Consider the following 115,343-nt stretch of genomic DNA (forward strand, 5'->3'; position numbering starts at 1 on the left):
AGTCGCCACCGATCGACGTCAGTTCAGTTCTAGTATGAACAGTGACGTTGGCAAGGGATCGAATGCGCGAAACAAGGTAATGCGACATGCTCGCGGACAAGTCCTCGCCGCGCAGCAGCACGTGGACATGCCGGACGTACTCGGCGAGGTAGACGATAGCCTGACCTGCCGAATTTCCCCCACCGACTACGGCGACCTCCTGTCCGGCGCACAGACTGGCCTCAATGGGCGAGACCCAATAGTGAACACCCGAGCCCTCGAATCGTTCAAGCTCAGGAATATCCGGTCGTCGATAGCGGGCGCCAGTGGCGATACAGATGGTTCGGCAGCGTATGTACTGCCCACCGTCAGTTTCCAGCCGGAGCAGGGGTTCGGAGCAATGCAGTCTGACGGCATGTACTGGGATTGCAATCGTTGCGCCAAACTTCTGTGCCTGGAGAAATGCGCGGGTCGTCAACTCTTGACCGGAAATTCCGGTTGGGAAGCCAAAAAAATTTTCTATCCTAGCGCTCTGACCTGCCTGTCCACCCGGTGCTTCCATGTCCACGACAACGACGTTGAGTCCCTCGGATGCAGCATAGACTGCCGCGGCCAAGCCGGCCGGACCTGCGCCAACGATGCCCAAATCGTAAATATCGGATTCCACAAGCGACGGGGTCAAGCCCAGATGCTGGCTAAGTTCAGCATCCGACGGTGAGCGCAGCACTTCGCCGTTCGGGCACAACACGAGAGCGGCATCGGTGTCGACAGTGCCAGCCCCAGGCACAATCGTCAGACTGCGGGCGTCAGTGTCCGCATTAAGCACGGTATGAGGATGCCCAAGCCTGCTGAGGAAACGGCTCAACCTCCCAAGGTCCGGATTTGTCGCAGAACCCACCAGTATGGGGCCGCCAATACCGCAACCTATTGCGCACGCCCGGCGCAGAATCATGGTGCGCATGATCAGTTCACCGAGTTTGGCTTCGGCGACGAGCAGTCCGCGCAACTCCGAAGGGCTCAACACCTGTGCCTCGACAGCCTCCGTCGCGCGGCACGAGCAGAGCGACGGTTGGCCAATCAGTTGCCCGGCCTCAGCTATGAATTCGCCGGGCCCGTGCTCTACAAGGAACTCCTCTTTCCCGTCGCGCCCCCGTGAGGTGAAACTGACCCTACCGGAAAGCAGCACGCACATTCCCGGCCTCGCCTCGCCCGCGCGGAACAGGAACTGATCGGATTCCCATCGCTGCACGCCGCCAAGGCGCCGGATAGACGCAATCTGGTCGGCCGTAAGAACCGGAAATAGCTGCGCCCATCGATTCATGAAGCCGTCCAGTAACTTCCCATGTGGACGCAAGGATGAGGCGGCCTCGATATTGGTTGACACACCAACTCCTCCGTCATGCCCGCATGCATGACGATCATTCAATCAGGCTACTCCACATGGCAACAATGCAAAATTTCGGTTGGATACGCCCCTTTTGGGACGCATCATGTGGCGGTCGCGGTCCGTCGAAGTGCCTCGGCGTTCGCGCCGGAGTAGTCCTTTCAGACGCGAAAAGAAGGTGCGGAATTGAGGCGGCAAGATCTGATAACACTGCCCGCCGCCGATCTGACCGATCTACCGTAATCGGCAAGGTCAGGATCCGCAAGACATTGAACAGTGAGCCAATCGTGTCTCGGTTCGTGGCATAGCAGATGCCCACGACGATGCGGAGCAAGTCGGCAAAGCGATGTTGCAACTGGGAGCGTTTCGGGGACACTCATTACCATCGAATACGTCGCGTTAACTCGTCGACTGCAAGGCCGGTTTCGTTGACCCGGTTCGACATTTCTCGTGAGGATGGCGGATGGCACGCATGCCTTCGACTCTGAGACGAAATGATCGGGCCGAAGGGAATGCCGGAAGGCGTGACCAGTAATACTACGGCGCGCACAAATTTTCAGCGTTCCGGAGGGACGTCAGTCATGCACCTCAAAACCTGAAGCGTGATCCATCCAATCGTATGTGGGCATAGTCACTGCCCACGGCCAATTGGATCGGTGACGCGGCGCTTCGACCGAACTACACATCCTCATCGATTGACAAGCATCCTCCTTCCCTGCCGAACCGACAGCTGCCTTGCCGTCGTGCTCCGCGCCCTTACATCTGCTGCGGTCATTCATTGCGATAGATTCCATATTGCCGTTGATGGAAGTAAGCGTCCCTCACGCGATAGATGACCGATATCCGGTCAATACGAAAGCGCTATACGGAGAAAGACCCCTTGCCGAAGGATGTGACGCTTACAGGATGAGACAAAGAACCGCCTGATTGATGCACGTCACCCGATCCTGGACGAACAGTCCCGAACGCGCATCTATGCGGGGGCTAGCAACGCACGCGCAAACAAAACTGGTTCGTTGTAGATCTCGCTAAGCCCTATCAGTCAAACTTGGCTCGATAGCAAGTTTTTTTCTGCAATCGTTACTTAGGCAATCGCGCAGAGGGAAAGTCCGCCTGGCGCTTGCCGCGAAGCGCTGCCAGCCCTTCTTTGACGTCCGGACCCAGGAAGCACAGCATCTCCATCGCGAGCGAATTATCGAAAACAGGACCGGCCATACGCATCCAGTTGTTGAGTGACTGCTTGGTCGCGCGGATCGCAGCCTGGCTGCCACGCGCCAGATTTGCGGCGATCGCCACCGATCTTGAAAGCACTTCTTCGCGTGGCGAACAGAAAGTAACCAGGCCGATTCGTTCCGCCTCCTTGCCATCGATGAATTCGGCGGTCATCAGGTAGTACTTGGCCTTGGCCATCCCGCACAGAATGGGCCAAACAATCGCCGCGTGATCGCCCGCCGAGACGCCGAGGCGAGCATGTCCATCGGTTAGCTTGGCGTCCTCCGCCATTACACTTACGTCTGCCAATAACGCGACCACCAGGCCTGCGCCGACGGCCGTTCCGTTGATAGCCGATATGATCGGCTTGTCGCAGGCCAGCATGTTGTAGACAAGGTCGGAGGCCTCCTTCATAACCCGTAGGGTTGCCTCCTGGCTATTTGACATCTCCTCGACAACGGAAAGATCTCCCCCTGCCGAGAAGGCGCGATCACCTGCGCCAGTGACCACCACCACCTTGACGAGGGGATCTTCGCTAACTACTCCCCAGACCTTGGTGAGTTCCCAATGCATTCTGTTGTTCGTTGCGTTCATGACCTCCGGACGGTTCAGCGTGACAACTAAAACTCCGTCGGGATGGCGATCGAACAGAACGAACTGAAAGTCTTCGTATTGCATGCGTGCCCCAAATTAATTCAAACAGCGACTGTTTGTATTGGGCCCGTCAATATCGACTGACGCAACGTACGAGTTGGTTACGTTCCGTACTTTGGCTGCTGCATGAGTCAGCTACTTAGTGAACGCACTCGACTCGAAGCTCGTTTCGTTGCGCTAAAGCGGAGAAAATGCCCCGATGGAAAGAACCATTCGCAGCCTGTGAGGACATTTAAAACACGCCAAGCGACAGGCCAGCCGCCATTCCTGCTCCAAGCTCAGCACAGATCGCGAGATCAGCGCTACCGATGATCTTACGCGCCAGAATGCGCTCTGGCGTTTGTGCATGCGTGCAGACGATGATGGCTGGGGCTACTGCCTTGAGACGCCATCCCGTGGCAATGCGATCGATCTGACGCAATGCACCTTGCCCGTCGCTGCCCGCGCAGATCATCGCCGCATAGGGACGGCCATTCAAGCCGTCAAGTGCCGGGTAATAGCACCGATCGAAGAAGTCTTTCATTAAGCCCGACATCGTTCCCAGATTTTCCGGCGTTGCAAACACGTAGCCATCGGCTGAGAGGACATCGTCTGGGCCTGTTTCGACGGCCTGCTTCAGTATGACTGCAATATCAGGGTGGTCACGTGCAGCGCTCGCCGCGGCTTCAGCCATTTGCCGGGTGCCACCCGTCATCGTGTGATAGACGATCAACAAGCTTTTCATAGCTCTTGCGTGCCACCACGCATGCGGTCTTTACTTAAAGATTTCGGGCGCTTGCGACGATCGCCTCGGCCGCGCGGATCACGGGCAAGTCCACCATCCGTCCGTCCAGACTGAACGCTCCGCCGCCGTGCCTGGCGGCCTCTTCAAGCACGCGGAGTGCCCAGACATGCTCGCTCTGAGTGTAACCCAACGCCTCGTTTACCCCGGCCGCCTGACCCGGATGTATGCAGAGCTTTCCGCCGAAGCCGAAGGCTCGCGCACGCCGGGCATCTGCTGCCAGACGCTCGGCATTGCCAATGTCGGTAGTTACGCCGTCGATGGGAGCGGGAAGCCTGGCGCGGCGTGATGCAGCCACCAGAATGTTTCGGGCGAATGCCAGCTCGGGCTCATCGAGCGAAGCACGCATGCTGAGGTCAAGTTGGAAGTCGAGATGTCCAAAGGCCAGGCGCACGACCTGAGGCACCTGTGCAAGCGAATCGGCTGCGTCGAGTCCTGTTAGCGATTCGATCAAGGCCACGATTTGCACATCCCCGCCGAGCTGATGCGCGACCCGGTGCAACGCGTCGGCATCTTCAGACTTGGGCAGCATCACAGTGACACCGCGTCCCGTCCAGGTGCGCAATAGCGCAATGTCGGATTTGTGCCAAGGCGTATCCACGGCGTTCACGCGTACCAAGGTGCGCTCCAGTTGCGCGGGGTTCAGGTGAGGCAGGTGCTGAGCGAGGTGTTCGCGCGCGCTATCCTTGCTGTCCCCGGCAACGGCGTCTTCCAGGTCGATAATAATGCAATCTGCACCCGAATCAAGCGCTCTGTTGAAGCGTTCGGGCTTGGTAGCAGGCACAAACAGCAGACTGCGCGCGTGCCGGACAGGAGATGCAATGTTTGTTGACACGATTCAGGGTCACTCCGTCTATTACTGTTTTCTGGATCGCGCTCCGAGCGACCTAATTCGCGTTGCTGAGTCGCTCAGTGCTCGCTGAGAGCGAGCACTGCGAGCATGCCGATCTCAGGACATCAGCGATGCCGCCGTCCGGAGCGGCCATAGGTCGAAAGGCGCAAACGCCCGCGTGCATGCGCTCTTGCGTGCTGTCGGAGCGTGATTGGGCTTCGTCGTCACGTCACTATTCGAGTTCCGCGCTGGCATGCATCGCCAGCTGTCCCTGCGGACCTCGCGCCCACAGCGATGCGGTGTTGCTGTCCAGCCTGCCATTAACCGAAAACGATGCGATATCGAACAGTGGGCTGACAGCCTTGAATTCGAAGCTGCGAATGATTTTCTCCGGATGCGCGCGGCGCAGTTCTTCCACGAGCAGTGTGGCGATCAGCGGCCCATGCACCACGAGGCCCGGATAGCCCTCTTCCTGCATGGCATAAGGACGGTCATAGTGGATACGGTGGCTGTTAAAGGTTAGTGCCGAATAGCGCATTAGCAGCACAGGATCTGGATTCATGACGCGGCCGAATTGCTCGTCGACAGGAGCGATCACAGGCTGGGGCGCAGGCGCTCCTGGCGCCGCCGCGGCGCGATAGACGATGTCCTGCTCCTCTCGAATCGCGACACCGCCAGCGTCGACCACCTCGTGTAGTACCGTCACGAATACGAGTTCGCCGCTGCGCCCGGACTTGCGTTGGATGCTCTTGATCGTCGAAAGACGCCGAACCGGTTCGCCCACGGCTAGAGGATGCAGAAACTGTAACCTCCCCCCGGCCCACATCCGCCGCGGTAGCGCGATGGGCGGCAGAAAGCCGCCACGCTTGGGATGCCCGTCCTGGCCGATGTTTGACTGGCGCTCGCTCGGCAAAAAGTAAAGCCAATGCCACAGGGGTGGAAGTTGAGACGGTAACGCCCCTGTATCGGACCCGTCCAGCGTTGCCTGCATCAGGCGGACAGGGGCCTCCGTGATCTGGTCTGCACTCTGGTCGGTGCGCCCCACCCAGGTATCGAGATACTCAGCGCTTTCGAGACTCATACGCTTCGCGCTCCATCATGAGGATTCAGTGTGCAAGCTGCCTCCAGTGCTGCGGCAACAGCGCTGGAAGTACTCGTCAAAACAGCGTCAGGGGTTATAAGGCCTGAACAATGTCTGGCACGATCGAGAAGAGATCGCCAACGAGGCCGTAATCGGCGACGCTGAAGATCGGTGCCTCCGCGTCCTTGTTGATTGCCACGATCACCTTCGACTCCTTCATCCCCGCAAGATGCTGGATCGCGCCCGAGATGCCCACCGCGATGTACAGCTGCGGCGCGACGATCTTGCCGGTCTGGCCGACCTGATAGTCATTGGGCACGTAGCCGGCATCCACGGCCGCTCGTGATGCGCCCAGCGCAGCGTTGAGCTTGTCGGCGAGCGGCTCCAGCACCTTCGTGTAGTTCTCGCCGCTGCCAAGGCCACGCCCACCCGAGACGATGATCTTTGCGCTGGTGAGTTCCGGACGATCGAGTTTCGTGACTTCGCGGCTCACGAACTGCGACAGGCCGCTATCCGCTGCTGCTGCGATGTTCTCGACCTGTGCGCTGCCGCCCTCGGCGCTGACTGCGTCAAACGCGGTTGTGCGAACGGTGATGACCTTGATGGGATCGCCCGACTGCACCGTCGCGATCGCGTTGCCCGCATAGATCGGACGCTCGAACGTGTCGGGGCTGATCACGGCCGTGATATCGCTGATCTGCGCGACATCCAGCTTCGCGGCGACACGCGGCGCCACGTTCTTACCTGCCGCTGTAGAGGGCGCCAGGATGTGTGAGTAGTCCCTCGCAATGTTCAGTAGCGTCGCTCCGACATTCTCCGCCAGGCCCTGCTCCAGCTGTGGCGCATCAGCCAGCAGCACCTTCGACACACCCATCATTTTCGCCGCGGCGCTGGCGGCGCCCTGTGCGTTGTGGCCGGCAACCAGCACGTGCACATCGCCGCCGATCTTCTGCGCGGCGGCCACGGTATTCAATGTCGCGGCCTTCACAGTCGCGTTGTCATGTTCGGCAATTACCAGAATCGTCATTTCTCTGCTCTCCCTGATCAGATGACCTTGGCTTCGGTCTTCAGCTTCTCGACCAACGTCTGCACGTCCGGAACCTTCACGCCAGCCGAACGCCTGGCAGGCTCGGCGACCTTCAGCGTCTTCAGGCGCGGTGTAACGTCCACACCGAGGTCCGCGGGTTTGATCGTATCGAGCGGCTTCTTCTTGGCCTTCATGATGTTCGGCAGCGTGACGTAGCGCGGCTCGTTCAGGCGAAGATCCGTTGTGACCACGGCGGGGAGTCTGATCGACAGCGTCTCCGAGCCGCCGTCTACCTCACGCGACACGGTCGCCGCGCCGTCCGCGACGACAATTTTTGAAGCAAACGTAGCCTGCGGGAGATCTGCGAGCGCTGCGAGCATCTGGCCGGTCTGGTTTGAATCGTCGTCGATGGCCTGCTTGCCCAGGATCACCAGCGAGGGCTGCTCCCTGTCCACCAGTGCCTTGAGGATCTTCGCGACACCGAGTGGCTCAGGAACCTCGCCGGACTCCACGAGGACCGCACGGTCCGCGCCGATCGCGAGTGCCGTACGCAGTGTCTCCTGCGCCTGGCTCACGCCGACCGACACCGCGATCACCTCGGTTGCCACACCCGCTTCCTTCAGGCGTACCGCTTCCTCGACAGCAATTTCGTCGAAGGGGTTCATGCTCATCTTCACGTTGCCAATATCCACGCCCGAGCCATCGGACTTGACGCCCACCTTCACGTTCGGATCGACCACGCGTTTGACAGAAACTAATACTTTCACGATTAAAGGTCCCTTTCGAAAATCAGTAAGAACGCGGGAGTTGCAGCACATGCTCGGCCACATGTCCCAGAATCATGTTCGTTGAGATGGGTGCAACCTGATAGAGACGCGTTTCACGAAACTTGCGCTCCACGTCGTATTCGCAGGCGAAGCCGAAGCCTCCATGGGTTTGCAGGCACGCGTTGGCGGCCTCCCAACTGGCCTTGGCGGCCAGGTATTTGGCCATATTGGCCTCTACCCCGGCGTTCTGGCGCGCGTCGATCTTCGCGCAGGCCCGCCAGCGCATCAGGTTTGCAGCCTCCAGTTCGATGAAGGACTCAGCAAGCGGAAACTGGATTCCCTGATTCTGTCCAATGGGCCGGCCGAATACCTTGCGTTCGCTTGCATAGTCGCGGGCCTTTTCCAGAAACCAGTAGCCGTCACCAATGCACTCAGCAGCGATCAGCGTGCGCTCGGCATTCAGACCGTCAAAGATCACCTTGAGACCCTTGCCCTCCGTACCCAGCAATGCGTCCTCGGGCAGTTCCAGATTGTCGAAGAACAGCTCGTTGGTCTCATGATTGACCATGTTGAGAATCGGTCGCACCGTGAGACCGTTACCAATGGCCTTGTCTAGTTCGACGATAAAGCACGAGAGACCGTCACTCTTCTTCTGCACCTGGTCAAGTGGAGTGGTTCGCGCGAGAAGGATCAGCGAATCGCTGTGTTGCACACGCGAAATCCAGACCTTCTGTCCGTTGATGACCCAGCGACCGTCTTTTTTTACGGCCGTGGTCTTGAGCTTGGTAGTGTCACTTCCAGTGGTGGGCTCGGTGACTCCCATCGACTGCACGCGCAGTTCGCCCGAAGCGATGCGTGGCAGGTAGTGCTGCTTTTGTGCCTCCGTACCGCTGAACACGATCGTGTTCATCACATACATCTGGCCGTGGCAAGCGCCCGAATTTCCTCCCGAGCGATTGATCTCTTCCATGATGACCGACGCCTCGGCCATCGACAGCCCGGGGCCGCCGTAGTCCTGCGGAATCAACGCGGCCAGCCATCCCGCCTTGGTGAGCGCGTTGACGAATTCCTCCGGATAGCCGCGAGTTTCGTCGATCTTGCGGTGATATTCAGCCGGAAACTGTTTGCACAGGTTGCCCACGGCGTCGCGGATTTCCTGGTATTGATCGGGAGTGGAAAAAATGGAGGTACTCATGAATCAAGTCCTGTAATTTGCTCGACGTTAAACAATTTTTCGCAACCTCAGATCGGCTATGGCCTGCGCATCGAGACCAATGCTTGTCAGGATTTCGTCGGTGTGCTCGCCTGTTAGCGGTGGCCGCGTCCGGATCTCGGGCGGGGTACGCGACAGCGACACGGGGGTTGCAAAAATAGGCACCTTTTTTGGCGCACCGGGGTAATCCATCCATTGAATTACGCCGGCAGCCTTGACGGTCTCGTCCTCTAGCGCCTGGCGTGGCGAATTGACGGGACTGGCCGGAATGCGAGCCGTTTCGAGTGCGGAAAGCGCCTCTGCTAGCGTCTTGTCAGCGCACCATGTTGTCATCAGGTCACTCAGGAACTCACCGTTATCGCCCCGCAACGCATCGTCGGCGAAGCGCGGATCATCGACCAGTTCGGGGTGGCCGACCAGTTGTGCCCAGCGCTTGAACATGACGTGGCCGATAACCTGAATGATGAACCAACCGTCTTTAGCCTTGAAGATATCCGAGGGCGCGTAACTGGACGCGCGATTGAGCGTGGCTTTCCGGTCCAGGCCCAGCAGGGCCTCCTCGATCAGCGTGCCGCTGGCGAGGTTCAAGCCCGTGCACAACAGCGACGCACTGACCTCCTGCCCCATTCCGCTGCGCTGACGCTCATAGAGCGCGAGCACGGTGCCCAACGCGCAAGAGAATGCTGTGGCGAAGTCGACAACAGGCACCATCGCCTTTTGTGGACGGTTAGGCGTTCCTGCAACGTGCACTGCACCGCTCAACGCCTGACCCACGCCGTCGAAGCCGACGCGGTCGCGCACGGCCTCGCTGTTACCGAAAGCACTCGAGGCCACGAGAATGATGTCCGGCTTGATGCTGGACAAGCTTTCGTAGTCCAAACCGAGGTTCTTAAGCGTACGCGGCGGCATGTTGGCAATCACAACATCGGTGTCCGCGAGCAGCTTCCGCACGATTTCGCGCCCCTCGGTGCTGTCCAGGTCCAGTGTCATGGATCGCTTGTTGCGATTGACCTGGAGAAAAAGCGCACCCTCGCCCTGCTCGGTCACGGGTACGATAAATCGGTCTTCGCCACCCCCAACGCGGTCGATACGAATGACTTCGGCACCATAGTCGGCAAGCAGCGCGGAACAGAAGGGTCCGGCGATGAAACGACCGAAATCAAGAACCTTTATGCCTTCCAGGACTTTCATTTTTGACTCGCCTGAAGATCGGAAATTTGCAGTGTCAAACCGATCAGGTTGAATTCCAGTTCCAGCGCTCAAACATGCGAAAAAGCGCGAACGGTGAATACAGATAAAGCGGCGGTATCGTTGCGGCGGATTGGCTAGTCCGGCCTCCAAACACAGCAGGACCTAGCCTGTCTCACGCTGACACCCGCGCGCTTTAATCAGGTCACGCAGCCGTCGCCGCAGCGCGTACTTCGTCTAGCGCGGAGGGATTGTCAAGCGACGACAGATCCCCGGGAGGTTGGCTGCAGTACACACTACGGATCACGCGGCGCATGATCTTTGAGCTGCGCGTCTTGGGAAGTTGCGCGACCACATGGACGCGCCCCGGCCGGAAAGGCCTGCCTAGTCGCTTGTCGACATGACCCGATACGATCGCCTCAAGATCGGCGCGCGGCACGCCAGTACCGGGCTTGGGAACAACGAAGACCACCAGCTTCTGGCTCTTCTCAGCATCGGATACGCCGATGGCGGCAGCTTCGGCCACATCAGCGAGCTCCAGCACCACTTCCTCGACCTCGGCCGGACCGAGGCGCTTGCCGGCGACCTTAAGGGTGTCGTCGGAGCGCCCCATCATGAAGTAATTGCCCTCGGGCGTGCGCAACGCCAGGTCACCATGCACCCAGAGCTCGGGGATTGTCTGCCAATAGGTTTCGAGGTAGCGCTCGTCGTCGCGCCAGAACGAGTGGGTCATTCCGACGAAAGGTGCACGGATAGCCAGCTCTCCGACCTCGCCAGTGACACTTCGGCCCGAAGGGTCGACCACGTCCGCTGCAACACCGGGAGAGATGGTGTTGAATCCGCTAGGTGGAATCGGACGGATTGGTACGCTTGCCAACAATGCGCCCGACGCCTCGGTACCGCCCGTATAGTTGATGACGGGTGCCGTGCCATCGCCGAAGCGCTGGAGGAACCAGTTAAAGTGCTCCGGCGCAATGCCTTCGCCGGCCGTAATCAGTAGACGCACGGTGGAGCGGTTACCACTGAGCGCCAGATCCTCGTGACTGGCCATGCCGCGGATAAGAGTCGGCGCCGAACCAAAGTGCGTCACCTGATGGCGCTCCACAAGGCGGGACATACGCGACCAATCGGGATAGTCGGGCGCGCCGTCGTAGCAGACCAGTGTCGCACCGCGCAGCAGTGCGCAGCCCAGCACAAGGGTGCCGGCAATCCAGCCCATGTCGGCAGGCCAGCAATACACGTCACCGGGATGCACGTCAAAGTGGATGAGAGAATCGTGCGCGATCTTGATGGGGAAGCTGCCGTGTGTGTGAACCACCCCCTTTGGCTTGCCCGTCGTGCCAGATGTGTAGATGACCATGAATGGCGTATCAGGCGTGACGGAGACAGGTGATGCACCCTGCCCCTGACCGATGGTGGCGGTCTCCTGCCAGTCCAGGTCGCGTTCGTCCTGGGCTGCTTCGCCCTCGGCGCGCTTCCAGATGACATGCTCAAGTAACGGCAACTGACGCCAGGCGTCTCGCAACGCAGCCTGCACGTCGACTCGTTTGGTTCGCCGTGAGAAACCCGTGGAAGCAATCACCATGCGTGCATCCGCTGCCGACAGGCGAGCAACGATCGCATCAACGCCGAACCCGCTGAACAACGGCACGACAAGCGCACCCAGATGTACGATGGCCAGGATCGAAATGGTGGCCTCGACGCCGTTTTCCATTAGCAACCCGATGCGGTCGCCTTGCTTGATGCCGCGCCGTGCCAAGCCCGCCGCGAAATCGCGCACGCGCTGTTCCAGCTCCGAGTAGGTCAACTCGCTCACACTACCGTCTTCTTTCTCGGCCACCACGGCTTTTAGCTGGGAGGTCGCGGGGTTTCTAGCCCATGCATAGATGGTGTTGACCCAGTTCAGCTTGCCCCCGGGGAACCAGCTCGGGAACTGCGGGCCACGCGAGAGGTCCGCATACCCTTTGGGCGGCTCGTCCCACGCAATAGCGCATTCGCGCATGACCGTAGTCCAGTAGCGCTCGGGCTCGGTAATCGACAAGCCCAACAGGTCTTCGTACGACGGCACGTCCAACGCGCGCATCAATTTCACGACGCCGGCGTTCTGCAACTCCCGCTGGCCGGGTTGCCACACATTGCTGGATTCTGGCTTGCTCATGATCGACTCCTGCGTTAAGCGCGTTCCAGAATCATCGCGATGCCCTGGCCGCCGCCAATACACATCGTTTCGAGGCCGTAGCGGGCGTTGCGACGCTGCATTTCGTAAAGCAGCGTACTCATGATGCGTACTCCCGTCGCGCCGACTGGGTGGCCAAGCGAGATTCCCGAGCCATTGACGTTGAGCCTGTCCTCGAGCGCTTCCATCGAACTACCCCAGCCTTTGACACAGGCCAGCGCCTGGCAGGCGAAGGCCTCGTTGAGTTCGATCAAGTCCATCTGATCGAACGTCAAGCCTGTGCGCGCCAGCAGCTTCTGCACGGCTGGCACAGGGCCGATACCCATGCGTGCAGGATCGCAGCCTGCGGCGGCCCAACCGACCAGCCAACCCATGGGGGTGAGACCAAGTTCGTCAAGCTTGTCTTCCGCTACGATCAGGCAGGCCGCAGCGGCATCGTTTTGCTGGCAAGCATTACCTGCCGTCACCACGCCCTCCTTCACGATCGACTTGAGCCTGGCAAGGCTATCGGCGGTGGTGTCGCCGCGCACACCTTCATCCTGCGTCACGATCAGAGCATCGCCTTTGCGTTGCGGTACGGCGATAGGGACAATCTCGGAATCGAAATGCCCCGCTTTCTGCGCAGCAGCGGCGCGCCGGTGGCTACGCGCGGCAAAGCGGTCGGATTCCTCCCGGGAGATGCTGTATTCGCGCGCAAGCGTCTCCGCGGTTTCAATCATGCCGCTGATGCGGCCGAAGCGCTCTTCGGGCTGCGAGCGTTCGCGGCCACGGTCCAGACGGTCGTGCATTTTCACGCTACCGGCTCGCTTACCCCAACGCATGTCGGTGGTGTAGTACTCGACGTTGCTCATGCTCTCCACACCGCCGGCCATCACCACATCGGCTGCACCCGTCTGCACCATCATGGCTGCCGTTGCGATCGCCTGCACACCCCCGCCGCAGCGCCGATCGAGCTGCATGCCAGCAACCTCGATTGGGAATCCCGCCTGCAGGGCCACCCATCGCCCCGTACAAGGTGTCTCCCCGCTCGCGTAGCTCTGCGCAAAGATCACGTCATCAATGCGGGCAGGGTCAAGCCCCGTGCGTTGCACGACGGCACGCGCCACTGTAGCGCCCAATTCCTCGACCGGAATTCCCTTCAATGCTCCGCCAAATGCGCCCACGGGCGTTCGCAGCGGGGAGACGATGGCTGCTCGTTTCATTTCGAATGCCTTTTTGAATTCATGAAAAATGACCGCCGTCGCTCACCTGTTACGCGCTGGCAGTTCTTAACGTTGAAGCAGGCTCAGATCAGCCGTAACGTCCGCCCGTCACATGTAGCACCTCGCCGCTAATGAACCCTGCGCGCTCGCTCGCCAGAAAGGCGACGGCGTCGGCGATGTCATCAGGACGCCCTGCCCGTTTGATAGGCTGCGCCGCGACGGCTCGCTCCTTGATCGTTTCGTAGGTCTCCAGCGCCTGCACCATCTCCGTGTCCATGAACCCCGGGGCTACGCAGTTCGCGGTGATGCCGTAGCGACCTTCTTCCATCGAAAGTGCCTTGGCCATGCCGATAAGACCCGCCTTGGCGGCGGAGTAGTTCGCCTGCGTCGGATTACCCAGATGAGCACGCGAGCTGACGTTGATCAGACGTCCCCAGCCCTGATTGATGAAATGTGGCATGACGGCCTTGGCCGCGAGGAAGGCACCCTTTAGCATGACATTCATCACGAAGTCCCAGTCTTCCTCACTCATCTTTACGAGGTACTTGTCGCGCGGCGCACCTGCGTTGTTCACAAGAACGTGCACCCCACCAAAATGAGCCAACGTTTCGTCGATGAGGTTTTGCACATCTTCGGCCCTGGTAATGTCACCCACCACACAATGCGCCGCTAGCCCCTCGTCCCGCAGCGTTCTGGTCGTGGCCTGCGCCAGCTCCGCATTGATGTCAGTGATGACAACCTTAGCGCCTTCTTGCGCAAGCCGGCGCGCTGTCGCGGCACCCAAGCCGCGCGCCGAGCCGGTAACGATAGCTACCTTGCCCGTCAGCCCCAAATCCATATGTGTCTCCTAGAAAAAAATGCTGTTCAGCGCAAATTGACCCAAGCATTGTTTAAAACCACTACGCCGCGCTCTACCGCGGTGACCCGCAGCGAGACCGTGTCGCCTCGGACCCACATATCAATGCGTAACGTGTCGCCAGGCAAAGCCGGTGCCGTGAAGCGCACTCGCATTCCGGCAAACCGCGTGTCGTCATATGCCAAAACTGTGCGCAGCACGGCGTGTGCAGCCACTCCCATCAGGGCCATGCCATGCATGATCGGGCGTTGAAATCCGGCAGCGGCGGCCACGGCGGGATCGGCATGCAGAGGATTCATGTCTCCGCTCAGGCGGTAGATCAGTGCCAATTGCGGGGGCGTGGGCAGCTCCGACACATAATCGGGTAATCCGTCGGCCATGGCATGTGGCGCAGGCGGTGCACCGACGCTGCCACCTTCACCAAAACCACCGTCGCCGCGCAGCAAGCTCAACTGCACTACGGTGGCCAGAAGTTGCCCTGTGTCGGCATCCATAATTTCGCGCGTCTGCTGCAAAAACGCACCCTTTCCTTCCCCTTTGTCCCAGAGACCAGTGATGCGGGTCGCGCCCTTCACGCGACCGCTGGCGGGCAGAGGTTCGTGGAGATGGATTTCCTGTTCGGCATGGAGAAGCTTCTGCCAGGTGATACCCGTATCGGCCTCGCGTGCCCAAAAGCCGGGGTAGGCAAGCACATTGGCCATCGTTGGCACGGCGCGCAATGAACGACCGTCCCGCCCCTCGTAGACAAAGCGCAATTGCCGCGCGTCGAGTGGGTCCGCACCGATACCTAGACCGAGAGCGTAGAGCTGGGTATCGCGCTGCGAGAACGCGTGTTCGATGACAGGAAACGGACGTGCCAGCAACTGTGCGGGATTGATCGGCATGACGGACATAGCAACTGAGATGACATGCCGCCACGATGAAACCAGCACTGCGCCAGGTCAATCGATATGCGTCGACTGTTCCGTACCTTGGCATGAGCGATTCTTGTATTCACCCGCGAGCCCCAATGCCATGCCGACCGGGCGATTTCCAACATCCGGAACGTCCGCCGCAGATCCATTGATTCGCATCTCTAGCTGTCGCTAGGATTGACCGATCCCATCTATTCATCAAGACGCTCACATGATTCGCGACCAGGAAACGCTCAACGGATTGCTCGACACTATCGCTCGCTTTGTGCGCGAACGCCTCGTGCCCAACGAGGAACGAGTGGCCGAAACCGACGAAATTCCCGAGGACATAGTGTCCGACATGAAGACCATGGGCTTATTCGGCCTCACGATCCCAGAGCGGTTCGGGGGACTGGAGCTAACCATGGAAGAAGAAGTACTAGTCGTACTCGAACTGTGTCGCGCCTCGCCGGTGTTCCGCTCCTTGTTGGGTACAACCGTCGGCATCGGTTCGCAGGGCATTCTGTTTGACGGAACGCCTGAGCAACAGGAGAAATACCTGCCGCGCCTCGCGACCGGCGAATTGATCGCTTCTTTCGCCCTGACAGAGCCCGAGTCCGGCTCCGATGCTGCGTCCTTGCGCACGACGGCCATCAAGGACGGGAACGACTATGTCGTGAATGGCACCAAGCGCTTCATCACGAACGCGCCGCATGCGGGAATTTTCACACTGATGGTCCGCACCAACCCAGAAGAAAAAGGCTCGGCGGGCATCTCAGCTTTCATCGTCGATGCCGGAACGCCCGGAATCAGTTTCGGAAAACGCGACAAAAAAATGGGACAAAAAGGTGCCCACACCTGCGACGTGATCTTTGAAAACGCCCGTGTACCAGCTGCAAACCTGATCGGCGGCAAGGAAGGCCAAGGATTCAAGACCGCGATGAAGGTGCTGGACAAAGGCCGCATCCACATCGCTGCCGTGTGTGTGGCCGTGGCTGAGCGAATGTTGTCCATGGCGCTTTCCTATGCCATGGAGCGCAAGCAGTTTAGTCAACCCGTCGCCGATTTCCAGCTTGTACAGGCAATGCTGGCCGACAGCAAAGCCGAGATCTACGCGGCTCGAAGTATGGTGCTGGACGCCGCGCGCCGGCGTGACGACAAGTTACCGGTGAGTACCGAGGCATCGTGCGCGAAACTGTTCGCATCCGAGATGTGCGGGCGTGTGGCCGATCGCGCGGTACAGATCTTTGGCGGTGCCGGTTACATGGCCGAGTATGCAATCGAGCGGTTCTATCGCGACGTTCGACTGTTCCGCATCTACGAAGGGACAACTCAGATCCAGCAACTGGTCATTGCCCGCAACATGATTCGCGAGGCGCAGTAGGCCACTACCTGGACCAGTCCTCTTCATTTGTTCGCGTTCGCGGCGAAAGCAGCCTCGCTACGGCGTGATACGAACCATTTCGCCCTTCGTCATCGACACGTTCGGAGACTACACGCCTTCACGGAAAGTTGCGTCGGATATGATCAGCTTTCCGTTTTTGAGGACGCGAAGAATTTGCTATAGGCAAGTCGTCGGTTCAATTTCCGGTAAAAGTGGGGTTGCGTTTTTCGAGGAATGCGAGCCGACCTTCGCGAAAATCCGCGCTAACGAGGCAACGTCTGCTGAACTCTTCGACCACGTCACATTCCGGCGAACCTGTCGCACTCAGTGCTTGCTGGACTGCCATTTTGCTCGCGAGAACAGAGAGTGGCGCGTTCTCCGCTATGGTGCGTGCCAGCTTCAACGTCTCCTCGACGGCATCGTGTGCAATCAGATCTACCAACCCCATCTCGAAGGCCTCCTGCCCCGAGAACCTGCGTGCTGTGTAGAGCAAAAGACGCGCGTGTGAAGGTCCGACGAGAGACACGAGTCGGCGTATCGAATGTGCGTTATAGGCGATTCCTAAGCGAGCGGCCGGTACGCCCAGCCACGCGTCGGCCGAGGCGACGCGAAGATCTGCCTCCATCGCGATTGCGAGGCCACCCCCAAGGCAATAGCCCTGCAAGCAGGCGATGCTTGGCTTGGCAAAGCTGGCGAGTTTAGTACGGGCCTCGGTTACGATGCGCGTGTATGGTTCACTGGGCGCACTGTCGACTCGATGCTGTTCGAACTCACTGATGTCCGCCCCGGATGCGAACGCTTTTCCGCCTTCGCCAGCATACACGGCCACCCGCACGGTGCGATCGCGCTCGAAATCGGTCAAGACCGACGCTATGGCTCTCCACATATCGAGGGTGACGGCATTGTGCTTCGCAGGATGATTGAAAAGCATGAGACCAATACTGCCCAGCTTGCCGGCCAACAACTTCCCATCGGCAAAGCGCCCAACGGTATCCATCTCGTCCAGAAATTGCATGTACTTGTCCGATAGGGCTAGATCCATACTTGGCGGGAAGCTTCGACGGAATACTCTGCGGTGTGCCGCTACTGCTTCCTCACATGTTTGGATAGTTGGGCCCGCCACCGCCCTCTGGCGGTACCCAAACGATATTCTGCGTCGGGTCTTTGATGTCGCACGTCTTGCAGTGGACACAGTTTTGCGCATTAACCTGTAGCCGGTCGAGACCGTCATCGGTCTTGACAAATTCATACACGCCCGCCGGGCAGAAGCGTCCTTCCGGGCCTGCATAGATATGCAGGTTGACATCAACAGGCACAGTTGGATCCTTCAGCGTTAAATGCGCCGGTTGATTCTCTTCATGATTAGTGTTTGAAATGAAGACCGACGACAGTCTGTCGAATGTGAGCTTGCCATCTGGCTTCGGGTATTCGATTGGCGTGAATTCGGACGCAGGCTTCGTCATCTCGTGGTCTCGATGCTTGTGGTGCAACGTCCAGGGCACACTACCACCGAGCAGCTTCTGCTCGACTCCTACCATTAATGTCCCAAGATAGAGCCCTTTCGCCATCCACTGTTTAAAGTTGCGCGCTTTGTGCAATTCCTCGTGCAGCCAGGAGTTTTTGAACGCCACGGGGTATGCGCTCAGTTCGTCGCCTTGACGACCGGCCCGCACCGCGTCGAAGACCGCTTCCGCGGCCAACATCCCGGTTTTGATCGCCGCGTGACTCCCCTTGATTCGAGACGCGTTAAGGAAGCCCGCGTCGTCGCCGATCAGCGCGCCACCTGGGAACACGGTTTTCGGCAAAGAGAGCAAACCGCCCGCCGTGAGCGCTCGCGCACCGTATGACAGGCGTTTGCCGCCCTCCAGGTGCTTGCGTATTTCCGGGTGCGTTTTGTAGCGTTGGAATTCCTCGAAAGGAGACAGGTACGGATTCTGGTACGCGAGCCCCACCACGAACCCAACCACTACCTGGTTATTGTCGAGATGATAGAGAAATGAGCCACCATATGTCTTCGTATCCAGGGGCCATCCGGCTGTGTGAATCACAAGGCCCGGCTGATGCTTCGATGGATCGACCTCCCACAATTCCTTGATCCCAATGCCATAGGTCTGTGGCTCGCTGTCAGCGTCAAGCTTGAACTTCGCAATAAGCTGCCGGCCCAAATTCCCGCGGCAGCCTTCTGCGAAAAGCGTGTACTTCGCTCGCAATTCCATTCCGAGCTGAAAGCTCTCAGTCGGCTTGCCGTCCTTGCCGACTCCCAGGTTGCCCGTTGCTACTCCGCAGACCGAGCCGTCGTCGCTATACAGCACATCAGCGGCGGCAAAGCCTGGGAAGATCTCTACACCCAATGCCTCTGCCTGCTCGCCGAGCCAGCGGGCCACATTCCCCAGACTGACCACGTAATTTCCGTGATTCTTGAAGTTCTTCGGCAATGCCCAATTTGGCGTTCGAGTCGAGCCTTTCTCCGACAGGAACAGGAAGCGATCTTCCTTCACGTCGACATTGAGCGGCGCGCCTCGTTCCTTCCAGTCGCGAAGGAGTTCGGTCAGCGCACGCGGATCCATTACTGCCCCCGACAAAATATGCGCACCGATCTCCGAGCCTTTCTCCAGCACACACACGGTAATTTCGCTGCTATTGGCCAAAGCAAGCTGCTTGAGTTGAATCGCCGCGGACAGACCCGCTGGTCCGCCGCCCACGATCACGACGTCGTATTCCATCGACTCACGCGGGCCAAACTGTTCAAGGAGATTGATAGAAGACATAAGCTAGTCATTGAAAATAGTTGTGTGGCACGCACGCCTTTACCACTTTTAGGCACAAGGCAGTCTTTCTAACGTGCCTTGTTGGTGCCGCTAATGTGCCCGGTCCTGCATCACGCGGCGTCATGTGAATTGCTTGTCGAGGCGACACCTTTGTGGAATGGTGTGCGGCGTGCGTCGCCAGGTCAATCGGCTTCCAGCGCTTGTTCCGTACTAAGAAAACAGTATCGAGTGCGTCACAGTTTGCCGAGTCGACGGCTATAGCCGCGCGAAGTTCAGCGCAGGCCTTCTCGAGAATGTCAGAGTACGGAACTGTGCAAGTAGCCGCGGATCGTGCCAGAAATCGTCGAAACAATTGTGTGAGCCGAATATGCCGTGCAGCAGACCCTTCATGGACACTAGCGTTGGCCAAACATGAAAAAAGGACGGTGCAACCGTCCTTTTTCACTAATCCTCTTACCGCGAGCGACCGTAGCAAAACGTGCTCACTAGCCCACCTGTCGAGCGAGTCGCAAAACAACTTTGGCACCGCCCCGCTCGCGGGAGCAATCCACCAATCACTACGCGTTGGTTAATGGCTTCTCGGACAACTCCGGTTGGGCAGCACCAGGAATTTGTATAACCACCAGTGCAGCTAAAAAGGCAGGAATCGCGTACGCATAGAAGTTCCATTCGTTCCCGAAGCTAGAACTTACCACCCAGCTGCCCAGCATGGGACCAATAACCGAACCGATGCGTCCCAACCCTTGTGCAACACCAATCGCGGAAGCTCTGCAGGCTGCGGGAAAATACTCGGCGATGTATCCGTAACCAAGCGTCGTCGATCCGATCGAACCTGCGCCAGCCCCGAACAGAGCGAGCATCAACCAGAACGGTTCAGGTTTCCGGCTTAGAACAAACAGTGACACGGCACAAAGCAGAAAGAACGGCACAATCACTCGCCTCGATCCAAGACGATCAGCGAGCCACGAGCCGCCAAGACCGCCCAACACGGCACCGCATTGCATTATCAGGAGAGACTGCAGAGCGGAGCCAATCGGAAAACCCTCCTTGCGCATCAACAAAGGCAGCCAGACGTTCAAACCATACACCACCATCTGCCCGAAAAACGCCATAAGCGAAAACATCGCCAAGGCTGCACGCATCCGCCCTGACAGGATCATCCGGAGGCTACTCTTGCTCTTTCTTTCATTATGGAGAGCCTGCTGAGCTTGCTCATCGCGAAGAACCTGTTCGAAATCAATTGAATACTTCAACGCGATCTTGCGCGCTTCGTCGAGACGACCTTTGCTTACCATATAGTTCACCGACTCAGGCAGAGTAAAGATCATCAGGGGGGCAAGCAGGATGCATATGCTGCCGACGAGATATAGAAATCGCCAGCCGTGACTTTGCATGAGAGCCACGGCGACCAGCGCGCTGACGACGCCCCCGACAGCATAACCGGTGAGCGCGATGGCATTGCCCATTTGTCGCCGATGACGCGGCGCAAACTCGACCGACAACGCGACTGATGACGGGACGACGGCCCCTAGACCGATGCCACAAATGAATCGCGCGACACCGAGCTCAAATGCTGACGAGACCTGGGAGCACAGGAAGGTACCGACGGAAAACCACAGCACGCCTATTATTAGCAACTTGCGACGGCCAATGCGGTCGGCTAGTGGGCCAGCACCCAGCAATCCAACCATGAGTCCGACCAAGGTCCAACTTCCGATGAGCCCTACACCTGTCGCGGTCAGGTGCCAGCCAGGCTCGGCCAATAGACGAGGAACGGTCGCACCGTAGACGATAAGATCGTAACCGTCCACGGCTATCGTCAGAAAACATAGCATGACGACAAATAAGGACTTGACATTCCATTTGCTTGAATTGCTCACGTTGTCTCCTTTTTACTCGCACTCATCGGCGTCGAGCGTTCTGAAAATCCACTTGAAGGGCTCGGTCGGCTCCATTCGAGTTGATTAGAACAACCGTAAAACTGAGGGTCAACGTGGCGTGTTGAGTCGTTCCGTACTTCGGCCAACCTAGCGAAATTGGGTGATAGATGTGGTTCAACTGGAGCGTCACATCGCCAGTCTTCGCTTCACTTCGGTTGATTGGGAAAGCGTTAGGCGCGATGCGGGTAGTATTGCGAGACGAGTGGCACCGCGATGGCCCGCACCCCACATCGGCGCACGGCCGAGTGTCGATCTTCCTGATCGACGATGTCGGGAATCCCGACGAAACTCAACCTGGATTCAATGAATTGTCAGCCCACCAGTCGGACTAAGCGTTGCGCCCGTCAGATAGGATGACTCGTCAGATGCGAGAAAGGCCACAACCTGACCAATATCCGGCGGAGCTGCAACGCCGAGTGGACATGCCTCGACGATTTTCTCATATTGTTTGCGGTGGTGCTCGGTGACTTTGCTGTCTTCGCCAAAGACTGCATCCCAAGACGGACTGTCACGTACTACCGTAACGCAAACGCAGTTCACCCGGATCTTGTCGCGAGCCAACTCTTTGGCAATGACCTTGCTCGCGCGAATCAGGCCGCCGGCAAACGTCGACACTGCCGTCTGACCCGGTGTCGGCACCCGCCCTCCTTCAGAGGTTACGAAAACCACGCTGCCGCCTCCGTGCGACTTCATGTAGGGCAATACGGCTTGCACCGGGAATAGTTTCGCCACGGTATTCTCTGCGACCACGCCAGCAACACGAGCCAGATCGATTTTGGCGAAGGGACCACGAACCTCTGGTGCGCGTGCCTCATCGTCGTTCCCGCCCGCGTTGGCCACAATGATGTCGACGCCTCCGAACAAACGGGCAGTTTCCGCCGCCAATGCGTCCATGTCGGACTTGGACCGGACATCGCCCGAAATGAAATGCCCGATTGCGCCGGATTTACGGATATCCTTCAGGACAGCCTCGGCTTTCGTTGCATTGCGCCCACTGATCACAACAGTAGCACCGCGCGCCGCGAGCTGGAGTGCAATACCCTTGCCGATCCCCCCGGTACCACCGGTGACGACGGCCACCTTACCCTTTAGATTGCTCATTGGCATCTACCCTTAGAACGTTATTAATCAGTTACCGTGGTCTCGCGGGATTGCGGAGCGCTTCGGACTGCGCTCCCGCCGCTACAGCGTGCTGCGCATGGAAATCCGAAGACATTGGCAGCGACACCCGCACAACGTATGAGACGGATGCACATACGTTGCCCACGCGCACACAATCCGCCCAAACAACCATCCTTCACGCCAAGTGGCTCAGACATGCAGCGACGGAGCGTTAGGCGAGCGCACCGCTCAGGTTTCGCTCGAAGCCGTCTGTTGTTCGGCCAAAGCACCACCGTGGCCTACCGCTGTTTCGATTTCACTCTCGCTTAGACCGTACTCGCGCATCAGTTCGATCGTGTGCTGCCCCAAACGTGGCGCCGGAAACCTCGATGCAGGCGGGCTATCACCCCATTCGAAAGGCGATCCGATTGTGCGGATCTTCCCTTCACTCGGATGCATCTCCTCCCCAAAAAACCCGACCGCCTGCATGTGTGGATCGCTCAGAACTGACTCAGGTGTGTGCACCGGAATCACCGGGATATCAGCTTCCGTTAGCAGCTTGTCCCATTCGGCGGTAGTACGGGTCGTAAATGTCGTCGATAGAAAGTCATACAGCTCGTCCATGTGCTGGGCGCGGGTATGAACGCTTACATAGCGCGGATCGTTCGACATTTCAGGTTTCCCGACCGCGCAAAATAGACGCTGCCAGTGGCGATCCGCATATACCTCCACGCTGATGTGCCCGTCCAGCGTGGGAAATGGTCGGCGTCCTGGCGCGGTCATGCGCGCATAGCCCCAGTCGCCGAGAGGCGGCACAAATGTGTGACTATATAAATGATCACCCAGTACGAAGTGCGCGAACGTCTCGAACATCGGTACCGACACAGCCTGGCCGCGTCCAGTTTGCGCGCGATGAAACAGCGCGCCTAGCACAGCCAGGCTGGTGGCCATGCCGACTTGCCGGTCTGCAATCGCGGTCGCGACGTAGCTCGGCTCCCCGCCTGTCTTGCGCGCCTGCGATGCCGGAATCCCGACACCCGCCTGAATGAGGTTGTCGTAGGCAGGACGCGCGGCATATGGTCCGCGTTGGCTGAATCCGAATGCGCCGCAATACACAATGCGCGGATTCAATGCACATACCTGCTCATAGCTCAGGCCCAGTCGCTCCATTGCTTGAGGGCGGAGGCTATAGAGCAGCACATCGGCCGAGCGAATCATCTGCTTGAGTGCATTCAATCCCGATTGCGTCTTGAGGTTAAGGACGATGCTGCGCTTGTTTCGATTCAGATGGAGGAAGATCGCCGCCATCCCCGCATTTCGGCCTGGTCCGACATTTCGTGTGGTATCGCCTTCGGGCGCCTCCACCTTGCATACGTCTGCTCCCATCTCCGCGAGCAGCAACGAAGCGTACGGCCCCATGAAATTAGAAGTCAGATCCAGGACTCGTACTCCTGCCAGCGGTCCGCCGTGAGACGAGGTTCCATTGGATTCAGAATGTTGTTTCATTGCGTTGCAACCAGGTTAAGAGAAATCAGGTCGGTATAAACCGCTGTTGATGGATGCGGGCTAACCGGAAAACTGCGGCTGGCGTCGGGCCAGGAAAGCCTCGATGCCCTCCTGCGGATCTGAGCCCCGCATGCTTTCCAGTACGGCTTCGCGTTCAATCCGCAAGCCTTGGCTCAGCGACGCCTGCACCCCACTTCTTACCAGTCGCTTCATGGCGGCGAGGCCAGGCCTGCTTCGCGCGGCGAGAGTCTGACAATATTTCATCGATTCTTCGCGTAACTGATCGGCAGCCACGACGTAGCTGACCAAATCCCACTCCAATGCGGTCGCAGCATCAATCCACCGTCCCGAGTACATCAAATCGAGAGACCGCATGATGCCGACGAGCCTCGGCAGGCGCTGGGTGGCTCCCCATGCAGGTACGAGGCCATACTGCACGTGTTGATCGCCGAATCGCGCGTCGCTTGCGGCAAAGACGATATCTGAGCAGAGGGTGAGTTCTAGTCCGCCCGCCAGGGTAAGCCCTTGGCATGCGGTTACGACAGGCAGTGGACTCCCTTCAATGCGTTCCAGTACTGCACCCACGTGTCGCAGGAAACCGTCAAGGCTCTCTGTGTCCTTCATCATCGTGCGCGCTTCGTCGAGATCGCCGCCAGTGCAGAAATTCTTACCCTGCGCCCGGATCAAGACTGCACGAACTCCCGAATCGCGGTGCTCAAATTCGTCCATTGCGGCAGCAATCGAGTCGAATGCAGCTCGACTCATCGCATTGAACTTCTCGGGACGACTCAATTCGATGATTCCCACCGCGCCACTACGGATCGCGATTACGTGACGGTCAGCGTTCTTCATAGACGCAGGCGTGTTCTTCATCTCGTCTCCCTGAGTTTGTACTCTTGCGTCGGCCGACTCACCATCCGCTGTAGCACAGCGCACCTTCTTCACTCTTTTCGGTTGCTCATGTCGAATACGATAGAAGTTAAAGCCGCCGTTCGACAATTGATTTGATACGAACCGGCGTTTCGCCGGACTCGAATCGAGCGCTTCACGATACGTATAGAACCGAAGCGGTCATCGGATATTGATGCAACGTGCACGCTGAGAGTATGAAAGATCGACCCTCTGGTGGAATGCAATGTCGCAGACTCACCGAGCCAAGCGGCTAGTGCCTCACTCACGCAAGCATGGTCCGCTTCGGAAGCTTCGATTGCTCACTTAGAATAGACAATACCAATCGTATTGAATCCACCTACGATGTCACACGTCGCAAATTCAACAGATGCTCGAGCGCGTCGTTGTCAGTGCCGATGTCACGCGCCGCATGCAGCGGTGGCGGCCGCTTCCCATCGAATGACAATGGCAACCCAACCATGCCAACCTCGTCGTCAGGCGGCGTCTCGATGATACCGAGCGCATGCGACTGCTGATGCGTGACAATTTCAGCCGTGGTCTGGATGGGTGCGACCGGAATTCCCGCAGCCTGCAGTCGCTCCTGCCAGACAGCACGCGGCTCGTCGTTCAAGCGCTCGCCTATTAACCGATCAAGCTCAGAGCGATTTTTCAGGCGTCCCGAGTTGGTTGCAAAGCGATCGTCTGCCGACCATTCGGGGTGATCCAGCGCAGCACACAATCGGGCAAACAGCGGGTCGTTCGCGGCACTCACAATAAGATAGCCGTCGGATGTAGCATAGGCACGGTGCGGTGCTATAAATGCGACGCCCGAGCCATGCCGACCGCCCGGCTCGCCATCCACGTTGTAATTTGCGATCCCGACCGTCATCCAGGCAATTGCCGTTTCCAGCAATGAGCAATTCACTGACGCACCGCAATGCTTGACCCGACGGCGGTACAACGCCGCCAGAATGCCGATTACGGCCCACATACCGGTCCCGAAATCGACAATCGACACGCCAGCGCGAGCCGGCGCCTGCCCTTCCTCGCCAGTGATGCTCATGATCCCCGAGAACGCCTGCATCAGCGGATCGTAGCCCGGCAATGTGTTCAGCGGACCCACGTGCCCAAATGCACCGACCTCGCAATAGACAAGCTCCGGTTTCGTCACCCGCAAACTGTCCCCGTCGAGGCCGTATTGACCACATGACCCGGGCCGCAGATTGTGAATGAATACGTCCGCATGCCTGGCAATCAACTGATGCAGGATCACAAGTTGATCGCGGTCTTTGATGTCGATTGAAATCGTGTTTTTTCCACGGTTCAGTGCGTGATACGCCGCGCCACTTCCTTTCCACTTGCTGGGTCCCCAGCCACGCGCTGAGTCGCCGCTCGGTCGTTCGATCTTCCACACCTCCGCACCCAGCGCAGCGAGGACTCTTCCGGCAAACGGTGCAGCGGCACTGTCACTCAACTCGACAACTACAACGCCCGACAGCGGCAAATCATGCAGCATGGTCTGTCTCCCTTGGGCGGAATCAGGTGGTCGCGTCCGAATGAATCGGTTCAGCGGCAACGGCACCGCCCGATTTGAGAATCTTGCTAACTTCTTCGTCACTGAATCCGTACTCGGTCAGCAGTTGACCAGAATGCTCTCCCAGCCGCGGTGCGGGGTAGCGAAGTTCGGGCGTGCTTTCACTCCACTGCTGCGGAATGCCGATGGTCCTGAGCTTTCCCTCCGACGGATGATCCTGCTCGGCAAAAAATCCCACCGCCTTCATATGCGGATCGTCCAGGAGTGTCTCGGGCGTGTTCATCTCGATGATCGGAATATCCGCCTCGCTGAGCAACTTGACCCAATACGCCGTGGTTTGTGTCTCGAAGACTTTCGCGAGCAACCCGTACAGGTAGCCGATATTCTCTGTGCGCCCGCCGATGTTGTTGAAGCGTGGATCTTCCGTCATCTCGGGATGACCGGACAGAATGAAGAATTTCTTCCAGTGATGATCCGCGTACACATTGACGCCAATGTAACCGTCAAGCGTGCGATACGGGCGACGGTCGGGATTCATCATGCGTGCGTACCCCCAGTCTCCGATCGGCGGGACAAATGTGTGTCCATAGAGATGATCGCCGAGGACGAAATGGGCGAAGGTCTCGAGCATCGGGACAAACACCTGCTGCCCGACTCCAGTCTTCTCACGCCGGTACAGTGCCATCGCCACCGCGTTACTGGTCGCCATACCAACGACGCGATCGGCGATCGCTGTCGCGACGTAGTTCGGTGGCCCACTCTTGCGGCTCTGAAGGACCGGCATGCCAACAGCTGCCTGGATAAGATCATCGTAGGCCGGGCGCGCGGCGTAGGGTCCGTTCTGTCCGAATCCGAACGCTCCGCAATAGATGATCCGTGGGTTGACTTTCTGGACGTCGGCGTATGCAATGCCGAGTTTCTCCATCGTATGCGGTCTCATGCTGTACAACAGCACGTCGGCACTCGTCATCATGCGCTTGAGCGCACCAATGCCGTCCGGGTGCTTCAGGTTCAGCACGAGACTGCGCTTGTTCCGGTTCAGATGAAGGAAGATCGGGCCCATGCCCGCATGGCGGCTAGGTCCGATGTTGCGGGTAGTATCACCGTCGCGCGATTCAATCTTGCAGACGTCGGCTCCCATGTCGGCCAGCAGCAACGATGCATAAGGGCCCATGAAATTCGAGGTCAAATCGAGGATGCGCACTCCGTCAAGCGGTCCGGCCATGATTCCCTCCGGCGAAGCATGTACAGTAGCAAGCGGAATTTGCGCGGCCGACTTCCGGTTGAAGGACGCGGCCATGCGGCGAATTATCAGGTTTCACAATGTCTCCTCCGGCTGTTTCAGTTCACCGGTTCACTATTTATCGATGGGCGCGAACACAGGGAGCTTTTGCTCGCCCCTCTGAACGAATTGGACCGAGACCTGCTGGCCAATGGCTAGCGCAGCGGGTTCGCCTTCGATCTGGGAGAACAAATGGTAGCCCTCTTCCATTTCAATGAATCCGACCGTATAAGGCACGATGGCTGCCCATACAGGGGTTGGGCCACGCATGATCGTGCTGTACGAGTACACCGTCCCGCGACCGCTTGAAAGCTTCCACCCGAGCGATCTCGAACCGCAATGCGTGCAGAAGGAATGAGGCGGCCATACCGACCTGGCGCAGTCGTCGCAGCGCTGATATGTCAGTCGCTCCTCTGATAGCGCGGCCCAGTAAGGAGCCGCATCCAGCAGACGATACGGCTGCGGCCACGAATTTAACGAATGAGTTTCTGTCATGAGATAGTCGCGATTCAATATCAAGTCGCCGAGGACAACACCAGGACCGCTCCGGCGGCTAGCATCCCCCCTGCGCCTTGTACCAACACAGTTTTCGGACGTGCCGCTGGCGCGAGGCCCAGCGGTTCGCCACGCAGCTGGCGCACGGCTTCCACGATGCTGTCCATGTTGCACGAGATCCCAGGCTGTCCGAATGAGAGCCATCCACCATTCGTATCAGTCGGCAGATCGCCGTTCACGCCCGTGCGGCCTTCGCGGTAAAGATCAATCCCGCGTCCCTTCTTCGCAAAGCCAAGATCCTCCATCACGATCGGGCCCATATGAGCAAAATTCACCGAAATCTGTGCCATGTCAATATCGGAGGGACTCAGCCCCGACATCGCATAAGCCTGACGCGCAGCCTCTGCCGTCGCCGTCGTGGTCAGATTCGGGAATGCACCAAGGCTTTCGAACCGGCACTCCCTCATGTTCATGCGATCGGTCAGGTATTCATGGGTCGTTGTCGACCCATATCCGAGCAGGTAGATCGGGTTTCGGGCGTTGCGCGCGTTCTCTGGCGAGGTCACGATGAGCGCACCGCCAGTGCCGCCACCCCACGTCGAACACATCCAGCGGCGCAGCGGCGTTGCAACGTACGGCGAGGACAACACCTTCTCTCGATCGATCTCGCCAAATCTGGCCTTGGCCGCGTGTGGATGATGACGTCCCCAGCGCTGATTCGCGACAGCGACATCGGCAAGGTCCTCCTCCGTGATCCCGAACTCGTGAAAGTATCGCTGTGCAGCCTGCGCGTACAACGCCGGAATGGTCGGCCCGTACGGAATCTCGAACTGCGGGTCAGCGTCGGCTTCCGCACCCATCGCCACAGCGTCGACGAAAAGCTCGGTCGCGTCGCTCTGCAGGCACAGAACGTACTCCGCGCGACCGGCCGCGATCATCTGAGACGCGATGGCGAGCGTAGACGTCAGCCCTGCACCGTGCATCGTTAGCTCGCTCGTCATCACTACCGGCATCTGCATATGCGAGATAAAGATGTTGCTCCATTGCGAGCGCTTGTCGGCCCAGGGCGAGCGGCCCGTAAACACCGCGTCCACCTGATTCTTGCTGATGCCGGCGTCGGCGAGCGCCATGAGCGTCGCCTCGGCGGCCAACTGCAACGGATCTTTCCTGTTCACGAGTGACGCGTATGCGTCGCCCATTCCGATGATCGCCGCAACCGGTTGAGGACTCATGCCGGAACTCCTCAGATCTTGAATTCAGGCTGTGCTTCGGCGATCAGCGCTTCGAGATCCGCGCGCTTACGCAACATCAGCAGACTCCATTCGCTGCGCTGCACGACTTCGCCGCGCTGGTTGTACGCCTGAATCAGCATGGTGCCCACGCCAAACTTGTCATCCTTTTCCTTCTTTGCGATCACTTCCGCACTCGCGTAGACGGTGTCGCCGATCTTCACGGGATTCAGGAAACGCATCTTGTCAACGCCGTAGTTAGCCTGAATGGCAGGGCCAAACTGGAGCAATCCAGAGATCAGCGAAAACGTCAGCATGCCCTGCACGATACGCTCGCCCCAGCGTGTCTTCTCTGCGTATTCCTTGTTCGAATGGATTTCGATCCAGTTGCCCGTGAACATACAAAACATCACAACGTCGCTCTCTGTCACTGTGCGTCCCGGCGAGCGAAATTTCTGACCTACCTCCAGTTCGTCAAGCGGAATATTGACGCTGTTGTTAACTACGCTCATTGCAAAGTCTCCAGATAAATCAGTTGGGCAGGCGCGCCGCCTGCCTTCAATAGTGTGAACGTCTGCTGGCTGGCGCCTTACTGTCGCATCGACTTCGCGATGATCGTGCGCTGGATCTGGGAGGTGCCTCCACCGATCGTCGACTGGATGCTCTCGCGCAGATAACGCTCCATGTCGGCTTCAGGCAGGTTCGCGTAACCGCCGAGAATCTGCATGCCAGCAAGCGCAGATTTCTTCAACGTCTCGGACCCATACAACTTCGCCATCGAGACTTCGCGACTGCACGGCACGTGGGCGGCGGCCATCTTCGCCGCGCGGTAGCAGAGCAAACGTGCAGCGTCGACTTCAGTTTGGCAATCCGCCAACATATGGCGAATCACCTGGAAGTCGTACAGCTGATGGTCGAACTGGATGCGGTCATGTGCGTATCGGGTAGCTGTCGTGACTGCTTGCTGGGCATTACCCGTGTACGCATGAGCGACAGCGCAGCGCTCGAGTTCGAGGTGCTCGGTGATGATGCGCCAGCCTTGACCTTCCTCTCCAAGAAGCGCGTCACCTGGCACGCGTACCTCGTCCAGGAAGATTTCGGTTGTGCCCGTGGCGTGGCGCGAAAGCGTAGGCAGCTTGTTGATCACAACGCCCGGCGTATCGTTCGGAATCAGCAGTACCGACAGGCCCTTGTGCTTGTCGTCCGTGCTCGTGCGAACCAGCATTGCGATCACAGTATCCTTTGCCGCTGCACCGCTGCACCAAAGCTTCTGACCCGAGACAATCCAGTCACCATTACTATCGCGGCGTGCGCGCGTCTTGGTGTTCGCAGCATCCGAACCGGCATCGGGCTCCGATATCGATACCGAGAAGCGAATCTTCCCCTCGATAAACGGCTTGACGTATTTTGCCTTCTGTTCTGGAGTACCAAACTTCGTGATATTCATCGCAGTGAAGGTCGGAACAAGTACCGAACAGGCAAAATCAAACCCAAATTTTCCGAGGCCTTCGGCCATCAAGGAGTAGTCGAAGATGTCGCCGCCTGAGCCATCTTCTTCTTCCGGAATCAGGATGCCCAACCAGCCCTGCTGGGCGATCTTCTCATAGGCTTCGTATGGGTAATCGCGATTCATGTCGCACTTGCGTACATACTCAACCGTGATTTCGTTGTCCATGAACCGGTTCACGGTGTCGAGCCACATCGTTTGCGACTCGTCCAGAAAATTGGCTTGCATTTGTCTTCGCTCCAGTTAATGTGTTTGCCCAATGTCTTGTTGGACGCCACTGTCATTAGATTAGGTGGATGCTTCCACCGATCCAACTGGTCAATTGCGAATCACCGATTCGAAAAAACCGAAGATCATGGATAGGCTGAAAGATTTAGTTGCTGCAATGCACGAATTGCGCAGCAAGCCGAGCGCGCGATCGACAACTGGCGACGCGGAGTCAGGCGCACATTGCGTGCGCCCGATTTGCATTTCGTGTGATCAGCGGATGGCGCGCGACTCCCGCAGCGCGCTTATTTCTGAATCTGAGAATCCCCAGTCAGTCAGGAGCTCGTCCGTGTGCTCGCCGGGTTGCGCCGGCCCCCGCTGTATTGCGCCAGGCGTGCGACTGAAGCGCGGCGCAGGCGCGGGCTGCGTAATCCCCTCAAATTCGACAAACGTCCCTCGCGCGCGGAGATGTGGATGCGAGGGCGCCTCCGACATGGAAAGGACAGGGACAATACACGTCTCACGGCCTTCGGCAAGCACGCACCATTCGTCGCGGGTACGCGTGCGGAAGATTTTGGTGAATTTCTCGCGCATCGCTGGCCAGTGAGCCGTGTCGTGTTGATCGGGCATCTCACTTTCGGGCAAACCCAACAACTGCAGCAGATTGCGCCAGAAGCGTGTCTCGTTCGATGCCACACTGATCCAACCGCCATCCCTGGTTTGGTATACGTTGTACCAGGGTGCGCCGGAATCCAGTCGGTTACTGGCGCGTTGGTCCTTCCAGTAGCCGCTTGCCAACAGGCCGTAACATAGTGTCATCAGCGATGCTGCGCCATCGACCATGGCGGTATCAACTACCTGGCCCATTCCCGAGCGCTTGCTCTCCAGGATCGCCGAAACAATGCCCAACGCGAGATAGAGCGAACCGCCGCCGAAGTCACCGACAAGATTGAGCGGGATAGCGGGCGGACCATCGCCCGTACCGATCGAGTGCAGCACTCCCGTCAGGGCGATGTAGTTAATATCGTGTCCCGGCTCGGCAGCGAGGGGGCCACTTTGGCCCCAACCTGTCATTCGGCCATAAACCAACGCGGGATTCGCGGCGAGGCAAGTCTCAGGGCCCAGCCCAAGCCTTTCAGCCACGCCAGGCCGAAATCCTTCGACAAGCGCGTCGGCTCGCCCGACGAGTTTGAGAACCGCGCCGACTGCGCCGGCTTGCTTCAGATCTAGCGCCGCGCTGCGCCGGCCGCGATTGAGCAGATTGAAGCGCGGGTCGCCATGCGTCCCGCCATCGTAGCCAGGTGGCCGGTCTATCCGAATCACGTCCGCTCCGAGATCGGACAGCAGCATGCAACAGAACGGTACGGGCCCGACCCCTCCCAATTCAACGATCCGGATACCTGATAGCGGTCCGTGGGTTGTGCGCATAACAGTCATCTCCAATTTTATCGTTTGAAGATTACTGCGTTCGCTTGCTCCATCCAACACCGAAAAAGCGAATCGAGACTTCGACGCCATCGAATCGGAACGTTCGATACGGAATATTCGAGAGCAGGATTTTCAACAGGTTGACCAGGCGCACGGGCCCACGTGTCCACGGACTCAGCGTGGTGTCTCAAGCGGGCAAAAATGCGCAAAAGCGGGCCGCCCTAGCGGAACCTGCCTGCGTCCCGTTCGAGACGTTCCCGGTACTCGGGATGGGCAATGGCAATCATGCGTGGAATGCGCTGTGCGAGTGAAAGACCGCGAAGATCTGCGATTCCGTACTCCGTGACGATTACGCACCCGTCGCTGCGCGGCACTGTGACTGGCCCCGACAATCGCGACACGATCCGGCTGTGCGCACCCGCTGTTGAGGGCAACGCGACGATCGGCATGCCACCATGGCTCGCATGCGCGGCCCGCAGAAAATCGGCGACGCCACCCACGGCCCCCACGTACGTATCGGCAACCATTTCGGCATTGATCTGCCCGGTCAAGTCAACTTCGACCGCCGAGTTAATCGCGGCGAAGCCGTCGATTCGGCCCAGCACCGCAGGGCTGTGCGTATATTCGGTCCCGCGCAGCTCCAGCGCGCGATTACGATGTGCCCAGTGCCTCACGCGCTCCGAACCGATGATGACACCACCGACGGTTACCCCGGCGTCGATTTTCTTCCGGGAATTGGTTACGACTCCCGCCTCACAAAGCGCCGCGAATCCGTCACCGATGCTACCGCTATGCACGCCGAGATCGCGCTTGTCGTGAAGATGTGACAGGACAGCATCTGGAATCGCACCTATGCCGGTTTGTAATGTCATGCCGTCGTTCACCAGACTTGCAACGTGCTTTCCGATTGAAGACTCTACCGCCCCCGGCGGCGCAGCGGGTGCATCCTCAAAGGTCTGGTCGGAGTGCACCAGCAGATCGATCGCAGACTCGAGCAGGTACGGTCCGCCATACGTCCACGGCACGTTGGGATTCACTTCCACAATGATGACGCGAGCATGAGCGACCGCCTCCACAAGGTATTCGCGAGCGAGGCCAAGACTGTAACGCCCATGCTCATCGGGAGGTGACACCTGCAACATGACGACGTCGATCCGCAAAGCTTCGGTAGCGATAAGCGCCGGTAGTTGGGAATAATGTATCGGCAGAATATCGAGCACCCCTGCGCGGGCGAGCTTACGATTGGAGCCGCTGCCGCAGTATGCGAGAAACTCAAACTCACTCGCATGCTCAGGTTCTAAAACCTCCGTTCGACCGATACCGAGAAAAATGCGGATCCGCTGAAAGCGGTGGCGCTGTTCCACAAGCGCGCGCATGAGTTTGACCGGCTCGGCGTGCGACTGCCCCCACATGACCGTATCGCCCGGGCGGATTAAAGCAGAAAGGTCAGGCACGCGGCAATCCGGCTCACTGATTCCGGATTGCCTCGCCGAGTCGATGGCAATGTGCTTCATTTGAATGGGAAAATCAAAAAACTAATCTGAAATGTCGCGAAATGCGTTTCGATCCGACAACCGAATCAGACCTCCGCGTACGACGCGTCACAATGCCCCGCTTTCGGAATGAACGTCACCACAACCGCGGCGATAACCGCGGGAATCGCGAACGCGTAGAAATTCCAATGATGTCCAAGGTTCGAGGCAAGCACCCATCCTCCAATCATCGGCCCGAGTATGGAGCCGATGCGTCCGATCCCTTGTGCAGCTCCAATCGCGGAGCCGCGACATGAAGCCGGAAAGAAAGCCGCGATATACCCGTACCCAAGCGTCGTGGATCCGATGGACCCGAGTCCAGCTCCGAAAACGGCGAACATCAGCCAAACGAAATCGGGTTTCTGGCTCAGAACAAGCAAAGAGGCCGTGCAGATCAGGAAGAATGGCGCCAATACCCGTTTCGAGCCGTACCGATCTGCGAGCCACGAGCCACACAGATTCCCCGCAACTGCGCCGAATTGCATCACCAGAAGAAACTGAAGCGATGAGCCTAGCGGGTAGCCTGACTTTCTCATCAATTGAGGCAACCACGCATTAAGGCCATAAACGACGAGTTGCCCGCAGAAGCACATCAGCGCAAAGAGCAATATTGCCGAGCGAAATTCTGACGACATCAACAAACGATAGCCACGAACACCAGCAGCACCGATACGCGATCGACGATGCTCCTGTTCGTCGCTCACAACCTGGTCGAAATCGATTCCGTAGCGCATGGCAAGCGCTCGTGCCTCTTGCACGCGACCACGATCCAGCAGATGGCTAACAGACTCCGGCAAGAAGAAAAACATAACCGGGAGAATCACAATGTAGAGCGCACCGAATCCGTAGAGAATCCGCCAGCCGTGACTCTCAAGCATAGCGATGGCTAACAAGGCACAGATGACACCTCCCACGGGGTAGCCGGTCAGTGCCAACGCGCTGTACAGTTGCCGGCGGCTTCTAGGCGCGTATTCGATCGTCAATGCCACCGAGGACGGCACCACACCGCCCAAACCGATGCCGGTAATAAAGCGGGCGACGCCGAGCGCGTGCGGCGAGTGTGCAATTGCGCAGAGCAATGACCCCACCGAAAACCATAACACACCCGCCATAATGAGCTTGCGCCGTCCGATCCGATCTGCCATCGGACCCGCGCCCAGGAGGCCAACCATCAAGCCGGCCAACGTCCAGCTACCGATCAATCCCGCGCCGGCCGGACCGAGCTGCCACCCAGGCTCCTCCAAAAGACGCGGAATGGTCGCGCCGTAGATGATGAGATCGTAGCCATCTACGGCTATCGTCAGGAAGCACAGCGCCACCACGAATAGACTGCTTCGTGTCTTTTTCGATGAAGAATCCACGTCGTCTCCTGAATGGATTTTTTAGTATCCGAGCGTTGGCTGAGCGATCATTCACCGCGGCTACCCGGTGGGTCCAATATATGTGCGTGAAATTCGTCGACCTAGTGAGATATTTCGAAGCGGCGTTTCGACGCTTTCGAACTTCCTCGCAACAACGATTACCTCAGTTGCGCGATGTCCTCTTCGAGTCGCTGAGGCACCGCATCCCGAATAAAGTCGACAAATGTCTTGACCTTCGCATCGAGGTACTGCCGCGAGGCATACATGGCGTAAAGTTTTAGACCTTGGAGCCGATATTCCGGTAAAACTCGTACAAGTGAACGGTCCCGGAATGCCGGAGCGGCCGTTGACATAGGTAAGGCCCCGATACCGATCCCCTCTCGGAGAGCGACCCCTAGCGCCTCGGCAACGTTAATGGTCAAACTCGGTTCTGCCAGTGAGAGTTTTTCGACGCCGTCTGGTCCTTCTAGCAGCCATCGGTCACGAGGAAATGCGCTCGATAGAGGCTGAAAGCACGAATGTGTCTGCAACTCTGATGGGGACGTTGGAGATCCATTCACCTGCAGATACTCTGGAGCAGCGCAAAGCACGCTGTATACCGTTCCAAGTTTATGTGCAACCAAGCTGGAGTCCGGCAGTTCAAGCACGCTAGCCTGAATCGTAACGTCATAACCGTCCTCAATTAGATCGGGCGTGTGCTGGGAAAGAGTCAGTCCCACAGCAACTGTGGGAAAGGCGCGCTGATACTGCACTATTGCCGGAACAATGTAACTCTGCCCCAAGCTTGCGGACGAATGAACGCGCAGATGGCCCATCGGCCGCAATTGTGCATCTGCCGCCTGTCCCTCCGCGTCATCAACAAGAGCCAATATCTGCGCACAACGTGCCAGATACTGCTTGCCAGTCTCCGTGAGAACCACGCGTCGCGTACTGCGGTTGAAAAGCCTGGCGCGCAGATGTGATTCGAGCGCCGCGATCGCACGCGAGACGCCCGGGGGCGACGTATTCAGAATCTCCGCAGCGGCAGTGAAGCTGCCTTCTTGGGCTACGCGGACGAAAGTCCGCATGTTGGTAAGCGTGTCCACCGTTTCGCACGATGCCGTTTAAGCAGAACAGTCAGTTTTCGCGACGGACGACCCCGCGTCAACCCGAAGCCATTTCCTGTTCCGTGCGATGGAATTGACGCCACGTCGATCTTCGAAACATTGCTTCGTCAAGACGACCAGGAGCAGCAGCACGCAGCGAGAAAGCTGTTCCGATTTCCAAGCGAGAGTTCGCAAGTGCGCCGTGTATCGGCGTACAACAAGACACTTCATCGCATACGTTGCCTCAATATCGGCTGGTTCCCATCGAACGACACGTTACGCTCTGACGTGCAAAACATCAAAGTACGGAACACCATCTCCGCCATCCTTGACCGGCGCACTTCTTTTACCGAGATTAAAGGTTCAGTGATCAACAGGCGTAGCGTCAACCGTGAGAAGCAACGCAACGATTAGGTCAGATTCGATGAGTGTCTCAACTCAAATTCCACGGACTACTCATTGGTGGAAAGGCCACGACGGTGTTCGCCTGGCAGGCGACACGCTGGGCGATCCAAACGGTACACCAATTATCCTGCTGCACGGGGCGGGACAAACGCGGCACTCCTGGCGTCGCATGGCGCACCTGCTCGGCGATGCAGGGTTCTATGTCATCTCTTTTGATGCACGCGGTCATGGGAATTCGGACTGGCCGGCTGATAGCAATTACAGCCCGTCCGCAATGGTACGAGACCTCGAGCACATCGCACTTTCGCTGGGCGTAAAACGGCCCGTACTTGTTGGCGCCGCGACCGGCGGTGCCACCAGCCTGCTCGCAGTTGGTGAACACTACGTGGATGCAAGCGGGTTAATCCTTATCAACTTTGCGCCTCAGACGGAACCAGGTGGCGTCGCTCGCGTACAGTCGAATATGCGTCAACAGTCCGCCGCGCTCGGTAGAGCTGAGAGTTGTGATCCACACTTTGCGTCATGGCCGCGCGATATGACGCGGAGACATCAGCGACTCAGCGCTGCCGCGCGTAGGCTCACGTGTCCCACGTTACTTATACGTGGCGAGCGATCGGACGTCATAAGCCAGGAAGGTGTCGAAGAGTTTCGTGTGCTTTGTCCACAAACAGAGTACATTGGCATACAAGATGTGGGACATCAGCCCAGCGAATATGATCAAGATTTCGGTGAAAAGGCGCTCCATTTCATCAAAAGTCGGATAGGCAACAATCGCCCCCGCACAAGACGTCTCTACGAACAAACATGAAAAGGAGGAGCAGTGATGGTAAAGCTGGAAAGTAGTGGTTGTTTGCTCACTTAGATGGACGCGCGCCCTATTCCGTGGTACCTGTCCGCGTTGCTTTCCCTACCATTTTCGTTCACGCAGGTTGATCTGCGTGCATTCGATTACTTGACCGCGCCGTTCGAGCATATGCTGCGCGAAAGCCCCAAGAGGAATGTGAGTTCGTCGGACCGAACCACGCACGGTTAGCGCAAAAAATACGATCGGCGATTGGCCAACTGCACTGAGATTGGCAGAAAAAAATAATTCAACGGACTCGCCATATTCTTCCCGTACTACGGAATTTTTCAAAAACACTAAAGATACAATCCGGCATCAAGTGTCTCACGGCAGTGAGACGTAAAACTCCACGCCTTTCAATTCTCAAAGTACGGATCGCGGATCGTCGTACATATTTGATCAGGGGTTTCACGCATAGCGCTCGAATTCCTTGCCTATGACACTGCTAAAAACTTACTTAAAAACATCAGCACTACTGTTCGTTTGCGAATGTGGTTTTTAATCCGAGGAGTGGGTATGAATAGTGAAACTAGCATAGGCAATGCTTCGCTCGATGCTGCCCGGTCGTGGATCAATGCGGGACCGAAGCAGCTTCTAATCGACGGGCGTTGGATCAATTCAGCATCGCAAAAGACGTTCGAAGTATTGAATCCGACAACGGAGCAAATACTTTGTCATGTCGCGGAGGCAGACCAAACTGATGTTACTGACGGGTGCATCAAATAGTGCGTAGTTGCCTACGCTGCATACCGAACGTGCTTTTCCTTGAACAGGTTGCGGATCACGTGAGGCTCCTTTTGTCGACGATGCAGATGACGACGCACGCCGTCGATCATTTCCGCCTTGCTGGTAGGTCGAGTCTTGCCGAGCGCATTGGTCTTTACGTCCTGGTTGAGCAGCTCGTCAGGATTGAGCTCAGGACAATATCCCGGCAGTTGAATCAGACGCAGACGTTGAGCATGATCGGCGACGAATCGCCTGACTGCCCGGGACCGATGCACGGGATGGCCGTCGACAATCAGGTAGATCTTGTGCGAGGCCTGTTTGAGCATGCGCTTCAGGAATTCGATGAACGTGGCGTTCCTGAACTTGCCCTCGAAGACCATGAAGTTCAATGCCCCGCGGTTGGTGATCGCCGAGATCATGTTGCAGCCGAAGCGTTGTCCCGTCGCGCGCACCACTGGCGTTTGCCCTTTGAGTGCGAAGCTCGTGCCGCTGATGTGATCACTGCGCAATCCCATTTCGTCGCCCCAGTAAATCGTCGCCTTCTCCCGCTTCGCCTCTTTGGCGATCTGCGGATAGTCTTCGTTCAACCAGCGCGCGATGCTCGCATCGGTTCTCTCATATGCTCGCCGTACCGGCTTCTGGGCACTCATGCCCCATGCCTTCAGGTATCGACCGACCGTCCACGCCGACACCTTGATCCCATACTCCCGCTCGATGAGCTGCGCCACAGATTCGCGGGTCCACAGGTAGAACGGCAACGCCAGCTGATCCGGCATCCGTTCGATGATCAGCTTGCGGATCCTCACGGCCTGCGGGTGATCCAGCCGGCCACTTCCCGGCCGACGGCCACGCTTGCCTTGCCTGAGCGATCGCAGGCCACCTTCTCGCGAGCGCTTCATCCAGTTGCTTATCGCCCGCAGACTCACCCCGAATGTGTGAGCCGCCGCGGTCTGTGTCATTCCACCAACCACCGCCTGCACCACCATTTTCCTCAGGTGCGCCTGCGTGGCTCCGTCCAGCTGTCGGGCATCAGTTTTCGTCTTCATACCCGTTTAACGCACTACGCACTATTTGGTGCACCGGTCAGTAATGCCGCGGTGATTGCCGCTCGCCGTGCTTTCGAAGCGTCATCATGGGCACATCTTTCGCCGCATGCGCGAACACGCACACTGCTGCGCATCGCCGACAAGATCGAGCTGCATGCCGGCGAGCTTGCCGCAATCGAAACCCTGGACAACGGCATGCCGCTGTGGTTCAGCACTGCAATCGCAAACGCGGCGAGCGATATCTTTAGATACTACGCGGGATGGTGCTCGAAGATTAACGGAACCACCGAGCCGTCGGATTCGAGACTTTCATTTACACATTGCGCGAACCAATTGGCGTGTGCGCGCAGGTCATCCCGTGGAATGCGCCGATCTTGATGGCCGCGATCAAGTTCGCCAATGCCCTATGTTGCGGCAACACGTTGATATTGAAACCTGCTGAACTTGCCTGCTTAAGTTCCCTGCGAATGGCCGAACTCTTACAGGAGACAGATCTGCCGCCCGGTGTGGTCAACGTGCTACCCGGCTTTGGCACAACGGCGGGCGCTGCGCTAGCTCTCCACCCCGACGTCGATAAGATCGCTTTTACGGGATCGACAATCACCGGAAAGTCTATCGTGCAAGCGGCCACTTCGAACCTGAAGAAGGTGACGCTTGAACTCGGAGGAAAGTCGCCGAATGTGATCTTTCCTGACGCCGATCTTGATCGGGCAATCGAGGCTGCCGTTAGAACCTTTTGCCTGAATTCCGGCCAGGTCTGCTCCGCTGGTACCCGTCTGTTCGTGCATGAAAGCATACACGATGAAGTGGCCGAGCGCTTAACGCGCATTGCGGCGACCTACAAAGTAGGCGACCCGCTTGAGGCAGACACGAAGCTTGGCCCACTGATCTCCGCAAAGCAACGTGATCGTGTGATGTCATATATCGATTCGGGCCAAGCCGCTGGGGCGACGTTGCGAATGGGCGCGACGCCGTGGACACGAGGGGGCTATTTCGTCGAGCCAACGGTTTTCGATTGCGTCACGAATGACATGCGTATCGCTCGCGAAGAAATCTTTGGACCGGTCTTATCCATCATCCCTTTCAAAGATGAAGACGATGCGGTCTTCAAGGGCAACGATTCCACATACGGGCTGTCGGCAGCCGTCTGGACGCGCGACGTCGCGCGTGCACATAAGGTCGCCCGCGCACTTAAGGCAGGTCGCGTGTGGATCAACACTTACGGCGAAACCGATCCAGTGATGCCGTTCGGCGGATTCAAACAATCGGGCTGGGGTCGTGAACTCGGCCAGGCATCCATCGACGCCTACACTCAGGTGAAGGCAGTCATGCTTCGTATGTAGTCAAGGAGGCAACTATGCGTGGTGTCGTATTCAAAGGTGATCGCAAGGTAGAAATCATGAACTTCGCCGATCCGGTTCCCGGGCCTGGCGAAGCAGTGATAGAAATCAAGGCTTCAGGCATGTGCGGGAGTGACCTGCATTTCTTCAGGCATGGCCCTGCCGAAGTGATCCGCGCACTTGGGTTCAAGGATCTGGCGGCGCGCGGAATCGATGAGCACGCTCCGATCATCGGTGGACACGAACCCAGCGGCGTTGTCGCGGCCTTGGGTCACGACGTGGACGCGGGTGCGTTCAAGATCGGTGATCGCGTGATGGTATTCCACTATGACGGCTGCAAATACTGCGACTCGTGTCGCACTGGCTGGACGCAACTGTGCGATCAGGGTGCCACCGTGTATGGAGTGATCGCGCATGGCGCGCACGCCGACTACATGAAGGTTCCCGTCTCGTCGCTTTTGCATCTGCCGCAGGAGGTATCGTTTGCGGGAGGCGCTGCCGTGTCATGCGGCACTGGTACCGCCTACGGCGCCCTGCTGAGGCTCGATATTAGTGCGCGGGACACGTTGGCCGTCTTCGGGCTAGGCCCCGTCGGACTTTCGGCCGCTCAACTCGCCGCCGCGATGGGTGTGGAGGTCATTGGCGTCGATATCAGCGCCGAGCGCGTCGAGCGCGCCAAGGCGTTCGGTGTAGCGCATGCAATCGATGGCAGCAAACTGGACGCGGTGAGCGAGATTCACAAACTAACCGGGGGCAAAGGCGTTAGTTGCGCGATGGACTGCGCTGGAGGCGAGGTTCCGCGGCTTCAGGCGGTGCGGGCAACGAGGCCGTGGGGAAAGATCGCGCTTGTTGCGATCGGCGGCAACTTCACAGCGGATGCGATGAAAGACCTCATCGGAAAGCAACGAACTATCGTAGGCTCTTATACGTTCTCTTCGACTGGGATGAAAGCCTGCGCGCATTTCATCGCGAATCATGGCGTTGATGTCGACGCAATCTTCACGGATCGTTGGCGCCTGGACGAAGCTAGCGCCGCGTATCGTGCGTTTGATGCACAGGCCGGCGGCAAAGGTGTGTTCGCGTTTTGACGCCGTCCGCATCAGATGATCCCGCCCCCTTCATCAATGGTTTTTCGGGTTGGCGGGGAACGGGATCGGCGATGGTGTTGAGCGCGCCATGCGTGCTTGAAAATACGTAGGCGCTCAACATGCGCAAACTCAAGATCGCGAGCGAATAAATAGCCATCCGCAACGGCGGTTTCCCTCGTCATTTAGCTACACTGCTCCAAGCCCTTCCAAACTACGAAACGATCCCGCCGCCTACGTAGACACTATCCCAACATCGCGCATACCGTAAGTGGAGCCAGTACGCTCTGTCAATCCCGCGAGTCCACCTGACATGACACTTCAACACGATGACATTACGCGCGAAGAGATTCATCATCGTCGCATTGACATGCACGGCTGCCGTCGCAGCGACGGACTGTTTGAAGCAACTGCTTTCCTAACCGACCGCAAGACGCATGATTTCCAGCCACCTGCCGCACGCCATGTCTCCGCTTCTGAGCCGATTCACGACATTCGCCTCACGATCGTTTTTGACTCAGACATGATAGTGCGCGATGTCAGCGCGTCCCTTTATGCGCATCCATACGAGCAGTGTCTCGGTGGCGGCGACGCGCTCTCTGCTTTACTCGGCTTGCGCATAGGTGCGGGGTGGAACAGCGAAGTCCGTAAGCGTCTGCCGTCCTCCGATATCTGCACCCATATTAAGGAGCTGCTCGGGCCCCTCGCGACTACGGCGCTGCAGACGATCTATGGCTTACGCAAGTCTCGACTGGATCAGCGCGACGGAGAAGGCAAACCGATCAAGCTCGATAGCTGCCATGCGTTTAGCTCGGAGCGGGAACTGGTCAGGCGGCTGTGGCCTGAATACCATCGCCCCTTGTCATCCGAGGACCGAACATGATGCAAGACGAGCCGATATAAGCGCAGATCTCTCCCGGGTTCTATCGCGACATGCTCGAAGAAGCGTGGCTCGCCAGCGTGCGTGGGACACAGAGTCGGAAGCCGGGTCCGTCCGGCTCCTCTGGGTACCAACCTTGAAGGCAAGTGGACCTCGGCCCGTTGCGAGTATCCGGTCATGCGCATTTTGGGGAAGCTGATATCCCAGAACCATGATTGGAGCACTCTACTCGGCTGACTCGTCAGCAGGTTGGTCGAGCAGTTGGTGTACCAATGCGCGCGCGATGGGGTTCTGCTCGCGCCCCCGCGGCATCGCTATGTGGATCCGGCGCACGGCCCAAGGCTCCGCCAATTCCACCACGGAAACGCGGCTGAACAGTTCGTGGCTGACCAGGCACTCGGGCTGGATGGTCACGCCGAATCCTGCCTCAACGAGGCTGACAGCAACGCCGGCGCTGCTTACGTTGTGGCGCGGTTCGAATTCAATGCCAAGACGACGCGACGCAACGCGGACTGCGCCCCGCATAGCGTGAACCACAATGAGATTCTCATTGAGCAAGTCGGCGAATGAAACACTGGATTGTTTGCTTAATTGATGCCCCTGTGGCACGACCGCCACCAAGCGGTCAGTGCGATAAGGCGTGACATCCACTCCGCTCAAATCAAGTTCATGCGTCACTGCGAAAACACCGATGTCGGCCTCCCCACGCGCGACCGCTTGCACAATTCCGGCATTCTCGACTTCGCGCACGACGAACTCAACGAGCGGATATTCACGCTTAAACTCTCCGAGTTCACGCGCGATGAATGGCACGATAATCGAGCGCGCCGAGGCAACGGTGAGCTCTCCGCGTATTCCCTCAGTAAAGGAGGCGATCTCGGCGCGCATATCATCAAGATTATCGAAAATCCGTCTGACATAACGCAAAAGCACGGTGCCGGCCTGGCTCGGCGCGACACCTTTCGGACCCCGCTCCAGCAACTTGACGCCCGCAATGTCTTCCAGGTCCTGAATCCGCTTGGTCGCTGTAGACGCCGCGATGTTCTCGCGAATCGCAGCAAGACCGATCTGTTGTTCCTCGACAGCTGAAACGAACAATTTAAGCGTAAGCAGATCAACCTGCCGTATCAGATGAAGGCGATTGAAAGTGCCCATGTCTGCGCTCCCTTTGTCTTTCTGATATTGCCCGTGCCTGACCGATGGGCATACATTTACCCCATGAGGCAACGCAGAGCCACGGGACTGCCACCCTGGCGACTATAGGCCTGCAGCGCGCGACACGCGGGCCCCATCGTAAATCGTACACTATCCGCTCCGGGCACGGCTGAAAGCCAGGCAAGTAACTCGTCAGTCAACAGGTGCTCGCGTTGCTAGGTGCAAGTACCCATCTCGCGTCGGCGTCAAATCACACGAATGATTGCACCGCTCAAATAGCTGGAACGAGAAAGACGTTCCGGTTCATTGCACGGAACACTCGTCCCGACGACATTGACCCGTTGGTGGTATGCAGCAAAATTCGAACATGGCGCGGGGACTTCTGTGCCGGCGAGAAACCGCAGCAGATTCGCGAATCCGTGTGTTCTTTGCGGCCGCAGGATCTATAAAATGCCCCTATGGTCTCGCGACGCATACCGGGTAAATTCAAGGAGACACACATGCGACGCAACATGCTTAAATCCAAGATTCACCGTGCCGTAGTGACGCATTGCGAGTTGCACTACGAAGGCTCCTGCGCGATCGACGAAAACCTCCTTGAAGCAGCAAATATTTTCGAAAATGAACGCATTGAGGTTTGGAACATAAACAACGGCGAGCGGTTTTCAACATACGCTATTCGGGGACAACGCGGCAGCGGCATGATCTCACTGAACGGTTCAGCCGCACGTCGTGCACAATTGGGAGATCTCGTCATTATCGCGACATTTTCAAGTGTCGACGAGGCGGAACTCGTCTCTGGCTGGGAGCCGAAGCTTGTTTTTGTCGATGAAAACAACGAGATAAAGGCGAAGCGGACTCACGTTCCGGTACAGCAATGGGACTAAGATCGACTTATTCGACGGTGTACGTCTCAGATGCTCATCACCTTCACCGCCCTCCTCGAATCTCAATTCAGAGCACTAGCTCTCCGTCTTTATCGGAGACGTGCTGAGCACAAGCATTGACAAGCGCGCCTCCAATGAGGAGTGTGTAGTCGAACGACCAACACACGTGAGGATGACGATGAATGCAGGAACCCGTTTGCCAGGAACGCCCGAGCCAAAGCATATCTGGACAAATGCCGACGGCATTCCGCTCGCAGCGGACAGTTGGGGCCACCCGGGAAATCCTGTCGTTGTCCTACTGCACGGGGGCGGACAGACTCGTCATGCGTGGGGTTCGACCGGCGCGCTACTGGGCAAGGTCGGATATCACGCGGTGGCTTTCGATGCACGCGGACACGGTGATTCAGGCTGGAGCCCTGATGGCGAATACAGTCTTGATGCGCTGGCACGTGACCTTCGATGCATCGTTGATGCCGTCGGTGCGGAACGGCCGGTACTTGTGGGCGCATCGCTCGGAGGCAGCACAAGTCTCGTTGCGATCGGCGATGGCCATGTCGAATCGAGCGCGCTCATCCTCGTCGATATAGTTCCATATACAGAGCCAGCGGGCGTCGCTCGAATTCATGCGTTCATGCGACAGAGGCCTGATGGATTCGACACCCTCGAAGAAGTCGCGGATGCGATCAGCCAGTATCGACCAACGCAATCTCGCCAACACAATCTGAACGGTCTATCGAAAAACGTGCGGGTCGGCGAAGACGGGCGATTCCGATGGCACTGGGATCCGCGCTTTATTTCCAAACCCATGGACATTCAACATCGTCACGAACGTCTCTCTGCGTGCGCCCGTCGGCTGACTATGCCAACTCTGCTCGTGCGCGGCGCAAGCTCGGATGTTGTCAGCGAAACGGGGGTGCGCGAATTCCTTGAGCTTTGCCCGCATGCGCATTACGTGAATGTCGCTAAGGCCGGACATATGGTTGCGGGTGACCGTAACGACACGTTCGGCAAAGTCGCAGCTGACTTTCTTTTTCGCTACCTACCGGTTGCTGGTACCCAACCGTAGCCTCTTCGATGCGGTGTAAGTCGGATCCCGAACGACACCCGCGCGTGTCTCCTTCTCGATTTCTTGTCAGTCCGCGACGACGTAGGATTCCAATCCTCTTCGAATCGTCGTCATTGAACGCCCCACGTCGACCAAACAATACTTTTGACAGATCGAAGTACGGAAATATATTTCGACCAGCGTTGACGCCCGTTCCCTCCCACGCGCATTGTAAAGGCATGTGATATTCGCTCAGCACGCCTCCGATATCTTGAGCACGTATCCAACATAAAAAAGGAGACTTCGTGAGACGATCAGACATTGCCTCGCATCCAGGCCCACTGGAAGACTGCAACAGGACATTAGAAGCGCGGCCAAGCCGTCACGCAAGCAAGGACGCTTCAGTCGAATGCACGTGTAGCGTCTTCACGCGAATGGAAGCTAACAAATCCGGATTCAATCCCATATCTAGCCGCTCCGGCCGAGCGACGAAACTACACACAAGAGCACAAGCGGTTGTGCGCCGCTCCACCAGGCCGATGCCGACTCATTGAATTAAGCGCATCGGATCGGAAAAGTTAGCGGCGCCAGGGTTAGCCCATTGGGCGAGTATATCGGTACAACTCGCTTGATGTCCGTATTATCTACTTAGGAATCCATATTTATAAAAATCACTTTCGTATATTTTTATTATTGCGCTGAATTATAACGACGACCGACGATAAGGATTAACCTCTATCAAATCCGATTCTGTTTCGCATTGTCTCCGCTAACTCGGAGAATCGATTTCCTCGCTGTTATCGCCAGAACATTTGGCGACTACCGCGTCAAGCAGGCCGGCAACCTGAGATGTCGTACATAACAAAAAAGAAGCTGTCGTTTTCGCCAAAGCTTTTATCAACCGTTGGATCAGGAGACATGTCAGTGAAAAAGAGATTTCTGTCGATTGCAGTCCTTGGTGCATGCGCAGGCACCGCATCCGCACAAAGCAGCGTGACGTTGTACGGCCTAATCGATGCCGGCGTGAATTACATCAATAACGACAACGGAAAGTCGAACGTAACGATGACTACAGGTGTGATCCAGGGCAACCGTTTCGGACTCAGGGGCACTGAAGATCTCGGCGGAGGGACCAAGGCCATTTTTGTGCTGGAAAACGGCTTCACTGGCGGCGGCGCATTGGCGCAAGGCGGTCGTCTCTTCGGACGGCAGGGGTACGTTGGAATCCAGAACGAGCGCTTCGGCACGATCACAATGGGGCGTCAGTATGATTCGGTGGTCGACTACGTTCAACCATTGAGCGGCATTGTCTATACTGGCCTCGCACATCCATTCGACAACGATAACCTCGATAACTCGTTCCGCGTCAACAACTCAATCAAGTTCACAAGCTCCAACTACGGCGGCTTAAAATTTGGCGGCATGTATGCATTCAGTAATACCGCCACGACCGACACCGGCTCCGGGTTCGCCACCAACCGTCTGTGGAGCGTAGGCGCCGGTTATTCGCTTGGCCAGCTTTCGTTAGGCGCGGCCTACATGCATCTTAATGCGCCAAACGCGAACACGACGGGCGCCATTTCTGGCGACTATATCAACGTCACGAGCACTTCGCCGCTGCACGCAGCCGGGCTGGCGTCGGCCGTGATCCGTGAAGATGTTGCGGCAGCCGGGGCCACCTATCAGGTCGCGGCGGTAAAACTCGGCTTCGTGTATAGCCACTCCAAGTTCACCTCCGTCAACGATACCCTGAGGTTTGACAACTACGCAGCGTCAGCTAGCTGGCAGATATCCCCTGTGCTCTTCCTGTCGAGCAACTACACGTTTACCGACGGAAAACTGAGTTCAAAGAATCTGAGCCCCAAGTATCACCAGATCGAGCTCATCGGAGACTACTTCCTGTCCAAGCGCACCGACGTCTACCTACTCGGCGCTTATCAGCGCGCAGTCGGTGACGCCACCGTCGCGTCGATCGCACCCGATACCTATGGCGCCGGCGGAACTTCAGCGCCAGACGCATCGACAACAAAAAATCAGGTGCTCGTCCGGCTCGCCATGCGCCATAAATTCTGATCGACAGCCTAAACGGAAAGCGTGCCGATCTGAGGTGTGTGTTGTCCTCAGGTCGGTGACGCCGTCATCTATCGAGATATCGAGAAAAAGAGCTAACTATCGCATGACGGCGCGGCGACAAAGCCCTTATAAGACCCGTTGCCGCGCTGTTGCACCGGCGGGGGCCTGCCCTCGCAATCTACAACAACTAGTCCGTGTGCACGCGAACGATCGACGACCGAAACCGCATCCGAATTGATGCCCGCGCACCGCTTGATTGGAGAAGGTAACGGTGCGTTGGAAGAGTCTTATAGACGAGGTGATGATAATTTACGAGCGCATACTCTCGCCGGGAATTCCGGTCCGATACCGTTTAGGCTACTTTATATGCCGCTGGGTCAGAGCAATTACGCCACCTAGCAGAGATATTGCCAAGACTACATAAAAGCAATCCAACACACTCATGAAAGCTGCCTGATGGACAGCCAAACGTGCGATCTCTCCAAATGCCATGCTTCCCGCCTGTGTTGCCGTATATCCTTGCGCAGTGAACGTTTGGATCATCGTCTGAAGTGTGTTCTCGAAGACTGGGTTGTACGGCGTAGCAAATTCAAATAGCCTCGTTTGATGAACCGCGATTCGATGCTGTTCAAAGATGATAATGGAAGCAGTCGAAAACGAATAAGCTAACTGCTTGACAATATTCTTAAGGCGATAACCGTGCGTGAACTCCTGATCCGAGAATATCTGCCACGCAGCACCTCCGCTCGGCAGAGCAATGAACATCAGGAGAAAGCCTCGCACGATCAGCGGCGCAATCAGCCATGACGTACTGACATCCGGCGGTAGGTTCTCAAACCACGCTGCAATGAACGTTGCCATCAGGAAGCCAGGTACAATCAGCCACTTTTTTTCACGAACGTATTTTGCATAGCGAAAGTAAATGATCGCCATACCGACAGAGGAAAGTGAGGTCAGTCCAACCAGCGTTCCAGCATTTTCCACTGGATATCCGAGACCACTTTCCAGCAACCGCGAGATCAGGTACCCGATTGCGTTCGTTACGTAATAATAGAACGCATACAGAATGATCGCAGCTCTGAACGTCCCTTCTTTCAACGCATTTATTCTGATAAGTGGCTTTGGATGATGCCATTGCTGCCGTGCAACCCATCCAAGGGCGAACAATCCGACGACCGTGCAGGCAAGCAAGACTGGCGAACTACTGAACAGCTCGAAGCGAACTTGCTGAACGACGATTTGCAGCGCACCTAGCGAGATTGCAAACACCAGACATGGCAAAAGATGCGTATCGCTGCGCAACGTCGCCTGTCGCTTGCCGACATGCGGCACGACGAGAAAAGAGAATACCGAGAGCACGACACCAGCGATTGTCGTGCAAGTGAATAGCGCATGCCAACCAAATTGCGCAATCAGCAAGCCACCAATCAACGGAGCAGAGGCGCTCGCCAGGAGGATGGTTATCAGAAAAAGGCGCGTGGCCGATGGGCGACTGCTGGGAGAAAAGCCAACTTGCAGAAGAATACGGCAGGTGCCCAGCATCGGCCCGATAAAATAGGCCTGAAGGCCACGCGCCATCGCAAGCTGGAGAGATGTCGAACAGAGCGAGGCCGCCAGAGAACCTATAGAGAACATCAGCAGACACGCGCTCAGATAGCGACGAAAGCCCATCCGCTCTATCAACCATTGTTGCTGAACGATACCTAGGACCGATGCCACGGCATAGGCGGATGAAGACCAAACCAGTTCGTCCGGCGGAACGTTGATCCCACCGGCGATGTAGCCGTTGAAGAACGGGAACATCGTGTTATCAAAGTAATCAAGCCCGACCGATAGCGCTACGGCCCATGGAAACAGGTCGTTGCGCAAACGGCCAAGCGTGAGCAAGCGTGCGCGTGACAGCTCCATTCTCACGATTCGCCATCCATGTCACGCCGCGACACCGAGTGACGCGGATGCATCGCCATCTCTTCGCCGAGAGTCGCAAAGTGGAATGTTGCGCTCGCGTGCCTCTTCATGCCATGACAACAGTCTTGGATTCCATAAATGCGGTCAGTCCTTCAGTGCCGCCTTCCCGGCCGATACCTGATTGCTTGAATCCGCCAAATCCGATGGAAAAATCGGTGCGCGGACCGTTATGTCCGACTGTCCCTGAGCGAATCTGTCGGGCCACAGCTAGCGCGCGATCGCGATCGTTCGTGAACACCGCAGCATTCAAACCAAAGGGCGTGTCGTTTGCCATTCGGATCGCGCTGGCCTCGTCATCAGCCGGGATGACACTCAAAACCGGCCCGAAGATTTCCTGTTGGGCGATCGTGGACCGGTTGTCGACGTTACCGAATACGGTCGGCTCATAAAAAAAGCCACGCGCCTGGCCTGGAGGGCGCTTGCCGCCGGTTGCAAGCGTCGCACCTTCGGCAACGCCGGTTGCCACAAAACGCTCAACCGTTTCACGTTGTCGCCCACTAGCGAGCGGTCCGGAGGTGGTCTCGGGTGCAAACGGATCCCCTACGACGATCTGCTTCGCGATGTTGGCCAGTGCTTCCACCATGGAATCATGCTTGGCCCGCGGCACGATTACCCGTGTCAAGCTATGGCAAATCTGCCCCGTGTTGTAGCCGAAATAGGAGGACCCGAGGGTCTGAGCCGCTGTCTCAATGTCGTAGTCGTCAAGAATGATAGCCGGGGATTTTCCACCCAGTTCCAGTGTGACGCGGGCAATCCGATCACCGGCTATAGACGCGATTTTTCGCCCGGCGCCGGTCGAGCCCGTAAACGTGATTTTGTCCACATCGGGATTACGGACCAGTTCCTCGGAAACATCTCGGTCTGCCGTAACCACGTTGACGACACCCGGCGGCAGCCCGATTTCTTCGCAGATTTCGGCAAACATATAGGCTGAACAAGGCGCTTCCGGCGACGACTTGATGACCAGCGTGCAACCTGCCAGCAATGCGGGCGCTGTCTTATACGCCATGAGGCCAGCGGGACCGTTCCACGGAATAATTTCTCCAACGACGCCAACGGGCTCATAAATGCGGTAGGCAAGATTTCCTGACACGGAGCGGAGTTCCTCCGTGAATGGAAATGTTGATGCCATTGCTGCGTATTGGCGAAAGGCACCGCTGATGAACAGCCCGATGCGCGGTTGTGCGACCTTATAGACGATACCAGTCTCGATCGCCCAGACGCGCGCAAATTCGTCGTTTAACGCCTCCAAGCGCTCAGCGAATCTTTCGAGATAGACGGCGCGTTCCTGTGGTGTCATCCGGGGCCACGGTCCATGATCGAATGCTTCACGCGCGGCGGCGACCGCGCGTTGCATATCGCTGGATGCAGCCGTCGCCACGGTAGCTACGACTTCCTCCGTCGAACAATTGATAACGTTGAATGTTTCAGATGTCGAAGGCTCAGTCCACTTTCCACCAATGAAGAACTGCCCAGGGTGCTTCAAATCAATAGTTTTCGTCGTCATTACAACCTCGTTTGCCCCTTTCTCAGGGCGAGTTCTGTGTTTCCGAATCGATTCAGCCGCCGGACCTCAAAATACGATGACGCCCTTACCGCCCGCTTGCCGATTGAAGTGTGCGTAGGCCTCTTCGGCCTGCTCCAACCTCCATTCGTCGGTGAAGAGATGGTCGACCTCGACACCGTGGTCCGCGATGAAATGAGCACAGTCTTTCATTCCGACCTCGGAAAAGGTGAACGAGCCAATTAGCGTCCGCTGTTTGCCGATCACGTCTTTCATCGCGTCGAGCGTTAAATTTCCACCGACGGCCACGAGCGCCACACGACCCCATGTCGCAGTGCTCAGCACGGCCTGCTTGCGCGGCAACTCACCACCTGCACACTCGACGGCGCATGTCGCGCCTTTTCCTCGCGTCAGCTTGTGGACTTCGTCCACGGGGTCGACTTTGCTTGCATCAATCGCGTGTGTGACGCCAAATTCTTTCGCGCGAGCAACACGATCGGCGTTGATATCGACGCCGATCACCTCGACGCCCATCGATGCTGCCAATTGCGCAGTGGAAAGACCTACTGGCCCTAGTCCAAAAACGGCGAGTGTGTCTCGAGCGCTGATATCGAGGCGCAGCAGTGCACCAAAAGCAGTACCCGTGCCGCATGACACCGCGGCACCGCCTTTGAACGAGACTTCGTCCGGCAGGTGGACGAGCGATGAGGCAGGGACCTTCATGTAGTTAGCATGCCCGCCGTGGCTTAACACGCCATAGATCCGGGCACCCCTGTCACAAAGTTGAGTCCAACCCGTTCGACAGTGGTCGCAGAACGCACATCCGGCGTAATGAAATACCATCACTCGATCGCCGACTTTGAACGAGCGCTTATCTACGCTGGCGCCCACAGCTGCTACGACGCCACAAGGTTCATGACCTCCGATAACGTTGTCCGATTCCATTCGGTCGCGCATTCCAAGCATCGCTAGTGAATTCGCCATGCCGTGCCGGTAATAGTGCAAGTCGGTGCCGCACATTCCCGATGCTTTCATTTCGACAATGACTTCATCGGGACCGGGAGTCGGATCGTCAAAGTCGAGCAGTTCGACCTTGCAATTTCCTTGAAACACCATCCCTCTCATGAATTCCTCTACATTCAGTGTCCGACGTCCTCTCGGACATTTATCAGGTCAAATGCCCGACGTCCGCCCAACTGTGAACAGACCAAATCGATTCGTTGCTTACTTGATCGCCGCATCCAAGAGCACGTTCTGGATAGGCGTTATGCACCGAATACTTGTGCCTCAAGCCGATTTATCGAGTGGCGCTTGTGATCTTGATTGTGATATGAAGCTTCGCTTGAGAGATCTGCAGCGATCTGAGAGCGTGGTCTGCCACGAGAAAATTCGTGGCGTCGAATCCAAGGCTCGCTTTTGGCATGCTAAGTTTCGACCGTCCGCGATTCAATTGAAAATTGCTGAATCGTGAATTCGGCTGTACCGAATACGGTCGCTTCGACAATCATGGCCTCGGCGAACCTTCACCGGAGTAAATCGCGACGATCCTCTCCTACGGTCTTCGAGTTGCAAGCAACTGCAATCGACGTCATGGCACAAGAACCTCAAAGAAAGACGGGCTTGTCGGCATCCGTACCTGGCTTATTGACACCGACATTGGCTCTCAACATGAGACTTGGATTACTTATCAACTCAACAATCAAAGCCGCCACGCTCTTGCGCGAGACCTCCGTCCCCCTGAACGGTTCGTTCCGATCTGTTGTTTCGTAGCTCACCTCGTCGACGTCGGTAAGCCAGGCCGCCCGCAATATCGTGTAGTCCAGGCCGGATCCCTCAATCAGATCAGCCGATGCTCGATAGGGAGGAAGAAACTGACCAATTTCCTTGCGATTCCACTCACCAAACTTTCCCGGCACCTCGTCGTAAATACCCAATGAGTTGACAGAAATCAGTCGCTTGACACCCGTCTCCTTCATCGCCGACAGGATGTTTTTAGTCTGCTTGTCTACCTCGCCCGCGAGGTTGGCGTAAACCACGTCGTGGCCCGCCACAACTCTCGGCAGCAAGTCTTTGTCCAATACATCCCCGATCACGACCGTTGCGTTTTTTGGTTCATTGCCGGCGAGTTTTTTTGGATTACGCACGAGCAACGTCTGGGTCAGTCCTGGCTTATCGCCATTCATCTGGACAACCCAGCGCGCAATCTGCCCGCTAGCGCCAAGTATCAAAACCTTCGTATTCATTTTGGCATCCTTAATGAATGACTTGATCAAAAAGCTATAAAACGATTGATCGCTGCCATCTCAAGCCGTAGAAACCAGCAACGCAATGCCTCTGGGGGCGACGCAGCAAGACACTTCACCTGAAGTGTCTTTGCGAAAAACTTCTCTTATACAGCGGAGATCAGAGGTTTTCCTTGTAGAAAGGCACCAGCTTCGCCAGCGCTTTTGCAACCGGCTCGGGCTTGTCGTACAAGTCATAGTGCGACCAACCTTCAATGACCACCAATTCCTTATTCTTCGAAGCAGCGCGACCGATAACTTCACAGCCGTCGCGATACGCGCCAAACGCACCCACCTTATCGCCCACCACGACCATCAGCGGCTGTGTGAGCAACGTTTCACACAGATGAAACGCGTCCCAGCCGACGGCGACCGCTTGATGGGAGAACATCGAACGATTGACCCCGTTGGGCGCGCGACCTCTATCTGACCGGTAGTATTCAGTGGCGCCATACAGATCCACTTCCGTCAACCCGGCTTCACGCGCCGCTTCTGGAGAGGGCGGGAGCAAATCGTCCACACGCGCAGCAGCGCCTCGCGCCTCCGCGGTGCGTTGTGCCGCCATTGCCTCCAATGCAGCGATCGGGTTGTAGCCGCTGAAGCCTTCCCGCATCAGGCGTCCGTAGTTTGCGCCCGTTACGGTACCCACCGCCTTGATACGACGCTCGGTCATTGCGGCATTGATGGAATAGCCGCCACCGCCGCATATCCCGAGGACGCCAATCCGACCTTCATCAACGTAAGGCAGCGTCACCAGATAATCACAGACGACGCGAAAATCTTCGACTCGACGTGTCGGATCTTCGATGTAGCGCGGTTCGCCACCACTGTCGGCCTGAAAGCTGGCGTCGAAAGCAATGACGACGAAGCCTTCTTTCGCCAAAGCCTCTCCATAGACGTTCCCCGAAGTTTGCTCCTTGCAACTGCCGATCGGGTGCGCACTGATGATAGCGGGATACTTTTTCTTCTCGTCGAAGCCCGGAGGAAAGTACAGGTTCGCAGCGATGTCCCAATAGGTATGGTCGATCTTAACGTTCTTCATGAGGCTCTCCACTCAGAGTCATAGGTGTACAAACCGCTCGTTATGTCCGCTGGATGCTGGTATAGCCGAGCACGAATGATTGAACTATACGGACGCGATTAGCTTCGCGGAAGCTCATAATATCGAGCACAGTTGTAAGCCCAGGTTGACAATGTCCACGACACGGATCCCGCGCTGCTTCGCTCCCTCGCCGCTTTCGCACACGTCACACACCATCGAAATCTATGGTTTCCAGCAGTCGCGCGGGCGGTCCATCAAATCCACGATCCACGCGACGAACCTTCATGGCCCGTGCGTGTGAACATCTCGCGCGCGGCGCTGTACACCCGTGGAAGTTCGCGTCAACCAGAGCAGACGGTCGCTTCTTCACGATGGAACCGAAAGGCACTATCACGACTAGCGTCGACCGGCATGATTCTCGCTGCCTTGGCGTCAACCCCACGCCGGGAAGCGCATCATGGTTCGCAGTCGACGTCTACGAGTTCCTCAGTCAGCTTGCGCGCTGTCGCCTTGAGTTCTGGCATCACTCGGTTCCGTATGGCTGTCATATCCGGGTCGAGTTCGATCGCACCGCAATTGAGCGACATGATCGTGCGCGAGCGGCCAACCACGACCGGCAGCGCGATTCCGTACGCATTGCGTTGATACTCGCCCACCGACATGCATACGCCCGACTCGCTCAGATCCGCGAACGCGACTTCAAGGTTCCTACGAACAATCGCGGCATGCTCGCCCGCGGCCTCGAGCAGCGCCCCGACGAGCGGCTCGCGCTCTGCTGGCGACAGCGCATACAGATAAGCACGTCCTACCGAAGTCGACTCCATCGGCAGTAAGGAGCCGACCCCAAGGCGAAGTGTCGCTATCCTCGCACTCGCGCGCCACGCGATATAGATCATGTCAAGCCGATGCGGGACGGCCAGTGCGACCGACAATTCGAGCTTGTCGGCCAGTTTCTGGATAAACGGATTAACGATATTGATGACTGGGTTCGCTTCGAGGTACGCATGCCCCATGCTCAACGCTCCCGCGCTGAGTTCGAACTGTCTTCCGCCGCCCACCCTGCGCAGATAGCCAATGGCGATCAGTGTGGTCGTCAGTCGCGATACCGTCGCCTTTGGGAAACCCGTGCGTCTCACGAGCTCCGCGTTGGACAGCGGCGCACGCGCAGCACGAAACGCGCGCAGCACTTCGAGTCCGCGCTCGACAGTGAGCGTCACGTTTGTTTGAGTATCGGTCCCGTTCATGGTCCGCTAGTCCGTGAACAATACCTGCTCTTGCAGGGTTTGCGCGACAGCAACAAGCCGGGGGCCTAGTTCACGCTCGACCCGCGCGCGGCCGAGCCGCGCGCTTCGGCCTACGCAAGCCAGCACGAGCGGCGTATGGTCCTGGATGACGAGCGGCGTGGCGAGAATCGTCAGATCAGGCTCCCATTCCCCCAGCGACATGCAGTAGCCCGCGTTATGCACCTGTGAAATACCTTCACCGATGCGCCGCCGCAGGCGCGGCCAGTCGCGCCCAGTCTTACGCTCCACGCTGCTGAGCAGGTAAAACCGTTCGAGCTCCGGCAGAGCCGCCAGCATTGCCCATCCCATCGGCGACGAGGCGATGCGCAAGCGCGCGCCCGCATGGAGCTTCAGATCCACTGATTGTGTGGGACTCGAGCAGGTATCGAGCACAGTGACGTCAAGACGGTCCCGCGTACCTAGCACAACGTAGGTATCGTTCGCGTTCGCAAATGACTGCATTTCAAGACGTGCGAGCTGCTGCACGCTGGAATGCGCAATCGCGGCGTAGCCAAGCGAGAGAACGGGTGCGGCCAGACGATACTTGCGACGCGCGGGGGAATAGTGCAGATAACCGAGCGCGACGAGCGAGCGCACCATGCGTGAGACAGTCGGAGCGGGAATTCCCGTCTCGAGCATCAAATCCTGATTGCCGAGCCACGGTTCGTTTGGCGAAAAAGCGGCAAGAATCGCGAGGCTCCGCGCCAGTGGGACAACCATCGCGCGGCCGACACGCGTGCGCTTTGTGCCGCCATCGCCCTCCTCCGCGACGATATCCCAGTTCGGGTCCGCCATCCCACTCTGGGATCGGGCTGTCTGATTTGCGTGCAACGACATCGATCGCTCCGTGTGTCACGATTGGGCCCGGAAAGCGGACATTCGGCGTGTCGGTCACAGTTGGAGCTAAACGATTACCTGCTCCCACTTGCCGGCTGTTGGCTGCATTACAGGAGACAGGCGAGAGCGCGTCAACAACACGGCCGAGATGTTCCGTACTTTGGACGAATTGATTTGCGCCCGGGTTCCGGTGATAGTGGAAAACCCTCTGTTTTCGTAGGTCCACGTGTGGCGCCGCACGGGATCCAACACACAATCATTGTACGGAACGCTGGGGTTATCGCTTCAGCGCGTGGTCGTCAGGCTACGCGCATTGTCGGACGGCGTGGCACGGGTGGGAAGACTCGCCAAACGCCATCATCGTGTCGGAAAAAGCAGATCATCACCTCGCCACACGACGCTCGCGCGTCGATCCTCACGCAGCGCACCCTTGCGGCGTGCCGCAACGACCGGACCCGGAATGGCACAGCCCGGTTCGCCATAAACCATCGATCCACGATATCGCGCAACGACGTTCGCACCGTTTCCATCTGAAACCCCTTCCTATTGCTTAACCACCAGACAAGCTAAACACATCGATGACGACTTGGCGCGACCGTTTCGTCCTTCCGAAGATACGGACCCGCCGAGCATCGTAATAGCCCCCCCCCCCGATCCGCTACTCCCCCTGCGTTTCTCGCGCGCCATCAATATCGCGAATCGCGGCGACTTGTCTCTGCTCCAACTCTCTCGTGTACTCATGTTGCGATCCGGTTCTGGTAGCGTCAACGCTACCGACGCGCCTGTTCCGTACATCGAATCAATATCGACTTAAGATTTAAAGGCGAGACGTGAGCGCTCTGCCGTCAGAGTCGGACACGCTGATGCCTCTCGAAGTACGGAAATTTTGCAAACGTACCGCTCGATTCGATCTATTACAGCTGTCTTGCGCTATGGGACTTCAAACGAAACAGGGCCGCTCCACGTCTTACGCCCACTCACCTCGTCGGCGAAGACCGGAAAACGCATCACGAGACGGATCGACATGGTGTCCACCGATGCGGCTGGCTGAGATAACCGCCTCCTTCGCGGGACCGGTCACCCGCTCCAAAACGTCAGCGTTTCTGACGTTTCAACCTAACCGATGGTCGTTTTCCTGTCCTTTTTGTTGTTGCAATAACATCCCGTTTTTCAATGAGGAAATCGGTAAACGCACGAACTTTCGGCGGCATCCTGTCCCGCGACGGCACATAGAGATAGAACCCGGCGAACGGCTTGCACCAATCCCTCAATACACGAACGAGCGACCCATCGTCCAGTTGTTGCCTCACCGCGATATCGACGTGCTGAACAAGGCCCGCGCCTTGGAGCGCAGCGCGAATCATGCTGTCATCGTCGTTGGTGATCAGGGTGCCCTGAGGTTCGACGACGAAAGCGTGCCCGTCGGCTTCTGGCGAAGTGAACTCCCAACGAAACACGGCGCCACTGGAGCTATGCCGGTACGCCACGCAATCATGCTTCGTGAGATCGGCCGGTGTTTCCGGCACGCCGCGCGTTCTGAAATACTCAGGCGAAGCGACAACTGCCATTTCTAGCATCGGTGAGATTGGCACTGCCACCACGTGCGCGGCCAGGCTTTCGCCCATCCGTATGCCTGCATCGCACCCATCCGCGATGATGTTGGAGAAACCGTCATCCATCACGAGTTCCAGTTTCAACTCTGGGTAGCGCGCAAACAACTCGGCCAGATGAGGTTCTATTAGACTCCTTGCCGCAATTCTTGATGTATTGACCCGAAGCAAGCCGGCCGGTGCCGAGTTCGCTTCGCCAACGCCCCGTACCGCCTGCTCGATAGCGCCAAGAGCCGGTTGCAACTGATCGAAAAGGCGCTGCCCCTCTTCGGTTAGCGACATTTCACGCGTGGTGCGATAGATCAGCTTGACGTTGAGTTGGTCTTCGAGCGTTTTCAGGTTTTGCGATAACGCTGCACGAGACACGCCCATCTCGGCCGCTGCCTTGGTGAAGCTGCCGTGACGAGCAATCTGGGCGAACCAGGCGAAGAGGGGAAGTTTGGAAGGATCCATGCACACTCTATTGGTAAGACGCGCTTTCCACTGTGGTCGGGATATTGGTCTTGCGGCATAACAATCTGCCTTCTACCATTTCTGCATGTCGAGCGCAAACGGCTTTGCCCGCGCGGCCCTAACCTTGGAGAGCATGATCATGCACAAAGTCAACTTCAAAAGCAGAAACGGCGAAGACATCATCATCGCCGCAGTGTCGAATTTTCCCGCCAGCTTCGACGAGGGTCGGAAGTATCCAGCCATCGTAGTCGCGCATCCGGGCGGCGGTGTGAAAGAACAAACGGCGGGACTCTATGCACGCAAGCTTTCGGAGCAAGGGTTTGTCACCATCGCGTTCGATGCGTCCTACCAGGGAGAAAGCACGGGTGAACCGCGCCAATTGGAGAATCCATACATCCGAACGGAGGATATCAGCGCAGTCATCGACTATTTGACTACCCTTTCGTACGTCGATCCCGATCACATCGGTGCGATGGGCATCTGTGCTGGTGGTGGCTACGCTGCCAACGCCGCAATCAATGATCGCCGCATCAAGGCAGTGGGAACTGTTAGCGCCGTCAATATCGGCTCCATGTTCCGCAACGGCTGGGACAATAACATCAAGTCCGCAGATGCAATCCCGGTACTGGAAGCCGGTTCGAATGCGCGGAGTGCCGAGGCTGGCGGCGCAACAACAGTGACCATCCCTCTTGCGCCGTTGCGCAAGGAAGATGCCCCGAACAAGGAACTGGAAGAAGCGTGGGAGTATTACCACACGGCTCGCTGCGAAAATCCGAATGCACCGGGATTTGCTACAGCTCGCAGCCTGAATCAGATCGTTACGTATGACGCCTTCAACATGGCAGAAGTGTTTCTGACCCAACCACTTCAGATCGTTGCAGGTGACCAAGCCGGCAGCAAGTGGATGAGCGATGACCTGTTCAAGCGCGCCGCTTGCAAGGACAAAAATTTTCATGTGGTGGAAGGCTCCAATCACATGCAGCTTTACGACGTACCTGAGTTTGTAGACGAAGCAGTGTCGGCATTGGCACCGTTTTTTTTGCGCACGCTCACGTAAGCACCTCTGGCGCGTCGTGAGTTCGGTGCCGATCCGGCGTCGAATTACCCTCGCGCGGCCAGCACCAGTCTTCTGGTGATTATCTGCTGAGCGGGCGAACGGATGAAAGCGGACGAAGGGCTCGCTTATCGCCAAGGCTGCGCTAGAAGAGCGATGTTTGGCTTAGATCGCATGCGGAAGAGCGCGACACATCGGCCGCCCCTTACCGCGTGTAAGTGTGCGGCGCTTCGCGACGCGTCGCAGGGCGATCTCTCCAAGTTGCGCGAGCACCCGAGCTTTGAAAGCTGGAGAACGTATTTCGAATGGCTGATGTTTTCGAACTGGTGGCAAGGTGGATAACTATGCGGCCAGTCATGATCAGTGACGCGGCCTTAAGAACCGAAGCCGTCAGTCCGCGATAACTGCCTCATTATCACGGCAATTCCCGTGTCCGTACGGTGACAGACCGGAGTCGACCTGTTTCTGCCTCTCAGTTCATTGCGCTATGAACAGCTGTTTCCAAAGGCATAACGGCCATTGGTTATCACCAGCGGTCAGGCGGTTCATCGGTCGGAGCAGTCAGTGCCGCTACCTCGTCTGCAACAGTTGGGTAATGATCGCTTCGTACGTAGTCAAAACGCAAACTCTCTCGCGCTCTATCGTGCCCGTGTCGAATCGATCAGTTCGTCCGCCTCGCGACTCAATTCGTTGGCTTCAGCCGAACGTTGCGTGTGACCAAGCAGCACGCCGAGATTCCGCAAGGTGCGGGCTTCATCCTGCCGCCAGGTCAACGGATCGTCGTGTGCGAGTTTGCGGTACAGATCCAGCGCACGGCGCCACGCGTCTTCGGCTTCGCGCGGCCTGCCCGTGCGGCTGTAGAGCACGCCCAGATTGTTCAGTATCCGCGCCTCGTCAGGCTTGTATGCGGCAGGCGTAACGAGCGAGAGGGCGTGAACGATCTGCAGCGCCTGCTGATACGCCTGCAGCGCCCTCGCCGGCTGCCGTTCGAGGCGGTACAGCACGCCCAGATTTGCCAACGTACGCGCGAGGTCCGGCTGGTAAAGCGCGGGGCTTTCGCGGGCGAGCTGTTGACGGATCTTCAGAGCTTCCCGGTACGCGTGCTCTGCTTCTGGCAGCCGCCCGCCTGTGCTGTAAAAGTTGCCGAGGTTGTTCAGCGTGCGTGCAAGCGCCGGACGCCAGGCAGCGGGATTGTCGTGTGCGAGTGCGCGCTGGATGCCGAGCGCTTCGAGATAGGCGAGTTCCGCGTCGCGCGTGCGGTGTGTCGCACTGTAGAGGATGCCGAGATCATTGAGCGTCGACGCGACCGCGGGCAGGTACATGGCCGGGTCCTGTCGGGCCAGCGCGCGGTCGAGGACGAGGGCTTCGCGCCACGCGTCCGTCGCTTCCTGCAGACGGTGCGTGTCGCGATACAACGTCGCGAGGCTGTCCATGGTGCTAGCCGCCGCGGGACTGTAGGCCGAGGGGTTCACACGCGCTAGCGCCCAGTAGATTTCGAGCGCGTGTAGCCATGCAGCTTCGGCTTCGTTCTGCTGTTGCCGCATCACATACAGACTGCCGAGCTTGCCGAGCGTACGCGCGATGGACGGCTGCCACGCGGCGGGCTTCTGTTGCGCGAGCGTCCGGTACTGGATCAGCAGTGCCCGGTACACCGGCTCCGCGCGCTCAGGCTCGTGCTGCGCGAGCAGCGTGTCGGCGAATGCGGTGGCGATGTCCATATCGTCGGGTTGCAGCGCATGGGCCTTCTCCAGGTACGGCAGCGCGTTCCATGGCATCAAGCGAAGCAGTTCGATGCTCGCCGCTTCGTAGTTGCGCTCCGCGGATAGCTGAGCTGTACCGGGTGCTTTAGCTATGAGCCGCATGAGTAGCGCAGATGCGCTATCCAGATCGAGGCGCCTCGCGGCTTCGTCGAGCTGCTGTTCGGTGGGATCCGCGCTGCGTGTGATCGACAATCTGCGCAGCAGATCTTCATAACGTGCGTTCCATTTCGACGCTTCGGCTGTAGGGCCGATATCGGTGCGCGTCCTGATCTGCGATGCGAGGCTTTCGAGGATCGGTTCGAAGTTGGCGAACGTGGCGTCGTTTGTGAGTTCGCCATGGTCTGCCGGCAAGAAGACGGCTTGCAGCATCACGTTGGCCGCTGCCGCCAGCGCAACACGTTGCGCGGCGGAGAGACCGTCGCTCTTCACCGCGCTGTTCAGGCGTTCGGTGGCGCGCGCGAGCGCGGTCACGGAGACAGCGCAGCGGGTCCGCACTTCGAGTCCGTTCTTGACGTCGACCTCGGAGAACGACGGCACACATGCACCGGCCGCCCCGGCAGCGGCGCATGTGGCGGACAGCGCGGCCATCGCGATGCCGGACAGAACCTTGCCCGCACTCATTTCCAGTCAGGTCTGCAGAGTTACCGGTACAGCGTTGCGCGGCGCATCGCTTCGCCTGGAATTCCGCAATGTCACCGCATGTACTTATTCTATCGAATACAGTTGAGCGATTTCGGTGTGAGGCCGGCGCCGCCGGGACCCGAAAAAATTCGCAAGCCCGAACAACTGCGCGAGCGGATGACGCATTGCGGCCGATCTTGGTCCGACGCAGTTCGTCCTGCCACGACAGGCGCAAACCGACCCGACACGGCCGTTCAACAACGAAAGGCCATCGACGGCTTCCAACCCGCTCCGAACGTTCAACCCGGCGGCACCTCTACGGTGCAATTGTCATTCGCGCCTCTGCGGCGGTCGGCACGGTCATGAACCATACCGTGCGCGGACGTCTCGCCTATAATTCCTGCCGCAACTGCATTGCGCAACTGACAGTGGGTGAGAAACCCCATTGGGATCCGACGGGCAGCGGAGGTGCAAATGATCTCTTACCTCGATGAGCCCCGCATTCGCGCGGCGCTCAATTGGGACGAACTGATACTGGCCATGGAAACCGCGCTGGCCAGTTTCTCCTCTGGCCGCGTGATTCAACCCGTGCGCAACGTGCTGACCATCGAGGAAGGCAAGCGCTACCTAGGCATCATGCCTGCAGTTGCCGAAAACGCGATGGGCGCCAAGGTCGTCAGCTTTTTTCCCGGTAATGCCGGCACCGAAATTCCCACCCATCTCGCCATGATCCTGCTCTTGCGGCCAGACACCGGTGAACCACTAGCGGTAATGGATGGCCGCCTCGTCACCGAAATGCGCACAGCGGCCGTCTCTGCGGCGGTGACCCGGCGCCTCATGTCAGCCAACGGTGGAATTCTCGCCATACTGGGAAGCGGTGTCCAGGCAAGGGCCCATCTGACAGCTCTGTCGCATATTCGCCGCTTCGATGAGATTCGCGTATGGAGCCGCACGCCAGAACACGCCCGACGCTTTGCCGAAGAACATCAGGCCATAGCGACGGGCGATGCTGAGTCGGCTGTGCGAGACGCGGATGTGATCGTCACCGCCACCGCAGCTCAGGAACCGATCCTGAAGGGGGCGTGGCTCAAACCCGGTGCACATATTAACGCGATAGGCGCACCACGCCCGAGCTGGCGGGAGCTGGATGACGACGCCATGACCTCGAGCGCGCTGCTTGTCGACTCGCGCGAGGCCGTGCTCAAGGAGTCGGGCGACGTGATCCTCTCGAAGGCGCAGATCTACGCGGAGGTAGGCGAGATTTTCGCGGGCACGAAGTACCCACCCGCGTCGGGAACATCGGTGTTCAAATCTGTCGGACTCGCGGTGGAAGACCTCGCTGCGGCGAAACTCGTATACGATGCGACGTCGGGCGTCACCGGACCAGTCACTTGATACCAATGCGGGATGGATGCGTGTGAGTGCTTTGGCTCGGGCCGGATTCGAGCCATTTCTGCGGCCCGAATTGTAGGTTGCTGCATGATGCTCGCACTTGGCCAAGCCACGCTTCTCCGAAGCGGACATTGCTGCAAGACATGACGACCCGCCATGCGAATGGACGTAATCAAACCACGCGACGGTCGTGGTCGGCGAACGACGGTCCATTGTCCAGTGCGGAGCCGCCGTTTGAATGTCCCGTCCAGTTGCGCTGGCGAACGGCAGGAACTGGCCGCCCCCCGCCGTCCATCCGCAAGGAAGCGATGCGCGACGTTAAATGCAACGCTTACCGTGCTATCCATGCGTCGATCCTTTTACATGATCCCGGGCAGCATCGACTACGGCCGACGGATCTGCTGCCAGGCTCTCACGAGGACGTTTGCCCTGGAGCATGCTGTTCGTCGACTCGAACCATGAGGCAATCCGGAGCGGCATGTAATCGTGGAAAACCTTCAGGATTTCTGCGACTTCGGGGATCGGATTGCCGAGCTCGTCGAAAATGTATGTTGGATATAAGGTCTGTCCGGCCCGCTCGATGGAAAAGACCTTGCCCTCCTGCTCCCAACGGCTCGTCACCGCCTGCAGATTCGTAGCATCCGGATTCTGGCGCCTGCCCACTGTCTGAGCGGTCAACCATGTCGTTCCGCTGAGCACGGCGGCAACCGCCTTCGCCTCCATCCTGGCGCGCGAAAGGGGCAACCGCCTGACCGGCGAAGCGTCGACGAGTCCTTGCAGGGCGCTATGCTCCTGCTCGTTGATGTGTTGCCGCACCTGGCGCGTCAGCTCTGCCCTGGCTTCCTGCGTGATTGCACTCCCGAGATTTTCCAGCCCGTTGAGAATCACCGACGCCGCGGTACGCGTCGCATCCAGTGCGATCACGATCCGGCTGATATCAGCGACGGCCGTCGGGCCGGTATCGGGCGACGGATCACCTGTCCCGGAGGCCGTCGCGCCGGCCGCGACTGCGGCGTTCATCGCCTCGACAGACACGGCATCGTCGGCGCCATGCCGGACGATGCCCCGCAAGGCGCTCAACGCAAGCGAGTTTGAAGACAGGTCATTGTCGTCGATGGTCGTTGATGAGATCCGCAACCACGCACCCAGCGTGTCCCGGACACAGCGCTGGCACAGGTCGACACTGATCGCGCAGCCATCGCCGAAAATGGAATGGAATCCCCCGTGACAGGCGATCGAAACCCGCTCATGCCACTCCCCGTCGGCATCATCCGGGGTCATGCGCCGTCCGCAGCGATCGCACGTGCACGCTGAGACCTCGTACGCCGATTTCTCCCGGAATTCGAGCATGCCCTACTCCTTCAATCGCGACGCATCCCTTGTCCACTCTTGTGGAACCAGCCCCAGCTGCCGCGCCGTGGCCGTCGGCAGACGCAGCACGACCGTGCCGGGGGGATGCCCCCAGAGACTGCCGATCATGATCACATCGGCCTGCACGCCCTCGAGCTCCAGATAGACGGTGTCGTCCTGCTCGAACATTTCGGTATAGAGCGTCCAGCCTGGCAGTTCGCCTGTCTTCTCCTGAAACCGGATCGTGTCTTTGGTGCTCATGGTGGTTTTCCTTTGCGAAATCCGTCGACATGTCCAGAGGGACATTGCCGCGGTGAGAAGATGATCACGTCACCGGGCCGTTACGCCGCGAATGTTCCGCGGAACCGGCGTGCGGCATCGAGGACCGCGGTGGCGCAGTCGAGCGCATCTTTCGGCGCGACCGGACCGGAACACCCTTCCTTCACAATCCAGCCGTTGGGAAAGTGAAACCAGGCGGCAATTGTCCACGGGTCTGCAGCGGGTCCGAGTTCCGCCAGAATCTCCCGGATGATCGGCCGCGGTTCATCGTGGTCATCGAACTGGTATCGGGCAAAGTACAGCCTGCCGCCAGCTTCGACGCCAAAGATCCAGCCGCGTTGCTGCCATCCGGCTACGTCCCCGGGAGCGGCGTCTGCGCCGATCCACTCTCCTTCGGCCAGTATTTTCTGGATCGTTTCCTCCCGCTGCGTCTGATGCCTGTAGAGGTCTGCAGCCATCACCGTTCCTGTTTTACGCGTAGCGAGCGCGAACGCCTTCAGGCACGCCCGCAATTGCTCGCTGCTTTCATAGGGCGGCAATGATTGTCGCCGTCTCTTTCGCCGGTTCGCCCTGGTCACGCGCGCTCCCTATCAGGTGGCTTCCCGATATCTGTAGTTTTTTGGGTCAGCCAGAACGTTGCCGGCGGCTCTTCCTGTGAACGTAGTCTTGTCGCAAACGGGTCCGACTCCCGAAGCCCCGGCAAGGAAGTTCACGGCAGCGTCAGGCTCTGTACCCGTCACGTACGCGATGCACCCGGACCTGACACGACCATCCGTCCCAGGTCAGGCCGCTCCTCGTGACCGGCAACGTGCGGCCTGGTCGGTTCGCACCCGGCTCCTCCTTCGCGATACATGCCGGCGAGCTTTTCGCGGAGCTCGGCAAAAACCTCAGGCGCGCTGATGCCAAGCACTGCGTGCGTGCGGACCAGGTGTTCCCGCCATGAAGGTGCCCAGCCTTCGGCATCGTCGTCGAGCGCAAGCCATGCCGCCGGCCGCCGGCGGCTCACGTCCGCGAGGACCTGAACGCCACGCGGCATTTCCTGGAACACGGCGGCATCCATCCTGCTGTGATACGTCGCACCGATCACGCGCGCGCGCAAGCCGGCGGGCAGCCGCCGGGCGGCCTGCGTGAAGCTGAGCACGCGCACCCAGTTCGTTGCCAGCACAATCTGGAGGTCCGGATAGGGCTCAAGCGCCTGGTCGAGCAGCGGCGCCAGCTCGAACACGCGATGCCCCGGCGGTGTCGCGACATAGGGCCCGATGCCCGGGCGCTGCCAGACGTTTTCCGGATGCAGCACGCCGTCAAAATCCAGATAGAGCACCCGGCCTCCGGTGCGGGCCGGTCCAGGCCAGGCAGCCGGGGCCGGAACCGCAGCGGGATGCGTCATGCGGGTTCCTGCCAGACCGCCGCTGAAGGCCTCCGGCATCGTCATGCACACAGGCCGTAACGGAGGTGATTGAGGACCTGCATGACCCGCTCGCGCTCCCCCTGCGCCAGCAGCTCAAGCGCGCTGGATCCGCCGAAACCGATTGTGCGGCCCACGAGCCAGGCGGCCGCCTCGTCGTGGGATTCGAATGTCGCCAGGAGCGCGTCGACCAGTTCCGGGTCAGTGGCGCGGAGCACGCCGATCGCCCGGCAACCGGTCTGCCTGAGGCCCGCGTACAGCCCGGACGTCTCTTGCGCCAGTGTTTCGATCCCGGTCATGCTCTTCCTCCTCATGGGGTCCGTGACGGGCAGGTCGCACTGGCCCACCCGGTTTGACTACTGCCGGGCACCGGCATCACCGGTGCGCCCATATTCCGTTGTCGCCACCGGGCCGCGCGCGTCGCCGCCCGCTACTCACGGCGCCGCAGCACCGGCGATCAGACCTCAATCACCAGCGCCGGATCAAACGCCGGGTTTTCCCATTTCAGGTCGGCCGGCGCACCCGCCATCAGACGGTTCGTCGCATAGCCGCGCGGATTGGCAATCACGCGCGTCTCGCCGACGCGATAGTCGAACGAATCATGCACGTGGCCGTGAATCCACACGTCGGCCATCTGGAGCAGCGGTCGCAGGTCACTCACGAACGCCGCGCTGAGCAGGTCATCCGCATAGCGCCGATGCACCGACGGCGGCGCGACGCCGTGATGGGTCACCACGACCGTGCGCCCGTCGAAGGGTTTCGCCAGTTCGTGCCGCAGCCAGTCCCGCGCCTTTTCGTGCTCGGCCAGCGCCATGCTCTGGTCGCGCGTGCCATTGAGCGCGTAGTCCGTCCACAGGCAACAGCCAAGAAACCGCACGTCACCGACGACAAGCGCGTCGCGCTCCAGGTAGTGAACCGCGGTGCCGGCCGCGCGCACGCGGATGGTGTTGGCGAGCGTGCCGTACCCCACGCCATACGCTTCATGATTGCCATGCACGTAGATCACCGGCACCGGCCAGCGCGCAAACTGTTCGATGGCGTCCGCACCCCTCGCAATGTCCCCCGCGAGCACCAGCACGTCTGCATCGGACAGCGTGACGGGATTGTGGCCCGGAAAACTCTGGTGCACGATTTCCAGATGCAGGTCGGAGGCGATCTGGATACGCATACGTCAGTCTGTACCTTCTACATCGGCCGGTTTCCGGCGGCCAGCCTTCGACGAACGCGCCGGGGTGCTCGGGTAAATGCGCTTGCCACGGGAGTGCTTGGCGGCGAGACCGATCGGCATCGAGAATTCCTCACCCGCGGCAGTCGTGAAGCGCGCAAACGACACCAGCGGATGCTCGTCATCGAATGCTGCGGTTGCGCCGATGTGAATTTCGCTCAGCGGCTCCAGACGCCATTGTGCGGACTCCTTGTGCGGCTTCGCGCTGAGCACTGCGGCCCCCCGCACTATCTGGCCGTCTGACGCCAGTTGCAGCAACATCTTCGCAGCGCCCGAAGCGAATTCCACCATTGCAACCCGGGGGAGGTCGCGTTTTGTAGCGGCGAACTGGAGGATGAGCACATCTCCACAACCCGCCATCTCGGCAACGGCCCACAACGCCATGCCCGAAGTCACTCCAAGCCCCGCCGGCAGACGGTTCTGGTCACAGGTCAAAAACATACGATCACTCTTGGGGCAGGCACCCAATCCAACGCTATATGTGATGGGTTGGCAGGCGCGAGGTGGCATCGTATCCGGCCCTGGTGCTACGGAAGAGTCGGCATTCCAAACACAGCGATGACGTTATTGGTCAACACGCCATGTTGACATTCAACATATCATGTTGTTACGCAAACTGCCAGGTCCGGCGAGCATTCGTGTTGACCAACAACACGTCATGTTGACCCGGCCCCTTGTCCGCAGAACAGAAACTCGCCGAACAGCTCGGCAAAACGCTCGCCCGCGCCCGCCTCGCAGCCGGTTACGCTCAGGAACTGGTCGCCGAACACATCGGCGTCAACGCGGAAACGATCAGCCGCTTCGAACGGGGCGCCGTCCTGCCTACCCTGCCGCGGCTTGTCGAACTGGCCGAGCTCTATCAGGTACCCGTCAGCACGTTACTGCGCCGGAGTTCCCCTCGCGCTATCGATCTCGCTGAAGAGCTCGCCGACAAGCTCAGCCACCTGAATGACGCCGACCGCCTCTGGGTCAGCCAGTGGCTGACCGAACTGTGTGAGCGTTTGCGCCAAAGCGCTGCGGGGGGACGCACTGCTAAAAAGCCCCACCGCTAGCCTGCCGTAGAGCCCGTCCAGCCATCGGATCGCATGGGTTTGGCTCAACTTTGGCGAGCAACCAGAGTCAGTCCGGCGATCACACCGCGCCACCCAGCCCGAGCGAGACGAAGAGCGAAAGCCATGCTGCGTGCGAGTCCAGTCCTGAAGGAAACAAGTATCGAACAAGTTGCCGCGACAGGCTGAAACGCGGATGAGTGCGAGAAGGTTCGATGTCGCGCGGCTGTCCCGCAGAGGGAACGGCGCCGTAATAAGAAGGGTGCGCGTTTCGCCGGATCCTGCCGGAGACCGCGGCGTGGGGCGTTTTCCGGTGATAAGCGCATTTATCACGGGAACCGCCTCCGTTTGTCCGCGAAGATGGCTTGTCTAACGTTCGGGCCGTGCGTGAACCCGCCGGTGAACTAGACTGGAACGAGCGCCCGTCTCCCTCCCACGGGCGCCGGAGTTCCGCCATGGCCCGTCCCGCCGCCGTCACCCCCGACCAGATCCGCGCGACCGTCCTCGCGATGCTCGCCGAGGCGGGCGATCATGAAACTGCCGGAGCAGCCACCACAACTCCGTCTGCCGCGCCGGTGACGCATGACCGCTTCCGTCGCGCGGTGTCGGTGCGGCGCCTGCGCGCGCGGCTGGGTGCCGGCGACCCCGCCGTGCTGTCGCGGGCGCTGAACGCGATCGAGGCCGAACTGGTGCAGGCGGGGCTCGCTGAGGTCGCGCTGCCCGGCCTGCCGGACGCGATCGCCGAGCAGATGCGCGCGCTGTGGGCGGCGGCCGTCAGCGTGCAGCTCGACGACGTGGTCCGGCTGCGCCAGCACGCTCAGCAGGTGGCGACCGACGCAGACACCGCCCGACACGACGCCGACGTGCGCTGCGAGATGCTGCGCGTCGAACTGGGTGAACTGCGCGAGCGGCTCATGGCCCGCGACGCCGAACTGACGGAGTTGCGCGCCAGCAGCCGCCACGCGGCGGAGCGCGCAGAAATCCTGACGGCCGCCTCTGCGGCGCTCCAGGCGCAGCTCGAGGCCGCCCGCACCGCGCTGGACGGGGCACGGCACGCGCATGCGGCGGAGCTCACCGACGTGCACGCCCGCTATGACGGCCTGTCGAAACGGCTGCTGCAGGAGACGGAGCACCAGCGTCACGCGCTCGCCGCCGAGCGCGAACGGCTCACCGCGGCGCTTAACGATGCGCAGACCCGGATCGCGGCGCTCGAGGGACTACGAGAACGGTTGCTGGAAGAGCTCGCCAGCGGACGCGACGCGCACCGGCAGGCGGCGGCCGAAGCGTCGGCACTGGCAACGGTGGTCGCCGAACAGCGACATGCGCTGCAGGCACTGCAGACCGCCCATACCACGGAGCTAATGCAGCCCGCCGCGCAGCCACGACCTGCTCGCCGCCAGCCGGCTCGCAACGTGAGTCCCGGCCACGCGGCCGCGGTCGCCGCTGCGCCGCGCCCGCGGTCCCGCTCATCCCGTTCGCGCAAGAGCCCGTCACCATGACACCCGCCGACTGGATCGACACGGGCGCCCTGCCCGTGCAACGGCTGCCGTCCCGCAGCGATGCCGCGCTCGCCTACGTCGCCGAGGTGCTGGGCCATCCGGTTTACCGGCGCTGGACCCTCGCCGACCTGAAACGCGTCGCACCGTCGCTCGCCGACGCGAAACGCGCGCATCCCGCCGTCTTTGCGCTGCTGCTCGGGCACGACGCGGCGATCGAGTACTGGGCCCACGGGCGCCTGCATCTCGTCGCCGACGACGCTGCGCCCGCCGCCGAAGGGGTGCTCGTGCGGCTCCTGCGCGCGCATCGGCGCCGGTTCCGCTACCTGCCAGAAGGATCCGAGGCCGCCGCGCACGGTTCGACCGCGATCCATCGCGACGCGAACCGACCACCCGGCGACGCAGCTGGGGGGGCGGTGATCGTGGAAACCGCCGACACGCTCGCCCTGGTCGCCTCCGGTAACACGGACCCCGCCGCGTTGCGCACATGGCTCACCCGCGCCGGCCGGTTCATGAATGCGTCGACCACCAATTCACTGGGCGTCGCCGACGACGCGCAGGCGCTCGCGCTGTTTCTGCGCGACCGCGCGCAGCGTTCGCCGCATACGTTGCGCGCGTACCGGACCGAACTGCGCCGCCTGATCGGCTGGTGCGACGCGCACCGGCGCGGGCCCCTGTCCGACCTGACGCGCGACGACCTGCTGGCGTTCCGGCGCTCACTGGATCAACCCGGCCACGCCACCGGCGCCGCGTGTGCGGTCGCGTCCGGCGGCGCATCGACTGTTCACGCGCCCCGCAGCGACGCGGGCCGCCGGCGCGCGCTCGCGGTCGTCTCGAGCCTGTTCCGCTACTGGCAGAAGACCGGCTACCTGGTGGTCAACCCCGCCGTGGAACTGTCGGGCGACGGTGCCGCGCGCATGACGTGGACACCGGCGCGGATCCTGCCGGCCCGGCTGCTGATGCTGTGTGATGCGGTGACGGCCGGCGAACGGCCACCCGAGGTATCACCGCTCGTCTGGGCACGCCGCTGCGCGATCTGGGCGCTGTACCGCTTCGCCGGCGTGCGCCTGGCCGAACTCGAATGGTCCGCCGAACAGGGGCTGCCGCGCCTGAGCGTCGACGAAGCCGCCAGGAAAGACTTCGACACTACGGCCGGCGTTGCAAGCGTTTTGCCGGATCCTGTCGGACTCGCCTGGACGCTGCACGTGCGGGGCAAGGGCGGGAAACGCCGGGCGATCCCGCTGCCGTCGCGCTGCGCGCCGGTGCTGCGTGCATATCGCGTGTTACGGAGCCTCCCCGCCGAACCCGCGCCGTTCGAGTCGGTGCCGCTGATTCACAGCGAGAAGCGCGACGCGCTCGGCCACAGTGGTCTCTACGATGAAGTGAAGGCGGTGCTGCAGGCCGCGGAAGCAAGGGTGCCGTCCGGTGACGCCGCGACCCGCGCGCTGCTGCACGCGGCATCCACGCACTGGTTGCGGCACGGCTATGCGCGCACGCTGGTAGTCGATCACGCGGTGCCGCTCCCCGTCGCGCAGACGTTACTGGGGCACGCGTCGGTGCAGACCACGGCCGCCTACGCGCGCACCGATCTCACGCAGCTGCGGGACTTTGTCGAGGGGAGTTTTGGTGCCCCGAGCGACCTGTGCCCCTGACATCGCGACGATTTTGCTTCGGCTCCGCGCCTCGCGGATCCTAGCGAACGCCGGAGTCGCGCCGCTCAGCGCACTCGTGACTTGATTTTGTTGCCATCCATTGCTTCGATTTTTACGGTCGAAATCAGGGGGAAGTCGGACCAGCGAAACGCGACGCCACGATTGGTCAACTCAGCTTCAATATCCCTCCTTGTAAGCGAGCAATTCAATGCGATGAGATCATTTACCACCTGCCTCACCTGCTCGACGAGCGCCCGGTTTCGTGCGATTCGACGGACAGTACTCATTCGCGAACGATGAGCGCGTGCCTTCTTCACGATTCGATTCGCAATATCGGGAAACCGGCCCCGCAGAAAAGACGGATCGATTTCAAACCGTGCAGCCGTCTTCTCCCAGCTCAGATGGTATTCGACACAATCAATCGACTGTCGGAGTTCCTTTTCGATCATCGGCCAATCGCGAGCCTTCGATCGCGCATCGCGGATTGAAATACGAACTGGATGTTCGTGCTTAGCCGAGACATTCTCCCACGCGCTAGTGTCTCCGGTCAGCCACCTGTCCAAAGAAATTCCGAATGTTGCACACATATTCAGGATTGACGATATCGACGGAAATACATGACCCGACCTCCATTCGGCAACGCTTGAAGCCGATCGTCTGGATGCCTCCGCAAATCTATCAGCGTTGCCATCGCCGATCCGAGCCACCCCGCCTTCGAGCATTTGGATCACACTTTGTTTCGAAACATGTTTCAACGAGTTTTCGGGGATTGCTAGCAGCGCTGCAAACTGGTCTGCTAAGAAATCTTCGCGCAATAACGCGTCCCGAGCAGCACGCCCTAAATGGTGATAATCATGGCGTGTCATACCCAGCCATTGATGACACCGAGCACAAAACCCCGAAAGCGAGCGCCGGCTAATCTCCGCACGATGACTGTGATCACAATTCGGACATGTACCCGCAAGCGGAACGTGGTGCAATGGGCACCAACTGACTAATCGAATTGACCATATCAGACGCTCATAAATCTGTGCCCCATTTGACAAGTCCTCCTGCAAACACACAGGACACCATTGACGGCCACGCCTGACCAGCCCGCGCGGATCGCATAACACATCGGCAAAGGGCAGGAGCGTGAGAGCATCAAGATCATTACGGCCGGTAAGCTCATTGAGGTGGCGAACCCAGCAACTTGCCGTCTGACCGTGCGCGTTGACGAGCGCGAGATTTTGCCCGGAAGCGAATGGGCGACGTGAGTATTGCAGGCTATCATCACCTGTTGGCCACGGCACCAATGCCTTTACCATAATATCCACGGGGAGAAGGGCATTAGATGCGACTTGCACGACGTAATCTGTTAATTTTTGGCGGTTTGCACCTATTCGCTGCACCGGCTCAACATGGAACTTCGCTCTATCAGGAATCCGATGATCTTTCATAGCCAGCCCGCCTCAAGCTAGTCCAATAACTATATTTCCACTATCTCAGGCCTTGTTCTTGGCGCGTACTACTGCGGCACGTTCCATCGCCTTAGCGCTAAGCGGCTGTCCAACCAGGCTCGGGAGTTCCTCCCAATAGATTGCCTCTCCTTTCGGAAATAAGCCTCTACCAAGGCGCGTCGCGACTCTTGTGCGCGTCGGAGTTATACCATCCCTGACAAGTTCTTCGATGGATGCACGGATTCTCTCCCTAAGCCGGACAAGATTTTCCTCACCCGCCTCCTTACGCTTCGACGCTGCCGCGTCGCGTACCAGCTTATACACGTCAGGGAGCCGGTTCCTTAAGGTCTCAACCGTCATATTCTCCAGCCTCGCGGCATCCGTCACTCCGAGCAGCGGCTGGCTACTCGCCATCCGACCAAGCAGTCGACTACGTGCAGCTTCCCAGTCATACCAATGGGAGCGAGCTCTGAAATCAGCATCTCGGTGAATCTCCCGCGGCAATTCACGACAGCAATGCCTGTCCCATGCGTCGACCTCTCCGAGCAGCCACGCGCGCATCGGTACACCGTAAATCCAGGACAGTGAACTGATGACAGTAAGCGAAATTCGTCTGCCGCCCGCCATCCAGTTCATGACGGTACCTCGCGCAAAGCGCAAATTTTCGGCGAAATCCCGTGGCCTGCCATCACATGCCTTCGTTATCGCCTTGAGGATCATGATCCGCACATTTTCGTGCGATGCTCGCGTGACCTCATCCTTACTCAAATTCAAAAGATTCCCGAAATCCCTAGCTACCCAAAGTTCATACTCTGTCGGTTCGCTCCCGGAAACGCGAGTGTTCGATAAAACACCGTCTCCAAGAAAATGTTGACAAAATCCGCAATGTCCAGGTAAGCAGTCACGAGAAAGCTCAATCGATTGTGAGCGGCCACAGTGTGGGCATTCACTGACCAACGGAATCTCATGTAGCGGGCAAACAACAACCTGTTTGATCGACCATAGCAAGCGTTCGTATGGTAGGTTCCCTGTAGCGACGTCATTTTCAAGGCATCGACTGCACCACATACGACGCAAATGTAAATGCGCACCGCCTCCAAGCCTGACAAATTCCGCGAACGGCAGAAGCGTCAGCGTTTCGAGATCCTCTCTCCCTGTGAGTTCATTAAAGGCGGCGCTCCAACTTCGCGCGCACTCTCCAGCGCCATTGATATTTGGTGCCTTGGTGGGACCAGAGGACTTGCCCCGGAGACGCGAGCCGTAAGGCCACTGTCCATAGTGATCGCGCAACGCATGCGGACTGATCTGTGACGATATAGCGAGATGTTGAACGTAACTTGTCAGCCGCTGGCGGTCCCACGCACCTACAGCACGTGGCTCCAAGTGGAACAATGCGCGACGAGGAATCGCACGATAGTGATGGGCCTCAGGCATGTTTGTCACCCCTTACGCCCCTCGAAGGCTTGGTCCTGCCAACGCGTCGCGTGTTACTTGTTTTCGGCTTCGCCTTATCAGCATCGGATGCCTCCTCCTCGCCCTCATCGGGAACCAGCTTCCGCTTGTCCTCCGGATGCTGAACACCCTCAACCTTCAGGTACCCGTCAAACATGTCCGTTTGCAACTTTTTCCACTGTGCGGGCTTGAAGTAACACTGGCTCAGGATCTCTTCGTCGATCGGCCGATTAAGCTTCGACGACAGCACGATGCCCCTTGTCATGATCTTCTTCATGAGACCTGTTGTCCGCAGTGCTTGGTGCACAATCTGATCGGCAAACCGTTCGAGTTTGCAACCACCCTTCACAGGCATGATTTCCTGCAATGCGTAGAAAACTTTCGCTACCGATTCAACCTGGTGCGGCAAATACGGTCGGACATGAATCACATCACCGCGGCGGGCGAGTTGACCGGTTTGCAGCGCCAGATCATATAAATCATAAGCACCTGATACGATCATCGTTGTGTTCGAACTATTCACCATCGATCTCAATGTGTTCGACTTGATCCGCACCCGTTCTACGCTACTCGACTGTATGATTCCGGATGCTTCATCGAAGAATAGAACGAGAGGTTTTCGCTCACGTATCGAGCGTCGTAGCCGAGCTCGATAAGCTGAGATGGTCGGTGCTCGACGTTGGGTGACATCAGGCAGGAAGAACTCGCGACCCGCAATTACTCGCCGGACTTCCGGCAATGTATTGGAGATCAGCGGAGCCTGGAGCGCTTCGAGAATCTGTTCGTAAAAATCCTTCCAGTCAAAGCGACCATCCTCGCCCGACCATGCCTCAATGCAGACAGACGGGATCGTGTACTTGTCATCGGGATTTGACTCGAAAAACTCTTCACTCACTCTCACATGTAACTCGTCTCCCAGCGAGGATTTCCCCACGCCGGCAGGACCGACCAAGACCAGCATTGTTCCCGGCAGACCACAAGCAATCGCCGTTTCCATTTTTTCAAGCGCTTCATCAAAGGCATCATGCTTGACAATCGCATCCTTGAAGAATTTCACTCGCACACCTAGCGGCGCGTCTAAAATTTCGTCTGGACACTTCTCCACCCTACGGCTTTCGGTACCTTTGCGCATGGTAACCTCCTTCTCTCAACGCCCGAAGCTGTTGCTCGAGCGATGTGTGCTTCGAATCCGATTCGATCCCTTCATTAGATTCAAGCGTTTTATTACTCGCATCACTTGGCTCGTCGGCTTCAGACTCATTGCTCTGCCCGCTCACTCGCTCTGCACACTTACCATCCATATCCTCCACGATTTCCGCAACCTCCATATTGGCCTCGCTCTGGGATGCCAACGTTCTGCTGTGAAGAATGAAATTTTCCTCAAACTCTGCGAGTGATAACGGATCGGTCGACGATGCATCGGCGTCGCTTTTTTCGCGTCGCAGCGGGTACCACTCACGCTCGACAAATGCATATGCGACATTCGGATCAATGGGATGCATTTTTACCGGCACGGAGAGCCCATGGTACGGCGGACTCTCAAGACGAGGATTCCGAAATCGCGAAAGATTTGTGCGGATACCACGTTGATAGTCAATCTTCCGTGTCGAGCCACGCACGGAGGGAAACGCAAGCGGAATGCAACCCTTGAGGCGCCGGAGGCGTCCAAGGCGCTCCCCGGAGCGGTCCAGCCCAATTTCAAATTTCTGCCTCGGAGACATACATAATGTCCCGTGGCGCCGCTTGTCATAGGTATCGAAGAAGTATCGCTCAAGCCCGTCATAGAGTTCCTCCAATGTGTGTCTTGCCAGATTTGTTGGATCCGTTTCATCTGTTAAGCCCCTAGGATTCCTTCTAAGCTTCGTGTTACCGAAAAGGTTGTGAATAAAGGCCTCCTGAGATACTCCAAAGATTCGCTCAATGACATCGCCTTCTCGACACGCAGACGTCTTCCTCGGCTTTTCTCCTGTTCCAAGAAAGCGCAAAAGCCATTTGAAATCGGCCGCGCCAAACTCTGATCCCCCGTCAAATATCACAAACTCTGGCGCTCGGCCAAATCGGCGGATCATATCCAGAAAAGCTGCCATACACGACAGGTATCTTGGTTTTCTGAGCGATAGATAAAACCCTAAAATTCTTCGACTGTACGCGCAAATAATTAAAGTCAAGATAGGTCGACCGAGTGACTCACCCGTTCTTTTCGACACCACCTCGATCTCTAGTTCGGTGTGGTCGATATGAACATACTGCATCGGATAATCGCCATGAATCGGAGTGTCATGACGCAAAATCCATACGAAACCCGACGCTTGGTATGCTGCTTTTTCTCCTGCGCGCTGCCTTATCGTGTTAACGTCCGTCTCTTTGGTTGCGCGACGGAGGAATGTAACTTTTGATATTGATTCGCCGATACTTTTCAAGCGTTTCGAGAGTCTGCCGTAGACGAACCACTTATTTGGTCCGCGAAGAGATTCGAAGTCCGCGTCGAATACTTCTTTTATTATCTTCTCAACTTCGTCACTCAGCCTCTGACGGCGATTGCCCCTATCTGGCCACTTAGGCAGGAATGTAGCGAGAACATCCTCTCCTGCATGCAGAGCATCGTATTTTAATTTCCGTAAAGTTCTGTACGTTCGATCTGAATAGGCCTCGGTCACGGCGATAGATCGGTCTCCATTCTCCCACCTTCCAAGCAAATCAAGCCTTTTGACCGCATTTTGTATTGCTTCAGTTGTCGCATAGCGCCATGGTGCGTCCAGATATAGAGCGTCACCATCCGATCTCGGAAGACTAACAATTGTTATTTCATCGTTCTGCCAATACTCTGCAAGCTTGGCAGTCTTCAGGACGATGGGCTCCCCACCGTCATCCGGCGTCAGCAATGCTTCGAGGTTTCCGGAAACCGCAACGGTGAATGCATGCGAACACAGGATTAGCCTCGTTCCGGCTGCGAAATCTGGCGGCAGGTCACTCAATCCAAGAACGGTCAGCCGGCGCTCGCATTGGTAGGCTTCTTTGTATACGTTGCTGGTTTCGATGTCGCGGAACACCATAAAGCGGTGATTTTCACGGACAAAGGCGCTTGAATAATCTGCAACAATTGCTCCGGTCGCTATAGCAATATAAAAGTCGTCCACGCCATACTCAGGCAGCGCTGTTCGAAGTTCTTCCAATGTGGCGAAAGAGACATGTTCAAAGAACTGATGCGCCTTCCTGATGAAGCCCGGAGATGCTGTCTGCCCATCAACCAGATATGACCGGAGGAAATTCATATTTCGGTCTGAGATAGCGTCGATCTCCTCCGCAATACGTAGCCTGTAGGTAAGCTTTAGTTTACTGGCCGCCTCCTCGAGCGGGGGGCAGCGGATGATCGTGTCCTCTCTCTTGAAGCGCGCCGGATTGTTCTTGCACTTCGAATTAATGGAATCCAGTGTGAACCACTCATCCAGGTAGATTGCGGAGGCCGTCCATACAAGAAATCCCTGTGCCCAGTTGAAACAAACCGGCTTACCCCCGCGACCTTTGTATTTGACGTTAAGCTCGAACGGACTATCGAGATAGCCGAGCACTTCATCGTCGAACAAGTACGCATTCGCGGCTTTCCTCTCTATGCCATTCGCGACATGAATCGTCAATCCCATCTTCGGACATGGCATATCCAAAGGTGCGTGGTACCGGTTGGGCTGCAAGTCCCGCGCAGGCCGTCGAAAACTATCAAGAATACGCTTCCTTGTTGCAGAAGGTATCTCCAACTCATCAAACAACAAATACAAACGATCTTCAGAAAACACATTCATTCGCACTCCTTATTACATATCTGATGCGGTAATAATTGCGCGGTTAACAGTGCAAACAAAATGGATCATCGCGTCATAGATGTTTCTGGACTCTTTAATGTAGAGACCAGAACTTGCAGGAGGTTTTAACAACCTATAAACTCACATCGTGCTGGTCAAGCACGGCCGGAGTGTGACCTGCGCGATTGGGATGTTTGTTGCCCTGGCTTTCGCTAAATGCGATCATTGAAGCACCGTCGCATAAGACGCAGCCGCCACGTACGCTGATGGCGGGCAGACCAATCGACAATGTGTAACAATATGTAATTATCTGCCGGAATTATTAAACCAATTAACTTCCAAGCGGAAATTTTATGGTTACCTGTACACCACCGCCAAACGCCAAGATTCGTGAAATCAGCGGCGGAAGGCAGCCGGAGTCGAACCGACCGAGGAGCGGCTGACGCCCCCCACTGGGTTTGAAGCCCAGCCGCACCACCAGATACGAATGCCTTCCATGTCCAACTTCGACCAGCCGTGCAACGAGAAAAGAGATCGACGCATCATGTGACGCACCGCGCTTTCCGCAACCGATTATAGCGGCCGCTTATCGTCACAGTCAGCCCGTTGCGCCTGCATCGACCATCGGCATCACACAGCTGGTTCGCACGCCAGCGCTTCATGCAGTTGCGAATCCGGCCTCAGCCAGTGAACGTCTCGCTGAAAGCGTGTGTAGCCGATGCGGTCGAAGAACTCGAGAATCTGGATCGCGCGCTTGCGTCCCAAACCCGTAGCGTCGCGAAACGCCGACGCGCCCAGCGCGCCGCCACCATCCCCGGCGATAGCGGCGACGAGCCGCGCCAGTTCATGCACGACCTCGCGGTGATAGAACAGATCGCGCACGATCTGATACACGTCGCCCTGCCGGGCGAGCTTGCGCAGCACCTGGCGCACGGCATCCTCGTCGCGCGCTGTCGTCTTCGCGAGTTCGCGCACCCACGGAGGATCGTATCGGCCTTGCGCAATCAACGGCAACAGCGCGCTCGCGAGAACCCGCTCGCGCGCATCGAGCGAAACCGTATGCGCCGGCAGATGCAGCCACGGCCCGCTTCTCGCGACTGCGCCCTCGTCGACGAGCGAATCGATCAACGCGCGCCACATCGCATCCGGCACCAGCGGCGCCGCGATGCGCCGCAAGCGCGCCGCGTGGGGTCCCAGTTCGTCCGGCGAGCGCGCGTGATACTGATCGAGCGCCGCCATCACCTGCGAACGCAGACGCGCCCAATGCGAGCGCAACACGATCACGGCATCGCCGGCATCCTTGCCGTGCAGCGCAATTTCAGCGGCATCGGCGGGAAGGGGCAATGCTTCGGCGGGCAAGCCCGTCAGTTGCATCAGCATCGAACGCGATACGCCGCGCGGCGCTTCTTCGAGCAGCGGACCGATGCGCCTCTCATCGAGCCACGCGCGCAACGCATCGAGCCACGCGCGCCGTTCCGCCGTTCTGCGTTTGCGCGGCGGACCGAACGGATCGAGCACGCGACCGCCGCCGACCGTGCGCGTCGCCTGTGCATTGCGCACGATGAAGCGATCGCCCGGCAGTGCGCACACGGGCGCATCGAACACGAGCTGCACACGCGCCGAGCATCCCGCGACCAGCGTGTCGTCATCGAGCAGCGCGACATGCGCGACGCGATGCAGCGTGCCGATATGCACATGCAGCGGCGCCCAGTGTTGCAGCGTGATGCCCGCATCGTCGAGCAGCGTCAGTTCGACGTCGAGCCGCTCGCCTGGCTTCGCAAGCCGCGCATCGACGATCCAGTCGCCGCGCGCAATCGCGTCCTTGTCGACGCCCGCGAGATTCAGCGCGCAGCGCTGCCCCGCGCGGCCCGCATCGGACGCGCGGTTTTGCGCGTGGATGCTGCGCACGCGCACGGCTTGATGCGAAGGTTCGAGCATCAGCGTGTCGCCTGTCGCGACGCGTCCCGCGAACACGGTGCCCGTTACGATCGTGCCCTGTCCCGCGAGCGTGAATACGCGATCGATCGCAAGCCGGAACAGGCCGTCGTCGCGCCGGCCTTGCCATGCGACAGCCGCTTCACGCAGATGAAGCGAAAGCGCGCGCACGCCGCTATCGTCCGGGCCGGTCGCGTTGGTCTCGAAGAACGGTGCGCCGCTGAATGGCGTCGATGCAAGCCACGCACGTATTTCGTTTCGCACCTGCGCGAGACGCACTGCGTCGACGCGATCGGTCTTCGTCAGCGCAATCGCGCCGCGCGAGACGCCGAGCAATCGCAGGATCGCAAGATGCTCGCGCGTCTGCGGCATGATGCCGTCATCGGCGGCGATCACGAGCAGTGCATAGTCGATGCCACATGCGCCCGCCGCCATCGTGTGCACGAGCTTTTCGTGGCCCGGCACGTCGATCATGCCGAGCACGTCGTCGTTATCGAGCGGCGTGTACGCGTAGCCGAGTTCGATCGAAATGCCGCGCGCTTTCTCTTCTTTCAGACGGTCGGTATCGACGCCCGTCAATGCGCGCACGAGCGTTGTCTTGCCATGATCGATATGACCCGCCGTGCCGACGATCATGGGCGCAGCTCCGCACACTGCGCGGCGAACGCCGCTTCGTCGGCGGCTTCGAGGCACCGCAGATCGAGCCGCAACGCCTCGTCGGCAATGCGTCCGACTACGGGGCGAGGCAACGCGCGCAGCGCTTCTTCGAGCTTCATCAGCATGCGGCCGCCGCGCTTGCCGTGTGCGTTGCGCACCACCAGCCCATAGCTCGGCAACTGATCGACGGGCAACGCGCCGCTGCCGATCTGGCTCGCCATCGGCTCGGCCGTCACTGCATACGCCGATCCGAGCACACGTTGCAGCTCGTCTTTCAAGCGCTCCGCCTGTGCCTGCATGTCAGAAGCGGGACGCGTCAACAGGCGCAGCGTGGTCAACCGCTCGCCCAACAGTTCAGGCGCGCGATAAAGCTGCAACACAGGTTCGAGCGCCGCAAGCGTGAGCTTGCCGACACGAAGCGCGCGCTTCAACGGATGCTTCCTGATCTTGCGGATCAACTCCGCGCGTCCGACGATCAGCCCCGCTTGCGGGCCGCCCAGCAGCTTGTCGCCGCTGAACGTGACGACATCGGCGCCCGCATCGACGGTCTCGCGCACGGTCGGCTCGCCCGGCAAGCCGTATTGCGCAAGATCGACGAGCGTGCCGCTGCCCAGATCGACGGCCATCGGCAAGCCGCGCGCATGCGCAAGCTGCGCCACGTCATCGACGGACACGCTTTTCGTGAAGCCCTCGATTGCGTAGTTGCTGCAATGGACTTTCATCAGCAAGGCCGTGCGCGCGTTGATCGCTTCCTCATAGTCCTTCAGATGCGTGCGGTTTGTCGTGCCGATTTCGCGCAGCTTCGCGCCCGCACGCGACATGATGTCGGGAATGCGGAACGCTCCTCCAATCTCGACGAGTTCTCCGCGCGATACCACCACTTCCTTCTTCGATGCCAGCGCCGACAGCGTCAGCAGCACGGCCGCCGCGTTGTTGTTGACGACGGTGGCGGCCTCGGCACCCGTCAGTTCGCACACGAGTCCCTCAATCAGATCGTCGCGATCGCCGCGCCCGCCCGTCGCGAGATCGAATTCGAGGTTCATCGGCCGCGTGAGCGCAACGACCACCGCGCGCACCGCTTCGTCGGGCAGCAGCGCGCGGCCAAGATTCGTATGCAGCACCGTGCCCGTCAGATTGAACACGGAACGCAGATGAGGCTGCGCGCGCGCAACGAGCGCACGCTGCGCATCGTCGACGAGCTTCGCTTCGAAGCTGAACGACGCATCGAATCGGGCACCCGCAAGCAGTTCGCGCCTGAGCGTGTCGGTCGCGGCGCGTATCGCATCGACGACCTGCGTGTGGCCATATTCATCGATCAAACGCTGCGCCATCGGCGTCGACAGCACGCGCTCGACGGCGGGCACGCGCGCAAGCAGCGCGCGCGGGTTATCACCCAACTCGTTGCCCGACACTTCGCTCACGCTCGCACTCCCCGTGCATGTATATGAGCTTCACTCGTCCGACGGCGCCTCGGGCCACAGCAGCGGATTCGGACTGCTGCGCCGGTAGCCCGCGTCGTTCATCAGCAGATCGAGCGTGAGGCTCGCGAGATCGTCGGCGAGCGGCTCGAAGTCGTAGTCCTTCTCCTGATAGCCGATCTTGCGGTACGTGTGGCATTCGTCGCACGATTCGGCCTTCAGCGCTTCGCTGCCGCCGTCGATGCCGTGATACGCGATGCCCTTCGTCGAATCGCAATTCGAGCACTTGACGCGCACGACGTGCCACTCCGTCGAGCACAGCCCGCATTGCAGATAGCGCAACCCCTGAAACTGCCCGCCGACGCGCACGATGCTCGCCACCGGCTGCGCGCCGCATACGGGGCATGTGCCCGGCGTGTCGAGATACGGCACGTCGCGTTCGTCGATGCGGCTCGCGATGTCCGTCCACACCACTTGCAGCGCCGCCATCACGAACGGCGCGGACGCGGGATCGACTTCGTTGAAGCGCAGCGCGAGGACCGCATCGGCGAGCGCGTCGAGTTCCTTCGCGCTCTTCATGCGCAAGCCGTCGATCACTCGCGCGAGCGCCGGCGTCACGAGGCCGGCCGATTCGACGCGATCGAGCAGACGTTGCAGCACGTCGCGCCACACCGGATCGCGCCCGGGCGTCGACGACGGCGCAATCGGCATCGAGTGCTGCTGTGCGAGAGAAACGGATTCGGCGGAAGGCATCGACGCGCTCACTTGCGCGAGCGCCTGCTGCTGCGCGTCGACGAGCGATGCCATCAGACGGATATAGCCGCCGATCGGGCTCGCACCCGCAAGCTCGCGAAGTCGCGCGGCGCGCGTCGGGAACAGCGTCGCGCGCTCAGGCCGGCGGATGCGCGGAAGGGCCGAGTGATCGATCGATTCGATCTGGCCGGGCTCCAGGATGCGTTGCACCAATTCAGGTTCCTGCCGTTAAGGTCTGGATGGCGTCAACAGTAGCAGATATGCGGATGCAGCGCGCGCTTCCCGGCGCGCGCGCCGCCCGTCACTTGATGCTTTCGCGGAACCACTTCGGATGATGCTTGCGCGCCCAGCCGAGCGTCACCGTGCCCCGCACCATCGCGCTCACGGAGCCCTTGACCCACAGCGCAGCATAGATGTGAACGATGATTCCGCAGATCAGCACGAACGCCGCGATCGCGTGAATCACGGACGCGATGCGCAGGACCTCGATGGAAAAATAGAACGAGAAATACGCCCGCCAGATCACGATGCCGCTCAGCAGCAACAGCACGAGGCACACCACCATCAAGAAGAACAGCAGCTTCTGTCCGGCGTTGTAGCGCCCGACTTCTGGCAACCGGTCCTCGCGCGCGGCGAGCACATCCTTGTACTGACGCAGCCATTGCCGGTCGTCGTCGTTCAGATAGTTGTGATGCCAGAAGCGCAGCGCAAGAATCAGGAACGACACGAACATCACGATGCCGATGAACGGATGCAGAATGCGCGCCCATTGCCCGCCGCCGAACAGCACGGTGAGCCAGAACATCGACGGGTGGAAGAACGCGAGACCCGACAGCGCGAGCAGGACGAACGTGATGGCCGTGATCCAGTGATTCGTGCGCTCGTTCGCCGTGTAGCGCACGATCAGATCCGGATTCTCTTGCCGATGCTGGTTCATTTGACGGGCTCCTGGGGCTTGCTTGCACGCCGCGCGCGGATATCGCGCGCTTCGTTGCGGGCGGCATCTTCGTCTTCGTCCGAGACCTCGTTCGGCCCGACGCGCGTGTAGTGGAAGAAGCCCGCCAGCGCGGCGAGCGCCATCGCGGCGACGGTGAGCGGTTTCGCGACGCCCTTCCACAATTGCACGAAGGGGCTGATGTGCGGATCGTCGGGCAGGCCGTTGTAGAGCGACGGCTTGTCCGCATGATGCAGCACGTACATCACGTGCGTGCCGCCCACGCCCTGCGGATCGTACAGCCCCGCCTTTTCGAAGCCGCGCTCCTTCAGGTCCGCGATGCGCTCCGCAGCGTGCGCCTTCATGTCCTCTTTCGTGCCGAACACGATCGCGCCCGTCGGACACGTCTTCACGCACGCGGGCTCCTGGCCGACGCCGACGCGATCCGAGCAGAGCGTGCATTTATAGACGCGATGATCCGCCTTCGAAAGCCGTGGAATGTTGAACGGGCAGCCCGAAATGCAATAGCCGCAGCCGATGCAGTTTTCCTCGTGAAAATCGACGATGCCGTTCGTGTACTGCACGATCGCGCCCGGCGACGGGCATGCCTTCAGACAGCCCGGATCTTCGCAGTGCATGCAGCCGTCCTTGCGGATCAACCATTCGAGGTCGCCTTTCGGGTTCTCGTATTCGGTGAAGCGCATCACGGTCCACGAATGCTCGCTGAGATCGTGCGGGTTGTCGTAGACGCCTGTGTTGACGCCGATCGTGTCGCGCAGATCGTTCCATTCCATGCACGCCGTCTGACACGCCTTGCAACCGATGCACTTGGTCACGTCGATCAGCTTCGCGACGCTGCCCGATGCCGGCTCGCGCACGGAAGTGGGCTGCACGGTCGTGGCGGAGATGCGCCTGATATCGAGCGATTGATATGCCATGACGCCTCCCTATGCCTTCTCGACCTTCACGAGGAACGACTTGAATTCCGGTGTCTGCGAATTCGCGTCGGCCACGACAGGCGTCAATGTGTTGGTGATATAGCCCGGTTTGGTGAGCCCCGTGAAGCCCCAGTGCAGCGGAATGCCGACCGTCTGCACCTTCTTGCCGTCGATCGTCAAAGGCTTGATGCGTTTGGTCACGACGGCCACGGCGACGATATGCCCGCGATTGCTCGTCACTTTCACGCGGTCGCCCGCCACCACGCCGATCTGCTTCGCGTGCTCCTCGCCGATCTCGACGAACTGCTGCGGCTGAATGATCGCGTTTAGGCGCGCGTGCTTGGTCCAGAAGTGGAAGTGTTCCGTCAGACGATAGGTGGTCGCCACATTCGGGAAATCGGCTGCCTTGCCGAACGCCGCCTGGTCGTCCGGGAACACGCGCGCGGCGGGATTGCTGGTCGCTTGCGGATTGTTCGGATGGAACGTGTTATAGCCGAGCGGATTCTCGAACGGCTCGTAATGCTCGGGGAACGGACCTTCGTTCATCGCGTCGCGCGCGAAGAAACGCGCGACGCCTTCGGGGTTCATGATGAACGGACCCATGCCGTTTTCCGGCGGCTCGTCGAGCTTGAAGTCGGGGGTGTCGGTGCCGCTCCAGCTCGTGCCGTTCCACGCGATCAGCTTGCGTTTCGGGTCGAACGGCTTGCCGTTCACATCGCACGATGCACGGTTGTACAGCACGCGCCGGTTCGCGGGCCATGCCCATGCCCAGTTCAGCGTCTGGCCGATGCCCGTGGGATCGGAGTTGTCGCGCCGGCCCATCTGGTTGCCCGCCTGGGTCCACGCGCCGCAGAAAATCCAGCAGCCGCTCGCCGTGGTGCCGTCGTCCTTCAGTTGCGCGAAACTGGCCAGTTGCTCGCCCTTCTTCACCAGCACCTTGCTCGGGTCTTTCGGATCGGGCAGATCGGCGAGCGCGCGGCCGTTGTACTCCATCGCCATTTCTGCGGGCGTCGGGCTTTCGGGGTTCGCGTACGGCCAGCTCAGATTGACGATCGGATCGGGATACTTGCCGCCCTTTTCCTTGTACGCCTTGCGCATGCGCACGAAGATGCCCGACATGATCTCGAGATCGCTGCGCGCCTCGCCCGGCGGCTCCACGCCCTTCCAGTGCCATTGCAGCACGCGGCTCGAACTCACGAGCGAACCGTTTTCCTCGGCGAAGCACGAAGTCGGCAGACGGTACACTTCTGTCTGGATCTTCGACGAATCGACATCGTTGAATTCGCCGTGGTTCTTCCAGAACTCGGACGTTTCCGTCGCGAGCGGGTCCATGATGACGAGCCACTTCAGCTTCGCGAGGCTCGCCGACGATTTGCCCTTGTTCGGCGCGGATGCGAGCGGATTGAAGCCCTGACAGATGTAGCCGTTCATCTTCCCCTGGTTCATCAGCTCCAGGCCTTGCAGCAGATCGTACGGCTTGTCGAGCTTCGGCAGATAGTCGAAGCCCCAGTTGTTGTCGGCCGTCACGGCGTCGCCCCACCACGACTTCATCATGCTGACGTAAAACGCGCGGTAGTTCTTCCAGTAGCTCAGCTGATTGGGCCGCAGCGGCTGCGACGCGCGCTTCTTGATGTAGCCCTCGTAGTCCTGCTCGGGCTCGTTCGGCAGCGTCATGTAGCCCGTCAGCAGATTCGACATCAGGCCGAGATCGGTGAGACCCTGGATGTTCGAGTGTCCGCGCAGCGCGTTCATCCCGCCGCCCGCGACGCCGATATTGCCGAGCAGCAACTGCACCATCGCGCCCGTGCGGATCATCTGCGAGCCGACCGAGTGATGCGTCCAGCCGAGCGCGTACATAATGGTGCCCGCGCGGTCCGGGGTCGCCGTCGTCGCGAGCGTCTCGCACACGTGCAGGAACTTGTCCTTCGGCGTGCCGCAGGTCTTCTCGACCATTTCCGGCGTATAGCGCGAGTAGTGCTTCTTGAGCAGGTTGTACACGCAACGCGGATGCTGCAACGACATGTCCACTTTCACGAAGCCGTCGTCGCCGCGTTCGTAGTCCCACGTCGACTTGTCCGGGTACTTGCGGGCCTTCGCGTCGTAGCCTGAATAAATGCCGTCGTTGAACGCAAAGTCTTCACGGACGATGAATGGAAAGTCCGTGTAGTTCTTGACGTAGTCGTGCTGGATCTTGTCGTTCGTCAGCAGATAGTTGATCACGCCGCCAAGGAACGCGATGTCGGTGCCCGTGCGGATCGGCGCATAGAAGTCCGCGACGGACGCCGTGCGCGTAAAGCGCGGATCGACGACCATCAGCTTCGCCTTGTTGTGCGCCTTCGCCTCCGTCACCCACTTGAAACCGCATGGGTGCGCTTCGGCCGCATTGCCGCCCATCACGAGAATCACGTCCGCGTTCTTGATGTCGACCCAATGGTTCGTCATCGCTCCACGGCCAAACGTCGGGGCAAGACCTGCCACCGTCGGGCCGTGTCAGACACGCGCCTGGTTGTCGAACGCGAGCATCCCCATGCTGCGCACGGTCTTGTGCGTCAGATAGCCGACCTCGTTGCTGCTCGCCGACGCCGCGAGCATGCCCGTGGTCAGCCAGCGGTTGACCTTCTTGCCGTCGGGCGTGCTCTCGACGAAGTTCGCATCGCGGTCTTCCTTCATCAGCTTCGCGATGCGATCGAGCGCGTCGTTCCACGAGATGCGTTGCCAGTGATCCGAACCGGCAGCACGATACTCGGGATATTTGAGGCGGCTCTCGCTATGGATGAAGTCGAGCAGGCTCGCGCCTTTCGGGCACAGCGTGCCGCGATTGACGGGGTGATCCGAGTCGCCTTCAATATGAATGATGCTCGTCGTCGCGTTCTTTGCGCCGTCGCCGAGGCCATACATCAGAATGCCGCAGCCGACTGAGCAGTAAGGACACGTGTTGCGTGTTTCGGTAGTACGAGCCAGTTTGTACTGACGGACTTCGGCGAGCGCGGGTTCAGGCGAGAAGCCCAGCAGGGCCAAACTCGATCCCGTTAGCGTGCTCGCCGTCACCTTCAGGAACTGACGGCGGGACATTTGCAGCATGATCGCCTCTCGTTCTATTTGTGGGGAGGTGAGAAAAAGTATAAGTCGTTTCTTGCACGTCGTAAGCACAACAGAGCAGAACAACAGCACGTCATATGCCTGTTGGTTCGCAGTTGTTGTATCGACATAGATAGATGGGCACGACGCTTGCGTCATACCATTGACACTCGCGGCGTGTACGAGCACTGCGATGCACGGCGAATCCGCGAGCACGTGCCTTGCTGCCTGCATGAAGTCTCATTGATATCCGCGTCAACAAGGACCTCATGGAACTCGATTCGCTCTCCGCCGAGAAGTTGCAGTCAGTTGCGAAAAAGCAGGCGTCGTGGGCTGTCGGCGCGCTGCGGCAGTTCGCCGATAACCGCTGCGCCGCGATGGCAGCGAGCATCGCGTTCTATGCGGCCTTCTCGCTCGCGCCGACTCTCGTCATGGTGATCGCGGTATCCGGCTGGTTCTTCGGCGCGGAGGCCGCGCGCGGCGAACTCTTTCGACAGGTGCACGGCGTGCTCGGCAACGACGCCGCGGCCGCCGTCACGACGATCGTGCAGAACGCGCATCGCAGCGGCGGAGCAGGCGGCATCGCCGCTGTCATTTCGTTCACGATGCTCGCGGTCGGCGCGTCGGCGACGTTCTCATCGCTGAACAGCGCGCTCAATGTCGTCTGGCCATCCGAAACGCCACGCGCGTCGAGCGTGATGGCGCTCGTGCGCGTGCGGCTGACTTCGTTCGGTCTCGTGCTCGGCGTCGCGTTCCTGCTGATCGTGTCGCTGGTGCTCGATACGGCGATCACGTTCATCGGCAACATGCTGTGGGGCGATTCGCCATATGTAGTGATCGGCAACCTGCTGCAACTGCTGGTCGGCTGGCTGGTGCTCGCCTTCGCCTTTGCCGGGCTGCTCAAGTTCCTGCCCGACGCGCTCGTGCGCTGGCGCGATGCGCTCGTCGGCGGGACGGTAGCGGCCGCGCTGTTCTCGGCGGGCAAGAAGCTCTTCGCGCTCTACCTCGCGCACGCGGGCATGGCGAATTCGTTCGGCGCGGCGGGCTCGCTCGCGGTGCTCCTGATGTGGCTGTACTTTTCGGCCGTCGTGCTGCTGCTCGGCGCCGAGTTCGCCGCCGCGCGCGGGCGCATGCACGATCCGCGCGGCGCGTGGGGTTTCGCTCCCGCCACGCCGCCCGGCAGCCGCGCGATGCTGGCGTCGGTGCTGGCCGCGTCGACAGTGGCGGCAGGCGCTGCGAAGCGCGGCTCTGTACGGGGCGCGCCGCCGCACGCAGCCGGCGTGACGGCGGGTGCAGCCGGCCTGCCGACGGGCGCAAAGCCACGGCAATCGGCGATGGCTAAGCTCGTCGCGACGCACGACGCTGGCATCAGTAAAGCCGTGACCATCGGCAAAACGGTCGTGAAGGCGGAAACGCACGCGACGCGCGCCGCCGCGAACACGTTGGTGCGCGCGGGCCGCACGGCAGTTGCCGCGGACCGCTACGTCCGGCGCCACCCGTGGAGCTCGGTGCTGGTCGCAGCAGGGACGGCGCTCCTTGTCGCCGCAGTGGCCGGCCGCCGCAACGGCGCCGACGATGCCGAAGCGCCGCCCGCCGCCAGCGACACCCGTTAAGCGTTCGCTTCAACGGAAGCGCGCGTGCGCGATCACAACGGCACGCGGATGTCCACCCGTAACTTCGAGTTTTGCGCCGCCCCCGCCGACGACTTCTTTATTTGGAAGCGGAAGTTGCCGCATTTGATTAGACAACTTTCTTACGAGGCACTTGCACAAGAACGCGCAATGGATACCGACTTGCACGATCACTGTCATAAAAACAACAATAATGCATAGTCAATGATTAAATATTGCCGAAAGAGCAACAATCGGTCACAAGCCTGCAATACAAGGCGCCCAACGAGCTGTCACATTTTCGATACACCTTAATTTTTTTCAGTTCTTACACTTGGAGACACTGCGCTATTCTCCGATTCGCAACAACGAAACCAATCATCTGCGTGGAGAAATGGATGAAACGAATCGCACTGTCTACCCTCTCGCTGGCACTGCTCGGCGCTGCAGGCGCGGCGCATGCGCAAAGCAGCGTGACGCTGTACGGCTTGATCGATGAATCGATCCAATACGTGAATCATGCGAACCCGGCCAACAACCACCTGTTCACGATGTTCGCGGGCAACCTGCAGGGTGACCGCTGGGGCGTGAAGGGTACGGAAGACCTGGGCGGCGGCCTGAAGGCGATCTTCCAGCTGGAAAGCGGCTTCGACGTGAACTCGGGCAAGATGAGCCAGGGTGGCCGTCTGTTCGGCCGTCAGGCATACGTCGGTCTGACGCACGATGCGTACGGTACGCTGACCCTCGGTCGCCAGTACGACCCGGTCGTCGACATGGTTCAGCCGCTGACGGCTGACAACTACTTCGGCAGCACGTTCACCACGCCGGGCGACGTCGACAACAACGACAACAGCTCGCGTACGAACAACGCAGTCAAGTACGTGTCGCCGGTCTGGGGTGGCCTCCAGGTTGAAGGCATGTACGCTCTGGGCGGCGTCGCAGGCGCGACGGGCGCAGGCCAGACGTGGTCGGGCGCGGCAACGTACGGCTTCGGTCCGTTCAGCGTCGCAGCAGGCTACCTCCACATGACCAACGGCAACACGGCAGCAGGTCGTGGCGTGAGCGCAACGAGCCCGACGCCGGGCTGGGGTCCGGGCGCAACGTCGGACGGCACGTTCGACGGCTCGACGATCAACGGCGCATACGCGTCGGCGAAGTCGATCGGCATCGCGTCGGCTGCTGGTCAGTATGTCGCGGGTCCGTTCACGTTCGGCATCCGCTACAGCTTCGCGCAGTACAAGCCGGACGGCCTGTCGGCGTTCACGCAGCAAGAGAAGTACAACGTTGCAGGCGGCTATGTTGGGTACCAGATGACGCCGGCCATGCTGCTGGGTCTGGGCTACATCTACACGCACGGCTCGGGCGACACGTCGGCAAGCTACAACCAGGTTTCGCTGGGTGGCGATTACTCGCTGTCGAAGCGCACGGACCTGTACCTGATCGGCGCATACCAGCACGCGAACGGTCACCAGCGCGCGAGCCGCACGTCGGTCGTGACGGCGGACGCTTCGGTCGGTTCGTACGGCTACCAGTCGGGCTCGTCGTCGCAAACGATCGTCAGCCTGGGTATCCGTCACAAGTTCTAATTCGAAGAACGAATGGCGTACTGCTCGAGACGTCGAGCCGTATTTCAGAAGCCAGCCGGAGGCGCAAGCCGAAGGCTGGTTTTTTTATTGGTGCTGGCTTAAATCGAGCACCCCCGCGACCGGATCAACCGCGCGCTTTGGGCTTGTCGGCTTGCGCAAGGGTCTGCGCCGGACGCGCGACGGCGTCCACAGGGGCCTCATCGGCATCGGCGTGCAGCGCGCCAGGCGCGCGATACAGCACCATCTCTCCGATATGCCCGTCGCGCGGCACATCGCCCGCGCTCCGCCAGTCCGGCTCGGGAATCTCGCTGAACACCTGCCGCAGCCGCTCGCCCCACGTGCGGTGAATCATCTGGTAATACGTGTTGTCCTGGTCGATCGAGACGAAGCGCGTCACGCGCAGCGCATCCTTTTCGTAGACGAGCAGATCGAGCGGCAGCCCGACCGAGAGGTTCGAGCGCAGCGTCGAATCCATCGAGATCAACGCGCACTTGGCGGCTTCGTCGAGCGGTGTCGACGGCACGAGCACGCGGTCGATGATTGGCTTGCCATACTTCGACTCGCCGATCTGAAAGTACGGATTCACGCGTGACGACTCGATGAAATTGCCCGCCGCGTAGATCATGAAGAGGCGCGGACGCGGCTGCGCCACACCATTGCCGCTGGCGCTGCCATCGTGGATCTGGCCGCCGAGAATGAAGCTGCAATTGAAGTCGACGCCGAACTCTTGCAGCGCCTTCGCTTCACGCTGATGGACGTCGCGCACCGCCTGGCCGACGACGCGCGCGGCATCCGCCATCGTCGAGACGGTCCACAGCGTGGGCCGCGCCGGCTCGGCGGGTTCCGACAGCTCATGCAGCACGGCCTGCGTGAGCGACAGGTTGCCCGCGCTGAGCAGCACCAGCACGCGGTGTCCCGGCTCTTCGAACACCGACATCTTGCGCGCGGTGCTGATGTGATCGACACCGGCGTTGGTCCGCGTGTCAGAGAGGAACACGAGGCCTTCGTCGACGCACATCGCCACACAGTAGGTCATTTCGGTACTCCTGCGTCTCTCGATGTCTCGACATTAGACGACGTGCAGATCGGCCGCCGGATCGCCCAGAAAAAACCCGTCGCCAAAGCCGATGGCGACGGGCTCACTCTTACGCTCTCTGCGCATGGTACTGCATGCCGGCTGCTCCGCTACAGCAGAAACAGAGTGCAAAGCGCCATCTCGCGAAAACGCCGGCCGCAATAAAAAGTCTCTCTCTTCAGATAATTGCCCGCCAATGCGCTGGCCATATCGGGCTTTTTATTCTTTTCAGACGAATGACTTTTCTCGCTAACGGCAGATGGCACTAACCCGCAGCCCCCACATCCGGCAGATCAGCGCCATCCACATTCCTTTCGTCGGGAAGCAACCCGTTATTGCGCAGACCCGAGATCACCTCTTCCACGCGCGCGTCGTCGAGCAGACGACGACCCTCGATTCTGCGTCGGGCATTCGTTGCATCAATCCCGCGCTGCAGATCAGCAGCCTTTGCGGCGATCAATACGGCGATGCCGTAGCCGTAGCGTTCGGCGAGCTTGTTATCGAAAAAGTTCTTCACGATTCAATCTTTGGCGTTCCGTCTGACGTGCATTGCCGGTCCGGACGGGACGGTCGCCGTCCGGACCATGCATTTTACGGACTTGCGAAGCGTCCTGGCGTTGCATTGTCTTCATTCCCCGTGACGGCAATTGCGCAAAAAACTTGAGGATCAGGCGAGCCAGCAGTGTCCCGTCGATCTGCCGAATCCGCCATCCAGACGCCGCCGTGCGTCCCTGCGCCAGGCGACGGCGTGACCTCTCATCGCCCTTCGAGCTTCATCAGCCGCGCGAGCAACGGCCAGCGCACGAGCGCGTCCTCGTACGCGCCGCGCGCCTGTTCGTCGACGTAGCGCGCGGCGTCGACTTCGGGTACGTGACGCGCGAGGCCGTCAATGTCGTGTCCGGGCTCGCCCCCGTTTTCAGCGTGTTCTCTCATCGCGCATCCACCCACACGCCGTCCGGGGTTCTGACCACGTAGCCGTCTGCGGTCGCCATCGTCACGGTGCCCTCGTTCTCGCCGATCATCTGCGTCTGCGGCAGATTCGCCGCGTATTGCGAGAGCGCGACGCCGGGCTTGAAAGGGCTGTTCGATACGAGGTTCGACAGCAACTGCGCGACAGCGAGGAAACTCGTCGGACGATCGATCACGGTAGTCGGACCGTGATTGCCGTCGAAGCCCACCAGCCGCACGCCGACCGGCCCGTGTACGACACGCGGCGTCGGAATCTCCCGAAGCCCCGCCACCTGGTTGCTGTCACCACGCAACGCAGCGCCATGCTCCGGCACGAACACGATAACCGCGCGTCTGCCAGAAGACGCAATCAGGTCCGCAAAGCGGTCAAAGTCGCTCATCAGCGTGTTCACGCGCTGCGGATAGGACTCGAGACTCGACAAGCTGCTGTTGGGCAACCGGTTGCCGTCGTGCAGGCTGATCGTGTTGTAGTACAGCGCGACCGGGCCGGGAATTTGCGCGCGTTGCGCGTACCACTTTGCGAGCGTGCCATAGTCGTCGTGAATCGCCGAACCGTCGAACGCATGCATCGCAACGGGCACGTCGGTGTTCGAAATCATCGGTGCGTTGGGCACGCCGATGTTGTCGTGAATGATCTGCAGGAAATTGTCGAAATGCCCGTCGTGGTTGAGCAGCGTCTGCGCGGTATAGCCTGCCGCCGCGAGTTGCCCGAACAGACGACACTGCGGCGGTGCGTCCTTGTACAGATCCGCATGCGACTCCTGTCCGCAGGTTGCACGCAGCACGCGGATCGCCGCCGGTCCGCTGTAGCTTGCAGCCGTGCTGAAGTTCGTGAACAGATAATCGAAGTGACTCAGCATGGGGTGATTGCGCGCCTTCGCGACGTCCAGGTCATCCCACGAAAGCGAACAGATGTGCAATACGATCACGTCGAACTGGCGCGCGGGGTCGTCGCCGGGTTTGCCGAAATTGACCTGTCTCTGCGACTCGGCCTTTCGGAACGCCGCAAGCACCGCGTCGTGATCGGCAGGCTGCGCCACTGCCTGACCGGCGGCCGCTGCCGCCGTGGATGTCTGCGAAGTGCGTACAAGCAACGCGGCGCCTGCCTGCCAGACGGGAATCGCGACAAGCGCCACGAACACGAACGTCGCGACGCGCAACCAGCGATTGACGAGCAGGTAGCCGAGCACTGCGCCGAGCACCGCGAGCAGCAACATCGGCGGCAGGAAGCGTCCTGCCAGTTCAAGCCAGTAGCCGCCGCTGAACGTGGTGAGGTTGCCGAATTCCTCGACCACGCGTGAGAAGGGCGGGACGTTCGCCTCGCGATACATCAGCGGAAGTCCGATCGCGAGCCCGATCAGGTTGCGCACGACGCGCAACCAGCGGCGCCGGAACATCGAGGTCGCCGCGAGGACTGCTGCGAAAACGATATTCGCGATCCACAGCGGCGTCAGATGGCCAGACTCAAACAAATACAGCTTGGCGATGAAATACAGGTTCCACAAAGTCATGATCGAGGTCAGTGAGTCGACAAGGGTTGCGAGCGCCGCCGTCAGTATCGTGTGCGATCGAGTGCAAGCAGTGATTGCACGGCGCGCCGCCCGCTCGCCAGCACGCGCGAATAGCCTTCTACGCCCATCAGCAACACTTCCTTCAGGCCGCGCAATGGCGCGTCGTGGTTGTCCGTGCCGCTCCATCCGAGCCAGGCATCGGCCCGGCCGAACGTGCACTGCACGAGCTGCCGCTCCTGCTCGAGCGTGAGCGCGTCGAACTGCGCGCCGAGCTGCCGGCCAACGTAGCGGCACGCACGGGCCGGAAAGTGGAACAGACGATCGCCGCGGCTGACGCACACGTCGAGCGTGTCGCCCGCCCGGATTCCGAGCCCCGGCTCGACATCGAATCCGAAGCCACCCGTCGAGTAGTCGGTCGTCGTGCAACTGACGGTCGTGCCATCGGAGAGAATGAGGGTGGCGGGTATGTGCATCGCGATTCGGTGAGTCACACGTACCTGCTTCACCTCACGCGCGACGCCAAGCGCAGCGCCCAGCATCACGAGGTTATAGAGTGTCCAGGCCATGTTCATGACGATCGTGGGGCCTTCGGCGCCCTGCTCGAATGCGAGGCGCGACGCACCAACCGCCAATGCGCATGCGTTGAGTGCAAGCAGCACGAGATAGGGTCGCGATATGGTCCAGTCGAAGAATCCCTCGGCGATCCGGCCACCCTTGCTGGTCACGTTGAACTTGCCGTGCCGGGGACTGAAGAACGCGACAGTCGTGGGCAGTGCGATGTACCACGCAAGCACGGACTCGTACACTTCGGCCCAGAACGAGTGCCGATAACGTCCTTGCATCCGCGAGTTCGCGATATTCGCGAGCACGATGTACGGCAATACGTAGCTCGCGATTCGCGTGGCGGCGGCATTGATGAAGTACATCTGAAAGAACAGGTACGCCATCGGCATGGTCAGGAAAATCAGACGCGGAATGCCGTAGAAGAAATGCAGCATCGCGTTGCTGTAGCACAGCCGTTGAAAGAAGCTGAGTCCGCGCCCAAGGAATGGGTTGTCGATCCGAAATATTTGCGCCATGCCGCGTGCCCAGCGCGTGCGCTGCGCGATGTGGCTGGCGAGCGTTTCGGTTGCGAGCCCCCCTGCCTGCACGGTAGGCAGGTACGCGCTCGTGTAGCCGCGCCGGTGCAGCTTGAGCGCGGTGTGTGCGTCCTCGGTCACGGTCTCGACGGCAATACCGCCGATTTCATCGAGCGCGCTTCGCCGGAGCACCGCGCAAGAGCCGCAAAAGAACGCCGCATTCCACAGGTCGTTGCCGGCCTGAACGAGCCCGTAGAACAGATTGCCTTCGTTGGGCACGCGGCGGAACGTCCCGAGGTTGCGCTCGAACGGGTCCGGAGAGAAAAAATGATGCGGCGTCTGCACGAGCGCGCAGCGCTTGTCGCGCAGAAACGTGCCCATCGTCATCTGCAGAAACGAACGCGTCGGCACGTGATCGCAGTCGAAGATCGCGACGTACTCGCCGTGTGTACGCGCAAGTGCGCGGTTGATATTGCCCGCCTTCGCATGCTGGTTGTCATCTCGCGTCAGATAGCCGATCCCCGCCTCGCGGGCAAAGTCCGCGAAATCAGGGCGATTGCCATCGTCGAGCAAGTACACGCGCAGGCGATCGGCGGGCCAATCGATACCCTGTGCGGCAAACACCGTCGGCTTCACGACGGCGAGCGGCTCATTGTAGGTCGGAATGAAGATGTCGACGCTCGGCCAGTCGCGCGGATCGGCTGGCAGCGCCTCGACCTTGCGCTCGAGCGGCCACGCGGTCTGCAGCAGCCCGAGCACGAGGATCAACCATGTGTAGGCTTCCGCGCCGAACAGCATATAGCCGGCGACGGCTTCACCCGGCGACGCGAACACGAGCGTCTCCGTGGCGCGCCACCACGCATAGCGTGTCATCGCGAAGAGCGCGAGAAGCGCAAGGACCAGCAGCGGCGCGCGTCCGGGCACGCGGCGCAAGACGAGCGCGACGAGCACGGTGACGGCAAAAAACTCGAACTGGCCGACGGGCGTCAGCGGCGATGTGCCCACGAGCAGCCAGATCGCCGCGCCAACTGCCGCGAACACAGGCAGCAGCCAACGCACCTTTCCAAGTGCGCCCACGCCGCGTTCCACGCGTTCGCCCCAGCGCATCCACGGCAAATCCGGCAGGCGCGCCTGCACGGCTCGCCAGCAGGCCGTGATCCAAAGGTAAGCGGGCACGATCCACGTGTCGATCCATTCGAACGACAGCGCGCGACGCGGTCTGACGAAGGCGCGCCACAACCATTCGCGCGGACTGCGGATATCCAGCACGCCCCAATGCGCGGCGAGCGCAATGAGCGCCGCACGCGCAGCATCGCGAACGCGATCGGGCCGCCCCGCTGATGGCGGATGGAAAAAGAGGCGGACGCACCAGTCGAGCGCCGTTCGCTCGGCTGGCAAACCGAGCCCGCGTGCGAGCCAGTCCAGCACGCGCGTGCGCCAGCCGACGTCGGCCGCATCGGCAGACTGGCTGTTGTCGTCCATGCGTGGCGTGCTCATCGGTCCTTGCCCTTGTCGGCACGTTCGCCGAGCCAGGCGTCGAGCCAGTTCGCGAGACCCTGGAGATCGTGCGCAGTCTGCGAGTACGGTGCGTCGTCGAAGAGCCAGCAGCCGCGTGCGAACGACTCCGGCAGCGCGGCATCGAAATGCACTCGCTGATCGACGAGGATATCCGGGCCCAGCGCGGCACGGAGCATCGTCAGCACATCGCGCTGCATGTCGCGCGCAGGATTCAGCCGGTTCACGACCACCCTGAACCGCGAGCTTGCGGCCTGCAAATCGGGCAGATTGGAAACCAGCGTCGCACAGGCAACCGGTTCGGGCGGCGTGACGCATAAGACGAGATCGGCCGCGCGAATCGCCTGGTCCGCCTGCTGCGACGGATAGCGCGGCGTGTCGATCAGCACGGCTGCGTCATCGTCCAGATCGAGCAGCGCGAGCGAGCGTCCAAGCCACTGCGGCGCCTGTGCAAGCCGCGTCTCGCATCGCGTGTTTTCGAAGAGCGGTCGCCGGCCGTAGGGAACGAACAGCACGCCCTCTTCGTTGCGCCACGTCCATTCCTGCCACGGGTCTGCGCCGTCTGCCGCCTCGACTTTGATCGCATCGCCGATACCCGGCCCATCCACCGAATCGAGGCCCAGATACGCGCCCAGAACATTCTGCGGATCGAAATCGAGCGCGACGATCTGGCGCCCACGGCGCGCAAGCAGCACGGCAAGCGCGGCGCTCAATGTGGTACGCCCCGTGCCGCCTGCCGTCGATACCACCGCGATGGTTTTCATCGGCGGGCCTCGTCACGACGCGCAACGTCGCGCACAAGCTGTGCGCTCAGTGCGACGGGCTCGAGCGTACACGGCACGGCCTCGCGAGGATCGAAGCGCTTCACGCCATCGAGACCGCGCCGGGTGCCGAAGCGTTGCCAGAGCATCCAGACGGGAACGGCCGCGACCATGCCCGTCACCAGACAGATGAGCAGAAACTGCATCACGCTTTCTCCCGCATGAGCACAGGCATCGCCGCGCGAACGGCGCGGCGTGGGCGCGGTGGGACGAGCGCCCCGTCGCCGGACTTTGACGTCGCTGAAGCCGAGGTCTCCGCACGCCCGTTCGCCGTGTCCGGCTGATCGACAGCCGTATGGCTTTCCGCACCCGCTTGCCGTGGCCTGTCGACTGCTTCGGCCGTCAACGGCGATGGGAGAGGAGAACGCGGCACCGCGGGATATAGATCGCTATAGTCCGCAAACCGCGTGCGCCGGTTCGCTGCTTCGAGATCGCGTAGCTCGGCGTCGATCGCATCCTCGGTGAAACGATCCACACGTTCAGCGAGCAGGTCCACGGGCACATCGACGATGTTCGCGAGCGCGCGATCCACGTCGGCTGGCCGGCACGCGAACAGAAACAGATAGAGATGACTGGCATCGAGCGTCAGCACGTCACCCGAGCGCCGGGGCATGCAATGGCGCAGCGCCTCGCCGTGGGCCCGACCCGGCGCGAGCCTGAGCTTCACGAGGACATGAGGCAACTTGAGCGGCGCGCCACGCGCAACGGTCGTGCGAAGCCGCTCGCAGAATTCTCCAACGGGCAGATAGCCCGATCCCGAATCGCTAAGGGCGGCCGCGAGCGCGGCGCGATAGTCGACGGCGACGGGGCGCGTATGCAGTTGCCCCTGAAGCGACTGAAGCAACGACTGGACGCGCGAGAACGGCAGCTCACGACCTAGCACCAGGTTCGCGCCCAGATTCAGCACCAGCAGTTCGTACTGATGCCGCAAGACCTCGCCCCGCTCCACCACCGCGATCTTGAGCGCGCGTCCGCATCGACGGCGCAACGCATGAATCGTCGAGCAGAGCGGCTCGAGATCCGCGCTGCCTCGATAGTCCAGCAAAACGGTCGCAGCCTGGGCGCCGCTGCACGCGGCGAGAAGCGACATCTGATCTTCGACGATCTCCCAGTGCGGCGGCAGCCAGCGCTCCTCACCGTGAACGGCGACACGCGTCACCACCACGCGTGCGTCGTCACGGGCGAGCAACACGTCGCCGTCGACTTCCCACGCGTCTGCCGTCCCAGGAGCCACCGTCAGCCGGCCCGCCTCGGAAAAGCGCAGTCCGAGACGCTCGCCCGTCACCAGCGTTTCGCCACTGCGCCAGAAGTCTCCGTGCCACAGCAGCTCGCCATGCGTGTGCTGCACTCGTGCGACGCCCGCGCACGCGGCATGGAATTCGGGACGTCCAGCGAGAGCCGCCAACCCGTCGGGCGTATCGTCCGTTGCGTCGGGCTGCGCGAGGTCGTGAGACGCGGCATTGCTCGATTGCGACGCAGCTCGCGCGCCTTCGGCGTCCAGCAGCAGCACCATCGCGACGCGTCGTGCCGCGCACCAGCCGGCGAGCGCGCGGCCTTCGCGCGCGAGGGCCACGGGATCGCTCCAGCTGAACCAGCGCTCGCCTCCCTCGATGATGTAAAGCGCCCGCCGGCGCACGCCGAATCTGCGAAGCGCATGCAGCGCGCCAATCAGACGCGCGAATGCGACGGGGCGCGCGCCGCGTTCGGCGTGCGCTGCCTCGGGAGGCATCGCGAGCACGTTCAGGCCACGGGGCCAGCCACGCGCGGGACGATCGTCGGCGAAGCCGAGTTCGCGCAGCCGCGCGGTGACGGCGTCACGTTCTCGCGCCAGCACCACGGTCACGTGGCGCGATTGCGCGGTCCGCACGCTCGCCCAGATCAGCGCGTCCGCGGCCGGCGTGCCTCCCGTCGCGTACACCGCGTAGAGCTTGCCGTTCTCGATCCACGCCCAGTCGTCGGGCAGGCCGTCGACTCCAAGCCGACCGGTCCTCGCAGAGGGCGGGCGCAGCATGCTCTTCGCGGCTGCCAGCCAGCGCCAGAGCGGTAGAGCGCCCGTCGTCGCGAGGGAGGAGGAAGCGGTGTCCATGAAAGTGTCCGTTCGTTGATCGATGCGCCGTTCAAAAGCTCGAATACAGGCGAACCGGTGTCGGCGACAGGCTGCGGTCCTTTTTGCGCGCGTCGAAGGAATAGCGCACATACACCATGCCTGCGCTCGGCGCGTAGTCGTGCGCGTGATCGATCTCGACGCGCACACCCGCTACCAGGTGCGCATTGAAGCGATATTGCGCAATGGCCGAAATCCCATACGAAAAACTCACGCCCTGCGTCGAGCTGCCTCCGTAGACCAGGTTGCTGCCGGAGACGAGTGCCGGAAAGCCGGGGCCGTAGAACGACGGCAATCCGTTCGGGTAATAGGGCGAGTCCTTTTCGTAGGCGTTCGACAATCCGACAGTCGCCGTGATGTCCCAGGTGAGCGCATCGTGCCGCCCCTCCCATTCGAGCGGCACGCCGAGCGACAGATAACGCTGCGGACTGTAGTAGCCGCCCTGCCCGTAGCTGTAAAAGCGCAGATTGTCGGTGTAATGCCAGGCATTGCCGATGAGGCCGGTGTTCACGCGCATGGTGGCGCGCTGCCAGACGGGAGTGATGAAGCCTGTGCGCAGCGTGACCTCCTGGTTCGACGCAACGTTGCGCCCGGTCAGCTCGGCGACACCCAGGTCGGCGAACACGCTGACGCGGCCGACGTCGATCGCCGAATGCAGATCGATGCCGTCACGCCGCACGCCTCCCCAGACGGCTCCCGTCACCGGATCGTGCATGCCGGCGTAGGCAAGCACGCTGCCCGTCTCCGGGCGCCGGGACACACTCGCGCTGAAGCTCGCCGGACCGGCATCGAAGCGGTAGCGTATGCCGCCCACCAGGTAATGGACAGGAAAGCCGAGCGGGGTCGTGCCGATGTCGACGCGCCACGCGTCCGATACATAGCCCGTACCCAGTGCCACGCCCGTCGCTCGCTGGCTCGCATAGCGCTGCACGTTCGCGTTGACTGCGTCGGCCAGCGCCGGGTTGTTGGCTCTCCATTGGGTGAGTTGCGCCAGGTCCGCGTTATCGACCCTCGCAAACGTGCCGAACGTGTCGCGCGTAAAGGTGTTGGCGCCGCCGATATCGTTGGGCCAGTCGCCCAGCGACAGCTTGCCGGCATCGAGTGTCACGGCGTCGATATGCGCGAAGAAGTGTCCGTCATAGCGATACGGGATCTGCACGTACACGGGCGCCTGCCACGCGTGATACTCGGAGATGCCTGCGTCACCCGATTTGTACGCGGGCAGCACGCCGGCTTCGATCATCGGATCGCGGCGCTGCTGCAACCCGGCTAGCGCGGCCTGCGCGGGCGTGCCGTCGGCGGCGCCCGAAGTCACGCCCGCCAGCTTCTCTTCATGCGCCGACAGCCGGTACAACGATTCGGCTTCCTGATAATGACCGAGATCCTGTGCAATGCGGCCAGCCTGCACCGTAACGTCCGCTCGCCCCGGGTAAGCGACGCGCAAGGCGTCCGTGATCTGTCCGGCTTCCGCGTACTGGCCCAGCACGGACAGCCTTCGGGCCGCAGAAAGGCGCGTGTCGACATCGTCGTCGGGTGCCGCGTCGACGACGCGCCGCACGACGGCAAGGGCAGCGCGTCGTTCGCCGTCTTCCGCGTCGATGCGCGCAAGCGCAAGCTGGGCGTCCACGTTCTCCGGCGTAGCGGCGAGCAATGGCTCGAGCGCGGCGCGGGCCGCGTCGTAGTGCCCCTGCGCGCGTTGCACATCGGCGACCTCGAGCGCATAGCGCGGGTCCCGCTGGCCCGCCGCGCTGACGCGAGCGAGCAACCGCTGCGCGCGCGCGTAGTCGTCGCTGTCCAGTGCATCGTCGATCTCGCGCAACGCAAGACGCAGCGCCTGATCTTCGAGCCGCGAGCGTTCGCTTTCGTCAAGTCCATCTACCGTTCGAATCTGCGCAAGCCAGCCATCGAGCTCGGCGTCCCGACGCGCATGCCCGAGCAGATCGCCGTATCGCAGACGCACGCCTGCATCCGCGCGCTCGCGGTTCACGCGAATCCAGTCCCGCAGCAAAGCGAGGCCGCGATCTGCGTCGCCTGCATCGATCCACATCGTGCCCACGCCCGCCAGCATATCGGGGTCGTCGGCCGCCAGCGTCTGGGCGTGTTCGAGCATGCGCGTCGCGCCAGCCCGGTCGCCGGATGCGAGCGCGGCACGCGCGTCGGCCAGCGCAAGTTGCGCATCGAGCTTGCGCGCGAGCGCTCGCATGCTATCGCTGCGCCCGGCGTCGTCGACACGCGCGAGTGCCTGCTTCGCACCCGCCACATCGTCGATGGAATTCAGATAGAGCGCGCTGGCATAGAACATTTCCGGCGACCCGTATTGCTTCACGCCATCGTTCATCACGTCGCGTCCGAGTTGCGGCAACCCGATGTCGCGATAGAGCCGCGCGAGCGCGAAGCGTGTCCACGGCGCGTCGGGTGAGAGCCGCAGCGAAGCCTCGTAACGCTGCGCGGCCGGGCCCAGACTGCCCTGCGCGGCCTCGCGCGCGGCCTCGTCCGCGAACACGCCGCCGCGCATCGCATCGAGGCTGCGCCTGTCCGCCGGGTCGCTGAAGCGGCCGCGTAGCGCCTCGATCAGCGGTCCGAACCGCTCGCCGCGTCCTGTTGCATCGAGCAGCGTCTGCATGCTGCGCACGGCGCCGAGGCCCGGCTCGCGCGCCGACAAAAGGCTGCGCAGCAACGGCTCCGCGCCCTGCCAGTCTTGCCCGGCAAGCAACGCGTCGGCAAGCAGCAACTTGGCATCGGGACTGTCCGGTTGCATCGCGAGTGCGCTGCGCGCCGCGTTCGCCGCGTCCTGCGCGCGACCCGCTGCCGCTGCTGCGCGGCCATCGGCGAGCGTCGCCCAGAACGCCGCCGTGCGCGCGAGACCTTCCCATTTGCCGCGATTGTCCGCGTCGAGCGTGGCCGCGCGCAGGAACAACACGCGCGCCTCGTCGCGCCGTCCCTCGCGCATCCGCACGAGCCCGAGGCCGCCGACCGCGTCCGCGTCGTCTGCCCGTGCACGGGCCGCCTGGACGAGAAGCGGCTCCGCGCCGACGAGATCGCCGCGTGCAAGCGCCTTGAGCCCGCGCTGCTCCGCGATATAGTCCGGGTCTCGCTCCAGCCGGCGCTGTGCGTCGAGCCGGGCGTCGATCGCCGCCACGCGGTCCCGGAACTCCGTGTCGTCCGGCACCAGCGCAAGCCAGGCGCGCAGCGCGTCGAGATAGGCCGGATCTGCGCCCGCCGATTGCAGCACGTGGCGCCAGACGTTCATGGCCGCGGCGTGATCGGCGTCCGGTCGCAAGGCGAGCCGCCATGCGAGGCGATTCGCCTCCGCGCGCGTGTCGTTGCCGCCGTTTAGCAGCCCGGCGAGAACGAGCATCGCGTCGACGTCGTCAGGGTTCGCGGCAATGCGCCGGCGCAGCCCATCGATGGCGAGCACCCTGCCCTCCTTCGTGCCGGACAGAATCTGGTAATACTCGACACCGAGCGGGCCGGGCGGCGCGCCATGCGGAAACAGCGCGACGAGCCGGCGCGTGGCCTCGGCCGACTGGCCGCTGCGTGCGAGCAGACGGACGGTGGCGAACTCTTCGCGGCCGCTCGTCGCGACGCGCAACTCGTCGGCGAGCGCCTCCGTCTGCGCGCTGGCAGGAGCCAACCGCCGCAGACCCGCAAGCGCTTCCTGCGCTTCGCGAGTGCGTCCGAGCCTCAATTGAATGCGCGCCCGCTCGGCCAGCAAGTCGGGCGTGTCGGGCGCGATCAGCAGCGCCTTGTTGATCGCCTGCGAAGCCAGATCGTCGCGATGCTTGCTTGACCACATGCGCGCAGCGGCGAGCAGGCGCTGAGCGTCGGCGGGCAATCGCTGCGCGGCATCGCTTGCGGGCGCGGGCAGCATCGAGGCACCGGACGCGGGCCGTACCCGCCCCGCCGATCCTGTCGTCGCGGTCGACGCCTGCGCGTCGGCGGACGCGAATCCCGCGCACATGACCAGGCTGGCGATAGCCGCTTGCACGCCTCTCGCTCGCGATCGGCGGAATGCGGCAGCGCATGCGACGCGATGCACGTTCAACGCGCGCCTCCGTGACATGCCGCGCTCCAGCGCACATCGAGCGTGCCATCGTCAGCGAAGCGATAGCGGCCTTCGCGCCAGCCGAGTCCGAACAGAGTCAACACACTCGAGTAGTAGCCGGGCGGCGTTTGTGCGTCGAGCGTATCGATCCGCGCGACCTGCGCGTCGGCGAGCGGCGCGCGGCCAAGCGCATCGAGGAATGGCACCGACGCCGCGGAAAACCCCGCATTGCCCATGTTCTGGCCGGGCTTGCCGCTCACGGCATCGATCGTTTCGGGCGGGGCGCCGTGAGCGGCAATAAAGTCCGCGTAGGGTTTGAAGTGCTCGGCAAGCCGGTTCGACAGCGGATCGCGCGCGTTCATGGTGCCCGTCCACAGGTACACGCGAATTGCGTTGTATGCGCTGACAGCATGCGTTTCGGTGTCGGGCTGAAAGCCGTTTCCACGACGGTAGAGCGCCCAATCCGGCGCGTAGCCGAGAGGCGCCGTATCCAGCAGCACATGCGAGCCGCTTTCGACGACGCGAGCCCAGCGAGCGTCGGACGGCAAGCGCGTACCGATGCCCCGCAACACCTGTGGGGGCGAATAAGACGGATTCACACGCCAGAGGTCCGGCTCCGGATGGAAGCCCACAGGCCCGGGCAGCAGCGTGAGACCCAGACCGGGAACGTAAGCAGTCTCCGCATCGAGCACGTGCCTCGCGAGCAGCGCACCACGCGCAAAGTAGCTGCGTTCGCCCCACAGCGCGCCGGCTTCGAGCAGTGCGTAGGCGATCCACAGGTCCGCATCGGACGCCGCGTTTGCATCGAGCACAGCGAATTCGCCATCCGTGCGGCGCCCCCATAGCCATGCCGGCAGATGCGTCGCCAGATCGCCCTCGGCGAGGTTGACTTCCGTCCAGCGCAAAAGTCTGTCGAAGCTCGCGCGGTCGTTGGCGACCAGCGCGAAGAACAGCGCGTAGGCCTGTCCCTCGGAGACGGTACGCTCATCGGCCGAGCCCACGTCGATCACACGACCGTCCGCGGAGACGAATTGCTGGAGAAACCCTTGCCAACGCGGCCAGACCTGGGGCGCGCCGCATGATTGCGTCGCGACGGCTTGCGCTGGATTGTCCCGTCCCGCCGCGTCCGTGAGGTCGACGGTTGCAGCATGCGCAAGCACCCATCCGAACAACGTCAGCGCGCCAGCAAGCGCCCTCACGCACGCCCCTCGCGCGCGGACTCGTGGTCTGCGCAAACACGCTGAACGCGCGCCCGGCGTGCGCTGCTGCTTTTCACGGCACATCGGCATCGCTCAGATTCCCCGCCGCCGCTCTGCGAGCGCCTGCAAACCTGCGAATGCGCCGATCGCCAGCAGAAGACCCGCAATCACGCCGAGAACACCAAGCAGCAACGGATGCTCGACGGCATAGCGCCAGAGCGGCGCGTACCACGGCAATTCACCGACCAGATAGGTCGGCCCGACCCGCATGCTTTCCACCGAATCTGCACGGATCAGCGCGACGTCGCCCTGCACCTTGCCCACGCTATCGGCCTTGTCGAATGCGTCGAGCAGCGCCAGGAGATGCGCTTCGTCGGTCGCCGTCAACGCGACGACGCTGCGATGAAGGCTGCCGGGCACTTCGAATCCGATCAGCGCCGCGAGCGCACCATCGCGGTCGAGGTGCGCGCCGCCTTTCGGCAACAGCGAGCCATCCCGCCAGTGCTCGCGGACGGAGAAAGACACCGGATGGATGCCGCCCTTTGCCCCGTCGATCGCGAGCGGCAAGCTCGTGCGCCAACGCGCGAAGAGCGGCATCGAACCGCCCGTGCCGATCACGAGCAGATCCTTGTCGGGCACCGCCGGGACTTCCGACGGGCGCCTGATCTGCACGCGCAACGACGGCAGCCCCGTCCACTGCCCCATATGTCCGAGCATCGTCAACATGGATTCGAGTTCTTCGCGCGACGGATGCTCAGGAATCACGACGGCAGTCTGCGCAAGATCCGCATACCGCGTGAACGGAAAACCACTGTTCGAGAAGTACGCGAGATTGGGCATCTCCGCGTAATGGATGAAGCGGGAAAAGTCGATTGTCGAGTCGGGGTCGATCGCGGCCTGCACGGGATTGGCCGCGACGCTCTGGCACAGTCCCGTCTTCTGCGAGTCCAGACGGAAGCGCAGCTGCAGCTGGTTCGCGCTGCCGACGCGAAAAGCAGGAATCTCCAGCGCGCTCGCCGCGCCTCCGCCTGCAGCCGACAGCAGCGGCAACTGCAGATGGCCCTGGGCATCTTCAGCTTTCGCGGGTGGAAGCCGGTAGGACTTCACAAGCTGATCGTTGATTTCGATCGCGAGCGCGGAATTGTTCTGCACCGTTGGCGCGGTGTAGCGATACTTGAGTTCGAGCGGCACGCCCGCTCCGCTCCACGAGAAAATGTCGGCGGGCACGCGCAGGTTGAGCCGGATCGCGTCCGGCGTGCTGCCCGTCACCTGCAACTGCTGCGAGTTGTCGACGAGTTCGTGGAACGCCACCTTCCGGTCCACAGGCAGCCAGCGAGGCGCGTCATAAGGCTTGCGCGGCGCGCCGATATCGACCTGCGAGACGCGCACGGCCGGCCCCGACATGGCGTTCTTGCCGAGGACGAGCGCGTAGGCAGCCTCATCGACTTCGCTCGCGTCGCGCCCCGTGACGACGAGCAGCTTCTGCGCGGGAGCGCTCGGGTTGTCCGCGACGATCAGCATCGGCCCGTCGACATCCGGCAACGGGAGTGCGGCCGGCAACTGCGCGCGCGTGCCGATCACGACGGCGTGACTGTTGGCTGGCAACGCGTCGAGCGCCGGAAAGCGCGCGCCGCGGTAGTCGGCGAGCGCGCCGAACCATGACGCGACGATCGCCGCGCTGCGCAGCGTCGCGTTGTCAGGCGACGGCGGCAGCACGAACGGAAGGTCGAGCCGGCCGACGTCGCGCCGGTCGAAGAACGGCGCAGGCAGCAACGCCAGATCGTTGGGCAGACGGATCGGCGAGGTCTGCAGAATCACCTCGCTCGTGGGGCTGATCTGGGCCCATAACGCGGAACTATCCGGGTCCTCGCAATGGTCGAGCGTGTAATGCGCGACGAGGTTGAGGCCGATCTGCGTGTAGTCGGTCAGAAAACGTGGATCGAGCGGAATGTCCTGGGTCACCATCTGACCCGCGTGCTCGCGGTCGAACGGCACGGTCGCGAACGCCTCGCCGTTGAGCGTCACCTTCATGTGCGAGATCGGAAAAACGAGCGCGGGCGAGTACGTGAACCGCAGACGCAGCCATGCAGCGCTCACGGCATGATCGAGCCGCACGCCGAGATTCACGGTGCGCGTGTCGTCGAGACCATGCAGATCGAGCGGCTGCCAGGCACCCAATGCAGCGAAAGAAACATGCTGCGCAGAGGCGTCCGATGAGGGCGCGATGCGAGCATCGGCGCCTCCCGGCACGCTGGCGGCAACATGCGCCGCCGGCGTACGCACAGCAGACTCAGCGCTGGTTTGTGCATGCGCGGGGAGACCGGCAAACACGAGAGACGCACCCGCAAGCGATGCGGCGAGACAAGCCGACACGAATGTTTTCATGAGCGCGTCGACTCGCTGGAAAGCATGCGCGTGGCGCGCGGCACTATCAGATGGTCATTTCGTGGACCCGTCAACGAGTCGGAGAGGGCTGGTTGCAATTCCAGCGAGATCAATGGCGGCAGCACTATGTAATAACTTCCGGCAATCAATTTATTGTCCCATCATGCGTCGATCGACTGGTTCGACGTCACTCGCAAAAACGTGCAAACGCAACGGTCCGATGCGAGGGCTTTTCGCACTGCGCCACTCGTATCGGGTGTTCGTCGCAACCGTGCCCCACGAAAGCGCTTTCCGTCAGGAACTGATCGCCGCTATGGTGGTGATTCCATCGGCTGCGATAGTGCCGCTGCCCACTGTCGAGCGTGCGATGCCTGTCGCAACCACGCTGCTGGTCCTGCTTGTCGAACTTGCCAATTCGGGCATCGAGGCGACGATCGATCGCATCTCGCCTGACGGGCATGACCTGTCCGGCCGAGCAAAAGACTGCGGCAGCACGGCCGTCACTGTCGCCGTGCCGATCTGCGCAATCGCGTGGATCACGCTGTGCGGCCCATTGGCCTCGGGTTGAATAAGGTCGCTGTTCTGAGCGCGCGGCCGGCACGAAGTCCGGCGTGAACCCGGTCACCAGAAGGTCGCAAGGTAGTGCGCCCGTCGAACCGACCGTATCGCAGGAAGAAGGTGGTCCGCCCTCCGCACGTGCAACGCGATATGCTGCCTGCCGCGCGCAGGCGCCAGCACGCGTTGCCCAATGTTCTGCAACCCCAACCCCGTAGACAGCTGAAACAGCCGCGTCGTCGTTATTTCTGCAACTCGTCAACTGCGAACAAACGCCAACCAACCCATTTCCTGATGCGAGCCCGGCGCTCATTATCTCAAAACTCCAGTGGACATTTCGGGCAAGCACAGCGCTGAGCACGCGAATTGGAGCGGCAAAATGCCGAGAAAGGCACCCTTGCGCAGAGCAAGGTCCTCAGATGGTTAATCGCCCGTATTGGAACCCGGTCCTGCTCGCATTGCCGAGCGACCGCGATGTCCCGATTTGCCCGTACTACTGTTAACGGACAGTTGGCCGCCAGCTTGAGCTATCGGAACACGCTACAAACGTTTGCCCCATAAATTCCGCACAAATCATTCGAAATACGGCTGAATTGAGCACGATGCAGTGACCTCGACTGCATCGGCCGGCAGGCTTGCACTGCATTCATCGATTTGAAAAACGCCGCGCCGCGTCTCTTTCAATTTATTAAGGGACGGCAAATGGACCGGCCATTGTTAAATCGCGCAATGCGATCGGCCTATAGACTTATATGAAAATCCGGGCACGATGTTTCTATTGGAATGACATCGGCCAGCTATGCGCTAGCGAGGCCGTGCCATTTCGATTGACCGCAACGCAGCCGATTGCGCGACTAAAGGCACGCGCTGCGGACTGGAAACGCCTTACTGTTCCGTCTGCTCCTGCGCCTTCACCGCAACCGACACATCGAGTGTCTCCTCCAGCCCGCCGATACGCCGTCCGCGCACGGGCGACGCCGCTTCGTAGTCGCGCGCCGCCGCGAGCCGGCAATACATCTCGCTTGCGAACGCCGCGTGCGTGACGTCGACGGAAACCCAGCCCAGGCCCGCGAGCCACACATCGACCCACGCGTGACTCGCTGCGTGCTCGACCTCGCCGGGTTCGATATAGCCGCTCACGTAGCGCGCCGGCAGGCCGCGCGCGCGGCAGCACGCGAGCATCAGATGCGCGTGATCCTGGCAAACGCCCTTGCCGAGCGCGAGCGCCTGTGACGCCGTGCTCGCCACGCCCGTGACGCCCGGCTCGAACGTCACGCGGTCGACGATTTTCTCCGCGAGCGCGATCAGCGCCGCCGGCCTGTCGAGGGGCGGCGCCGACGCGGCCAGATCGCGAATAGCGGGATCGCACTCGGTCAGACGCGTCGCGCACGTGAAATGCTCGAGCGGAATCGCGCCCGCGGCGTCGCCGAGCCGCCCGTCGATCAGCGGAAAAGTGTCGATTTCGCCCGATACGTGCACGCGAATCTCGTCGTGCGGCTTGTTGAGCACGAGCGTGTGCAGCACGTTGCCGTAGGCGTCGAAGGTCGAATCGAGCTTGCCGGGCGCTTCGAGCGTCCAGCGCCGCACGACTTGCGAAGCACCGCTCGACGGCGTGAGGCGCAGCTGCTGGATCGAATAGTGGACCGTCGATTCGTAGCGGTAGGACGTGTCGTGGCGGATCGAGAGAAACATTGAGGGGACTCCGTCATGCAACAGGCAGCATCAGATAGGTCCGCGCGACCATGTTGCCGAGTTCGAACACGCGGGCAAGGAACTGCGTGAGCCACGCGTGCAGGCCGGCTTCGAAAATCTGCCGGATATCCGCGTAAAGCAGCTCGGCGCGCAGCTTGCCGGCGAAGCGCTCGCACTGGTTCGAGCCTTGCGTGCGCAGCATCGCGAGGTTCTCGCAGACGCCGTCGAGCGACGCCAGCAGCGAGCGCGGCATCTGCGAGTTGAGGATCATCAGCTCGACCACGCGTGCGGGCGTCACGACATCGCGATACACCTTGCGGTAGATCTCCAGCGCCGACACCGAACTCAGGATCGACGTCCAGTAATAGAAGTCTTCGAGTTGACGGGCGGCCTCGCGCGAATTCGGCACGGCGTCGGCGAAACGCACGTCGAGAATGCGCGCCGTGTTGTCCGCGCGTTCGAGGAACGTGCCAAGCTGCGTGAAAAAGAACGCGTCGTCCTGCAACGCCGTGCCGATCGTCACGCCACGCGACAGATGCGAGCGGAACTTCACCCATTCGAACAGCGCGGCGGGATTGCTCGCCACCTGGCCGTGGCGCGTGCGCTCGTTGAATTCGAGCCACGTGTCGTTGATCGTTTCCCACCACTCTGTCGTCAGTGTGCCGCGCACCGCGCGCGCGTTCTCGCGCGCCGCCTGCAGGCACGCATGAATGCTCGACGGATTCGCCGGATCGGCGACCATAAAGTCGAGCACGTTTTCGCGCGTCGGCTCCGCATGGCGCTGCGCGAACGCGTCTTCGAGCTCGGAGATGCGCAGCACCGAACGCTGCGCGCGCTCTTCCTGCTCCGGCGTCTGCGGCAGCAGTTGCGCTTTCAGGTTGATGTCGAGCATGCGCGCGGTGTTCTCGGCGCGCTCCATGTAACGGGCCATCCAGAACAGATGATCGGCGGTGCGGCTCAGCATGTCGGCTTTCCGAGTTGATGGCGCGCGCTTGCGTCAGCATGTGACGGCGAGCGCGCCGGGTTGCCCGTTTTTCGCGCGGCGTCCGTCGCGATCGGCGGACGCCCGGCTCTTCAAAGCATCGGTCGAATGCAGTTCAGTCGACCATCCAGGTGTCTTTCGTGCCGCCCCCCTGCGATGAGTTGACGACGAGCGAGCCCTCCTGCAACGCGACGCGCGTGAGTCCGCCCGCGCACATCGTCACGGTCTTGCCCGACAGCACGAACGGGCGCAGATCGATATGACGCGGCGCTATCCCCGCTTCGACGAAGGTCGGACACGCGGACAGCGCGAGCGTCGGCTGCGCGATGTAGCCCGCCGGCTTTCCGATCAGCCGCTGGCGGAACGCCTCGATTTCCGCCGACGTCGACGCCGGCCCGACCAGCATCCCGTAGCCGCCCGCGCCGTGCACTTCCTTGACGACGAGCTCGGGCAGATGCGCGAGCGTATACGCGAGATCGTCCGGCTTGCGGCACTGGTAGGTCGGCACGTTGTTCAGGATCGGCTTCTCCCCCAGATAGAACTCGATCATCTCGGGCACGTACGGGTAGATCGACTTGTCGTCGGCGATGCCCGTGCCCATCGCGTTCGCGAGCGCCACGCGGCCCGCGCGATACGACGTCAACAGACCCGGCACGCCCAGCGCCGAGTCCGGACGGAACGCGAGCGGATCGAGAAAGTCGTCGTCGACGCGCCGGTAGATCACGTCGACGCGCCGCGGCCCTTGCGTCGTGCGCATGAACACGTAGTTGTCGTCGACGAACAGATCCTTGCCTTCCACGAGTTCCACGCCCATCTGTTGCGCGAGGAACGTGTGCTCGAAGTAAGCGGAGTTGTACATGCCGGGCGTCAGCACGACGACGACGGGATCGTCGACGCCCGCGGGCGCCACCGAGCGCAGCGTATCGAGCAGCAGGTCGGGATAGTGCGCGACGGGCGCGATGCGGTTCTGCACGAAGAGTTCGGGGAAGAGCCGCATCATCATCTTGCGGTTCTCCAGCATGTACGAGACACCCGACGGCACACGCAGATTGTCTTCGAGCACGTAGAAGTCGCCGTTCTCGCCGGCGCGCACGACATCGACGCCCGCGATGTGCGCATAGGCGCCGAGCGGCACGTCGACGCCCTGCATCTCCGGCCGGTACTGCGCGTTCGTGTAGACCTGATCGGCGGGCACGACGCCCGCGCGCACGATGTTGCGCTCGTGATAGACGTCGTGGATGAAGAGATTGAGCGCCTGCACGCGCTGCCTCAGTCCCGCTTCGAGCGTCTGCCACTCGCCGCGCGGGATGATGCGCGGAATCAGATCGAACGGGATGAGGCGCTCCGTGCCGGACAGATCGCCGTTGACCGCGAACGTGATGCCGACCCGGCGAAACAGAAGATCGGCCTCAGCCCGCTTTCTTGCGATCGCTTCGTTGCCCTGCTGCACGAGCCAGCGCTCGAACCGCTGATAATGCGGCCGCACGGCGTCATCGTGATGACGCATCTCGTCATAGCATCGCATGTCACGCCCCACTCTTTTTGTCGGATCGAAGGCGAATGCGCTGCGCATTCGGTTGTCGATCACGTTCAAGCAAGCGTTATGCCATTTGCTTTACACGCGCGGCGCGCAGCGGATGCACTCGAAGCGCGCACGCGGATGGGCAGACGACTCGGTGCCATCGTAGCGCGGCGGTACGCGATGCGCCACTAAAGTGCGTGGCGTCGCGCGTGCGGCTCGCTTCGATGCAGACGCGAACCGTCTTTGGGAATATGACGCGATGCAGGGGCAAACACGTGCAGACAAAAAAATCCCCGCACGCTTGCGCGTTGCGGGGATTCGGATGAACGCGGCAGCGGGTTGCGCCGCTGCCGTCGACATCGATTACGCTGCTGCTGCGTCCTTCAGCTTCTTCAGCGCACGTGCCTTGATGCGCACGCTTGCCGGCTTGGCCGGGAACCAGCGCTCTTCACCCGTGAACGGGTCCTTGCCGAAGCGCTTCTTCTTCGCCGGAACAGCCTGGACGACGATCTTCAGAAGACCCGACAGCGTGAATTCACCAGCGCCCTTCTTGTGAACCGAACCGAGGATCGTGTCTTCGAGAGCAGCCAGAACTGCCTTCGCCGACTTCGGCTCGACGCCCGCGCGCTCCGCAACGTGTGCAGCCAGCGAGGCCTTCGTGAAGGTGTCCTTGATCGGCGACGGAGCGCCAGACGCCTTCACGGCGACCTTCTTAGCCGTGACTTTCTTTGCGGGAGCAGCAGCTTTCTTTGCAGCAACCTTCTTGGTCGGTACCGTAGCAGCCTTCTTGGCTACCTTTTTTGCGGAAGTCGCCATGTTTCTCCTACCTCTAGGGTTCAGTAAAAGCGAGAAGCGCACGCGATATGCACACGCTTCAAGGCCGGATTCTACAAGCGCTTTTGGTTTCTGAGCGAATCTTTTGTGTGTAACGGTTACGGTTTGTTGCGCGGCGCAGACTATCTCGCTCATTTCACGCCTGTTTTTAAGGGGTAAACGTGAACGGCAAGCGATTTCGGCACACCTGTCCAGCGCGAATCGTCGAGACTCAAGTCCTTGATTCGACACGCGGCATCAGCTTCGCGAGCTTCGTGAGCGCCGCGTCGATATGCTCCGCCTCGATGCCGCCATAGCCGAACACCAGCCCCGGCCGCTGTTTCGCGCGGACGAAGAAAGGCGCGAGACCGTGCAGCGCGATCGACTCGTCGCGCGCCGCTTCGATCACGGCGGCTTCCGTGAGCGGCGCCTTGAGCAGCGCGGCCAGGTGAATACCCGCCGTCGGCACGATCGGTTCGAACCATCGCGCGAGGCCGCCTTGAAGATGCGCGAGCAGGCACGCGCGGCGCGCGGCGTACAGCTTGTGCATGCGCTTGACGTGCTTGGCGAAGTCGCCGTTCAGCATGAAGCTGCCGAGCGCCGTCTGGGTCAGCGAGCAGCCGTGCCAGTCGCCGATCTGCCTCGCCTTCTTCAGCGTGTCGAACAGCGACGCGGGCGGCACCGTGTAACCGACGCGCAGCTCGGGAAAGATGGTCTTCGAAAACGTTCCCACGTAGGCGACGAGGCCCGCGCGATCGAGGCTTTTCAAAGGCTCCATCGGGCGTCCTTCGAAGCGGTATTCGCAGTCGTAGTCGTCTTCGATGATGACGGCATCGCGTTGCTGCGCCCATTCGAGCAGCTCGACGCGCCGTGCGAGACTCATCGGCATGCCGAGCGGAAACTGATGCGACGGTGTGACATAGACGAGGCGCGCGTTCTTCGGCAGCTTGCCGACGACCAGGCCGTCGGCATCGACGGGCACGGGCACGACCTTCGCGCCGACAGCCGTCAGACACGCGCGCGCGGGCGGATAGCCGGGATCTTCGACAACGGCGACGTCGCCGGGGCGCAGCGTGACGCGCGCGATCAGATCGAGCGCGTGCTGCGCGCCCTGCGTCACGATGACGTCTTCCCAGTTGCTCGCGACCGCGCGGCTGAACGCGAGATAGCGCGAAATCGCAAGCCGCAGCTCCTGTTCGCCTGCGGCATCGCGATACGTGCCGCGTCCACGCGATT

General features: G+C 60.3%; 89 protein-coding genes, 1 tRNA gene and 1 pseudogene (2 of these 91 only partly in view). 17 read left to right on the top strand and 74 right to left on the bottom strand.

Annotated features, from left to right (window positions below; translation table 11 throughout):
• The 13 genes from BN2476_RS15315 to BN2476_RS15375 form a co-directional block, all read right to left on the bottom strand.
• A protein-coding gene (locus BN2476_RS15315) for an FAD-dependent oxidoreductase (RefSeq protein ID WP_143810976.1) crosses the window boundary here: on the bottom strand, positions 1 to 1,363 show its 5' portion. The gene continues 356 nt to the left of window position 1, outside the view; only the first 1,363 of its 1,719 coding nucleotides appear in the window; its start codon is at positions 1,361 to 1,363; its stop codon lies beyond the left edge, outside the window.
• 1,080 nt (positions 1,364 to 2,443) lie between these two features.
• The gene (locus tag BN2476_RS15320; RefSeq protein WP_087735006.1) at positions 2,444 to 3,253 is read right to left on the bottom strand and encodes an enoyl-CoA hydratase/isomerase family protein; all 810 of its coding nucleotides are present in this window, start codon (positions 3,251 to 3,253) and stop codon (positions 2,444 to 2,446) included.
• A 208-nt stretch (positions 3,254 to 3,461) separates the two neighbouring features.
• Positions 3,462 to 3,953, bottom strand: coding sequence for a flavodoxin family protein (locus BN2476_RS15325; protein ID WP_087735007.1), 492 nt, complete (start codon positions 3,951 to 3,953; stop codon positions 3,462 to 3,464).
• 34 nt (positions 3,954 to 3,987) lie between these two features.
• Positions 3,988 to 4,845: an HpcH/HpaI aldolase/citrate lyase family protein gene (locus BN2476_RS15330; protein ID WP_087735008.1), complete on the bottom strand. Its 858-nt coding sequence runs from the start codon at positions 4,843 to 4,845 to the stop codon at positions 3,988 to 3,990.
• A gap of 229 nt (positions 4,846 to 5,074) precedes the next feature.
• Positions 5,075 to 5,923, bottom strand: a complete 849-nt coding sequence (locus BN2476_RS15335) for an HTD2 family dehydratase (protein ID WP_087735009.1) — start codon at positions 5,921 to 5,923, stop codon at positions 5,075 to 5,077.
• A 94-nt stretch (positions 5,924 to 6,017) separates the two neighbouring features.
• Complete coding sequence (locus tag BN2476_RS15340) at positions 6,018 to 6,950, bottom strand: electron transfer flavoprotein subunit alpha/FixB family protein (RefSeq protein ID WP_087735010.1); 933 nt, start codon at positions 6,948 to 6,950, stop codon at positions 6,018 to 6,020.
• Between the two features lie 17 nt (positions 6,951 to 6,967).
• Positions 6,968 to 7,717 carry an electron transfer flavoprotein subunit beta/FixA family protein gene (locus BN2476_RS15345; protein ID WP_087735011.1) on the bottom strand — a complete coding sequence of 250 codons (750 nt, stop codon included), beginning with the start codon at positions 7,715 to 7,717 and terminating at the stop codon, positions 6,968 to 6,970.
• A gap of 22 nt (positions 7,718 to 7,739) precedes the next feature.
• A complete protein-coding gene (locus BN2476_RS15350; protein ID WP_087735012.1) occupies positions 7,740 to 8,912 on the bottom strand; it encodes an acyl-CoA dehydrogenase family protein in 1,173 nt (390 codons plus the stop codon).
• Positions 8,913 to 8,939: 27 nt separating this feature from the next.
• Positions 8,940 to 10,121, bottom strand: coding sequence for a CaiB/BaiF CoA transferase family protein (locus tag BN2476_RS15355; protein WP_087735013.1), 1,182 nt, complete (start codon positions 10,119 to 10,121; stop codon positions 8,940 to 8,942).
• A gap of 202 nt (positions 10,122 to 10,323) precedes the next feature.
• Positions 10,324 to 12,276 carry an AMP-binding protein gene (locus tag BN2476_RS15360; protein WP_162497875.1) on the bottom strand — a complete coding sequence of 651 codons (1,953 nt, stop codon included), beginning with the start codon at positions 12,274 to 12,276 and terminating at the stop codon, positions 10,324 to 10,326.
• Between the two features lie 14 nt (positions 12,277 to 12,290).
• The gene (locus BN2476_RS15365) at positions 12,291 to 13,496 is read right to left on the bottom strand and encodes an acetyl-CoA C-acetyltransferase (RefSeq protein WP_087735014.1); all 1,206 of its coding nucleotides are present in this window, start codon (positions 13,494 to 13,496) and stop codon (positions 12,291 to 12,293) included.
• A gap of 88 nt (positions 13,497 to 13,584) precedes the next feature.
• The gene (locus BN2476_RS15370; RefSeq protein WP_087735015.1) at positions 13,585 to 14,334 is read right to left on the bottom strand and encodes an SDR family NAD(P)-dependent oxidoreductase; all 750 of its coding nucleotides are present in this window, start codon (positions 14,332 to 14,334) and stop codon (positions 13,585 to 13,587) included.
• 26 nt (positions 14,335 to 14,360) lie between these two features.
• The gene (locus BN2476_RS15375; protein ID WP_087735137.1) at positions 14,361 to 15,236 is read right to left on the bottom strand and encodes a MaoC/PaaZ C-terminal domain-containing protein; all 876 of its coding nucleotides are present in this window, start codon (positions 15,234 to 15,236) and stop codon (positions 14,361 to 14,363) included.
• A gap of 241 nt (positions 15,237 to 15,477) precedes the next feature.
• Here BN2476_RS15375 and BN2476_RS15380 point away from each other — a divergent pair, with 241 nt between their 5' ends.
• Positions 15,478 to 16,629: an acyl-CoA dehydrogenase family protein gene (locus BN2476_RS15380; RefSeq protein WP_087735016.1), complete on the top strand. Its 1,152-nt coding sequence runs from the start codon at positions 15,478 to 15,480 to the stop codon at positions 16,627 to 16,629.
• A gap of 196 nt (positions 16,630 to 16,825) precedes the next feature.
• Here BN2476_RS15380 and BN2476_RS15385 read toward each other — a convergent pair whose 3' ends face one another.
• The 16 genes from BN2476_RS15385 to BN2476_RS15460 all read right to left on the bottom strand — a co-directional run bounded on the left by BN2476_RS15385 (position 16,826) and on the right by BN2476_RS15460 (position 36,495).
• Positions 16,826 to 17,644: an enoyl-CoA hydratase gene (locus tag BN2476_RS15385; RefSeq protein WP_087735138.1), complete on the bottom strand. Its 819-nt coding sequence runs from the start codon at positions 17,642 to 17,644 to the stop codon at positions 16,826 to 16,828.
• Between the two features lie 79 nt (positions 17,645 to 17,723).
• A complete protein-coding gene (locus tag BN2476_RS15390; protein ID WP_087735017.1) occupies positions 17,724 to 19,397 on the bottom strand; it encodes an electron transfer flavoprotein-ubiquinone oxidoreductase in 1,674 nt (557 codons plus the stop codon).
• Between the two features lie 557 nt (positions 19,398 to 19,954).
• Entirely contained in the window at positions 19,955 to 21,277 is a 1,323-nt protein-coding gene (locus tag BN2476_RS15395) for an MFS transporter (RefSeq protein WP_235850848.1), read from the bottom strand.
• A 360-nt stretch (positions 21,278 to 21,637) separates the two neighbouring features.
• Positions 21,638 to 22,438, bottom strand: a complete 801-nt coding sequence (locus tag BN2476_RS15400) for an SDR family NAD(P)-dependent oxidoreductase (protein WP_087735019.1) — start codon at positions 22,436 to 22,438, stop codon at positions 21,638 to 21,640.
• Between the two features lie 249 nt (positions 22,439 to 22,687).
• Positions 22,688 to 23,944 carry a CaiB/BaiF CoA transferase family protein gene (locus BN2476_RS15405; RefSeq protein WP_087735020.1) on the bottom strand — a complete coding sequence of 419 codons (1,257 nt, stop codon included), beginning with the start codon at positions 23,942 to 23,944 and terminating at the stop codon, positions 22,688 to 22,690.
• Positions 23,945 to 24,004: 60 nt separating this feature from the next.
• Complete coding sequence (locus BN2476_RS15410) at positions 24,005 to 24,817, bottom strand: enoyl-CoA hydratase/isomerase family protein (protein ID WP_087735139.1); 813 nt, start codon at positions 24,815 to 24,817, stop codon at positions 24,005 to 24,007.
• Positions 24,818 to 25,193: 376 nt separating this feature from the next.
• On the bottom strand, positions 25,194 to 26,351 hold the full coding sequence (locus tag BN2476_RS15415) for a CaiB/BaiF CoA transferase family protein (RefSeq protein WP_087735021.1): 1,158 nt from the start codon (positions 26,349 to 26,351) through the stop codon (positions 25,194 to 25,196).
• Positions 26,352 to 26,373: 22 nt separating this feature from the next.
• Entirely contained in the window at positions 26,374 to 27,594 is a 1,221-nt protein-coding gene (locus tag BN2476_RS15420; protein WP_087735022.1) for a CaiB/BaiF CoA transferase family protein, read from the bottom strand.
• A 132-nt stretch (positions 27,595 to 27,726) separates the two neighbouring features.
• Complete coding sequence (locus BN2476_RS15425) at positions 27,727 to 28,146, bottom strand: Zn-ribbon domain-containing OB-fold protein (protein WP_087735023.1); 420 nt, start codon at positions 28,144 to 28,146, stop codon at positions 27,727 to 27,729.
• Between the two features lie 20 nt (positions 28,147 to 28,166).
• Positions 28,167 to 29,276, bottom strand: coding sequence for a thiolase family protein (locus tag BN2476_RS15430; protein WP_235850849.1), 1,110 nt, complete (start codon positions 29,274 to 29,276; stop codon positions 28,167 to 28,169).
• Positions 29,277 to 29,389: 113 nt separating this feature from the next.
• The gene (locus BN2476_RS15435; protein WP_087735025.1) at positions 29,390 to 29,887 is read right to left on the bottom strand and encodes a MaoC family dehydratase; all 498 of its coding nucleotides are present in this window, start codon (positions 29,885 to 29,887) and stop codon (positions 29,390 to 29,392) included.
• A gap of 77 nt (positions 29,888 to 29,964) precedes the next feature.
• On the bottom strand, positions 29,965 to 31,110 hold the full coding sequence (locus BN2476_RS15440) for an acyl-CoA dehydrogenase family protein (RefSeq protein WP_087735026.1): 1,146 nt from the start codon (positions 31,108 to 31,110) through the stop codon (positions 29,965 to 29,967).
• A 252-nt stretch (positions 31,111 to 31,362) separates the two neighbouring features.
• Complete coding sequence (locus tag BN2476_RS15445; RefSeq protein WP_087735140.1) at positions 31,363 to 32,517, bottom strand: CaiB/BaiF CoA transferase family protein; 1,155 nt, start codon at positions 32,515 to 32,517, stop codon at positions 31,363 to 31,365.
• Positions 32,518 to 32,738: 221 nt separating this feature from the next.
• Complete coding sequence (locus BN2476_RS15450) at positions 32,739 to 34,031, bottom strand: acetyl-CoA hydrolase/transferase family protein (RefSeq protein ID WP_087735027.1); 1,293 nt, start codon at positions 34,029 to 34,031, stop codon at positions 32,739 to 32,741.
• Between the two features lie 65 nt (positions 34,032 to 34,096).
• Complete coding sequence (locus BN2476_RS15455) at positions 34,097 to 35,410, bottom strand: MFS transporter (protein ID WP_087735028.1); 1,314 nt, start codon at positions 35,408 to 35,410, stop codon at positions 34,097 to 34,099.
• Between the two features lie 158 nt (positions 35,411 to 35,568).
• Positions 35,569 to 36,495, bottom strand: coding sequence for a LysR family transcriptional regulator (locus tag BN2476_RS15460; protein ID WP_087735029.1), 927 nt, complete (start codon positions 36,493 to 36,495; stop codon positions 35,569 to 35,571).
• 424 nt (positions 36,496 to 36,919) lie between these two features.
• Here BN2476_RS15460 and BN2476_RS15465 point away from each other — a divergent pair, with 424 nt between their 5' ends.
• Positions 36,920 to 37,708, top strand: a complete 789-nt coding sequence (locus BN2476_RS15465) for an alpha/beta fold hydrolase (RefSeq protein WP_087735030.1) — start codon at positions 36,920 to 36,922, stop codon at positions 37,706 to 37,708.
• Positions 37,709 to 38,481: 773 nt separating this feature from the next.
• On the opposite strand, the gene BN2476_RS15470 is transcribed toward BN2476_RS15465, so the two are convergent.
• Positions 38,482 to 39,516, bottom strand: coding sequence for an IS630 family transposase (locus BN2476_RS15470; protein ID WP_162849250.1), 1,035 nt, complete (start codon positions 39,514 to 39,516; stop codon positions 38,482 to 38,484).
• 51 nt (positions 39,517 to 39,567) lie between these two features.
• On the opposite strand from BN2476_RS15470, the gene BN2476_RS49345 reads away from it, so the two are divergent.
• From BN2476_RS49345 to BN2476_RS15485, 4 genes are all read left to right on the top strand, one after another.
• On the top strand, positions 39,568 to 39,894 hold the full coding sequence (locus tag BN2476_RS49345) for an aldehyde dehydrogenase family protein (RefSeq protein WP_268957906.1): 327 nt from the start codon (positions 39,568 to 39,570) through the stop codon (positions 39,892 to 39,894).
• Positions 39,855 to 40,859: an aldehyde dehydrogenase family protein gene (locus tag BN2476_RS15475; protein ID WP_268957907.1), complete on the top strand. Its 1,005-nt coding sequence runs from the start codon at positions 39,855 to 39,857 to the stop codon at positions 40,857 to 40,859. Before BN2476_RS49345 ends, BN2476_RS15475 begins: the two co-directional genes overlap by 40 nt.
• Before the next feature lie 14 nt (positions 40,860 to 40,873).
• Positions 40,874 to 41,944: a zinc-dependent alcohol dehydrogenase family protein gene (locus BN2476_RS15480; RefSeq protein ID WP_087735032.1), complete on the top strand. Its 1,071-nt coding sequence runs from the start codon at positions 40,874 to 40,876 to the stop codon at positions 41,942 to 41,944.
• Between the two features lie 310 nt (positions 41,945 to 42,254).
• Positions 42,255 to 42,824 carry a DUF2889 domain-containing protein gene (locus tag BN2476_RS15485; protein ID WP_087735033.1) on the top strand — a complete coding sequence of 190 codons (570 nt, stop codon included), beginning with the start codon at positions 42,255 to 42,257 and terminating at the stop codon, positions 42,822 to 42,824.
• A gap of 222 nt (positions 42,825 to 43,046) precedes the next feature.
• On the opposite strand, the gene BN2476_RS15490 is transcribed toward BN2476_RS15485, so the two are convergent.
• On the bottom strand, positions 43,047 to 43,976 hold the full coding sequence (locus BN2476_RS15490; RefSeq protein ID WP_087735034.1) for a LysR family transcriptional regulator: 930 nt from the start codon (positions 43,974 to 43,976) through the stop codon (positions 43,047 to 43,049).
• Positions 43,977 to 44,476: 500 nt separating this feature from the next.
• Here BN2476_RS15490 and panD point away from each other — a divergent pair, with 500 nt between their 5' ends.
• The 3 genes from panD to BN2476_RS15505 all read left to right on the top strand — a co-directional run bounded on the left by panD (position 44,477) and on the right by BN2476_RS15505 (position 47,981).
• Positions 44,477 to 44,863 (top strand): aspartate 1-decarboxylase, encoded by a 387-nt coding sequence (panD, locus tag BN2476_RS15495; protein ID WP_087735035.1) that lies wholly within the window; start codon positions 44,477 to 44,479, stop codon positions 44,861 to 44,863.
• A 178-nt stretch (positions 44,864 to 45,041) separates the two neighbouring features.
• On the top strand, positions 45,042 to 45,929 hold the full coding sequence (locus tag BN2476_RS15500) for an alpha/beta fold hydrolase (protein ID WP_087735141.1): 888 nt from the start codon (positions 45,042 to 45,044) through the stop codon (positions 45,927 to 45,929).
• A 903-nt stretch (positions 45,930 to 46,832) separates the two neighbouring features.
• Entirely contained in the window at positions 46,833 to 47,981 is a 1,149-nt protein-coding gene (locus BN2476_RS15505; RefSeq protein ID WP_087735142.1) for a porin, read from the top strand.
• A gap of 357 nt (positions 47,982 to 48,338) precedes the next feature.
• Here the strand turns inward: BN2476_RS15505 and BN2476_RS15510 are convergent, their stop codons facing one another.
• From BN2476_RS15510 to BN2476_RS15550, 8 genes are all read right to left on the bottom strand, one after another.
• Entirely contained in the window at positions 48,339 to 49,889 is a 1,551-nt protein-coding gene (locus tag BN2476_RS15510; RefSeq protein ID WP_087735036.1) for an MFS transporter, read from the bottom strand.
• 106 nt (positions 49,890 to 49,995) lie between these two features.
• The gene (locus BN2476_RS15515) at positions 49,996 to 51,456 is read right to left on the bottom strand and encodes an aldehyde dehydrogenase (protein WP_087735037.1); all 1,461 of its coding nucleotides are present in this window, start codon (positions 51,454 to 51,456) and stop codon (positions 49,996 to 49,998) included.
• 66 nt (positions 51,457 to 51,522) lie between these two features.
• Positions 51,523 to 52,578 carry a zinc-dependent alcohol dehydrogenase family protein gene (locus BN2476_RS15520; protein ID WP_087735038.1) on the bottom strand — a complete coding sequence of 352 codons (1,056 nt, stop codon included), beginning with the start codon at positions 52,576 to 52,578 and terminating at the stop codon, positions 51,523 to 51,525.
• Positions 52,579 to 53,057: 479 nt separating this feature from the next.
• A complete protein-coding gene (locus BN2476_RS15525) occupies positions 53,058 to 53,696 on the bottom strand; it encodes an SDR family oxidoreductase (RefSeq protein WP_087735143.1) in 639 nt (212 codons plus the stop codon).
• 160 nt (positions 53,697 to 53,856) lie between these two features.
• The gene (locus BN2476_RS15530; protein ID WP_087735039.1) at positions 53,857 to 54,777 is read right to left on the bottom strand and encodes an alpha/beta hydrolase; all 921 of its coding nucleotides are present in this window, start codon (positions 54,775 to 54,777) and stop codon (positions 53,857 to 53,859) included.
• Between the two features lie 455 nt (positions 54,778 to 55,232).
• Positions 55,233 to 56,021, bottom strand: coding sequence for an IclR family transcriptional regulator (locus BN2476_RS15535; protein WP_087735040.1), 789 nt, complete (start codon positions 56,019 to 56,021; stop codon positions 55,233 to 55,235).
• A 6-nt stretch (positions 56,022 to 56,027) separates the two neighbouring features.
• Positions 56,028 to 56,855: an IclR family transcriptional regulator gene (locus BN2476_RS15540; protein ID WP_235850851.1), complete on the bottom strand. Its 828-nt coding sequence runs from the start codon at positions 56,853 to 56,855 to the stop codon at positions 56,028 to 56,030.
• Positions 56,856 to 57,991: 1,136 nt separating this feature from the next.
• Positions 57,992 to 58,960, bottom strand: coding sequence for a LysR family transcriptional regulator (locus BN2476_RS15550; protein ID WP_218274521.1), 969 nt, complete (start codon positions 58,958 to 58,960; stop codon positions 57,992 to 57,994).
• A 139-nt stretch (positions 58,961 to 59,099) separates the two neighbouring features.
• Here BN2476_RS15550 and BN2476_RS15555 point away from each other — a divergent pair, with 139 nt between their 5' ends.
• Positions 59,100 to 60,017 (top strand): alpha/beta hydrolase, encoded by a 918-nt coding sequence (locus BN2476_RS15555; protein ID WP_087735144.1) that lies wholly within the window; start codon positions 59,100 to 59,102, stop codon positions 60,015 to 60,017.
• A gap of 635 nt (positions 60,018 to 60,652) precedes the next feature.
• Here the strand turns inward: BN2476_RS15555 and BN2476_RS15560 are convergent.
• Positions 60,653 to 62,395, bottom strand: coding sequence for a tetratricopeptide repeat protein (locus tag BN2476_RS15560; RefSeq protein WP_087735044.1), 1,743 nt, complete (start codon positions 62,393 to 62,395; stop codon positions 60,653 to 60,655).
• A 474-nt stretch (positions 62,396 to 62,869) separates the two neighbouring features.
• Here BN2476_RS15560 and BN2476_RS15565 point away from each other — a divergent pair, with 474 nt between their 5' ends.
• Entirely contained in the window at positions 62,870 to 63,790 is a 921-nt protein-coding gene (locus BN2476_RS15565; RefSeq protein ID WP_087735045.1) for an ornithine cyclodeaminase family protein, read from the top strand.
• A 336-nt stretch (positions 63,791 to 64,126) separates the two neighbouring features.
• Here BN2476_RS15565 and BN2476_RS47585 read toward each other — a convergent pair whose 3' ends face one another.
• The 7 genes from BN2476_RS47585 to BN2476_RS15600 all read right to left on the bottom strand — a co-directional run bounded on the left by BN2476_RS47585 (position 64,127) and on the right by BN2476_RS15600 (position 68,430).
• Entirely contained in the window at positions 64,127 to 65,137 is a 1,011-nt protein-coding gene (locus BN2476_RS47585) for a hypothetical protein (RefSeq protein WP_175607935.1), read from the bottom strand.
• A gap of 3 nt (positions 65,138 to 65,140) precedes the next feature.
• The gene (locus BN2476_RS15575) at positions 65,141 to 65,398 is read right to left on the bottom strand and encodes a hypothetical protein (RefSeq protein WP_087735046.1); all 258 of its coding nucleotides are present in this window, start codon (positions 65,396 to 65,398) and stop codon (positions 65,141 to 65,143) included.
• A gap of 80 nt (positions 65,399 to 65,478) precedes the next feature.
• Complete coding sequence (locus BN2476_RS15580) at positions 65,479 to 65,955, bottom strand: hypothetical protein (RefSeq protein WP_143810977.1); 477 nt, start codon at positions 65,953 to 65,955, stop codon at positions 65,479 to 65,481.
• Between the two features lie 197 nt (positions 65,956 to 66,152).
• Positions 66,153 to 66,848 carry an HAD domain-containing protein gene (locus tag BN2476_RS15585; RefSeq protein WP_235850852.1) on the bottom strand — a complete coding sequence of 232 codons (696 nt, stop codon included), beginning with the start codon at positions 66,846 to 66,848 and terminating at the stop codon, positions 66,153 to 66,155.
• Positions 66,845 to 67,120, bottom strand: a complete 276-nt coding sequence (locus BN2476_RS15590) for an antitoxin Xre/MbcA/ParS toxin-binding domain-containing protein (RefSeq protein WP_160111723.1) — start codon at positions 67,118 to 67,120, stop codon at positions 66,845 to 66,847. Before BN2476_RS15590 ends, BN2476_RS15585 begins: the two co-directional genes overlap by 4 nt.
• 158 nt (positions 67,121 to 67,278) lie before the next feature.
• Entirely contained in the window at positions 67,279 to 67,989 is a 711-nt protein-coding gene (locus BN2476_RS15595) for a metallophosphoesterase (protein WP_087735049.1), read from the bottom strand.
• A 3-nt stretch (positions 67,990 to 67,992) separates the two neighbouring features.
• Positions 67,993 to 68,430 carry a hypothetical protein gene (locus tag BN2476_RS15600; protein WP_143810979.1) on the bottom strand — a complete coding sequence of 146 codons (438 nt, stop codon included), beginning with the start codon at positions 68,428 to 68,430 and terminating at the stop codon, positions 67,993 to 67,995.
• 290 nt (positions 68,431 to 68,720) lie between these two features.
• On the opposite strand from BN2476_RS15600, the gene BN2476_RS15605 reads away from it, so the two are divergent.
• The 3 genes from BN2476_RS15605 (at position 68,721) to BN2476_RS15615 (ending at position 72,243) form a co-directional block, all read left to right on the top strand.
• Positions 68,721 to 69,098 carry a helix-turn-helix domain-containing protein gene (locus BN2476_RS15605; protein WP_087735051.1) on the top strand — a complete coding sequence of 126 codons (378 nt, stop codon included), beginning with the start codon at positions 68,721 to 68,723 and terminating at the stop codon, positions 69,096 to 69,098.
• A gap of 452 nt (positions 69,099 to 69,550) precedes the next feature.
• Positions 69,551 to 70,594 (top strand): DNA-binding protein, encoded by a 1,044-nt coding sequence (locus tag BN2476_RS15610; RefSeq protein WP_087735052.1) that lies wholly within the window; start codon positions 69,551 to 69,553, stop codon positions 70,592 to 70,594.
• Positions 70,591 to 72,243 (top strand): tyrosine-type recombinase/integrase, encoded by a 1,653-nt coding sequence (locus BN2476_RS15615; RefSeq protein WP_087735053.1) that lies wholly within the window; start codon positions 70,591 to 70,593, stop codon positions 72,241 to 72,243. Before BN2476_RS15610 ends, BN2476_RS15615 begins: the two co-directional genes overlap by 4 nt.
• Positions 72,244 to 72,308: 65 nt before the next feature.
• Here the strand turns inward: BN2476_RS15615 and BN2476_RS15620 are convergent, their stop codons facing one another.
• The 11 genes from BN2476_RS15620 to fdnG form a co-directional block, all read right to left on the bottom strand.
• Positions 72,309 to 73,682 (bottom strand): TniQ family protein, encoded by a 1,374-nt coding sequence (locus BN2476_RS15620; RefSeq protein ID WP_087735054.1) that lies wholly within the window; start codon positions 73,680 to 73,682, stop codon positions 72,309 to 72,311.
• Between the two features lie 45 nt (positions 73,683 to 73,727).
• Positions 73,728 to 75,116, bottom strand: a complete 1,389-nt coding sequence (locus tag BN2476_RS15625; protein ID WP_087735055.1) for a TniQ family protein — start codon at positions 75,114 to 75,116, stop codon at positions 73,728 to 73,730.
• Positions 75,109 to 76,266, bottom strand: coding sequence for an ATP-binding protein (locus BN2476_RS15630; protein ID WP_087735056.1), 1,158 nt, complete (start codon positions 76,264 to 76,266; stop codon positions 75,109 to 75,111). The genes BN2476_RS15625 and BN2476_RS15630 overlap by 8 nt, the downstream gene beginning before the upstream one ends.
• On the bottom strand, positions 76,241 to 78,931 hold the full coding sequence (locus BN2476_RS15635; protein ID WP_087735057.1) for a TnsB C-terminal domain-containing protein: 2,691 nt from the start codon (positions 78,929 to 78,931) through the stop codon (positions 76,241 to 76,243). Before BN2476_RS15635 ends, BN2476_RS15630 begins: the two co-directional genes overlap by 26 nt.
• A gap of 403 nt (positions 78,932 to 79,334) precedes the next feature.
• Positions 79,335 to 79,427: transfer RNA gene (locus BN2476_RS46485), tRNA-Sec, on the bottom strand.
• 134 nt (positions 79,428 to 79,561) lie between these two features.
• Positions 79,562 to 81,502, bottom strand: a complete 1,941-nt coding sequence (gene selB, locus BN2476_RS15640; RefSeq protein WP_087735058.1) for a selenocysteine-specific translation elongation factor — start codon at positions 81,500 to 81,502, stop codon at positions 79,562 to 79,564.
• The gene (gene selA / locus BN2476_RS15645; RefSeq protein ID WP_087735059.1) at positions 81,499 to 82,944 is read right to left on the bottom strand and encodes an L-seryl-tRNA(Sec) selenium transferase; all 1,446 of its coding nucleotides are present in this window, start codon (positions 82,942 to 82,944) and stop codon (positions 81,499 to 81,501) included. Before selA ends, selB begins: the two co-directional genes overlap by 4 nt.
• Positions 82,945 to 82,974: 30 nt before the next feature.
• On the bottom strand, positions 82,975 to 83,907 hold the full coding sequence (gene fdhE / locus BN2476_RS15650) for a formate dehydrogenase accessory protein FdhE (protein WP_087735060.1): 933 nt from the start codon (positions 83,905 to 83,907) through the stop codon (positions 82,975 to 82,977).
• Between the two features lie 88 nt (positions 83,908 to 83,995).
• Complete coding sequence (locus BN2476_RS15655) at positions 83,996 to 84,631, bottom strand: formate dehydrogenase subunit gamma (protein WP_087735061.1); 636 nt, start codon at positions 84,629 to 84,631, stop codon at positions 83,996 to 83,998.
• The gene (fdxH, locus tag BN2476_RS15660) at positions 84,628 to 85,566 is read right to left on the bottom strand and encodes a formate dehydrogenase subunit beta (protein WP_087735062.1); all 939 of its coding nucleotides are present in this window, start codon (positions 85,564 to 85,566) and stop codon (positions 84,628 to 84,630) included. The genes BN2476_RS15655 and fdxH overlap by 4 nt, the downstream gene beginning before the upstream one ends.
• A 9-nt stretch (positions 85,567 to 85,575) precedes the next feature.
• Positions 85,576 to 88,647 (bottom strand): formate dehydrogenase-N subunit alpha, encoded by a 3,072-nt coding sequence (gene fdnG / locus BN2476_RS15665; RefSeq protein ID WP_087735063.1) that lies wholly within the window; start codon positions 88,645 to 88,647, stop codon positions 85,576 to 85,578.
• A 266-nt stretch (positions 88,648 to 88,913) separates the two neighbouring features.
• Here fdnG and BN2476_RS15670 point away from each other — a divergent pair, with 266 nt between their 5' ends.
• The gene (locus tag BN2476_RS15670) at positions 88,914 to 90,257 is read left to right on the top strand and encodes a YhjD/YihY/BrkB family envelope integrity protein (protein ID WP_087735064.1); all 1,344 of its coding nucleotides are present in this window, start codon (positions 88,914 to 88,916) and stop codon (positions 90,255 to 90,257) included.
• 395 nt (positions 90,258 to 90,652) lie between these two features.
• Positions 90,653 to 91,840, top strand: a complete 1,188-nt coding sequence (locus BN2476_RS15675; RefSeq protein ID WP_087735065.1) for a porin — start codon at positions 90,653 to 90,655, stop codon at positions 91,838 to 91,840.
• 124 nt (positions 91,841 to 91,964) lie between these two features.
• Here BN2476_RS15675 and BN2476_RS15680 read toward each other — a convergent pair whose 3' ends face one another.
• The 11 genes and pseudogenes from BN2476_RS15680 to bcsB form a co-directional block, all read right to left on the bottom strand.
• Positions 91,965 to 92,876: a proteasome-type protease gene (locus BN2476_RS15680; RefSeq protein ID WP_087735066.1), complete on the bottom strand. Its 912-nt coding sequence runs from the start codon at positions 92,874 to 92,876 to the stop codon at positions 91,965 to 91,967.
• 304 nt (positions 92,877 to 93,180) lie between these two features.
• The gene (locus tag BN2476_RS15685) at positions 93,181 to 93,432 is read right to left on the bottom strand and encodes a hypothetical protein (RefSeq protein ID WP_087735067.1); all 252 of its coding nucleotides are present in this window, start codon (positions 93,430 to 93,432) and stop codon (positions 93,181 to 93,183) included.
• Positions 93,433 to 93,671: 239 nt separating this feature from the next.
• On the bottom strand, positions 93,672 to 93,848 hold the full coding sequence (locus BN2476_RS47220; RefSeq protein ID WP_162849251.1) for a hypothetical protein: 177 nt from the start codon (positions 93,846 to 93,848) through the stop codon (positions 93,672 to 93,674).
• Complete coding sequence (bcsG, locus tag BN2476_RS15690; protein WP_087735068.1) at positions 93,845 to 95,395, bottom strand: cellulose biosynthesis protein BcsG; 1,551 nt, start codon at positions 95,393 to 95,395, stop codon at positions 93,845 to 93,847. Before bcsG ends, BN2476_RS47220 begins: the two co-directional genes overlap by 4 nt.
• A 41-nt stretch (positions 95,396 to 95,436) precedes the next feature.
• On the bottom strand, positions 95,437 to 97,971 hold the full coding sequence (gene bcsA / locus BN2476_RS15695) for a UDP-forming cellulose synthase catalytic subunit (protein ID WP_087735069.1): 2,535 nt from the start codon (positions 97,969 to 97,971) through the stop codon (positions 95,437 to 95,439).
• Positions 97,968 to 98,753: a cellulose biosynthesis protein BcsQ gene (gene bcsQ, locus BN2476_RS15700; protein WP_087735070.1), complete on the bottom strand. Its 786-nt coding sequence runs from the start codon at positions 98,751 to 98,753 to the stop codon at positions 97,968 to 97,970. The genes bcsA and bcsQ overlap by 4 nt, the downstream gene beginning before the upstream one ends.
• Positions 98,750 to 98,956, bottom strand: coding sequence for a hypothetical protein (locus BN2476_RS15705; RefSeq protein ID WP_235850853.1), 207 nt, complete (start codon positions 98,954 to 98,956; stop codon positions 98,750 to 98,752). The genes bcsQ and BN2476_RS15705 overlap by 4 nt, the downstream gene beginning before the upstream one ends.
• On the bottom strand, positions 98,956 to 100,896 hold the full coding sequence (bcsE, locus tag BN2476_RS15710; RefSeq protein ID WP_235850854.1) for a cellulose biosynthesis protein BcsE: 1,941 nt from the start codon (positions 100,894 to 100,896) through the stop codon (positions 98,956 to 98,958). The genes BN2476_RS15705 and bcsE overlap by 1 nt, the downstream gene beginning before the upstream one ends.
• A gap of 31 nt (positions 100,897 to 100,927) precedes the next feature.
• Positions 100,928 to 104,875, bottom strand: coding sequence for a cellulose synthase subunit BcsC-related outer membrane protein (locus tag BN2476_RS15715; protein ID WP_438942881.1), 3,948 nt, complete (start codon positions 104,873 to 104,875; stop codon positions 100,928 to 100,930).
• Between the two features lie 80 nt (positions 104,876 to 104,955).
• Positions 104,956 to 106,242: a cellulose synthase complex periplasmic endoglucanase BcsZ gene (bcsZ, locus tag BN2476_RS15720; protein ID WP_438942882.1), complete on the bottom strand. Its 1,287-nt coding sequence runs from the start codon at positions 106,240 to 106,242 to the stop codon at positions 104,956 to 104,958.
• Positions 106,243 to 106,251: 9 nt separating this feature from the next.
• Positions 106,252 to 108,597, bottom strand: a pseudogene (gene bcsB / locus BN2476_RS15725) (cellulose biosynthesis cyclic di-GMP-binding regulatory protein BcsB); the annotation flags it as partial.
• Between the two features lie 166 nt (positions 108,598 to 108,763).
• Here bcsB and BN2476_RS15730 point away from each other — a divergent pair.
• Complete coding sequence (locus BN2476_RS15730; RefSeq protein ID WP_235850856.1) at positions 108,764 to 109,111, top strand: diacylglycerol kinase; 348 nt, start codon at positions 108,764 to 108,766, stop codon at positions 109,109 to 109,111.
• Between the two features lie 872 nt (positions 109,112 to 109,983).
• On the opposite strand, the gene BN2476_RS15735 is transcribed toward BN2476_RS15730, so the two are convergent.
• The 5 genes from BN2476_RS15735 to pdxR form a co-directional block, all read right to left on the bottom strand.
• Positions 109,984 to 110,790, bottom strand: a complete 807-nt coding sequence (locus BN2476_RS15735) for a transglutaminase family protein (RefSeq protein ID WP_087735076.1) — start codon at positions 110,788 to 110,790, stop codon at positions 109,984 to 109,986.
• Positions 110,791 to 110,803: 13 nt separating this feature from the next.
• Positions 110,804 to 111,754 (bottom strand): alpha-E domain-containing protein, encoded by a 951-nt coding sequence (locus tag BN2476_RS15740; protein WP_087735077.1) that lies wholly within the window; start codon positions 111,752 to 111,754, stop codon positions 110,804 to 110,806.
• Between the two features lie 133 nt (positions 111,755 to 111,887).
• Entirely contained in the window at positions 111,888 to 113,297 is a 1,410-nt protein-coding gene (locus tag BN2476_RS15745; RefSeq protein WP_087735078.1) for a circularly permuted type 2 ATP-grasp protein, read from the bottom strand.
• Positions 113,298 to 113,657: 360 nt separating this feature from the next.
• Entirely contained in the window at positions 113,658 to 114,110 is a 453-nt protein-coding gene (locus BN2476_RS15750; RefSeq protein WP_054919981.1) for an HU family DNA-binding protein, read from the bottom strand.
• A 229-nt stretch (positions 114,111 to 114,339) separates the two neighbouring features.
• A protein-coding gene (gene pdxR / locus BN2476_RS15755) for a MocR-like pyridoxine biosynthesis transcription factor PdxR (RefSeq protein ID WP_087735146.1) crosses the window boundary here: on the bottom strand, positions 114,340 to 115,343 show its 3' portion. The gene runs 502 nt beyond the window's last position; only the last 1,004 of its 1,506 coding nucleotides appear in the window; its start codon lies beyond the right edge, outside the window; it ends in the stop codon at positions 114,340 to 114,342.

The organism is Paraburkholderia piptadeniae, assembly GCF_900007165.1.
Classification (GTDB): domain Bacteria; phylum Pseudomonadota; class Gammaproteobacteria; order Burkholderiales; family Burkholderiaceae; genus Paraburkholderia; species Paraburkholderia piptadeniae.

Coding starts and splice junctions, on each gene's coding strand:
- BN2476_RS15320 (WP_087735006.1), bottom strand. CDS start 3,253: ATGCAATACGAAGACTTTCAGTTCGTTCTGTTCGATCGCCATCCCGAC.
- BN2476_RS15325 (WP_087735007.1), bottom strand. CDS start 3,953: ATGAAAAGCTTGTTGATCGTCTATCACACGATGACGGGTGGCACCCGG.
- BN2476_RS15335 (WP_087735009.1), bottom strand. CDS start 5,923: ATGAGTCTCGAAAGCGCTGAGTATCTCGATACCTGGGTGGGGCGCACC.
- BN2476_RS15340 (WP_087735010.1), bottom strand. CDS start 6,950: ATGACGATTCTGGTAATTGCCGAACATGACAACGCGACTGTGAAGGCC.
- BN2476_RS15350 (WP_087735012.1), bottom strand. CDS start 8,912: ATGAGTACCTCCATTTTTTCCACTCCCGATCAATACCAGGAAATCCGC.
- BN2476_RS15355 (WP_087735013.1), bottom strand. CDS start 10,121: ATGAAAGTCCTGGAAGGCATAAAGGTTCTTGATTTCGGTCGTTTCATC.
- BN2476_RS15360 (WP_162497875.1), bottom strand. CDS start 12,276: ATGAGCAAGCCAGAATCCAGCAATGTGTGGCAACCCGGCCAGCGGGAG.
- BN2476_RS15365 (WP_087735014.1), bottom strand. CDS start 13,496: ATGAAACGAGCAGCCATCGTCTCCCCGCTGCGAACGCCCGTGGGCGCA.
- BN2476_RS15370 (WP_087735015.1), bottom strand. CDS start 14,334: ATGGATTTGGGGCTGACGGGCAAGGTAGCTATCGTTACCGGCTCGGCG.
- BN2476_RS15375 (WP_087735137.1), bottom strand. CDS start 15,236: ATGCCGATCAATCCCGCACAGTTGCTGGCACGTCCGTTTCCTGTCATC.
- BN2476_RS15380 (WP_087735016.1), top strand. CDS start 15,478: ATGATTCGCGACCAGGAAACGCTCAACGGATTGCTCGACACTATCGCT.
- BN2476_RS15385 (WP_087735138.1), bottom strand. CDS start 17,644: ATGCAATTTCTGGACGAGATGGATACCGTTGGGCGCTTTGCCGATGGG.
- BN2476_RS15390 (WP_087735017.1), bottom strand. CDS start 19,397: ATGTCTTCTATCAATCTCCTTGAACAGTTTGGCCCGCGTGAGTCGATG.
- BN2476_RS15400 (WP_087735019.1), bottom strand. CDS start 22,438: ATGAGCAATCTAAAGGGTAAGGTGGCCGTCGTCACCGGTGGTACCGGG.
- BN2476_RS15405 (WP_087735020.1), bottom strand. CDS start 23,944: ATGAAACAACATTCTGAATCCAATGGAACCTCGTCTCACGGCGGACCG.
- BN2476_RS15410 (WP_087735139.1), bottom strand. CDS start 24,817: ATGAAGAACACGCCTGCGTCTATGAAGAACGCTGACCGTCACGTAATC.
- BN2476_RS15415 (WP_087735021.1), bottom strand. CDS start 26,351: ATGCTGCATGATTTGCCGCTGTCGGGCGTTGTAGTTGTCGAGTTGAGT.
- BN2476_RS15420 (WP_087735022.1), bottom strand. CDS start 27,594: ATGGCCGGACCGCTTGACGGAGTGCGCATCCTCGATTTGACCTCGAAT.
- BN2476_RS15425 (WP_087735023.1), bottom strand. CDS start 28,146: ATGACAGAAACTCATTCGTTAAATTCGTGGCCGCAGCCGTATCGTCTG.
- BN2476_RS15430 (WP_235850849.1), bottom strand. CDS start 29,276: ATGGCGCTCGCCGACGCCGGCATCAGCAAGAATCAGGTGGACGCGGTG.
- BN2476_RS15435 (WP_087735025.1), bottom strand. CDS start 29,887: ATGAGCGTAGTTAACAACAGCGTCAATATTCCGCTTGACGAACTGGAG.
- BN2476_RS15440 (WP_087735026.1), bottom strand. CDS start 31,110: ATGCAAGCCAATTTTCTGGACGAGTCGCAAACGATGTGGCTCGACACC.
- BN2476_RS15445 (WP_087735140.1), bottom strand. CDS start 32,517: ATGCGCACAACCCACGGACCGCTATCAGGTATCCGGATCGTTGAATTG.
- BN2476_RS15450 (WP_087735027.1), bottom strand. CDS start 34,031: ATGAAGCACATTGCCATCGACTCGGCGAGGCAATCCGGAATCAGTGAG.
- BN2476_RS15465 (WP_087735030.1), top strand. CDS start 36,920: ATGAGTGTCTCAACTCAAATTCCACGGACTACTCATTGGTGGAAAGGC.
- BN2476_RS15470 (WP_162849250.1), bottom strand. CDS start 39,516: ATGAAGACGAAAACTGATGCCCGACAGCTGGACGGAGCCACGCAGGCG.
- BN2476_RS15480 (WP_087735032.1), top strand. CDS start 40,874: ATGCGTGGTGTCGTATTCAAAGGTGATCGCAAGGTAGAAATCATGAAC.
- BN2476_RS15485 (WP_087735033.1), top strand. CDS start 42,255: ATGACACTTCAACACGATGACATTACGCGCGAAGAGATTCATCATCGT.
- BN2476_RS15490 (WP_087735034.1), bottom strand. CDS start 43,976: ATGGGCACTTTCAATCGCCTTCATCTGATACGGCAGGTTGATCTGCTT.
- panD (WP_087735035.1), top strand. CDS start 44,477: ATGCGACGCAACATGCTTAAATCCAAGATTCACCGTGCCGTAGTGACG.
- BN2476_RS15500 (WP_087735141.1), top strand. CDS start 45,042: ATGAATGCAGGAACCCGTTTGCCAGGAACGCCCGAGCCAAAGCATATC.
- BN2476_RS15510 (WP_087735036.1), bottom strand. CDS start 49,889: ATGGAGCTGTCACGCGCACGCTTGCTCACGCTTGGCCGTTTGCGCAAC.
- BN2476_RS15515 (WP_087735037.1), bottom strand. CDS start 51,456: ATGACGACGAAAACTATTGATTTGAAGCACCCTGGGCAGTTCTTCATT.
- BN2476_RS15520 (WP_087735038.1), bottom strand. CDS start 52,578: ATGAGAGGGATGGTGTTTCAAGGAAATTGCAAGGTCGAACTGCTCGAC.
- BN2476_RS15525 (WP_087735143.1), bottom strand. CDS start 53,696: ATGAATACGAAGGTTTTGATACTTGGCGCTAGCGGGCAGATTGCGCGC.
- BN2476_RS15530 (WP_087735039.1), bottom strand. CDS start 54,777: ATGAAGAACGTTAAGATCGACCATACCTATTGGGACATCGCTGCGAAC.
- BN2476_RS15535 (WP_087735040.1), bottom strand. CDS start 56,021: ATGAACGGGACCGATACTCAAACAAACGTGACGCTCACTGTCGAGCGC.
- BN2476_RS15540 (WP_235850851.1), bottom strand. CDS start 56,855: ATGGCGGACCCGAACTGGGATATCGTCGCGGAGGAGGGCGATGGCGGC.
- BN2476_RS15550 (WP_218274521.1), bottom strand. CDS start 58,960: ATGGATCCTTCCAAACTTCCCCTCTTCGCCTGGTTCGCCCAGATTGCT.
- BN2476_RS15555 (WP_087735144.1), top strand. CDS start 59,100: ATGCACAAAGTCAACTTCAAAAGCAGAAACGGCGAAGACATCATCATC.
- BN2476_RS15560 (WP_087735044.1), bottom strand. CDS start 62,395: ATGAGTGCGGGCAAGGTTCTGTCCGGCATCGCGATGGCCGCGCTGTCC.
- BN2476_RS15565 (WP_087735045.1), top strand. CDS start 62,870: ATGATCTCTTACCTCGATGAGCCCCGCATTCGCGCGGCGCTCAATTGG.
- BN2476_RS47585 (WP_175607935.1), bottom strand. CDS start 65,137: ATGCTCGAATTCCGGGAGAAATCGGCGTACGAGGTCTCAGCGTGCACG.
- BN2476_RS15575 (WP_087735046.1), bottom strand. CDS start 65,398: ATGAGCACCAAAGACACGATCCGGTTTCAGGAGAAGACAGGCGAACTG.
- BN2476_RS15585 (WP_235850852.1), bottom strand. CDS start 66,848: ATGACGATGCCGGAGGCCTTCAGCGGCGGTCTGGCAGGAACCCGCATG.
- BN2476_RS15590 (WP_160111723.1), bottom strand. CDS start 67,120: ATGACCGGGATCGAAACACTGGCGCAAGAGACGTCCGGGCTGTACGCG.
- BN2476_RS15595 (WP_087735049.1), bottom strand. CDS start 67,989: ATGCGTATCCAGATCGCCTCCGACCTGCATCTGGAAATCGTGCACCAG.
- BN2476_RS15600 (WP_143810979.1), bottom strand. CDS start 68,430: ATGGCGTTGTGGGCCGTTGCCGAGATGGCGGGTTGTGGAGATGTGCTC.
- BN2476_RS15610 (WP_087735052.1), top strand. CDS start 69,551: ATGGCCCGTCCCGCCGCCGTCACCCCCGACCAGATCCGCGCGACCGTC.
- BN2476_RS15615 (WP_087735053.1), top strand. CDS start 70,591: ATGACACCCGCCGACTGGATCGACACGGGCGCCCTGCCCGTGCAACGG.
- BN2476_RS15620 (WP_087735054.1), bottom strand. CDS start 73,682: ATGAAAGATCATCGGATTCCTGATAGAGCGAAGTTCCATGTTGAGCCG.
- BN2476_RS15625 (WP_087735055.1), bottom strand. CDS start 75,116: ATGCCTGAGGCCCATCACTATCGTGCGATTCCTCGTCGCGCATTGTTC.
- BN2476_RS15630 (WP_087735056.1), bottom strand. CDS start 76,266: ATGCGCAAAGGTACCGAAAGCCGTAGGGTGGAGAAGTGTCCAGACGAA.
- BN2476_RS15635 (WP_087735057.1), bottom strand. CDS start 78,931: ATGAATGTGTTTTCTGAAGATCGTTTGTATTTGTTGTTTGATGAGTTG.
- selB (WP_087735058.1), bottom strand. CDS start 81,502: ATGATCGTCGGCACGGCGGGTCATATCGATCATGGCAAGACAACGCTC.
- BN2476_RS15655 (WP_087735061.1), bottom strand. CDS start 84,631: ATGAACCAGCATCGGCAAGAGAATCCGGATCTGATCGTGCGCTACACG.
- fdxH (WP_087735062.1), bottom strand. CDS start 85,566: ATGGCATATCAATCGCTCGATATCAGGCGCATCTCCGCCACGACCGTG.
- BN2476_RS15670 (WP_087735064.1), top strand. CDS start 88,914: ATGGAACTCGATTCGCTCTCCGCCGAGAAGTTGCAGTCAGTTGCGAAA.
- BN2476_RS15675 (WP_087735065.1), top strand. CDS start 90,653: ATGAAACGAATCGCACTGTCTACCCTCTCGCTGGCACTGCTCGGCGCT.
- BN2476_RS15680 (WP_087735066.1), bottom strand. CDS start 92,876: ATGACCTACTGTGTGGCGATGTGCGTCGACGAAGGCCTCGTGTTCCTC.
- BN2476_RS47220 (WP_162849251.1), bottom strand. CDS start 93,848: ATGAGAGAACACGCTGAAAACGGGGGCGAGCCCGGACACGACATTGAC.
- bcsG (WP_087735068.1), bottom strand. CDS start 95,395: ATGACTTTGTGGAACCTGTATTTCATCGCCAAGCTGTATTTGTTTGAG.
- bcsA (WP_087735069.1), bottom strand. CDS start 97,971: ATGAGCACGCCACGCATGGACGACAACAGCCAGTCTGCCGATGCGGCC.
- bcsQ (WP_087735070.1), bottom strand. CDS start 98,753: ATGAAAACCATCGCGGTGGTATCGACGGCAGGCGGCACGGGGCGTACC.
- BN2476_RS15705 (WP_235850853.1), bottom strand. CDS start 98,956: ATGCAGTTTCTGCTCATCTGTCTGGTGACGGGCATGGTCGCGGCCGTT.
- bcsE (WP_235850854.1), bottom strand. CDS start 100,896: ATGGACACCGCTTCCTCCTCCCTCGCGACGACGGGCGCTCTACCGCTC.
- BN2476_RS15715 (WP_438942881.1), bottom strand. CDS start 104,875: ATGTGCGCGGGATTCGCGTCCGCCGACGCGCAGGCGTCGACCGCGACG.
- bcsZ (WP_438942882.1), bottom strand. CDS start 106,242: ATGTGCCGTGAAAAGCAGCAGCGCACGCCGGGCGCGCGTTCAGCGTGT.
- BN2476_RS15730 (WP_235850856.1), top strand. CDS start 108,764: ATGCGAGGGCTTTTCGCACTGCGCCACTCGTATCGGGTGTTCGTCGCA.
- BN2476_RS15735 (WP_087735076.1), bottom strand. CDS start 110,790: ATGTTTCTCTCGATCCGCCACGACACGTCCTACCGCTACGAATCGACG.
- BN2476_RS15740 (WP_087735077.1), bottom strand. CDS start 111,754: ATGCTGAGCCGCACCGCCGATCATCTGTTCTGGATGGCCCGTTACATG.
- BN2476_RS15745 (WP_087735078.1), bottom strand. CDS start 113,297: ATGCGATGCTATGACGAGATGCGTCATCACGATGACGCCGTGCGGCCG.
- BN2476_RS15750 (WP_054919981.1), bottom strand. CDS start 114,110: ATGGCGACTTCCGCAAAAAAGGTAGCCAAGAAGGCTGCTACGGTACCG.